This is a genomic window from Pseudomarimonas arenosa (genome assembly GCF_014841215.1).
Lineage (GTDB): Bacteria > Pseudomonadota > Gammaproteobacteria > Xanthomonadales > Xanthomonadaceae > Pseudomarimonas > Pseudomarimonas arenosa.
Genome location: NZ_JACYTR010000008.1, coordinates 57,672 through 173,014, shown reverse-complemented (window position 1 = coordinate 173,014; position 115,343 = coordinate 57,672). Strand labels below are relative to the sequence as shown.

The window sequence follows — 115,343 nt, the reverse complement described above, 5'->3', positions numbered from 1 at the left end:
GTTCGCCCCAGGAGGTGCCGCCGCCTCCTGGCAGTTTGCCGATGGATCCATCGCACCTGCCGGGACCGATTCGCGAGGAGCTTGAGGCCCCAGACCCGGTCGCGCTGGACACCTCCGCGGAAGAACTCAAGGATGGTGCTAACCACTGCCCGAAGTGCGGCGCGACTGACATACGCCATAAACCCGGCAGTGACTTGTTGATCTGCGTGTTCTGTCGCAACGAATGGCATGGCAACCGAGTCGAAGAGGAGTTTGGCCTGGGCGAGGGCCATGATGATCTGACTGGCACGATCATCGCCTCCGGTGCGCGGGACATCGCGGCCGATGCTGCGGTACTGATGAGTTTCAAGTGTAGCGGTTGCGGCGCTGAAGTCACCATCAATACCGAAAGCGCCATGACCGCGCGTTGTCACTGGTGCCGCCATGTCTTTGGCATCAATGAGCAGGTTGCCAATGGCGCCGTGCCCGATGCCGTACTGCCGTTTCGGATCAAGAAGGACGACGCCGTCGAACGCATTCGTCAGTTCGTCCACAAGCGACAGATGTTCGCATTGAAGGCATTCAAGGAACAGTTCACTCCCGAGAACGTGGTCGGCGTGTACCTGCCGTACATGATCGTCGACGGCAAGGTGAGCGCCAGCGTGGTGGGGAAGGGCGAGATCGAAACCCGCCGTTACACACGCGGCAGCGGCAACAACAAGAAAACCTACTACGACGCCGATGTCTATCATGTCGATCGGCAAATCGACTTCACCGTCGATGACTTGACGCTGGAATCCTCGGGCGAGCGGGGCAACCTCGATACGCGCAAGAACACCAACAACATCATCAATACGATCCTGCCGTTCGACACCAAGAACGCAGTCACTTGGAACGCCTCTTATCTTTCCGGTTATAGCTCGGAGAAACGTGACCGCGACGTGGAGCATCTGCGACCACGACTCGAAGATCAGCTGCTGTCGATCGCGCGCGCACAGGTGCTTGACTCGGTGAGACGGTTCGATCGCGGTGTTCGCTGGGAAGAAGAAGGCCTGCACGTGCATGGCACGCGCTGGGTGTCGATGTACTTGCCGGTGTGGCTGTATTCCTACCACCAACCCGGCAAGAACGGCGGCATGCTGCACTACATTGCAGTGAATGGTCGCACCGGTGAAACCATGGGTAGCGTGCCAGTGCAGCAGTGGAAGCTGATCACCGCTGCGCTCACCGTGGGCACCGTCATCGAAGGCATAGCACTCTGGTTGATAGGGCTTTAGACATGAGCGATGACAGTGGTCTTTGGTTACTTGCTCTTGGCCCTGCCGGCGCGGCTGGTCTCTACTGGGCGCTGTACCGGCACTACCGCAACACCGACAAATCACACAGCTTCGAACACGAGACCGAAGTCAAGGCACAGCCAGTAACCGGCTCGGAGCACAAAGTGGGCGAGGTGAAAGGCACCCGTGACCAAAGCATCTCCGGCGACAACGTGAGCGCGTTCCGCAAGCGGGTGAGAAGGGCCGCGGGCAGGGCGGATACCCGCTAGCCCGGATATTTCATGAGGTCGCGCCGAAAGATCCGGCGATTCCAGGCGGGGCGAGAGTTTCGACCGATGGTGTTGAGATAACAGAGTGTTCGCGATCTTTCGGCGCTGGCACGGCCCTCATTCGGCCGCTGCGCGGCTACGCAGGGCATTCGCCCTGAGGTCCTTTGCGCCCCTCATGAAATAGCCGGGCTAAGGTGTCGACTCGCCAAGGTGGCGTTGTGCTTCCTTATCTCCTGGCGGGTGATGGCTCACTCGCTTCTGCTGGCGCGCCGGCTGGATGCGGTTCTATCGACAGATTCACTCGCTGCTGCAAGAGGCCGAGCAGACGGCGCTGGAGATGTTGAGCCTGGCCAACCTAACGCTGTGTTATGCAGCCGCTGACCGACAGCGCTTGAGAAAACATCGAATACTCTCGCAGCAGTCAGAACGAACGCATAGCTGGAACGCCGCACGACATGCTACGGGCAAGATCCGCTGGTAGAAAGACAGACGACCAGTGGGGAAGACGCGCGACTATCAGCTGAAACGGCAACAAGCCGAACTCTCCAGTTGTAGTGGCCATCTGCACTCGGGGTTGCCCAGTACCAACCCAATTTGACGGTAACGTCCGGGCCTTCTTGCAGGGATGCGACCGGATGAGCAGGAAAAAGATCCGGGTCGACCACGCCGGAAACCGCCTGCACAAGAAACCCGATCGCCTCAGGGTTTGTGCCCTCAGGCCAAACGATACGAAGTCGAAGCTCCAGAGAGCCAGCCCCATCACAACTGGTACCGCCTCCAACGAACGGAATGAAGCTCTTCTCCATCAGCTCCAGAACAACCGGAAGTTCCTGCCCGGACCCAACAGAACTAGAGACTTTGAACGGAGGGGACTCGACGAGAATGCATGCCGCAGCGAGCGGAGACCCGATCAATAGCCAGAAGAATGCGAAAAGCCTTTCCACGCGCGCTCTAACACCGCGTTCGCATTGATTCCCGCGCACGCTCCTGAGCGGCGGGGCTGGCGGCGTGCTTGGCGACGGCATGCCCCCAGGCCTTGTCGATGTAGGCGAGGGCATCGGGGGTTTTACAGGCGGTATCGCCGTGATCGACCTGCACCGTGCCAATGCGTTGGGCGGCGGCGCTGGCGGATTGGCGTAGCTCTGGGTTGCGGCAGCCGATTTCGATCAGGCTGAGGTTCATCGCTTCGCGAATCGCATTGGGCGCGGTGTGGATGTCGCGCTCTATCGTTTGCAGGTGGGCGAGAAACCAGCTGTCATCCAGGGCCTCGTTGAGCATCGCCAGGCGGCCCACCAGCTTCCAGCCGATCACCTGCTGCTGTTCACTGGCCGACGCCAGCCAGGGTTCGACGCAGGCCGGCGAGTGCGGGCTTTCGGCGGCCACCTGAGCGACATAGCTGCTGCACATTCGTGCGCTGGGATCTTGTGACCAGCGATCGAGTTCGGCTCGCGACAGCTGTGCGGGGTCGACCACCTTAACAGCAAGGTTGCGGGCATCGAAGTTGCCGCTATCCCACAGTGCCAGCGCCAGCGGGTGGTCGACCTTGATGCGCTTGTAAAGCGATTTCAGAGTGGCGAAGCTGACGCCAAACATCGGAATGGTGACGCCGTGACGCGCATAGGTCTTGCGCGTCTGCTCGGAACCGGCCGCCTCCAGCGCCGCCATCACCTCATCCAGCCCGAGCTGAGGACGCTTTGCAGCGGGCGATCGCGGTCGGGGGGCGGCCATATTCTCAGCTCCTGCACGGGCTCATTCGACCGCAAGTATGAGGGATTCTCGATTCGGATGAGAAGGCCAGCGTGAGAAAGACTGGGCGCTTCCAGCATGTACTGCGCGCAGGATAGCGCAGCCGAAGGAACAACCTGACCAGCGCTGATCGAATCGGCCGGCTCGACAGCGCAGCGCCAGTGAATATTGAATCGGGCAACTGATCCTTGAATTGGCTGGTTCAATAAAGCAGTTCATGGATGAACTGCTAGACCGCAGGCGCGCGTTCCTGGGCTAGTTGCAGGTTCACCTAGGGAAGGTCTGAATAAGTCCATCCTGGACTTACTCAGACGCGCCGAGTCCGGCACAGGTCCGGACTCGGCTCACGCTGATCAACAACTCATGTTGTTGATCGCGACGGTGCACGGGGCATTGAAGTTGAACAGGACGTTCAAACCCGAAGTTGCCAAGTAATCATTGACGCGGCGAAATGGGGTTTACAATCGTAGCGACCAGAAGGATCACGTTCCTCGCCTCATGAAGCTCACCTGGAAGGACGCATCCAAAGACGCTGATCATGCTTGGCGAGCAGAGCAGCTCGCGACCCTGTTCGAAGCACTACCGATTGCAATCGCCGGCAATCTGATCCTGGCCGCGTTTGTCATCGCGGTGCATTTCGGTGCCGTGCCGCATCCCTGGCTTGCCGCGTGGGGAGCGGCGGCGCTGGTCGTGGCGCTGGCTCGCTTTGCCCTGTGGCGAGCATTTGGCCTTCGTGCCCACAAGCACGGGGAGGTAAGCTCACAGCTCTGGTACCTGCGCATTTCGACCTTTCTGGCCGGCCTGGTGTTCGGATCGAGTGCCGTTGTGCTGTGGGTGCAAGACGACCTGCCGCGGCAGTGCATTCTGACCTTGGCCTTGAGCTCGATTACGGCGGGCTCGGTGTACGTGCTGGCGGCTGATCGCTGGTCGCAGCTGGCCTTGGCATGGACTGCTCTGCTGCCGCTGATCATTCGCTTCGCAGCCGACTCGGGCGACTTGGCGCTACCCATGTCAGGCACCTTGCTGGTATTCCTGGGGGTCGTGACGCTGAGCGGCGGGCGCAGTCATCGACTACTGATTGACGGCTTCAAACTGCATCGCGAAATCGCAGAGCGCGAGCAGGTGCTGACGCGCTCGGACGATTTGCTGGGGCAAGTGGGCGAGATCGCAAAGATCGGCGGCTGGCGACTCGAAGCCGCCACGCGCGCCTTGCATTGGACTCGACAGACACGGCGCATCCACGAAGTTTCGGAGGACTTCGAGCCGACCCTCGATGCAGCGATCGATTTCTACGCCGACGAAGCACGGGAAAGCATTCGCGAAGCAGTGACGGCCTGCCTCTCCTCCGGAACGCCATTCGATCTTGTGTTGCCCTTGAACACCGCCAGCGGGCGTACCATCTGGGTGCGATCACTCGGCCGTCCCGATCGGACTGACTCAGATCACAAAGTGGCCAGCATCAGCGGAACGATACAGGACATTTCCGCCTTGCACGAAGCCGAGGACGACCTGCGACACCTGTTCGAGTTGAGTTATGACTTGCTTTGCGTGCTGAGGGAAGATGGCCGCTTTCGTCGTGCCAATCATGCGTTCGGCAGAATGCTGGGCTATGCGGAGTCGACCCTTCTGAAGCGACCACTTATCGAGCTGGTTCACCCAGGCGATGTTGCCGCCACCCAGGCGCAACTGGCGACTCTAGCGCAAGGCAGCGCGATCGCAGGCCTGGAACATCGCCTCCGACATGCGGCTGGCCACTACATCTGGGTTGCCTGGCGCTTCGTGCCCCGCGCTGATGGCACCGCCTTTGGCACGGGACGCAACGTCTCTGACAGCAAGACCGCCGAGCTGGCGCTGCTGGACTCACGCCAGCTGATGGAGTCGATTGTGGATCACATGCCCGCCATGGTGTTCATGAAGCGGGCCGAGGATCTGCGATTCGAGTTGTTCAATCGCGCCGGGGAAGAGCTGCTGGGCTACACGCGCGAGCAGTTCCTGGGCAAGAACGACTACGACTTCTTTCCACCTGAACAGGCAGATGCGTTCACAGCGAAGGATCGAGCGGTTCTGGAAACACCTGGAGTTCATGATATCGGTGAGGAGCCGATTCGGACCGCTCACGGCGAAACCCGTTGGCTGCACACCAAGAAGATTGGCCTGAGCAACAACGAGGGAACGGTGAAGTATTTGCTGGGCGTGTCACTGGACATCACCGAGGCCAAACAGGTTGAGCAGCTCAAAAGTCAGTTCGTATCGACTGTCAGTCACGAACTTAGAACGCCGCTCACCTCCATCATCGGCGCACTCGGGCTTGTGCTGGGCGGCGCATGTGGCGAGGTGCCCGCTTCGGCGCTGGGGCTACTGGAGGTTGCCCGAAACAATGCCAAACGGCTGGGCCACCTGATCAACGATCTGCTCGACATGGAGAAACTGGAGGCCGGGCAGATGCGTTTTGAGATGTCCGTTCTCCCCATCGCGGCAGTGATCAACGAGGCCCTGGCCAGCAATGCGCATTTCGCTGAGGCACGAGACGTACGCCTGGTTCTGAACGACTGTCCTGCGTGCTTCATTTCGGCTGACCCGCTGCGCCTGCAACAGGTGTTATCGAACCTCCTCTCCAATGCGGTCAAGTTTTCACCCGCAGGCGGACAGGTGGAAGTCAACGTAGTGCACAAGGAAAGCCGAGTTCGCGTATCGATTCGTGATCATGGCCCCGGCATCCCTGCGCAGTTTCGCAATCGAATCTTCGGACGCTTCGCGCAAGCCGATGGTTCAGATACGAGGCGCATCGGCGGCACTGGACTGGGCCTGGCTATCAGTCGTGTGTTGATCGAAAGAATGGCAGGAGAGATCGGCTTCGACTCAGTTGAAGGAGAGGGTTCGACGTTCTGGTTTGAACTGCCCACGACCGCCACCGGGGAAGCGCCAACAGAACGGTAGGCTCGGCCTCGGCAGTCACAGGCTGCAGCTCTCCCGGGAAAGGTCTCGATAAGTCCGAACTCGGTTTGGCCGCTTCGCGGCTGCGTTGATCTTCGCTCGAATACGCTGATCAACAAGTTACGTTGTTGATCGCGACGGTGCACGGCAGGTGCGGCGCGGCTCGGCCGCGGCCGGCTTGTCGTGAGCCCTTCCAACAGTTGCGCTGCAAAGCTCCCGGATGGAGGTTTTTCAGTAGCCTGTTGAAGAGGAAGCCTACGGATCGGGGCAAGTGAGTTCAGCACCAGGGGCGTGTACCATCCGAGAGCAAATGGCCAGGTCCGGCCCACTGGGGAGCAGCACACATGCTTTGGCACAAATGGACAACTGGCTTGCTCGCTTGCGCGACCTCAACCATTGCATTCGCTCAGTCCACCGGTAGCTTGACCTACGAGCCTGGGGCAGTCGTGCTGCCGCCTCCCACGCAGATACCGATTCCATCGTTGTTGCTATTGCCCTTGGCCTTGGTCATCGCGTTCATCGGCTATCGGCTACTGCGTCGACAACACGCCAGACAGAGGCTTGCCAATCTCGCGCTCTTCACTGGCCTTGCCTTGGCGGCGATGAGCGGCCTTCACATCAAGGATGCCGTTGCCGCATTGTTAGTGCAGCTGAACCAGCCTGCCGGCGATACGGTTGCGATCAGTGCCGCTGAAGCAACTTACACCAATAGTTCCGGTGTGCCGTTGCGCATCGTTTCGGTAATCCCACCCGCAGCGTGCACAAGTCGTTCGCCGGTGGACGAATGTGTCGCTTCGCTGGCGCTCGCAAACGGCAGCAGCTGTCGCACGGACTTTGCTTGCACGCAGACCATCGCGTTTGACTCGGTGCCACCAAGCAACGCCTCGGTTGGCGGCGGCACCTACTCAGTGAGTGCGACCGCCAGCTCCGGACTCGTGGTCAGCTTCAGCAGCGAAACCCCTTCGATCTGTTCGCTTGCGGGTGTGGTGGTGAGCTTCGTTGCCACGGGCACCTGCATCATCAACGCCGACCAGGCAGGTAACGCCAACTACAGCGCCGCACCGCGAGTACAGCAAACGGTGGAAGTGGCAGGCGGCGATCTGGTGCTCACTGCCGGTAGCCATAGCTTTGACACCGATTCCGGCTTGTTGACGCTGCAGGGCCAGCCGCCCGGCGTACCTGCAGCCTGGGACGCGAGTTTGCATCGGCTTGTGGTCAATGGTTTCACCCTCGAGGCGGGAGCGAATTTGGTCGTCACCGGCGACAACGCGTTTCAACTGCGTAGCACAGGTAACGTGGTGCTGGCGGGCAGCTTGCGGTTCGTTGGGGCCGCTGGCGTCGACGGTGTAGCTGGCAGCTCAAGTATCCCCGGCGGCAACGGGGGTGCAGGGGCGGCGGGTGGTCAGGTCGACCTTCTGGCAGTCGGCAGTCTCGTATTTACCGGCCTGATTGATGTGTCAGGAGGACAGGGCGGTGATGGCGGTGCCGGGGGGCAAGGGGCAGCGGGGGGCGACGGCGGCAATGGTGGATCTGCTGGTTCGGTAACTCTGGCGGCCGATGGATCGATGACCAACACCGGCGTGACCCAGACGAATGGTGGTGACGGCGGCGCCGGCGGTGCTGGCGGAGATGGCAGTGACGGAGCGAACGGCAGTGTGCCGGGCACGCAGGGAGGAGACGGCGGCCCAGGCGGTGACGGCGGCCTGGGTGGCGCGGGCGGCGCAGCGTCTGGCGCGGGAACCGCAGGTGCAGGAGGCAACGGTGGCGATGCCGGCAACGGGGGCAACGGCGGTGCGGGCGCCGATGGCGATGCAGGCAATCCGGTCGGTGCAGCCGGCGGTAGCGGCGGTGCTGGTGGCGTCGGCGGACTGGGTGGTTCGGGATCAGTGGCGGGCGCCGACGGCATCGCAGGGAACGGCGGCATCGGTGGCGCCGGCGGCAGCGGCAGCGATGGGGCCGACGGCCTCGTCCCTGGCACCGCGGGGCAGGACGGCGCCAGTGGCGGAGCGGGTGGCAACGGCGGCGTGGGTGGTAGCGCCACGGGTAATGGCGGTGCAGGCGGCACAGGTGGAAACGGAGGGCGCGGTGGCAATGGAGCCAGTGGCGACGCCGGCTCCCCATTCGGTGGCACCGGCGGTAACGGCGGCGCTGGTGGCAGTGCCGGCCTCGGCGGCGCGGCGGGCGGTGCCGGAGCGAGCGCGGGACTCGACGGGCAGGGCGGGAATGGCGGTGCCGGCGGCGTCGGTGGTGATGGCAGCGCCGGTGCAGCTGGCAGTGTGCCTGGTGCTGCAGGTGACGATGGCGGGGCTGGCGGCAACGGTGGCATCGGCGGCGCGGGTGGAGCTGCATTCGGCAGCGGAACTCAGGGTGTAGGCGGCAACGGCGGCAATGCCGGTAACGGGGGCAGTGGCGGAGCGGGCGCTGATGGCGACGCAGGAAATCCCGCTGGTGGACCTGGAGGCAATGGTGGAGACGGTGGCATCGGAGGCATCGGCGGGGCTGGCTCCTTAACCGGCACCTCCGGCGGCGATGGCGATGGCGGCGCTGGCGGCGCCGGCGGAAACTCAAGCCTGACCGGCGACGCCGCCGCAGCACTCGGCGGCCCCGGCGGCGACGGCGGCAACGCCTTTGCAGGCGCTGGAGGCAACGGAGGTGCCGGAGGTGACGCAATCGTTATCGGCAACAACAATGCCACAGCTGGATCAGGCGGCACCGGTGGCGCTTGCAATGGCAACAATGGCGGTGACGGAGGAGCAGGCGGTAACGCGCAAGTGAATGGCAACGGCAACGCATTCGGCGGCGACGGAGGCGATGGCGGGCCCATCGGCGGCTCAGGCGGCCCAGGCGGCACGGCTTTTGTCTCCGGAGCTGGCTCAGCAATACCGGGTAACAACGGCAATGATGGTTGAACTGTCTGTTTCAGCGACGGCCCGCCTCAGCATGACGCGGGCCGTTGCCAAACCCTGCACCTAGCCGACAACGAAAGGCACATTCTTGTCTGATGCCCTTTCACGCGAAGTGAAAGTGAAGTAATTCACTTGACGAAACCTCTGCTTTGTTGACCTCTATCTCATGCGGAATCACGGTGATAAGTGGGACTTGTCGGAGGCGCAAACTAGTCGAGAAGCCGTCAGTGGTGAGCCAGAACACGGCCGTTCGGCGGTGTTGGTTGACCTCGTGTATCACGGCGCCGACTACCTCCGTTCGACCGACCTCGACAGCTCTATCCGTACTTCCGCTTGTGCGCATGAAGGGTGCCAGATACATTGCTCAGCGCTTTCTTGATTCGCTGTGCGATCGAATCGCCGCGATTGTCGGCTGCGGCCAACACCGAGGTGTGGGCGGCGCAGAGGTTCCGCGCGTGTTTCCAATCTTTGGCCAGGGCCTTCGCCCAGGATGAAAACGCTTGCGCAGCGCCGGCCTGCGTTGACAGGGCAGTGCCCAGGGTGGGATGAAAGCTGAGCAGATCGGGCGCGCCGAGCAGGCGGATAGGTAGTGGCAGTCGAGCGTAGATCAGCGTGTCATCGACATGGATGGTCTGTGTCGCCGTGTGCAGGGCGAGTACGGATGAAAAATGCACGTTTTCATTGGCCGAGACGAAGTCCACGCCCTTGGGCACCGAGAATTCCAGGTCGCTGGCGAATTTCTTGTGCAGCCTGGCGTCTTCGGTACGCAGCGTCTGCCACGGCAGTTCCGGCAACTTCTCCACATGCCGTTGGGTGCCGTAAAGCTTGGCTTTGGGGTAGCGCTGATGCATCGCGGTCACGTGTACGGTATGAAAGGGATGAAGATTGAGCACGGCTTCGATCCGATTGCGGCCGCCGGTCAGTGCATCCACGTGTTCGGCTTGTGAGTCGGTGAGCGTATAGGCGTCGAGAAACAGAAACTTGCCGTTCTGCCGTCGAATCAGCGAGCAATGCGTGCCGATATCGACCACTCCACCGAGCCGGAAGCGGCCGCGAACGTTCCAGAAGTTGTCTCCGATCGGGATGATTTCGTGGCTCATGGCGTTGCATGGTCGGATGGCGGTGTACAGGTATAGCACTCGAAGGCGGGGAAGCGTCGAAGCGCACAGGCGTGGATCGAGCTTTCGCCGTATCTTCGGTGTGCAGGTTGGTATACGTCTTTGGGTTCGTTTGAGGTTCTATCGGCATGAAGATCGCGCCCTACACCGAACGCTGGAACGATGGTCGTCCCGCGTTCGGCAGAGCCTTGCGCACATGCTCAGCCAATTTGGCCGCCATCTCCGGCATCAAGCCATCGGGCAGGTCATGCCCCCATCCGGGGATTTCGATGTAGCGCGCGCCATGGATGCGCTTGGCCAGGTCGCGGCCATGAGCGGGCGGTAGCATCGGGTCTGCAGTGCCGTGCAACACCAAGGTCGGCGCGCTTATCTCTTTCAATCGATGGGCGCGGCCATCAGCCAGGATGGCTGCCAGCTGGCGCTCGCTGCTGCGTCCCGTGGGCGCCCGTCGAACGCCATCGAGCGCGCGCATGCGTCGGGTCTCGGGCGAGCTTGGCCAACCAGGGCCTGCCAGCACACTGAACAAACGGTCGATGTAGTCGACTGCCGCCGCTTCATCGCCGCCCACCGGGCGGGTGTTCATCAGCCGAAGTACGGCCAAGCGCGGCAAGGGAAGGCCGATGCGTCCGCTGCTGCTGGCAAGCAAGCTCAGGCTGCCCAGCCGCTGTGGATGCCGCAGCGCCATGTGCTGGGCGATCATGCCGCCCATCGAAATTCCCACCACATGCGCTTGCTCGATAGCAAGATGCGTCAGCAAGCCGGCGGCATCGTCGGCCAGATCGGCGAGCGAGTAGGGCAGTTGCGGGCTGCGCCGGGCCAGCCGTGCGGCAGCCACCCGCAGCATGCTTGGCGCCGGCACACCATGAAAGCGTGTGCTAAGACCGATGTCACGGTTGTCAAAGGTGATTACCCGCAGGCCGTGCTCAACCAGGGCGTGCAGCAGCGATTCCGGCCAGGCCGTGCGCTGCATCGACAGGCCCATGATCAACAGCAGGGGCGGCCCGTCTTCCGGGCCGAAGCAGGCGTAGTCCAGTTCGATCGTGCCGACGGTCGCTCGAGGCATACCCAGAGCCTAGCAGGCCCGAACAGCTTCGGGGCAGGCCTGCGCGATGAGCGCGCCAATGCATTTTCCAGGGCGGGCCCGATTGCAGGGACTGACGATCTCGGGCGCGGAGATTGCTTGGTCAATGGGAAACTCTCCAAGTGCGCGCGGCGAAACGGTACGAAGGTGTCGCTTGCCGAGTGGACTAAACTAGACTAAGTTATGCCAATGCACACCATCAACATTCACGAAGCAAAGACCCACCTCTCGCGCATCGTCGAAGAGGTGGCCGCCGGCGCGGAAGTTTTCATCGCCAAGGCCGGCAAGCCTATGGTCAAGATGATCCCGATCGACGCCGGCAAGGCCGCGATCCGCTTCGGTGTCCTCAAGGGCAAGATCCGCGTGCCGGACGATTTCGACGCGCCGCTGCCCGAGGACGTGCTGTCCAGCTTCGCGGGCAGCCGCTGATGCGCTTACTGCTCGACACGCACGTAGCGCTGTGGGCCATTGCCGACAGTAAGCGGCTGAGCAAGGCGGCGCGCTCGATGATGACCGAGGCGGACGAGGTCTACGTGTCGGCAGCATCCGTGTGGGAAGTCGCGATCAAGCGCACGCTCGGAAAGATCGACCTGGACGCGCAGACGTTCGCAAGCGCAGTTCGCGACAGCGGCTTCATGTCGTTGGCTATTTCCGACAAACACGCTGCCGGCGTCCAGGCGTTGCCGCTTCACCATGCCGATCCGTTCGATCGGCTGCTGGCTGCCCAGGCGATCGCCGAACCGCTGCGGCTGCTGACTGCAGATCCGCAGCTCGAACCGTACAGCGAACTTGTCGTTCGCGTCTGAACGGAAATCGCTGAGAGCCAGACCCCCAGCCTGACAATGGAATCAGCGCTCGCCGCAATAGGGACTGCTGGCGGTTAGTGTCATCCGCTGGGCTAGACATCCACTGCTTGGATCGCGCGTCAGACGACTCCCTTGCAAGGAAGCGAATGCCACTTTAGTATCACTCCATGCGTACCGAACTGGTTACCACATTGAAGCGCCAGGCCACCGATCTCCTTGAGGCCGTCGAGCGCGAGCGCGAGCCGATCCTGATCACGCATCATGGCTTGCCATCCGCATATCTGGTGGACGCAGCGAGCTTCGAAGAGATGCAGCGGCGCATGACATTGCTCGAATCGATTGCTCGCGGTGAGAAGGCGATAGAAGAGGGGCGGGTGCTGTCGCACGCTGATGCTAAGCAACGCATGGCCCGATGGTTGAAATAGTCTGGTCCGAACCGGCGCTCGCCGATCTGGACGCGATTGCGGATTTCATTGCACTGGACAATCCTGCGGCCGCCGCCGAAGTGGTTCGCAGCGTGTTCGCTGATGTGGAGCAGCTGCGGGATCATCCCGACAGCGGCCCTAGACCTCCCGAGTTGAAGGGCTGGCGGTATCGCCAGATCGTCGAGCCGCCCTGCCGAGTGTTCTACCGGTTCGAGCGGAACATCGTGCATATCGTCCATGTGATGCGTGCAGAGCGAAAGCTTCGGCGAACGAAACTGAGGCGCTAGGCCGCCGGGAGAGCGCCGAGCACAAACGGTTGACGGTCTTCGACGACTGACCGCTCTTGGCCGTACTGAGACGGATATCCCTGAGCGATAAGCGCTGCTCATCGGGGGTAAGTCACGCATGACTCAACGTCACGGTTCCACCGATCTTTGTTAGCATCATCGCGGTGCTCGCACCGGCAGGACCAGATTCCTCTTGACCGAGCCCGTGTGAACTGCGCGTTGCGCACCGCCGATGTTGGCTGCTTCGTTGGCCTCCTGCTGCGCACGGACGTATGCCGAATCGTCGGCCAAGAGGACTATCCCGGCCGGCGCATATCCTGCCGTGAGCAAGCCCGCTGCCAGCAGCAATACCCGCCGGCGCCGGGCGATGCGCTTTGCCAACCGTATCGAATGTCTCATGGCCTTTCTCGCTGAAGCCCCGAAGGCGAGTGTGGACAGAGTAGGCGTCGGCAACCGCTGAGTGGTCAGGCAGGGGTCGCCGTTTGGTCGGCAATCGGTGTCGCCGCAATCAGCCCTTCGGCGCGCAGGGCGCTGATCACAGCCGGGCGACTGGCAGTGCGCCGCATGAATCCCTGCAATGCGGAGAATCCGCTAAGGTCGAGATTGACCTTGGTGGCCCAGCTACTGACGACAAACAGGTAGGCATCGGCGATATTGAACACGTCGCTGCCGAGGTGAGCCTGCTTGGCCAGTTGCTCCTCGACCAGCGCATAGCGCTGCAGCAGCAGGTTGCGCCGATCTTGTTGCAGCCAGTCGGGTGTGCCCGGCTTGAACAGCGGGCTGAAGCTCTTGTGAAGTTCGGATCTCACGAAGCTCAGCCAGGACAGCACGCGATAACGATCGCGGTTGCCAATTGCCGGCAGCAGGTTGCGGGCGGGGGCCAGGTCGGCAAGGTACTGCGAGATGGCAGGGCCTTCGGTCAGCAACTCACCGTCGTCCAACAACAGGGCAGGCACATAGCCCTTTGGGTTGATGGCAAGAAAGTCGATGCCGCCTACGCAGCGCTTGCTGGCCAGATTGACCCGCTGCAACTCGATCGGAAGGCGAGCCTCGAGTGCAACGATATGGGGTGCCAGTGAGCACGCGCCGGGGGAATAGAAGAGCTTCATGTTCTAGCGAGTTTCCAGTGATTGAATAGGGTTGATCGGGGTTGGGTGATGGATTCCGGTGGCAGCCTGGCCAATTGCGACTCGATGGCTTGACCAAGCCGCCGATCCAAGTCAGGAGCGTCGGGAAGCAGGCCGTGCAAACGACGCCAAAAAGCACCCTCCGCCGCCAGCAACAACACCAGCCGCTGAAGGTCGGTGTTGTTCCATTCCCAATCCTCGAAGCGACTCGCAGAGAATTGGGTCACCAGTTCCCAGGTCGACGGATACTGACGCGCCTCAGGCAGCAGGTTGGCAGCCAAGACGCCAACTCCGTCCTTGGTATCGAGTGCGCAACGGACCTGCCCGGACAGAGGATCGCCGGGCGCAGCCAGTTCACGGCATCGCTGGGTCACGCGTAGCAAGTCATGCTCGATCAGGCCGTGAATCAGCGCCTTCCTGTCGGGCCAGTGGTGCAGAATTCCGCCTCGGGTGACGCCACTCCTTTGCTCCAACTGACTGAAGGTCAATGAGCGGACGCCGGCTTCCTCGACCAGCTGCCTGGCTGCTTCCAATACACGGCGTTTCGCGTGTGGCGGCCGGCTCATGGGCTGAGCAGGATCGGCTCAGCAGCCGAAGCAGGATTGGTTGCCGGATCAGCCACGCGCTTGACTCGGAACCAGGCTGCGTACAGGGCCGGCACAAAAAAGATGGTGAGTACCGTCGCCACCGCCAAGCCTCCCATGATCGCGATTGCCATCGGCCCCCAGAACACGCTGCGGGTGAGCGGAATCATGGCGAGAACGGCCGCCGCCGCGGCGGTAATCCCCCCATTTTTAGCAGTCGCCAAAAGTGGAGCTAGTTGGCCATCGCGAGCTTCTGAGCAGGTGTGATGCCGCCGATGGCCATGTTTGGGCGTTCATTGTTGTAGATCCAGAGCCATTCGGTCGCTGCCAGTTGGACTTCCTGGATGCTTTCAAACAAGTGTTGTGCTAACCAATCATAACGTACCGTTCGATTGTAGCGCTCCACGTATGCGTTCTGCTGTGGATTGCCTGGCTGAATGAACTCAATCTTGATATCCCGTTTCGCCGCCCACGTCTGCAGTTCGCCGCTGATGTACTCGGGGCCGTTGTCACAGCGGATTACCTTCGGCTTGCCCCGCCACTCGATGATCTGTTCCAGGCTGCGAATGACGCGCGCCGATGGCAGGATAGATCGGCCTCAATACCCAATCCCTCGCGGTTGAAGTCATCCAGTACGTTGAGCAGCCTGAAGCTGCGCCCATCGCTGAGCTGATCGTGCATGAAGTCCATCGACCAGACCTCATTGATCGCCGCTGGCACCGTCAACGGCTCTGGCTTGGCGCGCACCAGCCGCTTCTTGGGCTTGATGCGCAGATGCAATTCCAGCTCGCGGTAAATGCGATAGACGCGCTTGTGGTTCCAGCCAAAGCCCTTGACGTTTCGCAGGTGCAGGAAACACAGGCCAAAGCCCCAGTTTCGATAGGCTGACGTGAGCCGCACCAGCCAGTCGGCAATTTCGGCATTCTCGTCCGACAACTTGGGTTGGTAGCGATAGCAGGTTTCGCTCAATCCAAACGTCGCGCAGGCGTGACGCACGCTTGTTTGCCCGCTCTCAACGGCCTGTTTGGCCATCTCCCGACGGGAAGATGGCCTCACCACTTTTTTGCCAGCGCTTCCTTGAGGAGGTCGGCGCTCAACTGGGCATCGGCATACATCTTCTTCAGCCGCCGGTTCTCCTCCTCCAGCTCCTTCAGGCGTGACATCATCGGCACATCCATCCCGCCGTACTTGGATCGCCACTTGTAGAACGTCGCCGAGCTGATGCCGTGCTCGCGGCAAAGATTCGGCACCGGCGTTCCGGATTGCGCTTGCTTGAGGACCGCCATGATCTGGCTGTCGGTAAATCGAGATTTCTTCACGGGAACCTCCTCGGGTCAGACTACGAGAAAATTCCACTTTTGAGGACCGCTGATTTCAGGGGGGTCGCCAAGCGAGGGGCGACGCAGTTTCCGGCAGCCGACACCGACAGTAGTACCGCCAGGCATACATATCATGCGACATAATATACATTATGCGTCACTCGAGCTTGCCGCGGCTCAAGCCCCGAGAAGCTCTTCCAATTGGTCAAACTTCAGGGCCACCACATGCGCGCGTATCTCGTCCGCCAGTTCAGCATCGTGTTGCGCAATCGCATCGCACAGCGCATTGGCTTCGCGCACGTCGCCGGCATTGAGCGCGCGGCGCATAGAAGCCAACCAATTCATGGGCAGATTGCCTAGACGATCTGGCGTGATTGCGGTGCTTCGGGTGGTTGGTCGCTCAGCCTTGGCCTCGACGTCATCAAACACGAAGGACACGCCAAGATGCTCAGAAATCTTCGCGAAGATGAGCGATTCCGGAAACGGCTTGGGCACGAAATCATCGCAACCGCTGGCAAGGATCACTTCACGTTCGTGTTCCAGCACACTGGCTGATAACGCAATGATGACAACCGGTGCGCGCTGACTGGCGCGTTCTTCTTCGCGAATTCGCCGCGTGGCCTCCAGGCCATCAATTCGCGGCATACGCTGATCCATCCAGATCAGCTGTGGCTCCCAGCTTTTCCACAGTTCGATCGCTTGTTCACCGTCCGCCGCCTGTTTGACCTCGAAGCCGATCGAGACCAGCAGGTCCACCATAATGTCGCGGTTGTCTGCCACATCATCAACGACCAGGATGCGATGCCGGGCTTGGCCTGGGGCGATGCGCCGCGCATGCGGTTGCGGGCCGGCATCACCCGCTGTCGGCACTGCCTCGGCTTGAGGAAGGTGCAGACTGACCCGGAAACGGCTTCCTTGCCCCAACTGGCTCTGTACGGTGATTTCGCCCCCCATCAACCGAGCCAGTTGCTGTGAGAGTGCCAGACCAAGTCCGGTGCCCTCTCTTGATGCTTGACCACTGCTGGTCTGCACAAAGGATCCGAACAACAGCTTGAGTTCCTCTGCACCGATGCCGGGGCCAGTGTCAGACACCTCGATGCTCGCGTTGCCTTCGATCCAACTCGCGCGAACCGTTACTCCGCCTTCCACCGTAAACTTGACGGCATTGCCAAGCAGATTCAGCAGCACGCGATTCACTTTGTCGGCGTCGCCGAGCACAGCGACGGGAAAATTCTCCGTAGTGACCTGCATTCGCAATCCCTTTTCCTCAGCGCGCACGCGGACCAGATCGACGGCGTTGGCCAGCAGTTCGTGGAAATCGAAGGGAGCTTCGATCAGGGTCACGCCTCCGGCTTCGATCTTGGCCAGCGACAGCACGTCGTTGATCAATCGCAGCAGATGTTCACCACTGCGCAGGATGGTGGCGAGATAACGACGGTCCTGGGCGGAGCGATTGGGCGCGCGCTCCATCAGCTGAGCGAAACCCAGCACGCCGTTCAGTGGGGTTCTTAACTCATGGCTCATCGTGGCCAGGAAGGTGCTCTTGGCACGGCTGGCCTCCTCCGCCCTCAGCCGCTGTTGCTCGGCCGCGCGTCGTTGCGCCTCGGCCTCAGCACGCTCGGCCTCAGCCCTCGCCCTCGCCGCTTCAAGTTCCACGTGTTTGGCGCGCAGCTCGCTGGTGCGGGAAGAGATCAGTGCTTCCAGCGCACGTTTCTCCGATTCCATGTGGCGGGTGCGCCAGCGCACCAGCAGCCAGGCCGCAATACAGGCTAACAGTGCATAGGCAAGATAGGCCCAAGCGGTGCGGTACCAGGGCGGCAGAATCCCAAAGGCGAAGCTGACCTCTTCACTCAGCGTTCCGTCGGCTGCCTGCGCTCGCACGCGGAAGCGATAGCTTCCCTCGCTCAGATGGGTGAACTCGCGGTGCGCTTCGGTGGACCAAGGTGTCCAGGTCTGATCGCTGCCTTCGAGCAAGGTTTGGAAACGCGTCGCATGAGGGCCATCGAAGAACGTGGCTGCGTACTCAAAACGCAGGGCATTTTGCGCAAACGGGATCAAGGGCAAAGTCTCTGGACCCGCGCCGCCGAACAGCACGTTTGCACCGCTTGGATCGCTCACTTGTCGGATCAGTGCGTTATGCGGCTGCTCATTGGGTCGAGCGACACTGGGATCATATCGGTAGACCCCCTCATCGGTGGCTAACCAGACCACGCCGTCATCTTCGGCCAGAATGTCTTCAACCAGTTGATCCCCTATAGGTCGGAGTGGCGACGGATCCCAGCGATAGCTGCCGTCGTCCTGCAGCACTGCCACCCCCGACTCGCGCAGACCACTCGCCTCGTCTATGGAATGCATCCAGATCCGTCCCGTGGTCGCCGCGGCTGCCGTCAGCCAGCGCGGACCGTCACTGAACAGGCCATTGAAGCGAGGGTCAGGAGCAAACTGGCCAGTGGCCTCGTCAAACCGATAGTTGCCCTTGCGGGTGCTGAACAATGGTTCACCCTGAAACTCGGCCACTGCCACGTCCAGGCTCGGCAAGCCGTGTTCGACGCCAAACCGTTCGACCTGTGCCCGAGTTGACGAACCTGGTTGCCAATGCGGCGGAGGCGTCAGACGCCAAACGCCCGTGGCGTAGGTTCCTGCCCAAAGCCTTCCATCCGCACTTTCCAGCAGCGATCGAGGCTGGTCCGTCATGCCGCCAATTGCACCGTGTTCAGCCCATCGCCCATTGATGAATTGCAGGGCCTTAACGGACTTCACTCCCCCTTCCATTCCAGCGTAGACACGGGATGGTGACAGGGCGGACGGTTGCAAGGTCCAGTGAAACCCAGGCCCGATCAGGCGCGCTGAGTTGCCAAACACTTCGTAGAGGCCCTCTGAGTTTGCAACGATGAGAGAGTCGCCGACCGACAGCAGATCAAAGGACTGTTGGCCAATACCGGCAATCGGTTCGAATGCAGCCGGTGTACCCGCCTTGAGTCGAAACAGACCTTCACTCGTTCCCACATGCAACTGGCCCAGATGGCGATCGATCACTACCGCCATCCCGGGCAAGTCCGCGCGCTCGTCAAATCGGGTAATCGGAGATTCCACTTCGATGCGCGCGATGCCGCGATCCAGGGCCAGCCACAGCCCGCCCGATCGATCCTGGGCGATGTTCCAGACGGCGTTGTCAGGCAGCCCGCTACGCTTGTCATAGTGGGCCCGTAAACCACCTGCTTCATCGAGCACGTACACACCGTTGTCGTAGGTCACGACGGCCAGTCCACCGTCACGCAAGCGGGTGGCTTTGGACATTCCGTGTTGTACCAACTCAGCGTCAGCCGCGGTGCGAAATGGGCGCAGCCCTTGCGCATCGAGCAGGAACAAACCCAGAGCATCGACAGCGATCAGGCTGGTGGTCGATGAACTGACAGCATCGGTCTCCGTCCAGGGTAGCGCAAACTCGATGAACTCGTTGCCGAAACGCTCACCACCAGCAATCGAACGAAACTCGCCGTCGACCAGCTCTTGAAGGCCCTGATTCGGCACGCGCATCAACAAGCGGCCGTCATGAAAGAACGCCAGCCCAAACCGTGTTTCAGGCGTCCAGGCGTCAACCTCATCGCCTCGCAGCCGGATCAGGCTTGCGGTACTGCGAAAGTAGACGCCCTCCGGCGTGGCAATGGTTTGCCAGACATCGGTGAACTCGCGGCCATGGGACGGAACACGGTCAAGCACCGACACAAACTGCATAGAGCCCTTCGCATCAGGCGCCAGGTAGCCAATGTCGCCTACCGCCCCGACCCAAACCCGACCATCGGCGTCGACCGCCATCGATCGGACCACGGTGCCGCGTTCGGTTTTGATCAGGCGCCAACGCTGACCGTCGAACTCCAGTACGCCATCGGTGTTGCCGACATAGATGATGCCGCGTTGATCTTGTACCACCGTCCAGTTCTGCGCCGACGCGCCGTAGCTGCGGCGATCAAAATAGCGCATGAAGGGAGTGCCAACCTCCAGGTCGCGTGACTTATGTATTGGTGCGGATGCAGATTCATTCGTCGCCAAGGCACTCGCCGAGGTCAGCCAGCCAACAACAGCCAGCAGCGCCATCGCGGCTGAACTGCATGTTCTTCGACAGCCGACTGCCTCAGCAGAACGAGCGTGTCTAGTTGCCACCGGCTGAACTCGCTTCCACCCGATTACGACCGGCGGCTTTGGCTCGATACAGGGCGGCATCCGCCGCCTCTACAAGTTCGATCGATGATCGATTGCGATTCGGTCGCAAAGTCGCAGCGCCGATGCTGATGCTCACGACGGGGCCAGCAGTGGAAGCCTCATGGGGGATGGCTTGTTTCTCGACTGCAGCGCGCAACCGCTCGCCTTGTGTTGCACACTCTGCGGGATCAAGCCCAGCAAGCACGGCGACGAATTCCTCACCGCCGTAGCGGGCGACGAAATCAGCCGATCGCGACAGGGCCCCCTGCAAGGACTGGCCGACGCGACGCAGACAGTCATCACCAGCCACATGGCCATAGTGATCGTTAAAGCACTTGAAATGATCAACGTCGATCATCAGCAGCGATAACGTATCGTTCCGTCGCTCTGCTCTGCCCCACTCTCCCGCAAGCACTTCTTCGAATCGCCTTCGATTGGCCAGGCCCGTCAGGGCATCGGTCAGTGAGGATTCGGCCAGCGCTTGCTGCAAACGTCGCAGTCGAACATGCACCTGCACTCGGGCCCGCACTTCGGCAATGTGGAATGGTTTGGTGACGTAATCTGCACCTCCGGCCTCGAATGCCCGCAGCTTGTCAAACGGCTCATCCAGCGCGCTGAGGAACAACACGGGAATATCAGCCGTTTCGTGCTTGGACTTGAGCTGCCGGCAGACTTCGTAGCCATCCAGGCCCGGCATCAGTATGTCGAGCAGGATCACATCAGGGGTCTTGGAAGCCACGGCCGCCAAGGCGCGTTTGCCTGAGGTAGCGACCCGACATCGGCAATCTGCGCTTTCCAGTGCCTCGGCCAGGATTACCACGTTGTCCGGCTGGTCATCGACGATAAGTACGTCCGCGATTGCGATTGGCTGCGACTCACTCGGCTCATGCGGCATTGATCCATCTCCTGCAGGGCACAATCAGATCGCGCCTGACGTCCGCATTCTGGACAACCGATGACTCCAGCGCGTTAGCAAACAGGGTGCTCAGTGCGATCCTACGTCTCGCGCTCGGCGTCGGCAACAATGCCGTTACGCCCGCTCAAGCAACCGCCTCATCAGAGGATCCAGTATCTCGCGTCCTTTCAAGCGATCGATCCACTCGTTCGGAATGCCGGTCAAGCCAAATCGAATGCCGGCTAGTCCACCGGCTACAGCCGCGGTGGTGTCGGTGTCGTAACCGAGTGATATGGCCGCTCTGACTACCGAGGCATAGTCATCACCTTGGTCCATCGCCCAGCGAGCCGAGTCGAGAGTGTCTACGACATACCCAGAGCCGCGCGGGCTTCCCAACTCCGACTTCAGTCGAAGCCACTCTGCTTGCAGCTCATCGCTGCTGACATCGATGATGGTGTCGGCGCTGGTCACGGCCTCATCCCAGCCCCCCGCTCCCTCCAGCAATCGCCTCGCCCAAAGGCAGTAGACGGCGCAACACAGCTGGCTTCGCAGATGACCGTGGGTCGGTAAGGACTGCCGCATCGCCAATCCAAACAACTCCGTGTCGTTGCCGCGGTGCCAGAGCGTCAAAGGCAGCACGCGCATCAAAGAGCCATTGCCGTTGTCGCGCTCGCTGGCCGGGCCTGTCGTGGTAGCGGATTCGCCCTGGGCCAGCGCCGTCAGCGCGCGCTGAGTTTGAACGCCAACGTCAAAGACGCGAGCGTCCACCGCATAGGCACCTTGCTCGATCCATGCAAGTAATCGACGACCAAACTCATCAACATCCAATCCATCGCAATCGAGCAAGCTGGCGAGTAAGGCGAGCGCCTGCGCGCCGTCGTCCGACCAGGTGCCGGGCGGCGTTCCGATGTGGGCTCGCTCAAAATCAGGCGGCGGCAACATGTCGATCTCCGCCAAGGGCGGCAACATCTCTGGCCGGTGAAACTCATAGGGAACACCCAGGGCGTCGCCTATCAGCAAGCCGAACAATCCGCCGCTGACTCGATCTCGCATTGTCTCGTTCAAAGTCATTGATTGATTCTGCTATTCGAGGCTGCCAGGCCAGCGTGCAAGCCAAGGCCCAAAGCGGGTTGAACGCCCATGCTACCCGTGGGTTCAGATCTTGGCGAATTCTTGTTCAGCCGGTGCTTGTAGCCGCAGATTGCTGCTATCTCCCGCAAACAGGCAACTGGCCATCGGTAGAGGCAATGCCACCCGATCAGGCCCAGATTGAGCTGAACGGGTGTGAATTATTTCCTCCTCCTATCAGCCGCGAAGCGTGTTGCAATTGCAGCATACGGAAAGCCCGCTTTGCGGAGGTCGCACATGATTGGATTGAGCAGGTCGAAAACCGAATTGCTTGTGCTGCGTCTGGAGCAGGTGATGATGCGGGTCGAGTCTGCGTTCGAGCGCGGTGACTACGAAGCTGCCCGCAGCGCGGTGCGCAACCAACTCGAGGTGTTGCATAGCCTGCACGATGAAGGCGAGTGGAGCGAAGAGCAGATCCATCGCTATCTGGCAGAACGCGGCTTGGTGCGCTCGATCAGGGATCATAATTACCAAGAGCGAATTGGAGCGGCGCTGCGGTCGATGCACTGACGGCTTGGCTCGTTGGCAATACTGCAGCGCCAGCGCAGAAAACGCAGACTGACGACCTCGTGACGTTGCAGGCGTTGGGCCATTCGTTAGCCCAACGCTACCGAAGAGCTTCTGCAGCGCGGCGCCGAAGGCGACGTGAAGCGCCCACGAGTAAGGGTTTAGCCTGGGCTCGTCGCGCCTTGCACTCGACGCAAAGTCCTCGGTGATGAAATATCCGGGCTAGCCAGTCACCCTCACCGCCAGCCCCGATGCCTCATAAATCCGCTGTCCATCGGCCCACAGGCTGCCCGTGGCAACCACCAGCACACTGCCCGGTTCGCGTTCGAGCGCGGTGATCTCCAAGGTGGTGTGGACTTGCTTGTGATGCGGTAGCACTTGCCCGCGGTATTTCCATTGGTGCGGTTGGTCGAGGGCGATGCATTGGAAGCGGGGGTTGGGCATGCCAGCGGCAATACCGGTTTCGATGACGTAGACCTGCAGCAGTTGCAGCAGGGCTTCGAGGCCTAGAGAGCCGGGCTGCACCGGGTCTTGGAAGAAGTGGGCTTTGAAGAACCAGTCGTTGGCATCGAACTGTTTCATTGCGCGCAGTTGGCCGAGGCCGGCCGTACCCGCGTCGGGCCAGTAGCCTTGCAGGGTGTCGATCATGCGCAGCATGCGGGCTGGCAGGGCCAGGCCATCACGACCCACGTTTTCCAGGGCCAGTTCGGCAAGGTCGCGCTGGCAATTGGCTGGGCGATTGAACAGTTCGTTGTGCAGCTCAAGCTTCGGCAGTCCGGCCTGTGCCGCCAGGGCCTCGGGTGGGAAGAAGCCGAACACGGTATTGAGTTCGTACACCGACCGCTCGTCCAGTGAGCAACGCACGCGGAAGGTTTCGATGATCATGCCGGCGGTGGCCGACACGGCCAGTAGTTCCACCTCGGTGCGCAGGGTGCCTGCCCCGCCCTCGAGTTCGGCCAGCACCCTGCCCTCACCGTCGAGGTTGCGGAAGCAAAGTTCGGAGTCCACGGTGAGTGCCGAGCCGACATAGCTCGACAGCCAACCACAGGGTTGCAGGGCGGCTTCGAGCAGCACGGCGAACGGCATCCGCCGACAGCCATTGTGCTCAAGGTACCAGACCGATTCCGGCAGGTCGTATTCGGCCACCACGCGAGCGCCGGCCTGCATCACCCCGATCGGCCCCTGCACTTCGGCGATGCGGCTGATGAAGTGGTATGGCGGGCTGGGCAAGCGGGCGACGCGAGTCGGGCCATCGAAGCGCTGGTACATCGGCCCGAAGGCCTGCGATGGACGCCCGGCGGCGCAGGCCAACAAGCTGTTGTGATCGAAACGGAAGCCGCCGACTTCGGCGACTGGCCGGCCACTGTTTCCGAAGTGAGTGTTAGTCATAGAGCCCCTCTCCCCTGGTGGGAGAGGGGTTGGGGAGAGGGGGATTTCAGTCGAGCAGCGCTCACCCCTGTCCCCCAGCCCCTCTCCCGCAAGGGGAGAGGGGGGAAAGCGAACTGCCTCGGGCACGAATGGCCAATCGGGCACCAGCTGCAGTGCTACCCGGCGGGCGTGGAAGGCCTTAAGCCCATCGACCGTGCAAAGCAGATCGGCGTACACGGTCGGCATGGGGCCGGCGATCAGTTCCTCCACAAACACTTCGGTCACCAGCCGCTTGGAACTCGGCAACACCTGGCCGCGGCATTGCAGCTGATACGGCAGCTCAGGCACCGGCTGAAAACGCCAACCATCGCGCTTCAGGGTGTGGCCGCCAGCGGCCAGATAGAAGGCCAGCATCTGCAGGCAGCCCTCGAACATCAGGGTGCCGGGCATGCACGGGTCGTTCTTGAAGTGTCCGTCGAAGAACCAGTGATCCGGCCGAACATCGAGTTCCGCCCGCAGGTAGCCACGGCCCCAAGGGCCGCCCTGGCAGTCGAGATCGGTGATGCGATCCTGCAGCAGCATCGGGCCAGACTGGATGTTGGGGCTGCGGGTATGGGTTTGCGCCAGCTCGAATCCTGGCCCAAAGCAGCCGTAGGCATCGCCTTGAGCGAATGCCTCAAGCTGATTCCGATCAAAGCGCGACCGCGTACAAGCCACCGCCGGCGGATCGAGCTGCGGTGATTCGACGATCTTCTGATCGGCAGGCGACCACAGGCAACCGGCTGATTCGGCCAGCTCCTGATCGCTGAAGAAACCGGCCTGCCCTTTGCGCACCGATAGCTGCAATCGATCACCGTTGTGGCAATCGTAATGGAAGAACATCAGCCGCACGTCGCCCTGTACGGCATGTCCATCGAGTTCGATCTCGAAACGCAGGGTTTCCCCGACGGCCGGCAAATCACCGTGGTAGGTAAGCTCACAGCCCAGTAGTCGATACACCCGTTCGCCACGGTTGAAACGATCGACACCAAGGTAGGAAATCAGCATCAGATCAGCCTGCCCGGCTTCGATCATCACTCCGGCCGGCATGCGGCCGTGATGCAGATACCAGGCATCGGGCCTCACATCGGTCTCAGTCCAGATGCGCCCGGTACGCATGGAATCGGGCTCGGCGTCGATGCCAGTAACCCGATCGGCCAACAGCAGCGGCGGTAACGGCATGCGCACCTGACGGGCGTAGGCATCCTGGTGCTTGAACTTGTCACCGAACAGACTGGAGATGGCACCGCCAGCGTGGATCAACAGCTGATCGCGACTAAAGCGAGGGCCGGTCGGGGAATGTGCGAGTTGCGGCGCTTTAGCGAGTTGTTCCACAGGCTTCGTCGTCGGCCTGGCGTCATTGCTGGCGACATCTGCTCTGCAACTAGGTGAAACGACATGCTGCGTTGGCTGGGTGAGTTGCGCTGCGACAACCGGTGCGGGCCCCTGCTCAACACGGGGCTCGCGAGTCGTGGTGGCACCAAGCATGAGGCCTGCACTCATCCCCCCCTGCCCCGCGGCCTGCAGCAGCTGCTGTGTTGCGCGTTCGCGCAGGGCCAGGAAGTGTTGATGGGCTTCGGCCTGGCGACGCAGGAACTTTGCTTGCAGCTGCGCCAAGGTCTGCTGATGGGCACGCCATTGGATCAGTGCGGTGGAGTCGATAGTTGAGTTTGCGGTGGCGGCCGATTGCTGTGCGGGCGAAACTACGGGACGTGTTTGATCTAGCTTCCGCGCCTCCCCCCCTCTTCCCAACCCCTCTCCCCGGGCGGGAGAGATCGATGCGCACTGATTTTCGCGCACCGGCTGGTGCCCCGGAACTCCCTCCCCGATGTTCGGGGAGGGCCGGGGTGGGGTTAGGGAGCCGATCTTTGCCTGCCCAGGGGCCTCGCATAGCGAGGTTCCTGGGTAGGGGCATCGAAGAGCAGGCGATTCAGCCGTTCGCCCCCGGGAGAGGGGCTCCAAAGCATGATGGTCGCGCGCATCAACCCGAAGCACCGACGGCAACGGCGGCGCCGGCAGCATGCGCTGTCTGCCATCCACTGCCTTCGGGCTATCGATGGCAAGCCGCACTGGCGCCGGATGCGCATCGAAGCGCAGCCAGCGGCCTTCTTTGTGCGCCGGCTGCTGTTCGCTTTGTAGTGCGTCCAGGCAAACATCGACGCCTGCAGCGATCAGGGCCGCTGCGACGTGTAGCACGGCGTCGACGCCCTGCCCCTTGCGATCCAGGCTGAGCACCAGGGCGTCTCGATCGTCCAAGGCGGCGCGAATGGCGCGGGCATAGCTGCTGCCGGGGCCGTGTTCGATGAAGATGCGAATGCCATCGTCCCAGGCGCGCAAGATGGCCGGACGCAGATCGAGAGGATTCAGTGCCTGCTGCAGAATGGCCTGCGCGCAGCGCTCCGAATCGGCTTCGTAGCTCTCACCCCAGGCGCTGGAATACAGTCTTCCGCTGCGCGGTGGCTGCGACTCCCGGCGATGCAGGCTCAGCCATTCCTGTTCCACTACCTGCAGTTCCGGCACGTGCACAGCCAGGGCGTAACTCATGCGCAGGCAATGACTGCGACCGATGCGTTCCACAACGCGCGCGCAGCCGTCAGCATCACCGGCGATGATGCACTCGGCTTCGCTGTGAATGATGGCAACATGCACGTCGGCTTCCAGCTCGACGGCTGCCCTGACCTGCTCAAGCGGCGCCAGCACCGACCAGTTCTGCCACTGCACCGCTCGGCCCCAGGCGCGGCTGACGGCGTCGAACCGGCCGCCGATCTCGCGCTCCATCAGGGCCGAGGCGTGCATATCGCGCATCAGGCCATCGGCGTCGCGCCAGACATCGGCGGCAAACAGGGCATTGGTTTCGCCCGACGAATAGCCCAGCCAGGCGTCGGCTTGCAGGCGCAACAGGTTCTGGCTGAGATCGGCGTGAATCTGGCTCAGTGCCGAAGCGCCCTGCAGTTGCTGCAATGCAGTGGGCGTTTGATCTGGATCACGATAGGCCCAGTCCAGGCCTTTCGCGAGATCCGGGCTTTCCTTAGCCAGTCGATCCATCAATTCCGGCAACTGAGCCAGCAGTTCGGCGCCCATGCCATGATAGGCGGCCCCGGCGCCGGTGAAGGCAAAGGCCAAACCGCCGGTTAGCGGGCGTTCGCGGTAGTAGATGCCGGGCGTGGTGATCTGCCCTGATTGCAGTTGCTCGATGGCTTGTTGGCGCAGCGTGTCGAAGCGATCGGGGGGGCAGACTATGGTTAGGCGGGCTTGCTCACCCGTTTCGCGTAGCTGCGCCCGACCCGAACCCCAAACCCTCTCCCGAGGGGAGAGATCGATGCGCACTGATTTTCGCGCGCCGGCGGGTGCCCCGGAACTCCCTCCCCGATGTTCGGGGAGGGCCGGGGTGGGGTTAGGGAGCCGATCTTTGCCTGCCCAGGGGCCTCGCATAGCGAGGTTCCTGGGTAGGGGCTCTTGCGCGTGGCGGTCTGCACGCAGCGCGTCGATCAATCCTTGCCTATCGTCTGCGGCGAAGACAAATAGTTGTTGGTTGCGGGATGCTGCGGGGTAATGGCTGCGCGACTCTGACATTGCCTCAGCGCTCGATCCAAGCTCAAGCTGGATTTGGCGTGCGGCTTCGGGGAGCCAGGGCTTGCCATCGCCCCGCCGTCGATGATGCAGCATCAGCACCGACGCCATTGCGTTCAACAGGCCTTGGGCAGCATAGGCGTGGCCGAAGCGGTGTGCTAAGTCGGGTACTACATCGCGAACCTGCTCGCGACTGACCGGATCACTCGGCGGGTCGAAGATCGCCAGTATTCGATTGCCGTCGCGTTCGGCATCTTCGAAGCGCTTCAGCACACCGACGACGGCGGCATCGGCGGCCGGCAAGGGCAAGCCTAGCGCCTCACTGGCGGCGATGTGCACCGGCTCGTTGCTGAAGTCGACGGCGCCGACTACGGCGGCGTCGACTTCGCGGCGTCGCAGTGACGAAAGGGCAAGCTGCAGACCGACCAAGCCGGAGTCGAGACCGGCCTGCACAGTAAAGCCTGGCCCCAGGAGATCGAACTGCGAGTTCAGACGGTTGGCGGGGATATTCGGCATGCAGCCGAGCACCGCCGCCGATTGCAAGGCCGGCACGATGGCATCTCGCTGTGCTGAACGGGTGTCGCCGCAGCGCCAGCGCAGACCGTAGCGCGCCACTTCGGGATCGGGCTCCATGCCAATGTACACCGCGGTTTCCGTACCGCTGGTCACTCCGGCCTCATCCAGCGCTGCTCGGGCGAGCTGCAGCACGGCCAGCTGTTGCGGCAGGGTTTGTTGCAGATCCTTGGGCGGCAGCCGCAAGCCATCGACACAGAGTTCAATCGCCGCCTCGCTGTCGTCTTTTCGCGGATGCTCACTGCCGAACAGGGCGTTTGCGAACTGCTTGCGGTCGGTACAGCCGGCGGCACGGCAGGCCAGTGCCACCAGCGCGATGCGGCCGGAAGGCCGTTCCATTTCCCCCGGTTCGATCGAGGGGTGGTCTTCGGAGACCAGCAGATGCGCATTGTTGCCACCAAACCCAAACGCCGAAACGGCGGCCACGCGCGGTGCAGTGGCCGGCCAGGCTTCACGCTTGGTCAACAAGCGAAACGGTGTGTTGGCAAGGGATGGATTGATCTGATCGACATGCAAGGTTGGCGGTCGCTCACCGGCGCGCATGGCTTCCAGCACCTTGATCAGGCCGGCGGCGCCCGCAGTGGTGATCAGATGCCCGAGATTGGATTTCAACGAGCCGATCGGTAATTGCTCGACGCCGGCATATTCGGCGGCGGTGCTACGCAGCTCGGTGGCATCCCCCACCGTGGTGCCGGTGGCATGGCATTCGAGCATGGCGACATCGGAAGGAATCAAGCCCGAGCCCTGAAAAGCACTACGGATCGCCCGGCGCTGGCCCGCCTCATCGGGCACCAGCAAGCCCTTGCCACGTCCATCGTTGGACAGGCCGATGCCTCGAATCACGCCATGAATCGTATCGCCATCGCGGCGCGCATCCTGCAGTCGCTTGAGGGCGAAGAAGGCGGCGCCTTCGGCCGGCAATAGGCCATCGGCATCGCGATGAAACGGCCGCGACCGGCCGCTGCGACTCAGCGCATTGAGGGCAGCGAAACCCTGGTGCAGGAACAGATCATCGGCCCGTTGCACCGCACCGGCCAACATCAGATCGGCACTGCCCTCCTGCAAGCGATCGCAGGCCAGCTTCAGCGCATACAGCGAACTGGCGCAGGCGGCGTCCAGGCAGTGGCTGCCGACACCGAGACGCAGTGCGCGTTGCAGCAGGTCCGCAGCGCCCGAGGCCATGAAGCGATTGCGCGGGTCGATCTGGCCGCGACCGGTCCACACCGATTCGGCATACGCCGCCATCTGCTCACTGGGAAAACCCAGGTTGCCAAACACCGCACCGCTGCGCGTGATGTCGACTGACTTCGCCTCGGCCAGGGCCAGACGCGCGCAGTGCAGTACCCAGTGGAACAGGGTGTCGAGTCCCTCGAGCTCAGTCGCGGGAACGGCAAAGCCGCTTGGGTTCCAGACGGATTCAAAGCCTTGTACGTAGCCACCGCGATCGGACCAGCAGCGGTCGGGCTGCGGGCTGTCGGCTGAACACAGGACTTGATCGCGGCTGACTTTCCAGCGCTGGTCTGGCACTGACTGGACGAGATCGCGGCCGGCTGCCACCGCCTGCCATAGTGCCTCCGGTGACAAGGCGCCAGGCAATACGCAGGCGCGGCCGACGATGGCGACGGGGGCGAAGCGGTGGTTGCGGGCTGAGTTCATTCTGTCGGTTGGCTTGATGCTGTGTTGGAGCGATTCTGGTGCGGGATGAAGCTTCTCTCTCTCACCCCAACCCCTTCCCCCGCCAGGGGGAAGGGGCTTAACAGAGGGCTCAATTGGAGCAAGCTCTGAATCTTGAGCAACATGAGCTCTCTCTCCTGGAGGGAGAGGAGTTGGGGTGAGGGGGACGGGCTAATTCACACCCTTGGCAGCGCATGATTCTGCACACCCAGCAGTTCCACCAATCGCCTGCCCTGGCTGTCGTTGAACACGATGTCGGTGGTGACGGCGGCGTTGCCGACATTCCGACGGTAGGCGGTGGCGGAGATCGGTCCGTTGGCGGGCGCGCTGGCGTAGTTTCTGACTTCTGCAATGGCGGTCGGCAGATTGGGACCGCCCAGCATGCGCTGCCCGTAGAGCACCGCCAGCTGCAAACCACCGTCGAGTGCGGCGACGTCGAGTTGCCAGGCCTCCTTGTCCCACCCGGCTTGCTCAACCCCACGTACGGTCGCCCCACCCCCCTGATCCGACATGCCATGCACGGTTTCAATCAGCTCGAACTTGCCGCGGTGGAACAGCAGGTCCTGATACAGCGGCTGGCCATCCCAGGGTTGCAATTCGATTTCGGGCAGTGGCGCAGCGGGCTGTTCTGCCGGGTCGCCGAGTTCGGCTCGGGCACTGTAATACGGCGTGCCGTAGGCATCCTTGACCAGCAGTTGCAGTTGCGTGCCGGGCGCGTTGACTGAACTGGCTTCGATGATGAAGCGGTCGCCCTCATCTTCAAAACCGCCAAGGCGAATGCCCTTGAGCACCTTGAAATCATGCAAGGCCTTCAGACTCAGCCCGGGGCGGAAGCTGCGTGCGGCGCGAGAAAGCCATTCCGCCACCAGCACGGCCGGCACCACCGGCCGGCCCTTGACGGCGTGGCCCTCAAGATAGGCGTGCGATGTGCGATGGACTTTCAGTTCCAGCGACTGAACCCGTGCAGACGCGCCTTTGGACAACAAGGACTCGGGACGAGGCGCACCACCCAGCACCAGTTCCAGCGCCTGCGGCCGGCCATCGGCAAGTTCGTCGACAAACATCTTGGCACCGACGTCTAGAGGCAGAAGCGGAACGCCTAGTTCAGCAAACTTCAGCTTCAGCGCCGGGTGCACCATGCCGCCCTCCCACGGCCCCCAGCCAAACGATTTCACCCGCAGGCCGGGGCGGCGTTGCGCTTCGGCGGCGGCGACCTTGGCCAGCACTTCATTGGCCATGGCGTAATCCGCCTGGCCACTATTGCCGCAACGTGCGGAGACCGAGGAAAACACGCACAAGAGCTGTAGCGGATCCTCGGCGCAGGCGTCAAGCAGGACTTTCAACCCGCCCACCTTGGTATTGAACACCTGATCGAACTGCTCATCGGTCTTGTCGACGATCAGCTTGTCGGCCAGCACACCGGCGGCGTGAATCAGCGCCTTGGGTGCGCCCCAGTCGGCGCGCAGATCGGCCAGCATCGCCTGCACGGCTGAACCATCATCGACATCGACCGACACATAACGTGCTTCGGCGCCCTGCCCTTCGATGGCCAACAGCGTGGCACGCACTTCGCGTGCACTCAGCACAGCACGAACACGCTGGTTAAGTTCCAGCGGTGAGATATGCTCGGCGCGGGATTGCGCGTCGGCCAGGAGTCGCGCTTTCAAGCCAGCCTCATCCAGCACACCTTCGCAACAGGCGGGTTCATCGACCAAGGCAGTGCGACCAAGCAGAACGTAGCGGGCTTTGCAGCGCTCGGACCAGTGTCGAATGCAGGCGGCGGTGACGCCGCGCGCACCGCCCGAGACCAGGACCACATCGCCGTCCTCGATTGGATACTCATCGCCCTGCACCGTCGCAGCCACACTGAGCAGGGTCTGGCGCGGACCCTCCACCGGCAGAGCAACCTCGATTTCTCCACCGCCGCCCAGCAACTCAGCCGCCAGTGCCGCGGCCAGGGCTTCGGGCTCACGCCCGCCGCGCTCGATGTCGATGGCCTTCAGGGCGGCCTTTGGCCATTCGAGTGCCGCAGTCTTGACCAGGGCCGGCAGACCGGCCGCCCATGCGCGCCGCTGATCGATCGGCCCCAGGCCAAAGCGGCCGCCGGTGTCCTGCACAGTCACAAACAGGCCCGGCAGATTCTGGTGCGCAGCACCGACCTGTCGCGCCAGCTGAAAGGCTTCGCGATTCACCGCGATCGCTGCATCAACGGACTCGAACTCACGCAAGCCGCCGAGGAACACGCAGGCCGAGGCCGATACGGGCGGGGCATCGCTGGCCAGAGCATTCACGCCTTGGCGGCGCAGCGCATTGGCCAGCGCCTGATCGAGCTGACTTCCGCCGCCACAGATCCACACCCGATTGCCGCCCAACAAGCCGGGCATGGCGAGCCCGGTGGGCGGCGCGTCGATCAGACGCAGCTCATAACGTCCAAGTTCGGCGGCGGCTGTCTGCGCGCGCTGAGCGGTCGGTTCGGGAGCCGCGGCCTTGGCGGTAGGCGCCTCCGTGCGTCCGCGCAAGTAATCGACAATTTCCCGCAGGGTATGCAAGCCGGCGAGATGGCCTCGATCCAGTTTCGGCAGGTCGGGCGCGCGCTCATCGACGGCGGAAAGAATCTCGACGCGTTTAATCGAGTCGATGCCAAGATCACTTTCGAGATCCATATCGAGGCTGAGCATTTCCAGCGGATAGCCAGTCTTGTTGGCCACCACATCAAGCATGACAGCTTCAAGTTCCACTGTGTTGGCAGCCGGCCTGGCCGCTTGCGGCGTGACTGCCACAGCGGCTGGCGCCATGCTGGCCCCGAGCTGCCGGCTGAGATAGTCGACGATCTCGCGCAGACTGTGCAGACCCGACAGATGAGCTCGATCCAGTTTGGGCAGATTGGGCGCGCGCTCGTCAACGGCGGAAAGAATCTCGACGCGCTTGATCGAGTCGATACCGAGATCGCTCTCGAGATCCATATCGAGGTTCAGCATCTCCAGCGGATAGCCAGTCTTGTCGGCCACCACGTTCAGCATCACGTCTGCCAGATCCACGCTGGGCAGTTCCTGATTGCGCGGTGCGGCGGCCGTCGCCGACTGCGTCGTCTGCCGTCCGAGGTAATCGACAATCTCGCGCAGCGTGTGCAAGCCTGCCAGATGTGCCCGATCAAGCTTGGGCAGCTGCGGCGCGCGCTCATCGATGGCCGACAGAATCTCGACCCGTTTGATCGAATCAATGCCAAGATCGCCTTCCAGGTCCATCTCCAGGTTAAGCATCTCGATCGGATAGCCGGTCTTGTCGGCCACCACCGACAGCATCAAGGCTTGAAGATCCACGGCGGGCGCAGCTACCGGTGGGAGAACCGCCGCCGTCAAGGTTGCCGGTGGCACGCTGATGGGCACAGCCGGCGCAGGTGCGGGAGTCGGCAATGCATTCACCCCGCCCATAACCATCGGTTGCGCTTCCACAGCGGCGCTGCTGTAAAGCGAGGGTGCCGGGATGGATTGCACGCCTGCCACGGCCGGCGCGCCCAACAGCGCACCCAGCTGATTCAGTGAAGTCTCGGCCATCCGCAGGTAGGCGTTGTGGCTGTCGAACATGGCCTGCTGGAAGGCCGCATGCGCCTCTGCCGTTTGCCGCTGACTGTCCTGAAAGGCCTGAATCCAGCTATCGGAGACCGGCATGGCGGAGGGCATCGAAGGGGCTGAGACAGCCGAGTTCGCCGCGTGGCTGAACGCGGTGGGTTCCGCGGTGGAAGGACTGTTCGTCGGTGGCGGGGGCGTCGGTCGTGCGGGATTGGGGGCAGGCAAGGTCGTTGGATCCAATGGCGGATAGGGTTTTCCGACATTGCTGCCGGAAATTGAAATGGCATGCTTGCTGCGTGCAGCGGCGACTTGCGGCTCGCGCTCGTCGGCGAACAGAGCAGGCAGGTTCATCGGCACGCCCAGCGCTGCCAGGCGCACAATGCCTTGCAAGAAGGCTTCGACGCCATCGCGGCCTTTGCGATCCAATGCGATGGTCTGGTGCGGGCGTTCGCCAAGAATCGCGGCGATCAGTCCGCTCAACACAGCGCTTGGCCCGACCTCGACAAAGCAGCGTGCGCCGGCCTGATACATCGCTTCAATCATCTCGACGAAGCGAACCGGGCTAGCGATCTGCTCAGCCAGGCGTTGCCGCGCAGCCGTGCCATCGCTAACACTGGCGGCACAGACATTGCTGTACGTCGGGCAGGAGGGATTGGCAAAATCGAGCGCAGCCAGCGTCTCGGCAAAGGGCGCGCAGGCCGCGGCCACAATGGGCGAATGAAAGGCACTGGCTACCGGCAAGCGCTTGCCTTCCACCCCTTGACGCACCAGCAAGGCTTCGAATGCCGTGATTGACTCCACGCTGCCAGAGACAATCACCTGCTGCGGAGCGTTGTGATTGGCCACCACCAGATCGGAGGCTGCTTCTTCGATCAAGGCCTGCACTCGTTCGATCGGCAGACCAAGGGCGAGCATGGCGCCGGGTTTGGCGGCGGCATCGCGCATCAGCTCGCCACGTCGGCGTGCCAGGCCGAGCAAGCTCGACTCGTCATAAACGCCGGCTGCGTGCAGGGCGGTCAGTTCGCCAAAGCTGTGCCCGGCCATGTGAGCGGCCGCAACCCCAAGTTGCCGCAGCAGCGCCAACATTGACAGCGAGGTCGCGCCAATGGCCGGCTGCGCCCACTCGGTGGCGGTGAGGCGCTGGCGATCCGCCTCACGCTCGGCGCCCGTGAAGGATGGGCGCGGAAACACCAGGTGATGCAGTTTCGAGGTCGGATCGAAGTCGATCGCCGCTGCCCGATCCCACACGGCCCGTGCCGCCGGAAACCTCATCGCCAGATCAGCCCCCATGCCGGGGTACTGACTGCCCTGCCCGGGAAATACGAAGGCCAGATCACCGACCATCGAGCCAACGCCATAACTCATGCCGTCCGCTCGCGTCCAACTCTGGGCCGGATCCGCCTCGATGCGTTCAAGCGCATCGGCAAGGCGGACATGCAACGGCTGCGCGTCCGTGGCCAACCAGACCAGCCGGTACTCAGCGCTGGCGGAAAACTGCTGCAGCGATCGATGCGCCAGCACCGAGACTGAGAACTGGCTGACCCGCAGATCGCGCAATTGCTTTAACAGGTCTCTTGCGCTGTCTGCAGAGAGGGCAAACAGCAACGGCGCGGCCGGGGCGAAGCGCTTGGCCGGTTTGCCCGCACCGCAATACTCCTCGACCGTGACGTGAAAGTTGGAGCCACCAAAACCAAAGGCGCTGACCGATGCCCGTCGCGGATGCGCTGCATCACGGATCCATGGGCGCGACTGCGTGTTGAGATAGAAGGCACTGTTCTCAAGGCCCAGCTTGGGGTTGGGGGCGTCTATCTTGATGCTCGGCGGCAACACCTTGTGATGCAGCGCCATCACCGCCTTGAACAACCCTGCCGCGCCGGCAGCCGCCTTGGTATGGCCGATCTGACTCTTTACCGAGCCCAGGGCGCACCATTGCTTGCGCTCAGGCGCTGCCTGATCGAACACCATGCGCAGTCCATCGAACTCGGCCACATCGCCGGCCTTGGTGCCGGTGCCGTGCGCTTCCATCAGTTCCACCGTCTCCGGCCCATAGCCCGCTTGCTGGTAGGCCCGCGAGAGAGCCTGGGCCTGGCCCGCCGAAACCGGGGCATAGACCGATTTTGCCCGCCCATCTGAAGAACTGCCGACGCCGCGTATCACTGCATAGATTCGATCGCCATCGCGCTCGGCATCCTTGAGTCGCTTCAAGGCCAGCATGCCCAGACCTTCGCCCAGCATGGTGCCGTCCGCCGCCGCACTGAACGGGCGGCAGTCGCCACTGGCGGATAAGGCCGGCGTCTTGGAGAAGCACATGAACATGAAGATGTCGTTCAAGGTGTCGACACCGCCGGTGATCACCACGTCGCTCTGACCAAGCTGAAGCTCGTTGATGGCCATCGACAGGGCACTGAAACTCGATGCGCAGGCGGCATCGGTAACGCAATTGGTGCCGCCGAGATTGAGCCGGTTGGCGATACGGCCAGCCACCACATTGCCGAGCAACCCAGGGAAGCTCGATTCCTGCCAGGGCACGTACTGCGCGGCGATACGATCGCAGGCGGCCTGCACTTCATCTTCCGGAAGACCGGTTTCGCGCAGGGCTTTGACCCACACCGGACGCTGCAGACGCGACACCATGGAAAACAGCAGTTCCTGCGCACTGGTCACGCCGAGGATGACCGACATGCGCGAACGATCCATCGTTTCGAACTGATCTCCGGCGGCGTCCTGCAGCACCGCCTGCGCCACAATCAATGCCAGCAGTTGCGAAGTATCCGTGGCAGGAATGTTTGACGGCGGCAGGCCGAAGCCGAAGGCATCGAAGTCGATCGGATCGAGGAAAGCGCCACGACGGGCATAGGTCTTATCGGGAGCGCTGGGATCGGCGTCGAAGTAGTCGTCCACCAACCAGTGGCTGGGTGGCACATCGCCGATCAGATCGCGCCCGGCCAGGATGTCGCGCCAGAAACCCTCGGCATCGCTGGAGCCGGGAAACAGCGCGCTGGCGCCGATGATGGCGATCGGCGCGAACGGCGGCGGCTGAAAATCGGACATGGCTTACCTCAGGTTGCCGGAGCAACGGTGGAACAGTATGTATTGAGTTGACGGGCGCAGAATTTGCTGCACCCAAGGCGCATCCCATGCGCTTGCCAGGGAATCTCTGAACAAGTTCAGAGATTCCTGTGGTGCACGATGCACCGCCGCGATCAACAACGTACGTTGCTGATCAGCGTGAGCCGAGTCCGGACCTGTGCCGGACTCGGCGCGTCTGAGTAAGTCCAGGATGGGCTTATTCAGACTTTCCCTAGAGATAGGGTGTGTCTTGGACGCAGCGTCGCGGGGGTTCAACACAGCGGCCGCGGACGAAAGTCGAAGCCGGTCTCGGGCATGGCAACGCCGAAACTACGCAGCTGCTGGGCGCGGGTGACCACGGCGGCACCCTCCATCAGGTTGAGCATCACCTGCCCCACGGTTCGCTGTTCTGGAGCTTCAAGGAAACTGCCGGTCACCCAGCGATTGAAGGCGCCCATCGCCGGGCCGCACCAGATCTGATAGTCGGAACTGCGCGCATCGATGCCATCGATCGCCCAGCGGCTCGACAAGCCGAGATAGGCGCGAAACACCAGGGCCATTTGATGCTTCGGGTCGCGCTCCGCACGTTCAACCTGGGCCGGGTCACGCTGCTGCCAGAATTCGCGGGTGGAGGCCCAGGCCTCATCGAAGCTGGCGCGCAACTGGGTGCGCTCGACTTTCTCGCGCTCCTCGGCCGGAATGGCTGCCAACGATGGGAAGCTGCGATACAACTCATACAGCTTGCGCGCCCGGGTGGCGAACAGACTGCCGCGCTTCAGCACCTGTACGTCGACGCCCATCTCGAACATATCGGCCGCGGGCGCCATGGTGACGTCGGCCATTCCTGCCTGGGCCAGCATGGCGCGTCCGCTGGCATGCAGGCCGCTTTCGACGCAGGCCTGATTGACCGAACCGGTCTGCACATAGGCCGCGCCCATGGCGAAGGCGGCAGCGACCGCCGAAGGCGTACCGAGGCCTCCTGCGGCGCCGATACGAATCGGCATGCTGTAGCCCTGCTGGCGACGAATCTCCTCGCGCAGCACGGCGACGCTGGGCAACAGCGCCGCCAACGGACGATTGTCGGTGTGGCCGCCCGAATCGGACTCCACCGTGATGTCTTCGGCAATCGAAATCTGCGCGGCCAGCTTGATTTCAAGCTCGCTCAACCTGCCCTGCTCGCGCAGGCTGTCCAGCATGGCCAGCGGTGGTGGCAACAGAAAGCGCCGCGCCACCTCTTCTCGCGATACTTTGGCAATGACCCGATTCAAACGCAGGATCCGGCCACTGGGATCGGTGTGCAAGCCCTTGGCGGCGTAATAGACAATCGCTGGCGTCAGGGCCATATAGGCCGATGCTTCTACGTTTCGTACGCCGTGGCGCAAGAACATCTCGGCCAGCGCCAGCTCCAACGCCGGCTCGCTGGGGCTGTGAATCAGGTTGACGCCCCAACTCTTGCCGCTGCGCTGCAATCGCGCGTTAAGTTCGACGATCGATGCCTCGACGCGAGCAGCGGACAGCCCCGCGGCGCCGAAGAACGCCAACCCACCCTGCTCGGCAATCGCTTCTACCATCGCGACGCTGGCGATGCCGTTGGCCATGGCGCCAGCGACGTAAGGAAATCGCAGTCGATGCGCCTCGCAGAACCCGCGGTCACCCAGCCATTCTGGATACAGCGGCGGCAACTGACCGATCAGGTCGAAGCCCGCCTTGCTCGGTACTGCGGAGGAGAGGTGGCCATCGATGCCGATGCCCACGGCGCCATCGTCGCTGCGCCGAATTACTGCCATGGACGCGCGCACCTGTTGCGCCGAAGACAGCAAGGCGGCGCCGGAAAACGCCGGCAGCTGCGGACCAGGGCGCCAGCTCAGGGCAGGCGCGACCGGGGCGGAAGAGGTCGAAGACATGAAATCTGGCACTGAGTGTCACTTTTTAAGCGCGCAGTTATATCCTTGCGGCGATGAAAACGCCACTGCCCAGCGCCAGAGAGCAAAAGAAGCAAGCCACGCGCAATGCGCTGATCGCCGCCGCACAGCGCCGATTTCGCGACATTGGCTACGCATCAACGACGATCGACGATATTTGCGCCGACGCCAAGATCGGCCGCAGGAGCTTCTTCCGCTACTTCGCTGACAAGGAGTCGCTGGTCTTTCCACAGCGCTCCGAGCGCCTGCAGCAATTCCTGGACCTGCTACGGCATGGGCCAGAGCGCGACGACCCGGTGGGCAACCTCCGCCATATAGCGCAGATCTTTGCCAAACAGTACGGCGAGCACCGCGAAAGCCTGCTGGCGCAACAGCGACTAATTGAATCCTCGGCCGAACTCCTGGCCCGCGAGCGCGAAATCGATCGCGATTGGGAGAACGCCATGACCCAGGCAGTGAGGAACCGACTCGACGGCCAACCCGATGCCGAGGTGCAGGCCCGCCTCTTCGCCGGCGCCGCCATCGGCGTGATCCGCGCCACCATGCGCTACTGGTTTGAGAACGACGGCCGTCCGGACTTGGCTGAGCTCGGGCACAAGGCACTGGATCGACTGGAACAGGGATTCTGGGCGGACTGAGCTGCCCCGGGTTTCTCGGCGCAGACCCGGGGCGATGCAAATTTCGGTGCAACTTTAGCTACTGGCTTCGCCCTGGCACCCTTCGACCGGCTCTGGGTGGGTCAACCGCGGCTGGGCGATGATCCTTACCGCACATCACTGGTTGCTGCGATTCACCCATTGATCACGCTTCCCCTGGTCACCCATGCCAATCGACACATGACCACCCAGCGCCTGCCCTGCAGTATCCGCAGCTGGTTAGCAGAAACGGCCACGGCACTCCGTAGGTCGCAACATAGCTGGGTGGGCCGATGCCCGCCCCACAAGCGGGAGAGAGGGAATGGATCGTCGTTCATTCGTCAAGGTAACCGGCCTTGGCATGGGTGCCTTGATGCTGCCGATTTCGGGTCGGCTGATTGCCGCCGAGGCGCTGACTGAGAAGCTCGACATCGCGTTGAAGCGATCGCTGGCCGATGCTGCCTTGGCAGCGGCCAAGACAGCAGGCGCCAGCTACTGCGATGTACGCATTGGCCGCTATCTGAACCAGTTCGTGGTGACCCGCGAAGACAAGGTGCAGAACGTGGTCAACACCGAGTCGACCGGCGTTGGCATTCGCGTCATCGCCAATGGCACCTGGGGTTTCGCCGCCTCCAATGATCTCACCGCCACCAGCATCGCGCGCGCCGCTCAACAAGCCGTTGCGATCGCCAAGGCAAACTCCCGGCTGACCCGCACGCCAGTCGAGCTGGCGCCGGTGAAGGGCGTCGGCGAAGTGAGCTGGGCGACGCCGATCAAGAAGAATGCTATGGAAGTGCCGATCAAGGAAAAGGTCGATCTTCTGCTCAGCGTGAACGCGGCAGCGATGAACGCCGGCGCCAGCTTCGTCAATTCGATTCTGTTTCTGGTCAATGAGCAAAAGTATTTCGCCTCGACCGACGGCTCGTACATCGACCAGGATGTGCATCGCATCTGGGCGCCGCTCAATATCACCGCGGTCGACAAGGAAAGCGGCAAGTTCCGCAATCGCTCTGGCCTCAGTGCGCCGATGGGCATGGGCTACGAGTACCTCGACCCGAAGCCGGAAGGTCGTATCGCCATGCCCGGCGGTCTGGTCGGCTATTCCACCTCTTACGACATGATCGAGGACGCCAAGCTTGGTGCCGAGCAGGCCAAAGAGAAACTGAAAGCCAAGTCGGTCAAGCCCGGCAAGTATGATCTGGTGCTCGACCCGCACCACCTGTGGCTGACCATCCACGAGAACGTCGGCCATCCGACCGAGCTCGATCGCGTGCTCGGCTACGAGGCCAATTACGCCGGCACCAGCTTTGCCACCCTCGACAAATGGAAATCGAAGGATTTCAAGTACGGCGCCGAGATCGTCAACCTGTTCGCCGACAAGACTCAGCCGCACTCACTGGGCGCCGTCGGCTACGACGACGAGGGCGTCAAGACCAAGCGTTGGGACATCGTCAAGGACGGCATCCTGGTCAACTATCAAGCAATTCGCGATCAGGCGCACATCCTTGGCGAGAAGGAGTCGCATGGCTGTTGCTATGCCGATTCCTGGAACAGCGTGCAGTTCCAGCGCATGGCCAATATTTCACTGGCACCGGGCAAGGAAAAGCTCACGCCGGATGAAATGATCAGTCAGGTCGAAGATGGCATCTACATCGTCGGCGCCGGCTCGTTCTCGATCGATCAGCAACGCTACAACGCGCAGTTTGGCGGCCAGCTGTTCTACGAAATCAAGAACGGCAAGATCACCGAGATGCTGGAGGATGTGGCCTACCAGATCCGCACCCCCGAGTTCTGGGCCTCCTGCGCGGCGATTTGCGACGAACGCGACTATCGCCTGGGCGGTTCATTCTTCGACGGCAAGGGCCAGCCCTCGCAAATCTCAGCGGTGTCGCATGGCTCGTCTACGGCGCGCTTCAACGGCATCAATGTCATCAACACCGCTCGCAACCTGGGCTAAGGAGAAAGCAGCATGACCATGATGAGTGAAACCCAGGCCAAGGCAATTCTCGACAAGGTGATGAAGCTGTCCAAGGCCGAGGAGTGCAGTGCCACTCTGCAGGGCGGCGTCACCGGCAATATCCGCTTCGCCCGCAACGAAGTGTCAACGTCGGGCCAAGTGGAACAAGCGACCCTGGTGGTTCAGGTGTCGTTTGGAAAAAAGGTTGGCATTGCCACCATCGAATCCTTTGACGATGCCTCGCTTGAACGGGTTGTTCGGCGGGCTGAAGAACTGGCCAATCTGGCACCGGACAATCCGGAGTTCATGCCGATCATCGACAAGCAGACCTACAAGCTCAGCAACACCTGGAACGACGAGACCGCCTCCTTGACTCCAGAGTTTCGCACTCAGGTGGCTGCGGACTGCATCGAACCCTGCCGCAATGACAAGCTGGTTGCCGCAGGCTTCTTTACCGACAACGCTGGCTTTGTCGCGACAGCGAACAGCAAGGGCAACTTCGGCTACCAGCGCATCACGTCGGCGGACCTCACCTGTACGGTGCGAACCGATGACGAGCAAGGCTCCGGATGGGTGGCCAGCAATGTTGCCGAGATCAAGCAATTTGACGCCAAACAGGCGATCAAGACCGGCATGAGCAAGGCCAAGGGCTCTCGCGATGCAAAGGCCCTGGAACCCGGCAAGTACACGGTGATTCTTGAGCCCGCCGCCGCTGCCGGCCTGATCAACTTCATGCTGTTTGGATTTGATGCGCGCCAGTCCGACGAAGGTCGCAGCTTCCTGTCCAAGAAAGGCGGCGGCAACAAGATCGGCGAAAAGGTGTTCGACAGCCGTGTCAACGTCTATTCCGACCCCTGGGAGCCTGGCCTTGAAGTGCTGCCCTGGGACGGTGAAGGCCTGGCGCGTGAGCGCACCCAGGTGGTGAAAGACGGTGTGGTGGAGTTCCTGCAGTACTCGCGCTTCTGGGCCAAGGAAAAGGGCAAGAGCACGGTCGGCCAGCCTGGCAACCTGATAGTCACCGGCGGCACGGCCAGCACCGATGAGATGGTCAAGTCGACCAAGAAGGGCATCCTGGTGACTCGCACCTGGTACATCCGTCTGGTCGATCCGCAGACCATGCTACTCACTGGACTGACTCGCGATGGCACCTTCTACATCGAAGACGGTGAGATCAAGTATCCGATCAAGAACTTCCGCTTCAACGAATCGCCGGTGATCATGCTTAACAACATCGAAGAGCTGGGCAAGTCGGTGCGCCTGAATCCGGACGAATCGCCCTTCATCATGAAGGTGCCACCGATGAAGATTCGCGACTTCACCTTTACCTCGCTAAGCGACGCGGTGTGATGGCATCGGGGGCGAGCCATGGATAAACCTCGCGCCCCGCGAATTGCTGACAAAGGGTGCGTCTTGGACGCACCGGTCGAATCGGCAAATCCAGCCGCAACGCAATCGATGCAACTCGCTGTGTGCTCCCCTCCCCCTCTCCCCAACCCCTCCCCCGCCAGGGGGGAGGGGCTAGAGCGGCGGTTCTCGCTTGACGAGTTGATGGGTTCGGCGGAGGACCTTCGCTTCGCTCTGCGAGGCGATGTGATGCTGACAGGGGCGAGCCATGGATAAACCTCGCGCCCCGCGTATTGCTGACAAACGGTGCGTCTTGGACGCACCGGTCGAATCGGCAAATCCAGCCGCAACGCAATCGATGCAACTCGCTGTGTGCTCCCCTCCCCCCTCGCGGGGGAGGGGCTGGGGGAGAGGGGGAAGGCTTGCAGTCACATCTCCCCTCCCCAACCCCTGCCCGGCCAAGGGACTCACGCGTCGCCAGATACTTAATACCCTGATCGGAGCAACAGTCGCGGCCGCCCTGCCCTTGAGGCTCGCCTTTGGCAACGGCCGCTACGACTTCTGGTTCACTCGGCTGATGTACGAATCGGGTGACTGGGATGTGGATCAGCGCATGCCGAGCAACTTGCTCGATGCCCTGGTGCAGTACACCTCATTGCGGGTCGACCCTAATGAACATGTGCTTCCCCTGGCCGATCCACGCATGCTGAGTGCACCGTTTTGCTATCTATCCGGGCACAAGCTGGTCGAGTTCAATGCGGATGAACGCCGTCATCTCGAGACCTATCTGCGCAACGGCGGTTTTCTGTTCGTCGACGATTGCAACCACGATATCGACGGCCTGTTTGCGCGATCGTTTGAAGACGAAATGTCGCGAATTTTCGGTGCCGGCGCCTTAAGCAAGCTGCCAAACAGTCACGCCCTGTACAGCAGCTTCTTTCGATTCGAGGAACCCCCGGCGACCAGCTTTGAATTGAATGGCTGGGGCGACGACCTGGTGCATGAATATTTGAAAGGCATCGAGTTCGACGGTCGCCTGGGCCTGCTGTACAGCAACAAGGATTATGGCTGCGAATGGGACTACGACTGGCGCAACAAACGCTGGCTGGCCGAAGACAACACCAAGTTCGCGGTGAATATCGTGATGTATGCGTTGAACTCATAGCAGGCTGCCGGACGTCAGACCCCCACCTGTTTGATTTCCGTGCGCGCCACTCGCGGCGACGAAATCAGATGCAACACCCGAAGGAAGACGGATGAGCGCACTACTGGAAACCCAGCTGGCCAAGGAACAGGAACAGATCGCCGCCCTGCGCGCAGCCATCGGCCGGGCCGTGGTTGGTCAGGCCGAAGTCGTCGAACAGCTACTGGTCGGTCTGTTCGCCGGCGGCCATTGCCTGCTAGAAGGGGTGCCGGGCCTGGGCAAGACCTTGTTGGTGCGAGCACTGGGCCAGGCCCTGCACCTATCGTTCCGTCGAGTACAGTTCACCCCTGACCTGATGCCCAGCGACCTCATCGGCACCGAGATTCTGGAAGAAGATCACGGCACGGGAAAGCGCTATTTTCAGTTTCAGCAAGGCCCGGTGTTCACACACTTGTTGCTGGCCGACGAACTGAACCGTACGCCGCCAAAAACCCAATCGGCCCTGCTCGAAGCCATGCAAGAGGGTACGGTCAGCTACGCCGGCACCACCCACGAACTGCCGCGGCCCTTCTTTGTGCTGGCGACGCAGAACCCGATCGAGCAGGCCGGCACGTATCCACTGCCGGAGGCGCAGCTGGACCGCTTCCTCCTGAACATCATGGTTGACTACCCGAGCGCCGAGGAGGAGTTGCAGATCATCACGGCGACCACCGGGACACAGCGACAGCAGGTACCACAGGTGCTCGATGCCGAGGCGGTGCTCGCCCTGCAGGCTCGCGTGCGTGAGCTGCACATCAGCGAACATCTGTTGCGCTGGATCGCTCGCCTGCTGCGCGCCACCCGGCCGGGGCCCGATGCGCCGCAGGCAGTACGCGACTATGTCCAGTGGGGCGTCGGTCCGCGCGCCGGTCAGGCCCTGGTACTGTGTGCCAAGGCGCGCGCGTTGCTGCATGGGCGATTGGCCGCCACCCGGACCGATATCGAAGCCATTGCATTGCCGGTGATGCGTCATCGCTTGCTGCTGAACTACCGAGCCGAAGCGGAAGGCAAGCGCGTGACCGATCTGATCGCCGCCTTGCTGCAGGCCGTGCCCTGCGACGCGGAGTAGGGTTTGGAAGGGCTACTGACGAGCGAACTGCGTGCGCAATTGCGTGGCCTGGTGCTGCGCGCGCGACGACCTCCCAGCGCCGGGCCACTCGGCTTGAATGCCTCACGACGACGCGGCCCGGGGCTGGAGTTCTCCCAGCATCGAGGCTATGAACCAGGTGATGAGCCACGTCGCATCGACTGGAAGCTGTTTGCCCGCAGCGATCGCTACTTTGTTCGTGAATCCGAGAGTGAAGCGGCTCTGACAATCTGGGTACTGCTCGATTGCAGTGCTTCGATGGCGGAGCAGGATACTAAGGGCAACGACAAGCTAAGTTGTGCCAAACAGCTGGCCGCAGCCATGCTGGAGATTGCCAGACGACAGAATGACCGTTTCGGCCTGGTGCTGATTGGCGATAGCAGCCTGCAACCCGTGTCGCTGGGCGGCGGCCCGCGCCATCGCGATCGCTGTTTCGCTCACCTGCTTGCCGCGCAAGCAAAGGGCGCCTGGCCCGATCGACTGGCTCTGGAGCGGCTGTTTGGCCTGATTGCCCACGAAGCGGTGGTGCTGATGATCGGTGATGGATTTGAGCCGACCGGCGATTGGCTGGCCTGTTCCCTGGCTGCGACGGGGCGCGATGTACGGCATATCGCCCTGAGCACGGATGTCGAAGCGGAGTTTTCCCTGCACGGCAGCTGGCGTTTGATTGACCCCGAAAGCGGCGCCGAACTGGCCTTGGATGCCGATGCTTCGCGCGCCGACTTCATTGCCCGATTTCAGGCGGCACGACGCGAGCAGATGGCCAATCTGAGCAGCGTTGGCGTTCTGTTCGATGAGCATCGAATCGATCAGGCCGGGATCGGCGCCTTGCGCAAGGTTCTGCAGGCAGGTAACCGATGAGTCTTGGCCTGCTGTGGCCGATCGCGCTGACCGGTTTGGTAGGCCTGCTGCTGCCCGTACTTATCCACCGACTCCCGCGGCGCAAGAGCAGCCCGCGCTCGTTTGCGGCACTGCGCTTTGTCGGGCACCACCAGCCACCAAGACAACAACGCAAGATCAGCGAATGGCCGCTACTGATTCTGCGCCTGCTGCTGTTGAGCCTGCTGCTGCTCTGGCTTGCGGCACCGCAATGGCTCAACTGGCAGGGCCGCGGTCTGCAATGGCGCGCCGTCTGGCCAGGAGTCGCTGCTTCGGCTGCCATGGCGCTGCCCGCTGCGGATCGAAACCTGTGGTTGGCGCCGGGCTACCCGGAACTAAGCACTGAGGCAATACCGTCTGCACCGGACCAGACGGCCAGCCTGCTGCGGCAGCTGGCCGCCGACCTGCCGGCTGCCGACCGCTTGACCGTGCTGGTGCCAGAACAACTGTCAGGTCTCGATGCGACTTCACTGGGGTTGGCGCGTGCAGTGCAGTGGCAAGTGGTGCAGTCGGTGGCGACCGACGGCCCGACGCTGAAGGTGCGCAAGCTGAGTCTGCGCGTTGAGCAGGCAGCCTCACCCAGCCAATGGCTGGAGGCCGCGCTGCAGGCCTGGGCCGATGACCCGGCCCTTGCCACAACGATCGACCGAGGCGACGCGGAAGCCTCGGTGCCGGCCGATGCTGATGCTGTGCTTTGGCTCGGCGATCATCCAGCGCCGCGATTTGCACAGCAGCGAGTTCCGCTGTTGCAGGTTCCCGCCGGCGCGACACCGAGCACAGCGCGTGAACGCCCATGGACCGCGCTGCCACAGGGCGACGCTCGACTTCACGGACCGCTGAGGCCCGACAGCATGCCGGAGGTGCTCGAAGCCGATTTTCCGCAGCAGCTGCATCAGTGGCTGTTCCGCCGCCATCCGCAACCGCAGCAGGCGCCCGCGGCCAGCGTCGTGCCGACGGTCGAGCCCAAGCTTGAGGCAGCACTGCGTGTGCCGCCGCTCGACTTGCGCCCCTGGGTGGCCTTGCTGGCCGCCCTGCTGTTGCTGGCTGAGCGCTGGCTAGCCAATGGTCGTCGGCTGCACGGGCGAGCGCAGTGAGCCACGCTCTGCCAGCCTTGCTGCGACGGGTGCGCATACGGGCAGCGCTGAACGCGGTATGGCCGCTGTTGCCCTGGCTGCTGGCGCTGATGCTGCTGGCGGCCGTCCAAGGTGGGCTGCGCTGGAACGCTCTGCTATGGGGCGGCCTCACCGTGCTGCTCGTGTGGCGCGGCTGGGGTCTGGCCAGGTCGCTGCAGCGCCTGGACCGCGCCTGGATGGCCCGGGCGCTGGATGCAGCGCGGATCGACCTGGAAGACAGCAGCGATCTGCTCGACGCCGATCCACAGCGCTTGTCGGCAGTGCAGACACTGCAGCGCCAGCGTGTATTGCAGCGCCTGGCGGCGCACCCCCTTCCGGAGCTTCGCCGCCCCCTGCCCTGGCGTGGCACGGCGCTTTCATGTGTGTTGGCGACCATGGCTGCGGCGTGGCCCTTGCTGCCTCGACCTGAAGCTGGCACCGCAACGCCCGCTGTTGAGCAGGGCACGCCGCCAGCGGCCGTTGAACAATCCTTGCAAGTGCAGCTGCACGTGGTTCCACCGCCGTACACCGGACGTGCCGAACGACAGCTGGAGCAACTCAATGCACAGGTTGAACAGAACAGCAGGCTGCGTTGGTCGCTGCAGTTTGCCCTGCCGCCAAGCTCGGCCCAGCTGCACTTCGTCGATGGCAGCGTGCTTGAGCTTGAGCCGCGGGACGGTCGATTCGAAGCGGAACGGACGTTTGCCGAATCCACGTTGTACCGATTGCAGATCCAGGGGGCTCCGGCAGCTGACGACGGAGGGTTGTATCGCATCGATGCAGAGACCGATCGCCCACCGCAAATCAGCGTCATCAAGCCCGAGCGCACGCTTACGATCATTGATGCGGCGGAGCGTCAGTGGTCGATGGAGTTTCTGGTTGAGGACGACTATGGGCTGGGCCGGGCTGAACTGACCCTGACCTTGGCCCAGGGCAGCGGCGAGCAGGTGACCGTGGTCGAGCGCCGACTGCCGCTGACCGGCGAAGGCGAGGCAACAAAGCAGCGCTTTCGCCGCCCGCTGGACTTGAATGCGCTGGGCTTTGCCCAGGGAGATGACCTGATTGTCCGGCTGGAAATTCTCGACAACCGCGCACCACAAGCGCAATTGGCGCGCAGCCCGGCCCTGATCCTGCGCTGGCCTGACCGGCCTTCCGCCGAGGGCAGCGGTGTCGAGGGCCTGGTGCAACGCACCCTGCCGGCCTACTTCCGCAGCCAGCGCCAGATCATCATCGACACCGAGGCCCTGATCGCCGAACGTGCTGCGATCGGATCGGATGCACTGTTAAGTCGTTCCGACGCCCTGGGCGTGGACCAGCGCATCCTGCGCCTGCGCTACGGCCAGTTTCTGGGCGAAGAATCGGAGGCTGGAAATCTACCTGGCAGCGGACCCGCAGACGCTGACGAGTCGGACGCTCATCATGAGGACGATGGCCATGACCATGATCACGAAGGCAATTCAGCCGATAGCAGCACAGGGTTTGGTGAAACCGGCAGTCTGATCGCCGAAGTCGGCCATCTGCACGACATGGCCGAAGCAGCCACCCTGCTCGACCCTCGCACGCGCAGCTTGCTGCGCGCCGCGCTCGGCGAGATGTGGCAGGCCGAGGGACAGCTGCGTCTGGGTAAGCCTGAAGTCGCCCTGCCCTTCGAGTACCGCGCACTCGATCTGATCAAGCAGGTCCAGCAGGCCAATCGCATCTATCTGGCCCGGGTTGGGTTGGAGCTGCCAGCGGTCGACTTCAGTCGCCGACTGAGCGGCGAAGATCGCCCGCGCTCCCTGGCTCAGGACCGCATGCTCGCGGCACGGAATACCCCCGCTCCGCTGGCCGATTGGTGGCAGGCGCTGCAGTCGAGCGATCACTTGCCGCTCGACGCCCTCGCCGACTGGCTGTCCAACGCGCCAGGTTCGCTGCCGGACCCGCTTGGCGCGATGGCAGAACTGGATGCGCTACGGCGTGACCCCGCCTGTCTCGCCTGTCGGCAGCGCTTGCAACAGCAGCTATGGCCGGCCTTGCCGATGCCAGCCGCAGCCCCGAAACGACGAAGCGATGGCGGAGCGGCGGGTTCGGCCTATCTCTCTCAGCTGGAGCAGGGCCAATGAGCGGAGTGCCAGATCCGACACTGGCTGTTCTCCTGACCTTGGCGGCCGCCGCCTTGGTCGCCATGGCGCGATTGGGCAAGCAGCGGCGCTGGGCTCTGCTCTGTGCTCAACCGATCCTGCTTGCCGGGCTAGCCGGCGTGGTGCTGTGGCAACCCAGCAACACCCCGCTGCCGTTCGGACTCATCACCAAGGGCGCCACTGCTGAACATGTTGTTGCACTGCAGTCAAGGTTCCCGGAGCTGGAGTGGCTGGCCTTGCCCGACGCTCTGCCCTGGCCGAACGCGCAACCGGTGCCTGATCTTGGCGCCGCGCTGCGCAAGCAGCCTGCGGCGCTCGTGCTGGCTGGCGATGGTCTGTCCAGCGACCAACTGGCACTGCTCGCAGGGTTGCCGCTGCAATTCGAACCGGTCAACCCCACTGCCCCCGGCATCGTCAAGCTAAGTGCGCCGCGCACAGTCAGTGTCGGGCAACGCTGGACGGTACGCGGTCGGGTGCAGCCGACAAGATCGGGATTGAACCTGCACCTCGTCGATCCGGCCGGAAACGATCTCGATCAGACGGCGGTTGACGAGGCCGGCGAATTTCAACTCGTCGGCAGCACCCCCTTGGCTTCGCCCCTGCGTTACACAGTGGAACTACGGGACGAGGAGCGCATGGTGCAATCGCTGCCATTGCCGCTGCAGGCCCATATCCCGAGCCAGATGCGTATGCTGTTGATCGCCGCCACGCCGTCGCCAGAGCTGAAGTTCCTGCGCCGCTGGGCCACCGACGCCGGCATCCAGCTTGATGCGCAGATCGGCGTGGCCCCGTCCTTGGCACTGCGCCGAGGCCAACCGGCCCTATCGCCCGCCTCGCTGGCAGAGCTGGACCTGGTGCTGATCGATGACCGCAGCTGGCAGCAGGTGGGCCAACAGCGCGAACTGATTGTCGAGGCGGTGCGCAATGGACTCGGCCTGCTGCTGCGCGTCACCGAGCCGGCCAGCCCTGCACGATTGCAAACCTGGCAACAGCTCGGCCTCAGTATCGAATCGACCGGCGAGGCACCGATTGAAGTCCAGCCGCTTTTCTTAGTTCCCCGTCTGGCCTCAGGGACGGCGCTGCATGCCTGGCCATTGCGAGCCGTTGACGCGCACCCTCTCCGGGACGACGCAGCCCTCGGACACTCGACCTGGAATGCGCTCGGACGTGGACGGGTGGGACTCACCTGGCTTAACGACACCTTCCAGTACGTGCAGCAGGCACATCCTGAGGTTCATGCCAGTCATTGGGCGGCGCTGCTACATGAACTGGCGCGCAGCGCTTCATCTGAACCGCGCTGGCGAGCACTCACCACGCCCTTGGTCAAACAACGGGCCACCCTGTGCGGTGGCGATCGCCCTCCGACCCTGATCGGCCCCGACGGCGAACGGATCGAAACGCTACGGGATGCAAACACAGGCTGCGTTGGCTTCTGGCCATCGCGCCCGGGGCTGTGGCAGATCGAATCCAGCGCTGGGCAGCCCGAACCTCAGTGGATCGATGTGTTCGAATCGGAACAACTGGCGCCCTTGCTCGCTGCTCAGCGGCGCGAGGCCACGGAGGCTTACGCCAAGGCGGCGCCGTGGAACGGCGACTACACGCCCGGGATCAGCACTGACCTGCAACACACCCTGCTGCTGGCGGCGTGGGCGGCGCTGGCCATGTTGGTGTGGCTGTGGGAGCGGCGATTGATAGGAAGCGCACACCAAACGGAGGCACGGCAGGTCCGTTAGGGAAGGTCTGAACAAGTCCATCCTGGACTTTTCAGACGTGCCGAGTTCGGCACAGGTCCGAACTCGTTTCGGCCGCTCCGCGGCTAGGTCGAGCTTCGCTCGAAAACGCTGATCAACAACGTACGTTGTTGATCGCGACGGTGCATCCTTACACCGCGGGAAACTCTGAACTTGTTCAGAGATTCCTTAGCGAATCGCGAGGCGTTCTCTACGTCTCGACCCGAGGCCTCTCCACCCTCTTTGCGAATTGTCCTCCGCTGCAAGCCACCGCGAGAAAGGCAAGATCAACAGACAAGCTCAACTCAAAGCGACGCCCCAAGAAAAGGCGGCAGGCAACGACCCAACCCTACGCCGACTCCGTGTCGGACGGCCAAAACAGATCAGCGACAGCCTTCACCCAACCAGGCCCAGGCATCGTCGGCAAACTCATCCGGCGCCTTCTCCCAATCGCTGAGCAATACCAAGGTGAGCATGTGCTCAAACTCCTGATTAAAGGCGCGAGCTACGCGGTCGGGGTCATGCAGACGAGCACGGTCGGCAATCAGACCGAAGTACACCTTGCCGGCATAACTCAACAGGCTGATACCCAGGCCAATGCTGCCAGTCTGCGGCACCCAGAACATCATCCGCGACACCTCGACACCGGCCAGATACAGCGGCTGCTTCGGTCCCGGCACATTGGTCGCCACCAGGGTGGCCTTGCGACTCAGCAGGTCCAGAGCATGTCGTTGCACCGAGGTCGGCGCCATGCCGAGCACACCCAACAAACCATATGAAACCGCAGCCTGACGCGAGTTCTTCAGTTCGCGCATCGCCGCGCCTACCGCCCGCACCCGCGCTGGCGGGCAAGCCTCACCGACGGGCAGATCAAGAAACACCAGCCCAAAGTGATTGCCGAGACGCCGCGCATGGGCGCGTGGGCGCAGGTTCACCGGCACGGTGGCGCGCAGGGTGAGTCCGTCCACCGGCTCACCGTTATCCAGCAACACCTGACGAATAGCGCCGGCAGCGCAGGCCAGGAGCAGATCATTCACGGTGCAGCCAAAGCCTCGGCTGACTGCCTTCACCTCATCGAGTTCCAGCGGCACGGCCCAGGCGCAGCGCTTCTCCTCACTCAATGCCCCTTTCAGAGAGGTCACATCGTCGTCACTGAGACCAATCGCATGCACCAACTCCTGGGCAAAGGCCACCGCCTCATGCGTGAGGTGCGCGGTGGCGCCCGGTTCCTTCCAGGCTTCCAGCCACTTGCCTAAGGTACGGGTACCGAATTTGATCGCCTTGTCCAGCCTCTGCAGCACCGGGGGCAAGGACTGCGCCGAGGGCTCTGCGCGTGCCTCCTCCTCCAGCCAGTGCTGCTCTCTCTTGGCGTCGGGGGAACTGTCGGTAAGGCTGAGCATCACCTGCACCAGGGCCATGCCATCGGCGTAGCAGTGATGAATACGGCAGACCACCACACTACCGCCTTCAAAGCGCTCAATGAGATCAAACTGCCACAACGGATGATCGCCACTCAGCGGCGTTGAGGCCAGCTCGCTGACCGCATCCTGCAGGGCCGCCTCATCGGCTCGGCCTGGCAATTTCAGTCGCGTGACGTGGCGAGTGATGTCGAACTCGGCGTCGTTTTCCCAGTGCGCACCTTCGGGGCCATCCACCGCACGTTGGCGAAACCTCGGATAGGCGAGGAAGCGCTGTTCAAGCAGGTCAACCAGGCGCTTGTAACGCAGCGGCGTGGCAAGACGCAGCACACCGGTGATCATCATCAGGTTGCCTGGCTTCTCCATTCGCAGCCAGGCAGTGTCGACATTCGACATCGCCTCGCCCTGCGTGGTCGCCCACCCCATCAAGTTCATCAGCCGCCCCCGGCTCGGTCAGGCCACCATGGTCGAGCCTGAGCGGCGGCAGGTCAACGCGTTTCGCGACGTGCGTGTTGGTAGCGCTGAAGTGCGGCCTCGCGGCTTGCCTTCAGATCGACGATCGGCTTGTCGGGGTAGCCATTCAAGTGGGTGTTGCACTCCCATGGCGCATGGATGGCCTTCTTATCCAGCGACTTCAGCTCCGGCAGCCAGCGGCGAATATAGGCGCCATCAGGATCAAACCGCTGGCCTTGTGAGACAGGATTGAACACGCGGAAGTACGGCGCCGCGTCGGCGCCGGTACCGGCTGTCCATTGCCAGCCCTGGGTGTTGTTGGCCAGATCAGCGTCGATCAGCGTATCCCAGAACCAGTCGGCACCATGTCGCCAGTAGTAGCCGAGATTCTTGGTCAGCAGACTGGCGACAATCATGCGGCAACGGTTATGCATGATGCCGGTCTGCCACAGCTCGCGCATCGCGGCATCGATGATGGGAATGCCAGTGCGCCCGTTCTGCCAGGCCGCCAACACATCGGGTTTCGCCGGCAGCCAGATCATGGCACGCAGCTGCTCGGTCAGATCCTGCTCGCAGCTGTGCGGGAAGTGGTACATCAGGTGATAGGAGAACTCGCGCCAGCCAAGCTCACGATAGAAGGCCGCGCAGCTTGGATAGCTGAGCCCAAGCTCGTGGGCGACGGCGATGATCTGCCGCGGCGAGATTTCGCCGAAGGCCAAGTGCACGCTGAGTCGCGAAGTGTTGTCCTCAGCCGGCAGATCGCGCCCCTCCTTGTACTTGCCGACCCGGGTCAGAAATTCTCGGCAGCGCTGCAACGCAGCCTGCTCGCCTGGCGCCGACGCCTGAAAGAAACCTGCATCCCAGCCTGGCCGCGGCGCGGGCACGACGTCGTCCAATGGCAGCGAGGCAAACGCGGGCGCGGCGGGCAAACGTGAGGGCGCGGGTTCGGCCTGCGGCAGGCTGTCCCAGCGCGCCTCGAGTTGCCGCCAGTAGGGAGTGAACACGCGGTACGGGCCGTCCTGTTTGGTCTGCACCGTCCACGGCTCGAACAGCAGGCTGCCGTTGAAGCTTCTGGCGTCGATGCCCTGCTCGAGCAAGGTCTGTTTGATCTCGCTGTCACGCTTGCGCACCGCAGGCTCGTAGCGACGATTCCACAGCACCTTTGCGGCACCCGACTCGGCACATAGCTTGCGCAGCTCGGTCAGACTGTCGCCAGCGCGCAGGAGCAGCGCCGAGCCACGCTTTCGCAAATCGCCATCAAGCGCCTGCAAGGACCGTCGCAGCCAGGCACGGGAGGCCGCTCCCAGCGGCCAGTCACCCTCGCCTGCCGGATCGTCGATGTACACGAACAGCGGCGACAGTCTTGCATCGAGGGCCGCTTGCAGGGCCGGATGATCACCCAGGCGCAGATCTCGGCGCAGCCAGACGATGGCATGTTGAGTCATGGTGTTCTGCTGGCAATGAGGATTGGCGATGGCGGTCGGCGCCCACCCTAGCCGATTGCGCGCAATAAAATGTCGAGAGCCACATTTCGCCCGAATTGCGCCATGTGATTGTCGAGCGGCAACCCTATACTGATGGCCGCTGCCGAGCCTTGGTCGCGGGGCTATTCGCAGGGTGACCGGAAGATCGGCCAACCACCCTGTGCGCCCAGGCCACCCGCTTGCGCGACATAGCCATGGGGAGAGCGACAGATGCACGCAAGGATTCTGGGACGAGCCGGTCTGAAATCAACCGTCCGAAGGTGCTGCACCTGCCTTCTGATCAGCGCGCTGTGCGCTCTGTTGCTCGCCTGTCAGCCGCCAGCCCCATCGCCCAGCACGGTGACCGAGCCTGACCCCCTGGCGATCGAGGCGCCCAAGCAGCCCTTGGCCGAGCATCTCACCCTGTTGGCCGCCGGCAGCCGCAGCCAGGAAGGGCATCCGGAGTTGGTGCTTAAGTTCGATCGACCGCTGGCCGGCAACCAACCGTTCGATCAACGCATCGATGTCAAGGACGCCAGCGGCAAACGGCCCCAGGGCGCCTGGATCTATGACAGCAACGAGAATCTGCTGCGCTTTCCGTTCGTCGCAGCCAACCGCAGCTACACCTTGAGTTTGAGCGGCGAACTGGCGGCCGCCGACGGTACCACCCTCGGCGCCAAGCTGCTGAAAGAGGTGCACTCGGGCAACCTGCCACCGCTGCTGGTCTTTGCCAGCAAGGGCAGCGTGCTTCGGGCTGGCGACCAGGCCGGGCTACCGGTGGTATCGGTGAATGCCAGCGAAGCGGATCTGGAGTTCTTTCGCGTACCGCCACAGCGCTACTCGCAGTTCTTTGAACGCTGGCGCAGCAACGGCCAGCGCAGCCAATGGGAACTGCGTGAGATCGCCAAGCTGGCTGAGTCGGTCTACGCCAATCGTTTCGCCCTGGAAGCGCCAGAAAACGAGCGCACGGTCAATCAGATCCCCGTACAAAGTCTGGCCGAACTGCGCGAACCCGGCCTGTATTTTGCCGTGATGCGGCAGCCCGGCAGCTTCGACGGCCGCTACGAGGCCACTCACTTCACGGTGACCGATCTCGGTTTGCACGTGCGTACCTACCCACGCTCACAGTGGGTGCACGTGGCCTCACTCGGCAGCGGTCGCGCCCGCGCCGGCGTGGCCTTGGAACTGCTCGATGCCAAGGGCGCCCTGCTGGGCAGCGCGGAAACCGATGGCGCCGGCAATGCCACATTCGATCTGCCGGCCACGCCCGACCAGGTGCTGATAGCACGCGCGGGCGACGAGATCAGCCTGCTGTCGATGCGTCAGCCGGCCTTGGATCTGTCTGATTTTTCTGTCGGCGGGCGGCCGCAAACGGCGCTGGATGCGTTCATCTGGTCGGGACGCGACCTGTATCGACCGGGCGAAACCCTGGATGTTTCCATCCTGCTGCGCGACTTCGATGGGCGATTGCCAGAGCCGGCGCCGCCGGTGTTCGCGCAACTGCGGCAGCCCGATGGCCGCAGCCTGTCAGCGCGGGTGCTGGAACCTGCAGCGCTCGGCGCCTACCGACTGCAGGCGCCGGTGGCCGAGGATGCCGCCACCGGGCGCTGGCAACTGGTGATTCAAGCGGATGCCAAGGGCAAGCAAGTACTGGGACGCTGGGACTTCCGAGTTGAGGAATTCCTGCCCGAGCGGATGAAGCTCGCTCTCAACGCCCCCGATGCGCCGCTCAAGCCGGGCACCGACCTTAACGTCGAGTTCGATGGCGCATTCCTGTACGGCGCCCCAGCCGCAGGACAGCGTATCACCGCCGATCTGATCTACCGTCCGGCCGTGCATCCGATCAGCTCGCGCAAGGATTTCTTCTATGCCTCGCCGGAGGCACCTCTGCCCAAGGAGCCACAGGCGGCGCTGGATGCACACCTGGACGAGCAGGGAAAGTACCAGGCCACACTCGGTCTGATCGATGACAGCAAGGCCACCGCTCACGCGGTTGAAGTGCGGGTGGCGGCCAGCCTGTTTGAGTCGGGTGGTCGCGCGATTCGCCGCTCACTGGTTCGCAACCTGCTGCCGCACGACGTGTTGATCGGTGTTCGCCCGATGTTCGACTACCAGGAAGGTGCCGACGTCAATAGCGATGCTGGATTCGAATTCCTGCTCAGCGACGCTGCCGGTCAACTGCAGGCCGGCTCGCTGTCGGTAACCCTGGTACGCAAACACCGCGACTACCACTGGCGCTGGAACCCCAGTGGCGGCTGGCGGGCCGATTGGAGTCTGCGCGAGGAGGAGGTCGAGCAGCGCGAACTGCAACTCAGCGCCGATCGCCCATTGCACACGCAGTTCCGACTGGCCTGGGGCGAGTACGAGGTGCGGGTGTCCAATCCCACCACCCAGCAGACCCTGACCCTGCCGGTGCAGGTCGGCTGGCGCTGGAATGGCAGTGACAATGAGCAGGAGCCGCGCCCGGACAAGGTGCGCCTGCAGCTCGATCGCAGCGCCTATCGTGCAGGTGAAACGCTCACCGTCACGTTGAACCCACCCTACGATGGCCCCGGCGTGCTGCTGGTGGAAACCGACAGCCTGCTCTCTGCCGAGCCATTCCAGGCCCGTGAAGGTCTGGAGATTCAGCTGCCGGTATCGAACGAGTGGGAGCGTCATGACGTCTATCTCACGGCGCTGATGTTCCGGCCGGTCGGTACTGCGGACATGCAGAGCCCGCCGCGTGCGATCGGCGTGGTCCATGTGCCGATGGAACGACGTGATCGAGACGTGGCCTTGTCGATCAGCGAGATCGACGTGGTGCGTCCTGGCGCGCCTATCAATGTTGAGGTGTCGGCTCCGGCGCTGGCCGGCAAGCAAGCGCAGGTACAGCTAAAAGCGGTGGATCTGGGTGTACTGGCATTGACCGGCTATGAAGTGCCCGATGCGGCCAGCTATTTCTTCGCGCCGCGCGCCCTGGGTGTGGACGGACGTGATCTTTACGGCAAGCTGATCGAGCGTCTCGGTGGTTCGCGCGCACGGCTGCGCTACGGCGGTGACGCTGCCTTCTCCGGCCTGCCGCAAGCGCGGCGACCAACCTCGCGAACCAAGACTGCCGAAGTAATTCTCGATGCCGTGGCCTTCGATGCCGAAGGCAAGGCCAGACTCGAGTTTGCTGCGCCTGAATTCAACGGCGCCCTGCGCATCAGCGCCTTGGCCTACTCCACCGACCACTACGGCAAGGCCAGCAACGAAACCAAGGTGCGGGCACCGCTGGTCGTGGAGGTCAGCTCTCCACGGGTGATGGCGCCGGGCGACACCGCCCAGCTCACCATCGATCTACACAACACACTCGAGCAGACACAATCCTTCGCGCTGTCGATTGAGCTCGATGATGCGCTGAGTCTGCTCGGTGGCAGTGCCAGGCAGTCGTTCACCTTGAACGGCGGCGAACGGAAGACGCTCAAGATGCGCCTGCAGGCCGGCAGGGCTAGCGACGGCGAAAATCTGCTTGGCTTCCGGGTCAGCGCCAAGGGCGATCAGATCGACTGGTCGCAACGCGCCGAGTTTCGCCTGCGCTCGGCCTGGCCGGGTGAGCGGCTATCGCAGGCACGCCAGCTCAGCGGCCCGACGCAGATCAGCCTTGGTCAGGGCTGGCCCGGCGTGGGCCGCGACGACATTGCCGCACTCAATCTGACCCTCAGCAGCCAACCGCCGCTGCCCTTGACCGCGGCGGCGAAGGGGCTGATCGGCTATCCGCATGGCTGCATCGAACAAACCAGCAGCCGGCTCTGGCCATTGGTATTGGCCAGCGCCGAAACCCGCGCACGCTTCGGACTGGACGATCTGACCGAAGATGAGCGCCGTCTGCGCGTCAGGGCCGGTCTCGATCGAATCGCCGCCATGCAGCTGGCCGACGGCAACTTCGGCTATTGGCCCGGAGATGCCTATGCCAATCCACAGATGACCGCCTACGTGGCCGAGCTGTTGCTGGCCGCCAGGGAACAAGGATTCGAAGTATCGCAGGCCATGCTCGACAAGAGTCTGCAGCGCCTCACCGACGATCTGCTCAGCGGTGGTGACGGCTTCTGGGCCTATGAGAATTCTGGCCATCTGCGCTTTGCCTCGCTGGCACACGCCGGCTACGTACTGGCAACCCAGAACCGCGCTCCACTGGGCACATTGCGCAGTCTCTGGGATCACGAACGGCAGGCTTCACTCACTGCCCTGCCCTTGCTGCAGCTGGGCCTCGCCCTGCAGCTACAGGGCGACAGCCAGCGCGCGGAACAAGCCTTTGCCGAAGCCTTGGCCAAGGAGGATCAACGTCCGAACTACCTGGGCGACTACGGTTCGACCCTGCGCGATCATGCCCTGATGCTGGCCCTGGCTACTCAGCACGAGGTTCCACTGGGCGAACTCGCCGAGCGAATGAAGTTCGTGTCCGAAGAATTGCAGGCCATGAGCTCGCGCGGTGGCTGGCTCAGCACTCAGGATCAACTGGCCGTGTTCCGCCTGGGCATTGCCCTGCTGAAGCAGGACCTGCCCGCAGTCGAGGCCAGCCTGAAGGAAGGCAGCGCCAGCCAGCCCATCCACAGCAGCCTGTTTGCCCGACACCTGAAGGCCAACGATCTGCGCAATCCAGTGCAGCTCGACTTCAGTGGCCCGAGCGGCAGCTGGCTGATGCAGGACGCCCTGGTATTCCGTCGACTTGCTCCTGAACCAAAAGACAGCGGCTTGCGCATACGACGCAGTTGGTTCCGCATGGACGGCAGTCGCTACCAGGGCGAGCCGCTGCGCGAGGGCGACACCTTGCTGGTTCAACTCAGTGTTGAGTCGAATGAAAACGTGCCCGACGCCATCATTACCGATCGCGTACCCGGCGGGCTCGAGATCGAGAATCTCGGTCTGGGCGATCGCGGAACCTTGAACGAGCTCACTATCGACGGCACCTCAATGAGCGAGCGCTACTGGGCGGCGGAAAAGCTTTACGAGGAGTACCGCGACGACCGCTTCAGCGCTGCGGTGAAGCTCTACCAGGGCCAGCAAGCCAAGCTGTTCTACCTGGCCCGTGCGGTATCGCCAGGCGACTATGTCGTACCGCCACCGATCGCCGAAGACATGTACCGCCCCGACATCCGCAGTATCGGGCCGCGGGAGTTTGAGCGGCTGGTGGTCAAGGAAGCCGGCAAGTAGGTGTTCGGTGGATGGTATGTGTAGAAGACATCACACCTTGATATAGGGGCGTGACGCCCACCGTTGCGGGCTTCAATGTTCCAGCAGCTTCAGATCGTGTGCTGGTGGGTGACAGACCCACCCCACGACCGAACCTACTTTCGATACTCCACCTGCCGTTCCGTCACCGTTGCAAGGACTTCATCGATGCCAAAATCCTCACCACGAGCCAGCTTCTCGATGACCTTGCGCTGTCCTGGGCTCAATCGATTGATCAGGCCGCTGCCTTCAATCTGCATCAGACCACTCGAGGCCGAGGTCGGGTAGGCACCGTCGTAATCCCCGCCGACTTCCAACGGCGCATCCGGATTATTGGGTGCGAAGCACACCCCATCGGCCTTGTCGTAATAGAAGCGAATGCGAACGATGCCGCGTTGGCGTGCTTCGCGTTGCCAGCGGCACCTGGCCACATCACTGAGCAATCGCAGCCGCTCGGCGAGCTGCACCCGGCCGAGTCGTTTGGCAAAGTCGATGGCATCGCCGTGAACACGATGGCGAGCGGTGAGGTCGGCGCCCAGCTCTGCCAACCTCGGTGCGATGGCGATTGCATCAGACTCGGATTCAGCCAGTGCCAACAGATGCAGGACCGGCAGTCCATCGCGTCCGCTGGCATTCACCGCCGCCCCCTGCTTCACCAACGCATCAAGCAGTTCAGAATCAGCCCGCAACACAGCGGGCGCCACGCTCTGCGGTTGCACGCCCTGATTTAGCAGTCGTTTCACCAGAACAAGATTGCCACCCCAGGCCGCGGCCTGAAGCAGCTGCTGGCGTGAGACACCATACACGTCGATCAGTTTCGCTTCGGCTTGTGCCGACAGATCGCTGACATGACAGGCTCGATGCAACTCCACCGGCACATTGCGCGCGCAGCTATGCCGATTGCTGTGCGCCACCCAATAGCGTGCTGTGTCGATCCCTGTCGTAAGCGCCAGCGAGGTCAGATCGCGTCGATCGGGCAGCCAGGCATCGGGCGACGCCCCACGCTCGAGCAAGAAGTCAATGGCGCGCTGGGCTCTGGCAGCAATGGCACGGGCCAGAATGGGCCAGCCCTCACCATCCACTTCATGGATCTTGGCGCGCTGTGAATCCAGCAGCCTGCCAATCGCACCGACATCGTCTGCCTCGACTGCGCCGACCAGGTCATCCTCGCCATGCATGCGGGCGCGGATCACCTCGACGATGCCCTTGAGTCCACGCGCATCCGCCGCTTCCAGGGCCGGCACACGACCATCAGGCTGCACCAGCCGCGCACCGCGTTCATACAGGGCCAGGGCGATATCCGCCCGATCGTGACCGCCTTCGATCAAGGCCATCACCGCATTGCGGTCATCCGGCCACAGCTGCTGCGTGCGCGCTAGCACCAGCTCGACGCAGTCAAAGTGCCCACCACGCAAGGCTAGGCTCAGCACGGTGTCGCCGCTGTTGTCCTTGCCGGTGTGGCTCAGCACATAACGCATCAGTTCAGCCAAGACGGCGCATCGCCCCTGTGCCGCTGCCTCGTGCAGGGCGGTACGCCCGGTTTCACGATCGGCCTGCGCCGCGTTATGCACGTTCTGATAGGCAAGCTCGGCCACCCTAGCCACGTCATCACGCGTAATCGCATCAAACATCTCGCTGCGGGACATGCGCGCCTCCTGGTCGAGATGCCACTAGCATAGCGCTCTGGCTTACCCAGGTGCTTCTCTCTTCGAAGCCGAAGCGAGCGAGCCCCTCTTCCGTGGGGTGAGGCGGGCTTTCGAGCACCATGGCTGCGAGCCGCCATTCCACCGCTCTACCATCTCGGTTCGCCGCTGTCGCCCTGACATCTCAGACAGATCGGTTTACAGTGCCAAAGTCGCCTGGACCAGGAGCGTGCGCCATGCCGGTGAGATTCACCCTTAACGGTCAGTCATCCGAATTCTCTGGCGATGCCAGCATGCCCTTGCTCTGGTATCTGCGTGATCATGCTCGGCTCACCGGCAGCAAGTTTGGCTGCGGCATCGCACAATGCGGCGCCTGTACCGTGCATGTCGATGGCAAGGCCGCGCGCAGCTGCGTACTGCCTCTCAGTGCAGTGGAAGGCAAATCGATCACTACGATTGAAGGGCTGGCCACACAACGCTTGCATGCGGTACAGCGGGCGTGGATCGAAGAAGATGTGGCGCAATGCGGCTATTGTCAGGCCGGTCAGATCATGGCAGCAGTGGACCTGCTCAAGCGTGTACCCACGCCCAGCGATGAAGACATTGCCAGCCTGACCAATCTTTGCCGCTGCGGCACCTACCCGCGCATTCGCAAGGCCATTCATCGAGCCGCGATCCTGCTCGCCGAGGAGGCGCGGTCATGACTGCCTGGCATCGTGATGAGTGGGGTCTGGCCGAGCATGCGCCCTCCGAACACAGTCTCTCGACTGACGAACAATGGCGAGTATCGCGTCGCGGCTTTCTTAACGTGTCGCTCAGCGCAAGCGGTGCACTGCTGCTCTCCGCTGCAGTTCCACTGACTGCTCTACGAGCGGTGGCGGCGGTTCCTCCTCCTACCATCATCGGCCTGTTCATTCGCATCGAGCGCGACGGCCGAACCACCATCGGTGCCCGTTGCCCGGAGATCGGGCAAGGCGTCAAGACCTCCTTACCGATGATCATTGCCGAGGAACTGGATGCCGATTGGTCCAAAGTCGAGGTCAGACAACTGCATCTTGGACTCGACAAGACGGACGCCTCGCCAGGATTGAAGTGGCGTTTTGGCCCCCAGGGTGCGGGCGGCAGCACCAGCATCCCGAACGCCTGGGCAGATCTGCGTCAAGTCGGTGCCAAGGCACGTCATCTGCTCTTGCAGGCGGCAGCCAAACAGTGGAATGTCGAACTCAAACAGTTGCGTACCGAGCCGGGCTACGTGCTGCATCCAGATGGCAGCAGATTGAGCTATGGCGAGCTGACGAGCGTCGCCGCCACGCTTCCTGCCCCCGAAGGCGAGGTAGAACTCAAAGATCCGGCTACCTGGCATATCTTGGGCAAGCCAAAGCGCGTGGTCGATGCCGAGGAGATCGTCACCGGTCGCGCCCAGTATGGCATCGACGTTTACCCATCCGGCGCCCTTACCGCCGTCATCGCTCGCTGCCCGCATTTCGACGGCGAACTGCAGTCGTTCGACGCCACGGAGACCTTGAAGATTCCTGGGGTGCAGCAAGTATTTGCCATCGAAGGGCCGAAGGCGGGCGAGCCGATCACGGCCAATCTTGCGCCAGGGGTGGCGGTTCTGGCCGTGGATACCTGGTCGGCGCTGAAAGGACGGCAGGCGCTGAAAATCGAATGGACGCGCGGGCCCTGGACGAAGGAATCCTCCGCCGAACTGGATGCACAATGCGCGCGGCTCTTGCAGGGCAAGGGCATCATGGCGCGTGATGACGGCGACTTCGATGCCGCGGCGAAAGCCGCCAAGACAATGATCACCGCCACCTACCGTCAGCCTTACGTTTCGCACTGTCCACTGGAGCCGCAGAACGCCTTCGCCCGCGTACAAGCCGACAAAGTATGGATCATCGCCCCCATGCAACAGCCAGCGGGCGCCCAACGCATCGCTCACCAGCTCACCGGCATCGATCGCCAGTCAATCCAAGTGGACATGACCCGGGTCGGCGGCGGCTTTGGTCGTCGCTTATCAAATGATTTCGTTGCCGAAGCGGTGTTGCTATCCAAGCAATCGGGTAAGCCGGTCAAACTATTGTGGACGCGCGAAGACGATATGCGTCACGATTTCTTTCGGCCCTTCGGTCATCACCAGATGATTGCCAGTGTTGATGAGCAAGGCGAGGTGACTGGTTGGGCACATCGTTTGGCCAGTGCGTCCAAGTACTACCGACGCCCAGACGTAAAGCCCGAAGACATGTGGCAGCCCGAGCTGTATCCAGACGATTTCCCGGCTCAGCTATTGCCGAACGTACGCATGGAGTGGTTCGGCGTCGAGTCCGGCATGACTCGCGGCTCCTGGCGCGCCCCGGCCCATACCGCCAATGCCTTTGTGGTGCAGAGCTTCATCGATGAAGTCGCTCATGCCACCGGTGCAGATCCACTGGCCTTGCGATTGAAGCTATTGGGCGATCCGAAGCAGCTGAGCTACTCCAATCACGGCGGCCCGATTTTCGACACCGGCCGTCTCGCCGCTGTGTTGAAGCTGGCCGCTGACACCATCGGCTGGGGACGCCGGCTGCCCAAGGGCCGAGGCCTGGGCATCGCCTGCCATTTCACCTTCGGCGGCTATGCCGCGCATGCGCTGGACGTCAGTGTTAGCGATGACGGCAACTATCGCATCGAACGCTGCGTATGTGCGGTTGATGTCGGTCGGGTGATCAACCCACTGGGCTTGGAAGCCCAGATGATGGGCGGCACGATCGATGGCCTCAGCACTGCACAGCACCTCGAGATCAGCATCAAGGACGGTCAGGTGGTGGAAGGCAATTTCGATACTTATCCTTTGCTGCGCATGAAAGAGGCGCCCGACGTCGAAGTGAAGATCGTCGACAGCCAGGCCGACCCCGCCGGCGCTGGCGAAATGGGTATTCCCACACTGGCACCGGCGCTTTGCAACGCCATCTTCGCTGCCAGCGGCGTGCGCATTCGCAACCTGCCGATCCGGCAGCAGTTGCGTGAGGCAATGAGAAAGCTGGCGTAGCGTGGGCCTGCGGCCCACCGCTTCGGATGTGGATGGTGGGCCACAGGCCCACCCTACGACCGCGGATGAAAGAGGCGCCCGGCGTCGCCAGCGGCATGCGCATTCGTAACCTGCCGATTCGGCAACAGTTGCGTGAGGCAATGAGAAAGCTGGCGTAGGGTGGGCCTGCGGCCCACCGCTTCGGATGTCGATGGTGGGCCACAGGCCCACCCACCGACTGCGGATGAAAGAGGCGCCCGGCGTCGCCAGCGGCATGCGCATTCGTAACCTGCCGATTCGACAACAATTGCAGCAGGCGATGAGAGGGTCGGCGTAGGGTGGGCCTGCGGCCCACCGTTTCGGGTGTCGATGGTGGGCCACAGGCCCACCCACCGACTGCGGATGAAAGAGGCGCCCGGCGTCGCCAGCGGCATGCGCATTCGTAACCTGCCGATTTGACAACAGTTGCAGCAGGCGATGAGAGGGTCGGCGTAGGGTGGGCCTGCGGCCCACCGTTTCGGTTGTCGATGGTGGGCCACAGTCCCACCCACCGACTGCGGATGAAAGAGGCGCCCGGCGTCGCCAGCGGCATGCGCATTCGTAACCTGCCGATTCGGCAACCGTTGCAGCAGGCGATGAGAGGGTCAGCGTAGGGTGGGCCTGCGGCCACCGTTTCGGTTGTCGATGGTGGGCCACAGGCCCACCCACCGACTGCGGATGAAAGAGGCGCCCGGCGTCGCCAGCGGCATGCGCATTCGTAACCTGCCGATTCGACAACAGTTGCAGCAGGCGATGAGAGGGTCGGCGTAGGGTGGGCCTGCGGCCCACCGCTTCGGATGTGGATGGTGGGCCACAGGCCCACCCTACGACCAAGCGCAATAAGCGCTACCATAGCGGCCGTTGGAAATCCTGCTTCGTCCATGCCCTGCATCCGGACGGCAACGTCTGGCGCAGCTGCTGTGGCGAGCATCGCCAGCCAGCCCTTTGCCTACGAAGGAGCAAGCCATGGAGTTCGAACTGACTATCAACGGCGAGTCGGTCAAGGTCGACGCGCCACCCGATATGCCCTTGCTCTGGGTGCTGAGAGATCTCGCCGGCCTTACCGGCAGCAAGTACGGCTGCGGCATGGCGCAATGCGGCGCCTGCACCGTGCATCTGGCCGGGCAGCCGGTGCGCAGCTGTGTATTGCCAGTGAGCGGTGTAGTCGGTCAACCGATTACCACCATCGAGGGCGCGGCGGCCACCGGCAAGGTAGCCAATGCCGTCCAGCAGGCCTGGGTCGATCTGGCGGTGGCGCAATGCGGCTACTGTCAGAGCGGCCAGATCATGTCGGCGATTGCTCTGCTGCAAAGCAAGCCCAAGCCCAGCGATGCCGATATCGACGCCGCGATGTCGGGCGTATTGTGTCGCTGCGCCACCTATCATCGAATTCGCGCGGCTATTCATACTGCCGCTGAATCGCTTAGTTAAGGAGTGTACGCCATGTTCCACGGTCGCGTCGTTCCTACGTTTGTTACTCGCCAGCTGCCCAAACCTTCGCGGCGGCAATTCATGTTTGGCGTCAGCTATGTCGGCGCCGCCCTGCTGATTGGTTGCAGCAGCAGCGAAGCACCTGCGCCGGCCAAGGATGCCGATATCGCCCAAGCCGGTGCCGAGCATCCGGCCGCAACGCCACCGCCGCCAGGCAAGCCATCGCCGTTCGAGGCCTATCTCGCTGTCGGCGCTGACGGCGAGGTCACCGTGTATTCCAGCCAGTTCGAGATGGGCCAGTATTCCTATCAAGGGCTGGCCACCTTGGTGGCCGAAGAACTCGAGGTGCCGATTGAACGGGTGAAGGTGGAAGGCCGCGCCGGCAATCCGGCCTGGTACGGCAATCTCACCATGGGCGGCGCCCTGCAGCTCACCGGTGGATCGAGCAGCATTCCCACCTCCTGGCAACGCTATCGCGAGGCCGGCGCTGTGGCCCGCGAAATGCTGCGCCAGGCGGCCGCACAACAATGGAACGTACCGCTAAGTGAAGTCGAAGCCAGGGACGCTGCCATTGTGCACAACGGCAGCGGCCAGCGTGCGGAGTATGCCTCCTTGCTGCAGGCGGCAGCCAAGCTCACGCCGCCCACCGAGGTGGCACTGAAATCGCCCGAGCACTGGACCCAGATCGGCAAGGACAGCACCCAGCGTGTCGATGCCCGGGACAAGGTAAGCGGGCAGCAGACCTACACCATCGATGTGCGGCTGCCGGGAATGCTGTACGCCACCGTGCTGCACAGCCCGCGCTTTGGCGGCAAGCTCAGCAGCTTCGATGCCACTGTTGCCAAGGCCGTGCCTGGCGTAGTCGATGTGGTGCAGATCAGCCGCGGGGTGGCGGTGGTGGCCAACACCACCTGGGCGGCGATACAGGGCCGCCGAGCCTTGAAGGCCGAATGGGACAATGCTGCGGCCGAAACACGTTCCAGCAGCGAGCTGTTCGCTGAGTTCGAGCAACTTGCCGCGCAGCCCGGCAGCCTCGCCCTGCAGCGCGGTGACAATGCCGCGGCCCTGGCCGCTTCCAACAAGCAGATCGAGGCTGTGTATCGTTTCCCGTTCCTGGCCCACGCTGCCATGGAGCCACTTAACGCTGTCGTCCATCGCGAAGGCGAGCGATTGCATATCTACGGCGGGCTGCAAATGCCGGACGTGGTACAGGGCACCTGTGCGCAGATCGCCGGCATCGAGCCGGCCAAGGTCGATCTGCATGTCATGAAGACCGGCGGCGGCTTTGGTCGCCGCGCGACGCCAGACTCCGACATCTTTGTCGAGGCCACCGAGATCGCCAAAGCTCTCAATTTCCGCGCGCCGATCCTGCTGCAATGGACTCGCGAAGCCGATATGGGGGCCGGACGCTATCGACCGATGCATCTGCACAAGGTGAAAGTGGGCCTGGATGCCGATGGCAAGATCAGCGCCTGGGATCACAGCATCGTCGGGCATTCGATATTCGCCGGCGGCCCTTTCGCCTCGATGATGAAGGACGGCGTCGACCCCTCATCCATCGAAGGGGTGGTCGATTCGCCCTACGCAGTGCCCAGCATGGAGGTGCAGGTACAGCACCCAGCCTCCCCGGTGCCGGTACTGTGGTGGCGATCGGTGGGTCACACCCACACCGCCTACGTGATGGAGACCCTGATCGACGAAATCGCCGAGGCCAGCGGGCAGGATCCGGTCGCCCTGCGCCTCGCCCTGCTCAAGCCCGATGCACGCGAACGCGGCGTACTGCAGCTGGCCGCCGGACGGGCTGGCTGGAATGAGCCGGCCAAACCCGGCATCCACCGCGGCATCGCCGTGCATTCCTCCTTTGGCAGCTTTGTTGCCACCGTGGCCGAGGTGTCGAAGAGCGATAGCGGCGGGATCAGGGTGGAACGCTGTGTGGTGGCTTCGGACTGCGGTGTGGTGGTGAACCCCGACGTGGTGCGCGCCCAGCTCGAGGGCGGCACCGGCTTCGGGCTCAGCGCCTTTCTCGGCGAGCGAGTCGATCTGGAAGGCGGCGCCGCCAAGCAAAGCAATTACGACGGCTATACCGTGCTACGCATGGCGGCCATGCCCAAGATCGAGGTACACCTGCTGAAATCCGCGGCCTCACCCACCGGCATCGGCGAATGCGCCGTACCGCCGATTGGGCCTGCTGTTGCCAATGCGATCTACAAGGCCACCGGCAAACGGGTGCGCGATCTGCCGTTCAAGGCGGCGTCGTAGGGCGTCGATGGCTAGGGATGGTGCCTTCCCCCTCTCCCCAACCCCTCTCCCGCGAGGGGAGAGGGGCTCAAGAGCGTGCACAGCGCCAGCCACAGCCGCCTGCAAACTCGATCCGCAGCCCCGCGCCCAGTCAACAAGTTTGGAAAGCCCATCCGACTCAGCGACCACCAAAAGCCCCGCTCCCCTCGCGGGAGAGGGGAGAGGGGGCAATCTGGCCGCAGGAAATGACAATCCCGCCGCAACAAAGCGCGAAACGTCAACAACAACCACCCCTCCCTTTCGCTCTCCCATCCACAACCCGCTACAACTGCTCTGCCAACGCCACTGCGAAGGCCTGCGCAGCTGCCTAGTCACCATCGTTGGCATCGAAGGTACCTCGCCACGGCGCCTCGGCGCACAGCTCGTGGTTACCGAAGCCGGTGAAGTGGCAGGTTCAATCTCCGGTGGCTGCCTGGATACCTCGGTCATCGAGCGGGCGATCGCCTGTCTGCAACTCGGCCAAAGCCAGCGCATCCGCTATGGCGCCGGCTCGCCCTATATCGACCTCACCCTGCCCTGCGGCAGCGGGCTCGATCTGCAGTTCGACGGCGACATTCCGCACCCAACCCTGTCCCGAATCACTGAACATATCGATCAGAGAAGACTGATCAACATGTTCTGGCGCAGCGCCAACCAACCTCCTGAACTTATGATCGATCAGGATTCGGAGCCGAGCCCGACCGATGAGGCCGTGCAGATCCGTATCGCACCGCGCCTGCGCGTCTTCGTCGCTGGCAATGGCGACAATTTGCTGGCCTTTTGCCGCTTGGCCCGCGCCAGCCAACTCGAGGTAGTGGCGCTGCACCCCGATCCGGCCCTAGCCCCCCTGCTGATCGAACTCGGTGTTGAGAGCCGGCTGCTGCAGAGTCCGCAGCTGCTGCCGACCCTGCCCTGGGATGCCTTCAGTGCCGGCTTCACCCTGTTCCACGACCATCACTGGGAACTGCCCTTTCTGCTGCAAGCTCTGGACAGCCATGCCCTGATGATCGGCGCCATGGGCAGCCAACGCGCCCAAGCGAATCGCCTAGAGCAACTGCGCGTGCATGGCGCCAGCGAGGCCGCCCTGCAGCGACTCCGCGGTCCAATCGGCCTGCTGCCGCGCGCCCGTGACCCAGAAGAACTCGCGGTTTCAGTGCTCGGCGAATTGATGCAGAGCTATCGGCAGCAGTGTCGGCGGCACGGTATGGCGGCGTGAAGCGACAGGCGCTGCCCAATCATAGGGCGCGTCTCGGACGCACCGCCCACGCACCAACCACCCGACGACGGTGCGTCCAAGACGCACCCTATGAGCGCGGCGTCACAGACGCACGGCGGCATTGAGGCGAATGGCTCAACACCCACACCTACGCATCGCCATCCTCGCCGCCGGCGAATCAAAACGCCTGGGTCAACCCAAGCAACTCGTGCCCATCAATGGCATTCCGCTCCTGCAACACGCCATCAATCAGGCCGCTCCACTGGTCGAAAAGGTGTGGGTGGTGCTCGGCAAACACGGCGACCTTTGTTGGCAGGCCCTGTCCGGCCAGCAGCCGCTGCGGCGCATCAATGTCAGCGATCCCGAACCCAGGCTTTCGGCCTCCTTGCGCACAGCCGCCAGCCACGCAAAGGATGACCCGCACGCCCAGCACCTGTTGCTGATGCTGGTCGACCAGTACCGTGTCGACACCGCCTGGCTTAACGCGCTGATCCAGCTGTCTCATCACCGCCCGGATGCCGTCATCGCCTCACACTACCACGGCATTCGCGGTGTACCCGCTCTATTCCCTCGCCGCAGTTTCACCGCTCTGCAAACCCTGCACGGCGACCAAGGTGCCCGTTATCTGCTGCGTCAGGCGTCGGAACAGGTAGTGGAGTATCGCAGTCCGCAGGGGCCCGGCGATGTCGATTCCGAAAGCGATCTCGCACAGCTCTAGCCCGGATATTTCATGAGGTCATATCCGGGCTAACCCCCGTCTACCGATCAGTCGACGTAAGGATTGCGCGCGATGCGTTCGAGATCCTTCTCCGGCCAGCGCACGATCCACAGAGTCATGGCAAAGCGAAATATCACCGCAAAGCTGCCGATGATGGGGCTGGCTGGGATGGTTGGATCGAAATCGCGTAGGTAGTCGATCAGCGGACGACAAATGAAGACCGCCACGCCACACATGAGGAATAGCTGAAAGAAGCTGATGGCCCCCTGCACCAGGGCGCCACTGACCCAGGTCAGTCGCGGATCGGAAGAGCGCAGGGCGAGCACCATCAACACCCCAAGGTGCGCGCTCAAGTACAGCAGGGGCCAGAACAGCGCGCCATCAAACAAGGGCCGCAGGGAATCGTCGAGTGGAGGTTCACCGTCGGCCGCGTTGAAGGTGAGCACCGTCATCATCAACAGAAAGGCCGCCAGCACGGAGACAATCAATATTCCCTTGCTGTGCTTCAGCAAGCCGCGTGCGGGCCAGAGAATGGCGCTGGCGATATTCACCAGCACCAGCTCGACGGCAATCGTGGCGGACATCACTACGTAGTGCAGGCCGCCCCACCAGAACGCCAGCAGCAAGATGCCGTGGCCAATGCCTTCGCCAGCCAACAGGCCGATCGTGATCGGGCGCAGATTGAGTATTCGGCCCATCGAGGCGTTTGACTTGCAGTCTCGTGGCGGACGCGAAATCTTGAGGCCAAGACCGCGCTACTGGCAATCCCTGCGCCAGCCCGCCTTGCGTTGCCACGCGAACGTAGATCCGTCGCAGGTTCCGATCAGCATCCGCAGCCGTAGGCAAATTGATCATGCCCCAGTATCTTCCAGCGCCCAGCAATGTTGACCAATACCAGTCGGTACCAGGGATCATCCGTGCTCAGCACCTCACCCAGGTGACCGGGCCCCTGTCCTACGCCTTCCCAGATCAGCAGGTCCGGCACACCATCATGGTCCAGGTCGAACTCGTGCTGTGTGGCGCGGGCGAAACCGGTCGCCGAGCGGTCAAGTACGTGATCGCTGCTGCGCGTGCTGGCGCGGTTTTCGGGCAGCGGCTTGGCAAGGTAGAACTCATACAGACTGCCACGGGCCTTGCGGCTGCGGGCGTGCTCCCGCTGGGCTGTCTCCGGATCACCGAAGTAGGCCCAGATGCCTTGGTCCGCATCACCATGGGAAAATCCTGGCAGCCACCCTTCGCACATCGGAGAGTCAGCCTCGAACCACAACACTTCCTTGCTGTCGGCACGACTCGACTCGATGTGCAGCCGTCCGTCGTCGAAGAGTCGCACGTGCTGAATGGGGTCCTTCAGGAACTGGCGCTTGCTTAACATATCGTACAACCCAGGCGAATACCCGAATCCGGCTTCATCGGTAAAGCCGGGCCGCGGCTCGAACTGCATGACGACGGGAATATCGAAGCGTCCACTCAGCATTTCGGCAGAGGATGGAGGCGCCACTTCAGATTCGGTCTTGAACCAGGATGTGCTCACCGTGGGAGGCCTGATCGAACTTAGCGTGCCGACCAACCTGAACGCACCGTCATCGGTATAGGCCTCATGCAACGGACCGTAAATACCCAGGGCCTGCTGTACTTGATCTGCCCTTTGTCGGCTGTCCTGACTCACCGCCGCGTCAGTTGGCTGATCCGAACGTAACGATTCATGCGATTCGTCTTGCGAACGCGTCGCCTCCGCGAGAGCATCCCAATCAACGAGCAGCGCGGGCGAAGGGCCGATAACGCCATCGCCCAGTGTGCGCTTCATTCGCTGCAGGGTCTGGTCTTCCGGCCAGCCCTTCGGGCCGGGTGCCGCACCGCTGGTCAGCGTCTGCACATAGTCGATCAGGTTCTGCCAGCTCGGAGTCTGCCAGAACAGCTCCGATGAACTCAGTGCCAGCGCGCTCTCCGCAGCAGGAGACGTCGTCTCGCCAGACGCAGGATGCGGCAAGTTCTCCGCATGGATGGCAGCCCCATAAATCAGCAATGCAGAGCCAAAGCCTGACGCAAGCAGGGAGAACACGGGTCGTCTATGCGCAGGCGGATCTTCGGAAAGGTACATATCGCGACGTTTGTTGTTGGCCGTTGTCGGCATAGTGGCCGTGATCCGTGCTTGGGTTTGCTTCAACTGGATCGGGAGCCGAAACGCCGTGCCAGGTCGTCAAGTGCCCGATACACCTGCGGGAGCAGCGCTTCACGATGTTCGCCATAGCCCGGCAGCCCCAGAAAGGCGTCGAAATGCGGGCGCCGGGGCAGCAACCAGCTTTCGACGTTCGCGCCCATGCTGCGCGCGCGACGGACATAGGGTTGACTGGAAAACGGCGCCGGAATCAGGCCGTCGTCGACGCCGTGCAGAATGTAGATCGGCTTGTCGAGCGGAGCCGGCGGGCAGTGCGTCGCCGCCATGCCGCGCAAAAGCTCAGAGCGCAGGCCGCCGCTTAACAGGCTATTGACGCGACGCAGCCGCTCGGCAGCAGACAGACTGTGCTTGATCATCACGTCGGCGCCCGGAACAATGCCGGCGCCATCGCTCCAGCGCAGCGCACGAATCAGCCCAGCCGGCGAGCTTGACTCGGTTTGACCGCAGTAATGCGCCCCCAGCGGGTGTGCGCTCGTCCCAAGCCGCGCCAGTGCCGGCGTGTAGGCCTGCATCGCTGCAAACCAGAAGTCAAACGCCGTGCTAAGTCGGGCGGCGCCCAGCCCGGCCTGAGTCCAGCCGGAGCGGCGCAAGCGACGCAGTGCCGACCGGCAAGCCTGATTGAACGATTCGCCGTCCAACAGTCCAGCTTCGCGCAGGGCCTGGTAGTGCTGTTCGGCCATCTGCTTGACCTGATCGAAGGGCAAGGGCGTCGGCACGTCGCGAAGCCGTCGGTCGGCCTGGGCCAGAGGCATCCACAGTGCAGCTTCCTGGGCATAGTGAAAGAAGCTGCGACCGCCACCGCGTACATAGACATTGGGCGCTGCTGCCACCACACCGTCGATGGCAGGATCTGCCGCAGCGCGCAGTACCGCCGCACCGCCATTCGACAGGCCCGCGGCCAGGGTCAGCCTGTTCCGGCCAATGCCCTCATGTTGTTCCGACAGCCAGGCCCAGGCCTGACGCACCGCCTGCGACACGCAGGCCCCCCAGCGCGATTCCGGGTGTTCAGAGGAATGGGCGTGCTTGATCCACACCTCGCCCGCCTTTCCCTGGCCGGTCGGGTTGAATGCGCGCAGTCGCGGATCGTCGGTGGGCACGCCATCCAGGCCAGGTGCGGTCAGCGCGTCGCAGTCGAACCAATCAGTACCGCAGGCCTTGTCGGTGTTGACGACCGCATAGCCTCGGCTGAGGCCCCAGGCCGCCAGCGCTTGCGAGCCGAAGATGCCGCGCGAGCCGGAGCTGGCCAGCGCCAGCAACCTGGGGAACCGCGGGTCGAAGCTCGTCGGTACCTGCAACATCACCCGATGCGGCTGCTCTGCGCCGGGCGGGCGCAGCAGCGCGTGCCACTCGCGGCCGGGCACCGGACGAGCGAAAACTTCGCGCCACAACAAGGGGTCGCGCGAAAGGCAGGCAATGCCGTTCCAGTTGTGCCAGATGGCCCGTCGGCGCAGCTCGTCGGCTGCTGGTATCTCCTCGGGCGCCGGCAGCCGACGCTGCAGCCCCTCCAAGCCCAACCCGGCACTCAACAGATCGTTTGTATCGTCGTACAGACGCTGTTGAAATGCGATCAGAGCGGTGTCGGTACGGTCGGCCATTGTCATGATCATGCCGGGTTGTGGAGCGGGAGGAAAGGCGGTGTGGTCGGACCTCAGCCACCGGGCGGTTGCACTTTCGGACAGCAGCGCAGCCCATTCGAATTGGTTAGGCTTGTGCCCGTACAGCGCCGGCAACGGGCCTTGGCCCGTGCTTTCGACTTGGCTGTCACACTACTGGGCTAAGGGAGTTTATTGATGAGTGATCAGTTTCTAGCGGGCCGCTCGGCTCTGGTGACCGGGTCGACCTCGGGCATCGGGTTGGCCGTTGCCGAGGCGCTGGCCGCGGCGGGAGCTTCGGTGGTGATCAATGGTCTGGGCAGCGCCGAACAGATCGAACAGGCCAAGGCCCAGGTCAGCCAAGCGGGCGCGCCAACGGTGGCCTTCTGCGCCGCCGATCTGCGTGACGTTTCAGCCATCGAATCGATGATGACTGAGCATGCCGGCATCGACATCCTGATCAACAGCGCTGGCGTGCAATTTACCGCGGCGTTTGCCGACATGCCCGCCGAGCGCTGGGATTCGATCATCGCGATCAATCTGAGCGCGGCCTTCCACACCATGCGGCTTGCCTTGCCGAACATGGCCGAGCGCGGCTTTGGGCGGGTAGTGAATATCGCCTCGGTGCACGGCTTGGTCGCCTCCGTGCAGAAGGCCCCGTACGTGGCGAGCAAGTTCGGCTTGGTCGGCATGTCGAAAGTGGCGGCACTGGAATATGCCGCGGCTGGCAGCCGCGAGAGCGGCGGTGTGACGGTCAACTGCGTCTGCCCGGGCTGGGTGGAGACGCCGTTGATCGAGCCGCAGATCCAGGCGCGCGCGGCACAACACGGAGGTTCGCGTGAGGAAGGCGTGCGCGATCTGGTACGCGAGAAGCAGCCCAGTCAGCGCATGTCATCCACTGCCGATATTGCGGCGCTATGCCTGTTTCTGTGCCGTCGTGAAGCACACAACATGACGGGCGCCGCCCTACCGGTGGACGGTGGCTGGACCTCGCAATAGCCAAGCTCGAGCACCTCAATGGGGGCGACGCGCCTTGCTCGCCCTGGCCGTTTCCCTGCTTCTGCTGGCCCTGCTCGATGGGCTGTTTCCGCCGTCGATTCCGGCACCCGATGCGGGGCAAGCCGCTGTGGTGCTTGATCGCCATGGTGAACCCCTGCGCGCCTTTCCCGATCATGACGGAGTGTGGCGCTATCCGGTAGACCTACAGCAGGTCGCGCCGGTCTATCTCGACACCTTGATCCACTACGAGGATCAACGCTTCCATCAACACCTGGGGATCGACCCGCTGGCTCTGCTGCGTGCGGTCGGGTTGTGGATTCGCCATGGCAGGCCGGTGTCAGGAGGCTCGACTCTTAGCATGCAGGTCGCCCGCATACTCGAACCGCATGACCGCACGATTCTCGGCAAGGTGCGCCAGATGCTGAGAGCGCTGCAGCTGGAGCGTCGGCTCAGCAAGCAGCAGATTCTCAAGCTTTACCTCGATCGAGCCCCATTCGGCGGCACGATCGAAGGCGTGCAGGCGGCCAGCTTCGCCTATCTTGGCAAGCCCGCCAGCCGGCTGAGTGACGCGGAGGCAGCCCTGCTCACAGTATTGCCGCAGGCCCCCAGTCGACTGCGGCCCGATCGCTGGCCTGAGCGCGCCCGCCAAGCGCGCGACAAGGTGATCGAGCGCATGCAGACCTTGGGCGTCTGGACGGCTGAACGTGCCGCTGCCGCGCGCCAGGAGCCGGTGGTCGCGCGGCAACTTGATCCACCCTCCTTGGCCCCGCTGCTGGCGCAGCGGCTACGTGGCCAAGCGCCGCTTGAGCCGGTGATTCAGTCGACCATCGACGGCGAGCTACAGCGCCGCCTGGAGGCGCAAGTCGCTGCCTGGAGCCGTCGCCTGCCGCCGGCTTCATCAGCCGCGGCCTTGCTGGTGTCGCTGGAACGGCAGGAGGTGTTGGCCTACGTCGGAACCGCGGCCTTTGCCGATCGCGAGCGAGCTGGCTTCATCGACATGGTGCAAGCCAAACGTTCACCGGGTTCTACGTTGAAGCCCTTCCTCTACGGCATGGCGCTGGACCAAGGCGTGATTCATTCGCGCTCTCTACTGATCGATGCGCCACAGGATTTCGACGGCTACCGGCCGCTCAATTTCGATCAGCGCTTTCGCGGGCCGGTCGACGCCAGCGCTGCCCTGCAGCAATCCTTGAATGTGCCGGCGGTCGCCTTGCTGCAGGCACTGGGGCCGGCCCGATTCGCCGCTCAATTGCAGGGCGCGGGTTTGCGGCTGCGAATGCCGCGCGGCAGCGCGCCTCACCTGGCAATGATTCTTGGTGCGACCGAGGTGTCGCTGGCCGACCTGGTGATGGCCTATGGCAGCCTGGGTAGCGACGGTCACACGCGTGCATTGCGCTATCGGCTCGATTCACCTGCCAGCCTGCCCAACCCCTTGATCAGCGATGGCGCCAGTTGGATCGTCGCGGACGCCTTGGCCTCAACGCCTGATATGGAAGAGGCACGCAGCTATTTCAATCGCGCCCACCTGCCCGACTTCGCGGTCAAGACCGGCACCAGCTACGGCTTTCGCGATGCCTGGGCGGTAGGCAGCAGCTCAGGTGTGGCCCTGGGGGTGTGGGTAGGCCGTCCCGATGGCACGCCTATGCCAGGTCACTACGGCGCCATTTCTGCCCTTCCCCTGCTGCGACAGATCTTTGAAGGCCTGCCCGCCGAGCTGCGACGGCCAGCTCGGCCGCGACCGGCAACGGTTGCCGCGGCGGAGTTCTGCTGGCCCCTGGGGCGCTTGCGGCAGGACACCGAAGCCGAGCATTGCCGGATGCGCCTGCAGGGCTGGTCATTGAATCGGCAAGTGCCGCCCACCCTGGCCCCGGCCGGCGAAAGCCAACCACCCCAGGTCGTGCGCATTCAGATAGACGCTCACAGTCGACGGCGAATCAACGCTTCCTGCACGGCCGTGCACGATGTCGAAACCATCAGTTATGCGAGCTGGCCATTGCTGGCCCTGCCTTGGCTGTCAAGGGCCGATCGAGAGGCCAACATTGCACCCGCCTTGGCGGACGACTGTGCGCAACCTGACGCCGGTGGCAACCTGCAAATCATCGGACTGCGTGAGGGCGACCTGGTGGAAGCGGCGCGTGGCACAGCGACACTGGAGCTGGCCGTACACGCCCTGGGTGCCAGCGGCCGCGTGCGCTGGCTACTGAACGGTCAGTGGGCGGGAGAGTCCGATCCCGGACAGGCCTTGCAGATCGGACTGACGGACAGCGGTCCTGCGCTCCTGGTCGCGATCGACAGCGAGAACCGCCATGCGCAGGTCGACTTTGAGGTCAGTCTGAACACGAACTAGTGTCATGTCGCAGAAATACGTTTCGCAAGGCGCGCGATCTTTTAGCAAGATTGAGTCGGCGGTGGCGATCCACTGGAAAGGGGTTGCGTCAGCGTTGTATCGGGTTACGAAGAGCTCAATCTCACCATCCGCGCGCAATCGGCCCATCAGCGTTTCCCGCAACCAAGCCCGGAAAAGCATACGTCATTTATGAATGTTATTTATTCGACATGTCACTAGCAGGCTGCTGAAATGCGTGTTTCAGCAGCCTGCTAGGCGCGCCGCCCACGCTCGAATACCAGGCGTTTGGCGGCCAGAAAGTTGACCGATAATCCGGCAATGGAACCTGCGGCCACCGCCACCACCGGCCAAGTCTTGGTCCAGGGCAGCAACCACAGCACGATGGAATAGGTGGTGTAGTTGACAATCAGGCCACCGGTCTGGGTGCCAACATAGCGCAGGAACTCGGTGATCAGGCCCTGCCCTTCGGGGCGAATGCCAGCAAACGTGATGCTTCGATTGAATAGCCAAGTGAACACCATGGCACAGGCAACCGAGACCAGTCGGGCCGAATACGGATCGACTGCCAACAGCGACACCAGGCCCTGCACGATGCCGGCATCAAGCAGAAAGGCCAATGCCCCGGAAACGGCAAACCAGAGGAACTGCCTGCGCATGACGGGTGGTATCCGGGCTAGGCCTCGCCGAAGGCCTTGCGCATCTTGTCGGCATTCGGCTGTTCGATCACGCCCTTTTCAGTGACGATCGCATCGATAAGACTCGCCGGTGTGACATCGAATACCGGATTCCAGGCGCGGATGCCCTCGGCCACCGTGCGTCTGCCTCCATAGCCCAGCAGCTCACCGGGGTCGCGCTGTTCGATTTCGATCTCGCTGCCGCTGGCGGTCGCCATGTCGACGGTCGATGAGGGCGCGACCACCATGAACTTAACACCATGATGGCGCGCGGCGATAGCCAACTGATAGGTGCCGATCTTGTTGGCCACATCACCGTTGGCGGTGATACGGTCGGCGCCGACGATCACCCATTGCACCTGACCTCCTGCCATCAGGTGCGAGGCGGCAGCATCGGCGATCAAGGTGGCATCGATACCGTCCTGCTGCAGTTCCCATACGGTCAACCGCGCACCCTGCAACCAGGGCCGCGTTTCACCGGCGAACACGCGATTGACTCGCTGCTCGGCAACGCCGGCCCTGATCACACCCAGCGCGGTGCCAAAGCCGGCGGTGGCCAATGAACCGGTATTGCAGTGGGTCAGCACACCGCTGCCCGGGGCGATCAGCTGCGCGCCCAGCTGACCCATATGGCGATTGGCAGCCAGATCGTCGGCTTCGATGTCCTTGGCGCAATCCTGCAAACGTTGCAGCCAATCCTCGCCGGCCAGGGCCAGGGCGGCCTGCATGCGGGCCAGCGCCCAGGCCAGATTGACCGCCGTCGGACGCGCGGCATTGAGCTTGACCGCCGCCAACTGCAACAGGGGCACCGCTTCCTGCTTGCTTTTCTCGCCGATGACTTTGCCGGCCAGAACCAGCCCCCAGGCCGCCGCAATCCCGATCGCCGGCGCGCCACGCACGACCAGCTGAAAGATGGCCTCCGCCACCTCTTCAGCGGATTCGCAGGTGATGTACTCGACGTCAAACGGCAACTTGCGCTGATCGAGCAGCTTGAGCGCCTTGCCGGTCCATTCCACGGCGCGAACGCGATCATAACGTGCGTAATCCATCTTTAGACTCCGGGGCGCGCCTGCAGGGCGGCTGTGCGGGATGCTGAGGTCGACCAGAGACGGTCCAAGGGGGCGCATTCTAGCCGCTTCGAAGTCGACCTGCCCGACGCGCTGTGGCAACGAATTCGTCGATGCGCTGTTAGCAGCATCACGCCAGGCCAAGGATTGGGGCTTGATTGGCCATCGCCGCAAGGTATGCTGGCCGACATGGCAACCCGCAAGACAACCAGCAAGGCCAATCGCGGGACAGCGGCGGAGCCAGCCGATCAGGCGCCGGCGCAACGCGCCGGGCGCAAGTCGAGCGCCAAGTCGCCGGCCAAGTCCGCATCCAAGAAGCGCCCAGCCAAGAGCGGCAGCACAAGGACCGCCGACAAATCCCCGGCCAGCAAGGCCGCCAGGAAGAAGTCGCAAGAGGCGGAACAGCGAATACTCACTGTCGATCAGCGCGAACGCAAGTTCAACAGTCTGGTCCAGACCGCCTGCCTGAAGGCCGGCACGGCCGCGGCGATCAGCACCATCACGCACCGAGTGCCTTTCCTCGGACGACTGGCGCCGGTGATCCTGGGATCGGCGGCCGAGTCGATGGCGCTGAACAAGATACAGACCGAGCTGGTGCGCGACATCATTGCCCTTTATGAGGTCGACCTGACCGAGCCCGAAGAGCGCGGCGTGGTTCTGCTGGCGACCGCCGCCCGCGTCGGCGCAGCGCACCTATCCAAGCTCACAGTGAATCAACTCGTTCAGCAGCTGGGCGGTGTGCTGTATCGCCCGGTACTGGCGCGGGTACTGCCGCTGGCCGCCGTGGCGACCGATATATCAGCCGCGGTAGCCAGCACCTATGCCGTCGGTAAGCGTGCCCAGGCCTTGTGCACCCTGCCCGGCACCGGCGCACGCGATCTCAGTGACCTGTTACGCGGACTTTCCGGCATCGATCAAACGCGGCTCTACAAGTGGAGCGCCGAGGCACTCGGCTTGGCGCTGAAGCCCTTCAGGGGCGCACTGACAGCGATTATTCCTGGCCTGAAGTGATGGCTGGAGGATGGCGTGTCCTTCGCTGTCAGCCAGGACGTTGCTAACACCCGGGCTGCGATTTCATAAGCAAAGCGAGCGAATGCCCGACGACTGCAGCAGGTCGAACGCCCGGTCGTGAGCCCGGACTTCGAGTGAGGCCCTCTCGATCACGCCCCTCTGGATGGAAAGGCGATCGATTCAGCGATCTTCGATCGCCCAATCAGCCTCCCCACCAATCGATCCATCCCCAAGGCCACGCCCGAGCACGCCGGCATCCCCGCCCGCAGCGATTCCACCAGGTGCTTATCGAAGGGCGGCACCACACTGCCCGCTTCTGCGCGCGCCTGCTGTTCGGCCTTGAAGCGGCGTTCCTGTTCGTCGGCATCCAGCAGCTCGTGGTAGCCGTTGGCAAGCTCGATCGGGCCGAGGTAGGCCTCGAAGCGTTCAGCCACCTGCACGCCGTCCACCACATGAAGTTTCGCCAGGGCAGCCTGACTGGCCGGGTAGTCGTAAAGGAGCAGCAGTTCGTCAGGCTGGAACTGCGGCTGCAGGCGGTGGGTGATCAGCAGGTCGAGCCAGTCGTCGCGGGTCAGGCCCTGGGGGCCGATCTGCAGGTCGCCGGCGGCGCTGATCAGCTGGTCGATGGAGGCGCGGTGAGGGTCGAGGTCGAGGCCTTGCTGGAACAGGTCAGCATAGGTGATACGGCGAACGCTGCAGGTCTGGCCCACCATGGCCAGCGCGGCCTGGATGAGGTCGGCGACTTCGCTCATCAGGGCGGAGAGGTCGATGCCGACGCGGTACCACTCCAGCAGGGTGAACTCGGGGTTATGGCGGGCGCCGGCTTCGCCGTTGCGGAATACTCGGCCGAGTTCGTAGCAATCGCCGTAGCCAGCGGCGAGCAGGCGCTTCATGGCGAATTCGGGCGAGGTGCGCAGCCAGCGCTGCCTGGGGCCGGCATAGGCGGGACCGTGGAACTGGGTGCTAAAGCTCTCGATATGGCGGTCGACGGTGGCGTGGGCGGAGAGGATCGGGGTTTCCACCTCCAACACGCCGCGTTCCTCGAAGAAATCGCGGATCAGTTTGTTCAGGCGGGCGCGCAGACGCAGGGATTCCAGCGATGCGCTGGGCCGCCACAGCGGCGTCTCTGCGCTCACGGGGCGAGGCCGTGTTCGCCTAGCAGGGCGATCAACTGCGCCTCGTCCCAGACCTCAACCCCCAGGCTGCGGGCCTTCTCCAGCTTGGAGCCGGCAGCTTCACCGGCAACCACAAAGCTGGTCTTCTTGCTGACGCTACCGGCCATCTTGGCACCGAGTCGCTCGAGCCGTTCACTGGCTTGATCGCGGGTCAGCGCGCCAAGGGCACCGGTCAGAACCACTATCTTGCCCGCCAGCGGGCCGTCGCTGGTCTGGCGAGGAGCGCCCTCGGGCCAACTCAGACCGGCATCTCGCAAGGCCTGGATAACTTCGCGGTTGTGCGGCTGCTCGAAGAAATGGCGAATGCGCGCCGCCACCACCGGACCGACGTCGGGCACCTCCAGAAGTTCCGCTTCACTGGCCGCCATCAGGCCTGCCAGCGAACCGAAATGCCGCGCCAGAATCTTGCCCGTGGTCTCACCGACATCGCGAATGCCCAGCGCGAACAGCAGCCGCTCCAACTGGGTGTTGCGGCTGCGATCGATGCCGGCCAGCAGATTTTCGGCCCAGCGAGTGGCGCGCTTGCCACCGTCGTCATCCTCGCCGTACTTCAGGCTGAGCAGCTGATCAAGATCGAGTCGGTACAGGTCCGCTACCGTGCTGACCAGGTTGGCATCGACCAGGGCATCGACCATCTTTTCGCCCAGACCCTCAATATCCATTGCCCGGCGCGAAGCAAAATGGATCAGGGCCTGTTTGCGTTGAGCGGCACAGAACAGGCCACCGCTGCAGCGCAACACGGTTTCGTCGCCCTCGCGATGCAAGTCGGAACCGCACACCGGGCAGACGCTGGGCATCTTGAACTCAACGTAGACCTGGTTCGGATCGCGCTGTTCGATCACGGCGCGGACGATCTCCGGAATCACATCGCCGGCGCGCCGCACCACCACCAGATCGCCCACTCGTACGTCGAGCCGAGCGATCTGGTCGGCGTTATGCAAGGTGGCATTGGTAACGGTGACGCCGCCGACCGATACCGGCTGAAGACGCGCTACGGGCGTGACCGCGCCGGTGCGTCCGACCTGCAGATCGATCGCTTCCAAACGGGTGGTTTGCTCCTGCGCTGGAAACTTATGCGCCAACGCCCAACGCGGTGCGCGCGAGACGAATCCCATCGCACGCTGCTGCGCAAAATCGTCGAGCTTGTACACCACGCCGTCGATATCGTAGGGCAGTTGGCCTCGGCGAGCGCCGATGGCCTGGTAATAGGCCAGCAAACCGGCCAGCCCCACCGCCGTGCCTGCTTCGGGGCTGATCGGGAAGCCAAACTCGCGCAATAGCTGCAGCGTGGCCGAGTGGCTACCCGGGCCGGTCAGGCCCTTGCTATCGCCAAGACCATACGCAAAGAACGCCAGCGGTCGCCTGGCCGTGACGGCCGGATCCTGCTGCCGCAGTGAACCCGCAGCACCGTTGCGCGGGTTGGCCAGGGTGCGCTCGCCGGCGGCCAATGCGCGCGCATTGAACTCAGCAAAACCGGCCAAGGGCATATAGACCTCGCCGCGCACCTCGAGCAGCTCCGGCGCCTCGCCACGCAGGCGCAATGGGATGGCGCTGATCGTGCGCAGGTTGCCGGTGACGTCTTCACCGGTCGCACCATCGCCGCGCGTGGTGCCCTGCACAAAGCGGCCGCGCTCATAGCGCAGATTGATGGCCAGACCGTCGATCTTTGGCTCGACCGAGAAGCGCAGATCCTGCTGGTTCAGTTCGCTCTGAATGCGCTGAACAAATTCTTCCACTTCCTCGTCACTGAACGCATTGTTCAGCGACAGCATCGGCACGGCGTGCGCGACCTCGGGAAAGCGGCCGGAAACCGGCGCGCCGACGCGACGACTGGGTGAATCAGCCGATTGCAGCTCAGGATGCGCAGTCTCCAGCGCCTCGAGCTGGCGCAGCAGCCGATCGTAGTCGGCATCGGTGATGCTGGGGTCATCGAGCACGTAATAGCGGTAGTTGGCTTCTTCGAGCTGGGCCCGAAGCTGCTCGACCTGCGCGGCCACACTGGTGTTGTCCATCGGTTACCAGCCTTTCAGACCTTGGGCTTCGTGACGGCGATCGTAGGCACGAAGCTCATCGCGCAGGTGCGCAATGCGTTGACGCCCAAGGGTGTTGCGCTTGTCATCGAGCACCTGTGCACCCAGCAGTTCGGCCATGCGCTGTGCCGCCGGCTGCATCGCCTCCCAGGCATCGAGGCCAGGCAGCGGACCGGGCAAGGTCATGAAAAAGCTGAGACCGGGCGTCTCCAGCTGCTCGAGTTTGGCAAGATCGAAGCTGCCCGGCTTGACCATATTGGCGACACTGAAGATCGGCCCCTGCTCGGGACGGCCATCAACCAGGCGATGAAAGATGTTCATGGCGCCGAACACCAAGCCGGCCTTCTCCGCTGCAACCACGAGGTCAGGGCCTCGAATGGCTTGTCCATCAGGCGCTTGCACAAACAAGCTGACAATCTTCTCGAAGTCTGGCTGCGGCCGACTGCCGACATCGCTATCGCCCGAGCGCGCTGTCTCAGGGCCGCGACCAGACAGCGTTTGATCCAACTCGTCGATCGCGCGGTCGATCTCGCTGTCCGATTCACCATCCAGGCTGGGCTCGCGCCGCGGCGCTTCGCGGGTACGTTTGCCGCTGTTCTGCTTGCGCGGCTGGCTTAGCAGGTAGACCAGCCCGATCGCGGTCAACCCAATGGCGGCAACAATCAAGGCAACGGTGGGATCCCAATTCATCTCGATTCCGTTCGGTTCTTCGTGCTCGTTTCTCAGCGCGCTGGCAGCGCTGCAAGGTTCCTGCCCTTCGCCACGCTACACGCGCCCAGCAAGGTGGATCAAGCCGCCCCGGCCAAACGCGCCGCTTCGGCCAGATCGACCGACACCAGACGGCTGACGCCCGGCTCGCGCATGGTAACGCCGGCCAGCTGCTGCGCGGCTTCCATGGTGGCCTTGTTGTGGGTGACGAACAGGAACTGCACCTTTTCGCTCATCTCGCCCACCATTTGACAGAAGCGACCCACATTGGCTTCGTCCAAGGGCGCATCGACCTCATCAAGCAGACAGAATGGCGCTGGATTCAGGCGGAAGATCGCGAACACCAGGGACACCGCGGTCAACGCTTTCTCACCGCCGGACAACAGGGAAATATTGCTGACCCGCTTGCCCGGCGGTCGCGCCATGATCGACACGCCGGTGTCGAGCAGGTCCTCGCCGGTCAGTTCAAGATAGGCATGACCGCCGCCAAACAGGCGCGGATACAGTTCCTGCACACCGGCATTGACCCGGTCGAAGGTTTCCTTGAAACGGCCGCGGGTTTCCTTGTCGATCTTGCGGATAGCGTCTTCCAGCGCCTCCAGCGCAGCGCTCAGATCGGCGAATTGCGAGTCGAGATACTCCTTGCGCTGCGATTGCTCGCCGTATTCCTGGATCGCCGCCAGATTGACCGGCTCCAGGCGACGGATGCGAGCTTCAAGGTCGGCCAGACTGGAACGCCAGCGCTCGATGCTGGCACCTTCCGGCAACGAAGTCAGCACCGCTTCAAGTTCCATTTCCAACTCAACGATGTGCTGCTGGATGCCTTCGGCCTTTAGAGCAGAGGCTTGCTCGGCAAGACGCGCCTTCTCCAGCCGCTCACGCAGCTGGCCGACGGCCTGATCGGCGCGCTGACGGGCTTGCTCTTCGTTGCGCAATTCATTCTCGACGCCATCGAGCGACGAGCGCGCGGCGCTGAGGGCCTTGTCCGCTTCAACACGCTGCTCCAGCGTGGCCTGACGTGCCGCCTCGAGCTGCTTGATCGGGGCGTCGCCCTCGGCCAGCTGTGCATCGAGCTGACTCAGCCGCCCTTCGATCTGGCCGCGCTGCACAGCAAGGCGTTCCACCGACTGGCGCAATCCGGTGAGGCGGGCGCGTTGCGACTCCACCGACAGTGCCAGCTTGTGCACCGAATCGCGCGCCGTGCTAACCCCCATCTTGGCCTTTTCGCGCTGCTCGTGCAGCTGCGAGCGCTCGGCCTCCAGCAGGGCGCGCTGCTCACCGAGCTCGGTCATCCTGCCCAGATGGGTTTCCTGGCCACCGCGGGTTTCGCGCAACGAGCCTTCAGCCTGGCTGAAGGTCTCGCTCAGGCTTTTCAACTCGGCATCAATTCGCTCGCTGCGCGCCCGCGCCGACTCCAGCTTGCCGCGCAGTCCTTCGATCTGTCCCGACAACTCCGAAGTGGAGCGGTGGGCCAGGTACAGGGCGCGCTGGGCGTCCTCGCGCTGGTGCTCAGCTTCCAGCAGCCGGCTCTTGATGTTGAGCAGCTCTTCGTTAAGACCCTCTTCGCGCTCATGCAGGCCATCAATTTCGGCACGCAAGGCGTTGATGTCGCGCTCACGGGCCAAAGCGCCATGGCGCGGATCGGCGCTGCGACTGAGCTGGAGCCAGCCACTGCCTACCCAGCAACCATCCTGGCTGATGCCGGCACGCGTTGTTTCGACAGCGCACCGTTGGGCCAGATCGGCACCGTCCAGCGCATCGATCTCGTCCAGTAGACGCCTGATCGCATCCGGCCCTTTAACCATGGCTGCCAGACTCTCGGCTCGCGCCGCAAAGCCCGAATTGGCCGAAGCCACCAGCGACACGCGGCCGTCCTTCAACTCACCGAGCGCAGCCACATGTTCTGCCGGCGCTTCCAGCACGGGCGCTTCGAGCAGGGCTCCGAGCACGGTTTCCACAGCGGTTTCCCAGCCCGGCTCGACTTCCAGGCATTCGCCCAGACGGGCCAGGGACTTCAGCCCCTGCGATTCGATCCACTCCAGGCCGCTGCCCGACTCCTGACCCAGCGCGGCGTGTTGCAGGGCTTCCAGTGAAGCCAGCCGACCGCGTGCGGTCTGCGACTCCTTGCGCAGCTCAGCCAGATCGTTCTGCCGCTGGCGCTGCAGTTCCTGCACCTGGGTCAAGCCCTGCTTGCGCTGATCCAGTGCTTCGGCCAACCGATCGAGCTCTTCCTGCTGCTGCTCATAGCTGGTCTGCAGCGTTTCCAGCTCCAGATGCAGCGTGTCGACATCCAGGGTGCCGCGCTCGGCTTGCAGGGCCTCCTGGCGACGCGCTGCGTCGGCGATCTGCTTTTCCAGCATCTCGATCCGATGTCGACCTACATCCGCTGAACGCGAACTTTCACTGAGCGCAGAACCCACCTGTTCCCAGCGCTGCTGCCAGTCGGCCAGGGCGGCCTCTGCATCGCGGAGCGACTCGATGGCGCTCTGTTCGGTGTCGGCGAAGCCGCTCAGAGCCGGCTCAGCGGCAGCAATTTCCTCTTCCAGACTGAAGATCTGCGTCTGGTCTTCTTCGAAATGAGCCTGCAGGTCGGCCAGCGATTGAGCGGCTTCTTCGCGCGCCCGCTTGAGGCGCTCCAACAGCTCGCGCTGATGTTGGATCTGCTGTTCCAGGCGGGCGATCTCCGCGCCGATGCGATAACTCTCGGCCTGCGCCTGACTGAGCGCCGACTGTGCTTCGCCCTGTTGTTGACGGCACAGCTCAATCTGATGTTCAGCGCGACGAAGCTCAGCCAGCTTCTTCTCCAGCTCGAGCTCGTCGGCCTTCAGCGAATCCTGCAAACTGCGATGCTGGGCGTCGATCTGACGCCATTCAAGGGCATAGGCCTGCGCCTGCTTCTCGCGCTGATCGGCCTTCAGCTGCTGGTACTGCTCGGCTTGCCGGGCCTGACGCTTCAAGTGCTCGAGTTGCTTGTCGACTTCCTCGCGCACATCGTTCAGGCGATCGAGATTCTCGCGGGTATGACGAATGCGCTGCTCGGTTTCCTTGCGCCGTTCCTTGTACTTGGAAATGCCGGCTGCCTCTTCCAGATACACACGCAGATCTTCAGGGCGGGCCTCGATGATCTGGCTGATCATGCCCTGCTCGATGATTGAGTAACTGCGCGGCCCCAGGCCCGTGCCGAGGAACAGGTCAGTAATATCGCGGCGGCGACAGCGCGTGCCGTTCAGCGCATACAGCGAGGCACCATCGCGGCTTACCGTGCGCTTGACCGAGATTTCGTTGAACCGCGCAAACTCACCGCTGACCTGACCATCACTGTTGTCGAAGATCAGCTCGACCGTAGCCTGCCCCACCGGCTTGCGCGATGAGGAGCCGGAAAAAATCACATCGGTCAGGCTGTCGCCACGCAGACGCGAGGCCGAACTCTCGCCCATCACCCAGCGCACCGCGTCGATGATGTTCGACTTGCCGCAGCCATTGGGGCCTACCACGCCGGTCATGTTGGTCGGCAGGTGCAGCGTGGTCGGATCGACAAACGATTTGAATCCGGCCAATTTGATTGTGGTCAGTCGCATGGAGGCTCAGCTTGAGAAGGCACGTAGGTGAATCCGCCGGCTAGTTAGCACTTAGCCGCCAGCATGGGTGGAGATCTGCGCCTTGGTGCGCAGGGACTCGACGTATTCTTTCAGCGCCTTTTCGACCAACTGCTGCTTGGCGCCTGTCTTCACCGACTCCAGCGGCGGCGGCACGAAGGGACGCGATTCGACCAAACGGACAACGTGGAAGCCAAAACTGGTTTGCACCGGAACCGGGGCCACTTGGCCCGGGCTCAGCTGTTTCAGCGTTTCCACCATTTCGGCCGGCAGCTGCGCTGCATTCGACCAATCGAGCTGTTTTGCGTGGCGAGCGTCATGCGCCGAGCTCATCAGCGCCTCGAAATTGGCGCCCTCGGCCAAGGCCTCCTGCAGCATGCGTTGGGCCGAAGCCTGATCGGCATAGAGAATATGCTGAGCGCGCCATTCGATGCTGCCGGAGCGCTCGCGCTCCTGATCGTAGAGCTGCCAGATCTGTTCATCGCTGACATCGATTGCACTGCGTTGTTCTGACACGGCCCGACCGGCAAGTTGCTGCAGGCGCACCAGGGCCAGCTCTGACTGCACATCACTGCGTTCGGTCAGTCCTTTTTGTACCGCATCCTGCGCCAGCAGTAGATTCTCCACCAAGGAATCCAGCGCCTGTTTGCGGTGTTCGGGAATGCCCGGATCCAGGCCGCGTCCGCGCGCGAAAGTCACCAGCAAGGGTTCGGTCAAAGCAGTGCCATTGACCACGGCGATCACCGCGCCGTCTGGCACATCCAAAATGGCCTGGGCTGAACTGGCGGTCTGTCGCTCGGCCGAACAGCCGATCAGAAGGGCAAGAATCAGGGGACTGGCGAGTCGTACTTTCATTGCGTGCATTCGTGGGGAGTTCAGTGGGGGCTGATGGCGTCGGCTTCAGCCGGCGTGAGTGCGCGGATCTGCAAGGCATGAATATCCGTTTGCATCAGGTCTTCAAGCGCCGCATAGACGGCACGATGACGCGCAATCGGCAGTAGGCCCTGAAACTGCTCGCTGACTACGGTGACGGCGAAATGACCGCGACCATCGCGTGCGCCGGCATGGCCGACGTGCTGGTGGCTATCGTCGCGCACCTCAAGTCGCTGCGGCGCCAGGGCTGCCTGCAGTCGCTGTTCGATCATGGCCAGTCGACGCGGCCCGGAATCGACGGCGCTCACGGCAGCACCTTGCGAAACGGGAACACCTCGACACGCTGATAGACGCCGCCGAGGCGATACGGGTCTTGCTCAGCCCACTGGCGGGCCTCGTCCACCGAGGCGAACTCGGCCACAATCGCGCTGCCCTGGAAACCCGCCGGCCCCGGATCTTCGGCATCAATTGCCGGCAGCGGGCCGGCCAGCAGCAATCGCCCCTGCTCCTGCAACGCTGTCAAGCGCTGCAAGTGCGCCGGTCGCTGCGCCTGTCGCGCAGCCAACGAATCGGGTCGGTCATGACCGATAATCAGGTACCACATCAAAACTGGGCATTCCGGAAACGAGCTGGACCCGGCATGATAGACGCCAGACACCTTTCCGTCACCGCATCTGACCCATGAGCCCCTACTCAGCTGGCCTCGCTTGGCCGTGCAATGGCTGACCGCCTTCGCGTGCACCCCGATCACCCCGCGCCGCGCACGCTGGGCATGGCGGCCGAACGTCTGCGCTCCGGGCAACTGGGCATCCTTCCTAGCGACGCTGGCTACCTGATCGCCTGGGCGCTGGACGCACGACAGGCCGAAGATCGAGCCACTCGTCTTCGAATGCTGGACAGCCGGCACCCTTTCACCTTACTCTGCCGCTCAATCAGTGAGATCGGTAAGCTCGCGCGGTTGGAAGACGCCGCTTTTCGAGCCGTCAAGGCATATACGCCAGGGCCGCAGACGTTCATCCTGGCAGTCGGGTCGGGGTTACCCAAGCGATTCAAGCAGGCCAAGCGCAAGACGATTGGTTGTCGCATAGTCGACCACAACGTGGTGCGCGATCTGCTGGATTTTTTACAGGCTCCGCTACTCGCAACCAGCTTGCGCTTACCGGACGAACAGATCAGCACGTTTGATGCAGAGGAAGTGGCAGAACGCGCCCTCAAGCACGTTGATTTCATGCTGGACGCAGGCGACTGCGCACCGGGTCCGACCACGATCATCGACGCCAGTGGCGAAGGTGTCGAAGTGACGCGTCAGGGCTGGACGGCGATCTCGCTTGATTAGGCGGAAAGGATTTATCAGGCACGGCACCTGAGCCACGGCATGGTGGTGGCTCACCCGCACTGAGCAAGAGCGATCTGGGCCGCACCGCGGCTTCAGCCATTCGATCCAGGATGTCGGCCCGGCCGGCCCGGATCGGTTTTGAGAGCAAGCATGAGCGAAAGCACGGCTGAACAGACAGCCGAGACCAATCCAGCCTCAGCGCATCCGCTTCAGGAGCAGATGCCGCTCGCCTTGGTTCGAGGCGAGCCGATGCTCGATGTGCCGCAGGATCTATACATCCCGCCGGATGCACTGGAAGTCATTCTGGAGGCCTTCGAGGGCCCACTCGACCTGCTGCTCTACCTGATCCGACGGCAGAATCTCGACATTCTCGACATACCGGTGGCGGAGATCACCCGACAGTACATCGCCTACATCGACGTGATGCACGAGCTTCGCTTCGAGTTGGCGGCCGACTATCTGGTCATGGCCGCCATTCTGGCGGAAATCAAATCGCGCATGTTGCTGCCCAGGCCACCGCGCGAAGACGGCGAAGAGCATGACCCGCGCGCCGATCTGGTGCGTCGACTGCTTGAGTACGAGCAGTTCAAGAAGGCCGCTGAGGATCTCGACACAATCCCACGCATGGAGCGCGATACCTGGCCGGCCAGCGCCGATGCGGGTGACCGCAAGGTGGTGAAAGAGCCGCCCAGCGTTGATCTTCGCGAAATGCTGATGGCCTTACGCGATGTGTTCAAGCGGGCCGAGCTGTTTACCCACCACGCTATCCGGCGTGAGGCGCTGTCGGTGCGACAGCGCATGACCGAAGTACTGGATCGGCTGGGCCCCGATGCGTTCACCGATTTCGCTTCGTTGTTCACCGTAGAAGAAGGACGCCTCGGCGTCGTCGTGACCTTTCTGTCGATTCTGGAATTGGCCAAGGAAAGGTTGATCGAGATCGTGCAAGAACAACCAATGGCACGCATTTATGTACGCACGCTGGTGAGTCAAGAATCAGCAAGTGAAGAACCTGAGGTCTGAGTGGAACTGCAACAGATCAAACAAGTGATTGAAGCGGCCTTGTTGGCCGCACCGCAGGCGCTTTCCAGCAAGCAACTGGCGGAACTGTTCGTTGAGAGCGACGAGGTCGACGGCGACCTCCTGCAAGCGGCCATCGACGCGCTGATCGAGGAGAGCCAGCAACGTGGCGTTGAGTTGAAGGAAGTGGCCAGCGGGTTTCGCTATCAGGTGCGCAATGAGGTTCAGCCCTGGGTCTCGCGGCTGTGGACCGAAAAACCGCCGAAATATTCCCGAGCCCTGCTCGAGACTCTATCCCTGATTGCCTATCGACAGCCGATCACACGCGGCGAGATCGAACAGATCCGCGGCGTGGCAGTCAGCAGCCACATCATCAAGACCTTGGAAGAGCGCGAGTGGATACGTGTCGTCGGACACCGCGATGTGCCCGGTCGTCCCGCCCTGTTCGGCACTACTCGCAGCTTCCTCGACTACTTTTCACTCCGCAGCCTCGATGAGCTGCCACCGCTGACCGAGTTGCAGGAACTGCCCGATTTCGAGCCTGAGCTGCCGTTGCAGCCGGTGGCACAGAGCGATGCGGCCGATGCCGATCAGGCAACCGAGTCGAGCGAGCCGGGCTTGTTCGAGTCGCCGGACGTCGAGGCCGAAAGCGAACAGGCCGAGGCGGACCACACGGACACTGAATTCGAACCGGCGCCCTCGCAGGAGGAACACGCCGATCCCGACATCGTCGCAGAGGCTACGCCAGCCGACGACGACGACTCGGCCCCGCCCTCCCCCTCTCTTTCAATGGACGATCCATCGCCCATTGAGTCTGCCGATGCCGTTCTGGACTCGGCCCCTTCGTCGACGGACAACGATCCGTCGTTCCCCGCCACTGAAGAGACGTCGGCTCAGCCCCACGTCGAAGTGAAGACTGTATGAGTGATTCTCCGCGTCAAAAACTCTCCCTCAAACGTGATCTCGGCCCCAAGGTAGAAGAGCGCCTGCACAAGGTGCTGGCCCAGGCCGGGCTCGGTTCGCGCCGTTCACTTGAAGAACGCATTTCGCAGGGCCAGGTCAAGGTCAACGGCGAAGTGGCCACCCTTGGCAGTTCGGTCAAGAATGGCGATCGCATCGAGCTCGATGGTCGCGCCTTCATCGCCAGCGCACAGGCCGAACCGAGCCGCGTGATCATCTATCACAAGCCCGAAGGCGAACTCACCACGCGCGAGGATCCAGAAGGCCGCCCCACGGTGTTCGACAATCTGCCGACCATCAAAGGTGCCCGTTGGGTAGCCGTCGGCCGTCTGGACATCAACACCACCGGCTTGTTGATCCTGACCTCCGATGGCGAGTTGGCCAATGCCTTGATGCATCCGTCCTCCGAGATCCAGCGCACCTATGTGTGCCGTATCCATGGAGAAGTGGCGGACGACACCGTGCGCACCCTGCAACGCGGCGTTGAGCTGGAAGATGGCCCTGCCCGTTTCGATGACATCGAGCGCATTGGCTCCAGCGACAGCCACGCCTGGTTTCGTGTGGGCCTGCATGAAGGTCGCAATCGCGAAGTTCGGCGGATGTGGGAGGCGGTCGGGTTTCAAGTCAGCCGCTTGAAGCGCGTGTCATACGGCTCTGTCGAGCTGCCAAGAGCGCTTCGCCGAGGACACTACGAAGAGCTCTCGCCTGAGCGCGCCGCGTCATTGCGTCAGGAAGTTGGATTGGGTCCAGTGACGCCAACCTTGTCTCTGCAGCAGGTAATCGGCCAGCGCCGGGCCAAGGCCAACGAGTACCGTCCGGCACCGCGCGAGCAGCGCGCCTGGACGCAAGGCGGCTACGCCGACGAAGGACGCGAGTTCCGTGCCTTCGATTCGCTGATGGATCGCCGACGCGATGAATCCGGCAAGGGCCCCAAGCGCGGCAAGCGTCCGGCCCGCGCCGCCGGCCCCGGAGGCAAGGGACCCGGTCGGCCGCGCCAGGATGGCTTGACCGCCCCAGCCGGCAAGCCGGCGGGACGCGGCGGCCCGCGCGGTGGCGCCGGTGGTCGCCGTGGCGCCGCTCCAGGGTTTGAAAACCCGCAGGAATTCCGCTCCTGGTATGTGCCCGAGGGCGTAGAAACCACCAGTCCGTCGTCACGCCCAAGCAAGCCGGGCGGCAACCGCGGCAACCGACCGCCGCGTCCCGGCGCAGGCGTCGCGGGTCAACAGCGTGATCGCGGTCCGCGCAGCGCCGGTGGTGGCAACCGTGGCGGTGGCAGCGGTAACCGAAGCGGCGGTGGCCCGTCGCATGGCGGCCCCGGTGGTCGTGGTCGTGGGGGTTCGCGCGGACGTTAACGCCCGGCCCACAGTGAAAAACGGCGCCCAAGGGCGCCGTTTTTCTGTTGCCGTAGTGCAATGCCTCAGTCGAGCTTCAGCGCTCCGCGGCTGCTATCGCGGCGCTTGGCTTCCTTGGCGTCATAGTCATTCATGCAGCTGTTCTGCTTGACCATGGCGCATTCCAGGTAATCGGTGATTTCCACCAGAGCGGCACGGATCGCCTTGCCAGCCGGGGTCTTTTTCTCCTGCGACAGCGAGCCGCCGAAGCCACCGCGAGACAGCCCGATGCTCATGCCGCCGCCCTTGCTGCGCCCTTCAATCGTGCGCACAAAGTCGATTTCACCGGTGGTGGCGTTGATTACTCGGATGTCGACCGCCAGATAGGCCTCCGACGATTTGCCGCCGAGCGACACGCCACCAAAGCTGATACCGCCACCGGTGCCCTTGGTGTTTTCTTCGTAAGCAGTCACCGTGCCGGCCACCAGGTACTGGGCACCGGTCAGCTTGCCGATCTGGGCTCCGGTGCCCCCGGATACCCGCCCGGAAGCAGCCAGATTCTGCTCAGAGAGCACCGCTTCCAGCTTGGAGCGCTCGACCACGCGGAACGCATTGGTCGCGGCCAGTTCATTCGACAGCATGCTGGCCAATTCCCAGCCCACGCCGCCGCGCCACCAGCCGGCGCCACTCTCATTCTTGAATTCGATTACGCCGAGAACCGGCCCGTCGGCCGCAGCCGCCAAGGCGGGTACCAGTCCAAACACCAACGACAGGCCGAGTACAAACTTTCTCATCTTCATCCCCTCTTTCATGATTGAGAACAGCAGCGGGTCCGACTGACTCCAGTGCACATTGTGCTCCGACTTGTGGTGACGTGCACGTCCGATTCACGTTTTCGGGCTGAGCTCAAAGTCGTCGGCGTCCTGGTGCGCCGGAAAGCGCTGTCTGAAGCTACGCAAGGACTCAAGGTCGAGATGCACATCGGCTACCTGCTCCTGATTGCCGACGTCCAACAGCGCTTCGCCAAGGAAATCAATCGCCGCGGAATCACCGCGATAGGCGACCTGATTGCCGTCAATGCCGCATCGATTGACACCGATGCTGTAGCAAAGATTCTCAATTGCACGCGCCCGCAGCAGGGTGCGCCAGGCCGTGCTGCGTGGCGCCGGCCAGTTAGCGACGAACAGCAACAGATCGTAGTCCAGGTCGCCCGGTCGCTGGCGATCGAATCGGTTGCGGATGAACGCCGGAAAGCGCAGGTCATAACAAACCAGGGGACGCACCCGCCAGCCCTTCAACTCGAATATCGGACTCACCTTGCCCGCGCCGTAACGCTCGTGCTCATTGGCCATGCGAAAAAGGTGCACTTTGTCGTAGTGCTTCAGCTCACCATTTGGCTGGGCCCACAGCATTCGGTTGAAGACGTCATCGCCAACCCGGCATTGAATACTGCCGCAGATCACCGCCCCCGAGTCGGCTGCCAACCGGCACATCCACTGCGCGGTTTCTCCCTGCATCGACTCGGCATTGTCCAATGCCTCATTGCTGAAACCGGAGGTGAAGGTCTCCGGCAGCACCACCAGATCGCAGCCGCGGGCGTCGCCGATCAAACCGGCGTAGTACTCGCGGTTGCCGCTAGGGTCGTGCCAACGAGTGTCACCTTGCACCAGACGCACGCGCAACTTCTCGGTCGAACTCATAGGCGCTTCAATCGCTCGATGGCGGTATCCAGGGTGTCGGAATTCTTGGCAAAGCACAGTCGAGCCAGACGCTGCCCTTGCGGCGCCTGGGCATAGAATGGCGACAGCGGAATTGCGGCAACCTTATGTTCAGTGGTCAACCAGCGGCAGAACGCGGTGTCGTCAAGATCGCTGACCGCAGAGTAGTCGACCAGCTGGAAATATCCCCCGGGCACCGGCAAAGGCTTGAGGCGCGTGCCCAGCAGCTGCTCACGAAAACGATCACGCTTGGCCTGATAAAACGCCGGCAGTTCGCGATGATGCTCGGGGTGACGGCGAATCATCTCAGCCACCGCATACTGCGCCGGGGTGAAGCTGCAGAAGGTGTTGTATTGATGCACCTTGCGAAACTCGGCCGTCAGCTCGGCCGGTGCCACGCAGTAACCAAGTTTCCAGCCGGTGCAATGGTAGGTCTTGCCAAAGGATGAGACCGCAAAGCTACGCGCTGCCAGGACTGGATCGCGCAGCACACTCTCATGCTGCCGGGCGTCGAACACCATGTGTTCGTAGACCTCGTCACTCAGGATCAGTAGCCGCGGATGCGCCGCGAGCAGATCACGCAGACGCTGCATATCCTCCGACTCAAGAATGGCGCCGGAGGGATTGTGTGGCGTATTGATGAACAGCAAGCGGGTGCGCGACGTGATAGCGGACTCAACGGCTGCCCAGTCGACCGCGAAGCTTGCCGGATCCAGGCTGACATGCACCGGTACGCCACCGGCCAACAGCACAGCCGGCTCGTAGCAGTCGTAACAGGGATCGAGCATGACCACTTCGTCGCCCGCGGTGACCACCGCATGCACGACATCAAAGATCGCCTCGCTGCCGCCCGAGGTCACGGTGATCTGCCGATCCGGATCGACCTCGCAGCCGTAACAATCGGCGATCTTGCCTGCGATCGCCTGGCGCAGCTCGGGAATGCCAGCCATAGGAGCGTACTGATTGCGCCCTTCCAGCATGGCGCGCTGCAGCGCATCGACCAGAGGGCCTGGTACCGAAAAATCGGGAAAGCCCTGACCGAGATTGATCGCCCCGTGTTCGGCCGCCAGCTGCGACATCACGGTGAAGATGGTGACCCCGACCTTGGGAAGTTTGCTGGCTGATTCCATTCTCGACCTCATTGAAAATCCAGTCTGAACATTGTGTTGCTTGGTTACGGGCAACCAGTGTCGCCAGTGAGTTTCTGCACCGGCGTGTTAAGAGACCAGCTGCCGCGCAGCGGAGCCGGCAAGGTGACATCGATCTGCATCTGCCCGTTGCGAATATCGGTGTAGCTGCGGCTCAGCGTGCCGATGCCAGGGATCACGACCGGCGGCGAATAGGCACAGGATGGGCACGGCCCAATACGCAGATCCAGCGCCATCGACGGCGTACCAAACGGTGACACTGAGCCCAGGGCCCAGATTGGTCCGCCGTTAGCATCGAAGAAATAGGCGCCGTTGGTTTCCAGATTGGGGAAGGCATTCACGCTGTACCCATAGCCGGGGCTGCTCGGGTTGAACCAGAAGCCATTGATGTCAAACGGCTGGTTGGCCTGTCTCGCGCAACCACCACCATCGATGAACTCGTAACGCTCGCTTCCGCTCTCGCCGTCGAGGTTCCAACCGAACTGAAAGGCAGTGTCGCTGATCTTGGTCATGATGATTTCGCCGACCATTGTCAGCGGCGCACTGCTGCCGTTCCAGCGCGCCCGGTACAGCGGCGCCACCCATTGACTCTGCTCGGCCGTGGCCGCTGCCGCTGCCGCTGACGCGGTATACCAGACCGGCGTTCCATCCTGGTGATAGGTGTACCAGAGCAGACCCCATTGATCGCCGGCACCGAACAGGAAGGCGCCAGCTCCACTACGCGCGGGATTGAAGTAGGCGCCGAACTTGGGGTTGGGCAGGCTGCCGCTGCTATCCAAGCTGATCGTCAGATCAAACTCACGGGTCTCAGCGTCCAGGCTGACCGGGGTGATGAACCAGCGTCCTGCTGACAGTCCTTGTTCAGCGCCAATGTCGATCTCAATCCGATCAACGAAGCCAACCGATGTCGCCAATGCTTGCTCACGTGGAGGCGCAACGCCCAGCCCTGGCTGCGCGGCGCTACCGCCGCGACTCAGGTACAGCCGCTGCGATCCGAGCACGTGGCTCAGATCTGGGGGGGAAGCGGTGATCCGCAGTCGCTGGATATTGCTCGGCAAATCGATGGCAAGAGACTCGCTGGCGGCCCCGGACGCCAGTCGAATGCGTTCTACGCTGCTGCCATGCAGTAACTTTGCCGCATTGGCTCCGGCAGCGCGACTCACGGTCAAAGGTATCCGCGCAAACGGCTCCCGACCCGTCACCCCCAGGTTGAGGAACGCCAGACGGCGCTCTCCCTGTGCCAAGGTCAGATCGTCGACAATCAGTCGCACATCGAACGGCGTGTTGCGTTCGAAGTCGGACGCCGCTGTCGCGATCAGCCGCGGCCCGTTGACCGGCAGCGTATCGCGGACAAATACTTCAAGATCCACCGTGTCGACGGCCCCCGGTGCTGACGACTGAAAGTTCTGTGCCATCACCCAAACGAGCTTGCCGTTCGATGCCGACAAGACCGTGATCTCACAGGCCTCCTGTGATTGCGCCGAGGTCGACTCGCACAACAGCTCACTTTCGTCGGGTTGATTGTTGCCATTGCTGTCGACCCCGACAAACAAATCAACATCGCGCGCAGCGCTAGCCAAGCTGGCGTTCACCACAAAGTCGCGCAGCGTGGCGGTCTCAGGAATAGCGAAGTTTACAAACGCCGCCCCTGCTGAAAAGCTGTCAAAGGGCAGCGTATTGGTCGGATCCTGGCTCAGCGAGAACCGGCGCAAAGTGGGCGCTGCAGGGTCAGTGGCAGTCACCTCAAGATCGGCCAACTCGAGCAGTCCGCTGAAGCTCAAGTCGACAAACCCCCGATCAGGCACGCTAATCTGCAATTCCGACGGAACTTGGCCCGGGCTGGAATAGATCGCCAGCGGCAGTTCAGTGGCGGGCACGGTCTCGTTTGGTGCGCCGTTAGCATCCACGGCAATCAGTTTGATCCGCCCTTCAACATAGCGACCGAACAGGCGAATGTCGTTCACGTTGACCGAGAACTGCAGGGTTTGCTGCGCGCCGGCAGCGAGTTCGAATTCGGCCGGCTGCACCTGCACTTCCATCCCCGCTTCACCGACGAACTCCGCACGCCAGCGGCCGCCGCCGCGCAGATCCTTCACCCGGCGAGTAAAACTGCAGGATTCGAAACAGCGGTCGCTGACCAGGGACGGCAGATTCAGCTGTGCCGGGCTGCCACCGCTGGCCGGCCGCGACGCCAGAAACTCGGCAGCAGAAGCAGGAAATCCGAGACCCGCACGGGTTGCCTGCTCGAGTTGTACGCGCCCACTGCCCTGCTGCAGCGGATCCGCCAACATCTCAGCACCCAGTTTCACTGTAGGACTGGCGGTGCTGCGCAAGGCGCTGACCACATCGCTGACGTCCCAATCGGGATGTTGGGCCATCAACAAGGCAGCCGCCCCAGCCACGTGCGGTGATGCCATCGAAGTGCCACTGAGCGGCACCAGGCCGCTGCCCGTACCGGCTGCCGCCTGGATCGAGGAACCGGGCGCGGCAAGATCTGGCTTCAGGTAAGGGCCATGCACCACCGGACCGCGACTGCTGGAGCCGACGAGCAGATCGCTGCGACTGGGCTCAACACGAATCTGCGCGCCCTCCAGACGGCCACGGTGGCCGCTACCCTGAGACAGCCAAGAAAGCAGCGCAGCGCCGTCGGCAGCACCAACATGTGTGCTAGGAATGCTGTGCTCATCGGCAATGGTGGCTTCGCCATCGGCGGCTTGATTGACCAACACCATGCCACCGCCCCCGGCCAGTCGCACGTTGTTGCTCTTGGCCACACGAGCCTGCACGCCACGCAGACAGACCACGATCTCGCCGCTGAAACGCCCGGCTGACCAAGGATTACTTTCGCCGCTGGGGGGGAAATCCGACGATGAGCCTTGACTGCAGAGCGGAAAATCGCTGGGTGTCACCAGCGACACCGGCCCATAACCCAGGGTTTGACCTTCACCCAGCAGCACCCCGTCTCCCGGCGGCGGGGTGGCGCCGCCGCTGAGATCGAGCAATCGATTCACCGTCACCCGATCGTGGGTGACATTGGCCACGGCCAGATTCCATGGCGCATCGGCTGGCGATCCCATGGTGCTCTCAGCCGGACCATCGTTGCCGGCCGCGACCACCACCACTACGCCGGCCTCGCGGGCATTCAACATCGCCTGGGCAGTGCTGCTGGTCCAAGGGTCAACCGGCGTACTGGTGCCCAGCGAGTAGTTGATTACGTCAACGCCATCGGCCACCGCCTGATTGATCGCGGCCAGGGTCCAGCGTCCACGGCAGGTTTCTTCCTCTTCGCAGGCCTTGTAGGCAATCAGATTGGCATGCGGCGCCACGCCCGACACGGTTCGTGTTGTCGCCCCGCCGGGCAATGGAAAGCTCGCTTGCAGCGTGTTGCCTACGGCAGTCGAAGCGACATGGCTACCGTGACCATCAACGTCGGTACCATTGTTGGGCTCTCGATCATCGCATCCGGTATCGGAAGCGATACAGGTGGTGAAGTCATGCACGCCGATCAGCTTGCCATTGCAGCGGCCAGGCTCAGCGGCACAAACGCCGAGAAACCCACCCAATGGGTTGCTGTGGGTGAATCCGCTGACCGGACCGGTGGCAGCGAAGGAAGGGTGCGACTGATTGATGCCGGAGTCGATCACGCCAACCACCACCCCTTCACCGCGGGTGGCAACGCCTGCGCCGCCCTCCCAGATCGCGTCGGCGCCGATAAAGGCCGGGCCGGCGTCGGTCAGCGGTCGGTGCAGTTGTTCGCGTTCAACCAGGGCGATGCCCGGAACCTGCTCGAGCAGGCGCGCTTCCGTAGCGCTGAGATCAAGCGCCACCGCGTGCAGGGCCACGTCGTACTCGAACTCGATCGCGAGCGGACGGCCCAGGCGACTACTCGCCTCTGCCAGTGACGCGGAGCGCTGCTGGCGCAGGAATTCGCGGTACTCAATGGCGGACTTGCTGGTCAGGTTCAACTTGCGCGCGCCAGTGACTGCCGGGCTGGTCGCCTTCAGGTCCTGCAAGTCTGGATCGGTGCCGGGGCCACGAAAGCTGGCCAAGGGCGCAGCCTTGAATTGAACGATATAGGTGCTTCGCGCATCACCGAGCTTCGCCGCCGAACCGTTGGGCGCATGGTCCGCCGCGAACACATCTGCAGGAAACAAGGCAGCCAATGTGGCAAGCACGAGCAATTGCGGACGCATTGAGACTCTCGGTGGGTTGCAGGCGAGACCTCCGAGTGTAAGCCTTGCCCTGGCGCTCCGCGAGTGTTGACTCATGCAAGGCATTGCTGGCAGAACCCGCCCAGTCTGCTAGCATCGCGCCCCGATGCCAGACTCCGCCCCTCTCCTGCTGCGCGCCCATGCGCTTGAGTTCGCCCGCAACGAAGAGCGCTTGTTCGGCCCGCTGGAACTCCATGTTGCGGGGGGCGAAGCGCTGTTGATCGAGGGCCACAATGGCTGCGGCAAGACCACCTTGCTGCGGGTGCTGGCCGGGCTGTTGGGCGGCGCCCACGGCGAAATCTGCATGGCGCCCCAGGCCGAGGTCGGCCCGGTCTTATTTCTCGGCCATTTGCTGGGCTTGAAGGGCGAACTCAGCGTAGAGGAAAACCTGCAGTACGCCATGCACCTACAGGGCTGTCGGGCCGGCACCGATGTGGAAGCCTGTCTTGCCGAAGTGGGCCTGCAGGGTTTGGAGGATCAGCCTGCGCGCACGCTGTCGGCAGGTCAGCGCAAGCGCTTGGGTCTGGCGCGAATGCGGCTGCTGCCTTCGCGTCTATGGCTGCTAGACGAGCCGTTCGCCAATCTCGATCTGGAAGGCATTGCCCTGGTCAATCGGCTGGTCGAACGGCATCTTGCTGAGGGCGGTGGCGCGCTGATCACCAGCCATGGCGCCTATGCCACGGGCGCTTATCAGACGCGGGTTCTGCGCCTGGGGCGGCTGCAATGAACGCGCCCAATGCTCTGCAGGCCGCGACGGCGATTGCTGGTCGCGATTTGATTCTGGTCTGGCGCCGCCGTGGCGACAGCCTGCAGCCGGTACTGTTCGCCCTGATGATCTGCCTGCTGTTCCCCTTGGCGCTCGGCACCCGGGTGGAGAGCCTGCAATTGATTGCTCCCGGCGTCATCTGGGTGGCGATTCTGCTGTCCAATGTAGTGGCCCTGGACAGCCTGTTTCGCGGCGATCTGGAAGACGGCAGTCTCGAGCAGTTGATGCTGTCGGGCCAACCGTTGCCGATGTTGCTGTTTGCCAAGACCGCGGTGCACTGGTTGACCAGCACCCTGCCCCTGCTGATCGCCGTGCCTTTGTTGGCCGAGCTACTGTATCTGCCGACCGAACTGCTGCCGGTGTTGCTGGGCTCCCTGGCCCTGGGCTCGCCGCTGCTCAGTCTGGTCGGCTCGGTGATCATGGCGCTGACAGTAGGCATGCGCCGCTCTGGTATGCTTCTCGCCCTACTGGCGTTGCCCATGTATGTGCCGATCTTGATCTTCGGCGCCGGCAGCGTGGTGGCGGCCGCTCAAGGACTCCCGTACCTCGGCGCTTGGTGGCTGTTGGCCGCCGGCCTGGCGCTAGGCCTGGTGCTGGCGCCAATAGCGGCCGCAATGGCCCTCAGGATTGCGCTTGCATGAACCCTGTTTTGCGTTGGTTTCATCAATTGGGCTCACCGCCCTACTTCGATCGCTTCGCCAGCCGATGGTCGCCCTGGTTCATTCTCAGCGCCATTCCCTTGTTGGCCGCCGGCCTGTACATGGGGCTGTGGGTGGTGCCGCCCGACTATCAGCAGGGTGACAGCTATCGCATCCTGTTCGTGCATGTGCCTTCGGCCTGGATGAGTCTGATGGTGTACAGCGTGATGGCGATCAATGCCTTCATTGCCCTGGTCTGGCGGATAAAGCTCTCCGAGCTGCTGGCCATGGCCTGCGCACCGATTGGCGCCGGCTTCACCCTGGTCACCTTGCTGACCGGCTCGCTGTGGGGCAAGCCGATGTGGGGCACCTGGTGGACCTGGGATGCCCGCCTGACTTCGGAACTGGTGTTGCTGTTCCTGTATCTCGGCGTGATGGGCCTGTATGCCGCCATCGAAGAACGCCGCGCAGCCGCGCGAGCCGCCAGCTTTCTAGCCCTGATTGGCCTGGTCAACTTGCCGATCGTGCATTTCTCCGTGGTGTGGTGGAACACCCTGCACCAGGGCAGCACAATTCGCCTGCTCGGCCCATCGAGCATGGACAGCTCGATGATTGCGCCACTGCTGATGGTCACCGTGGCCACCAAGCTTTGGTTCGTCGGGTCACTGTTGCGCCGCACCCGGGCGTCGTTGCTCGACGCCGAAGCCAGCAAGGATTGGGTACAGTCGCGACTCAGGGAGCCTGACCATGGCTGATCTGTTTTCAATGGGCGGGTATGAGGTCTACGTGTGGTCCAGCTATGCGATCTTTGTCGCCCTGCTGATCTGGGACTACCTCGCCCCGAACTTCAAGGTCAAGCAGGCCATGCGGCGCGCACGCATGATTCAGCGCCGGCAGGCAAGGAAAGTGCAATGAATTCGGTAAAGAAACAACGCATGCTGGTGGCCATCCTGGTGGTGATTGCCGCGTCCGTTGCGGTGACCTTCGTCACCTTCGCCCTGCAATCGAATATGACCTACCTGTACTCGCCGAGCGAAGTGCATGAGGGACAGGTGCCCAGCGGCAGCGCGTTTCGCATTGGCGGTGTGGTGAAGGAAGCCAGTGTTAAGCGTCAGGCCGGCTCCCTGGACGTCGAGTTTCAGGTCACCGACCGTATCCGCGACTACCCGGTGCGTTACAGCGGGATCCTGCCTGACCTGTTCCGCGAAGGGCAGACGGTGATTGCCCGCGGCGAAATCGACAACGGCGTATTCGTAGCCAAGGAAGTGCTGGCCAAGCACGATGAAACCTATATGCCGCCGGAAGTCGCTGAAAAGATTGCCGAAGCCCACGCCAAGGCCGCGCAGGTCAAGCAAGCGACGCCGACCACGGCTGAGCAAACAGCGGTCGAACCTGCCGCGCAAACCGAGGGAGAAGGCCCTTGATCCCCGAACTTGGCCAGGCTTGCCTGATCCTGGCGATGCTGATCGCCATTGCGCAATCGGTATTGCCCCTGCTCGGCGCCCAGCGCCAGCACGCCGGTCTGATGGCCACCGCTCGCAGTACCGCCTATGGCACCTTGCTGTTCGTCGTGCTGTCGTATCTGGCTTTGACCTGGTCCTTCGTCACTCAGGATTTCTCGGTGGCCTATGTGGCGCAGAACAGCAATTCGCTGCTGCCGCTGGGCTACCGCATCTCAGCGGTCTGGGGCGCGCATGAAGGCTCGCTGCTGCTTTGGGTCTTGATTCTGTGCTGCTGGACCGCGGCGGTGGCCGCCTTCAGTCGCCGCCTGCCGGCCGATGTGATCGCCCGCGTGCTGGCGGTGATGGGCATGATCGCGGTTGGTTTCTTAGCCTTTACCTTGTTCACCTCAAGTCCGTTTCTTCGCCATATTCCGGCCTTGGCCGAAGGGCGCGATCTCAACCCGCTGTTGCAGGATCCCGGGCTGATGATTCACCCGCCCATGCTGTACACGGGATACGTCGGCTTCGCCGTGGCGTTCGCCTTCGCCGTGGCCTCTCTGCTCGATGGCCGGATGGACGAGCGCTGGATTCGCTGGGCCCGACCCTGGACCAATGTCGCCTGGGCCTTTCTTACCCTCGGCATCGCACTCGGCAGCTGGTGGGCGTATTACGAACTGGGCTGGGGCGGCTGGTGGTTCTGGGATCCGGTAGAAAATGCCAGTTTCATGCCCTGGCTCGTCGGCACGGCCTTGATTCACTCGCAGGCGGTCACTGAGAAACGCGGCAGCTTCCGCAACTGGACCTTGCTGCTGTCGATCGCTGCCTTCTCGCTCTCGCTGCTGGGCACGTTCCTGGTCCGCTCAGGCGTATTGACCTCGGTGCATGCCTTCGCCTCCGATCCCGAGCGCGGCATGTTCATCCTGGCCTTCCTCGCCATCGTGGTGGGTGCCTCGCTGACTCTGTACGCCTGGCGTGCCAGCACGGTCGCCGGCGGCAAGCCGTTTGCCGCCTTGTCACGCGAATCATTGATCCTCACCAATAACTTGCTGTTCAGTGTCGCCTGCGCCATGGTGCTGATTGGCACGCTCTATCCATTGCTGCATGACGCCCTGGGCTGGGGCAAGATTTCGGTGGGCCCGCCCTACTTCGGCACCCTGTTCATCGCGCTGATGCTGCCGGTGGTGCTGCTGATTCCGTTTGGGCCATTTGCGCGCTGGCAGTCGGAGAATTGGTCGCGCTTCAAGCCCTTGGTGGTGATCGCACTGCCAGCCAGTTTGCTGGCCACCTTGATTGCCTGGTTCGTGATCGACGATGCCAATTTCAAGGAGCTGGCCGCCGTGGTCGGCTTAACATGGGTATTGGTTGGCACACTGCTGTTCGTGCGACATCGTTGGCGTGCGGCGCCGGCCGGACGCCGCTTTCCCGCCGAACTGGTCGGCATGCTGTTGGCGCATGCCGGTCTGGCCGTGTTCGTATTGGGCGTGATGGGCACCGAAGGCAGCAGCGTTGAACGCGATGTGGCACTGGCCCAAGGCGAAACGGTGGAGATTCGCGGCTACAGCTTCCGCTTCGATGGCGTGCAGGGCGTGCAGGGCCCCAACTACCGTGCTGATCAGGCGCGGGTATCGGTATACAAAGACGACACGCTGATCGCCGAGTTGACGCCGGAAAAGCGTGCCTATGCCAGCGGCGGACAAATCATGACCGAGGCAGCGATCGACCCCGCCTTGCATCGCGACCTCTACGTGGCACTGGGCGAGCCGCTTGGGCAGCGCGAAGACGGCGCTGCCAGCTGGGCCGTGCGGGTCTATGTAAAGCCCTGGATTCGCTGCATCTGGCTCGGTGCGTTGATGATGATGCTGGGTGGCTTCGTGGTCGCCTTTGACCGCCGCTTTGCCCATATGCGCGCAGAAGCGACCGCCAACGAGCCCGGCGCGGATCTGCTGAACTCGGCGGCCAAGGCATGATCCAACGCTGGCTTCCGCTGTTGGCCTTTCTGGCCCTTGCCGTGCTGCTCTACGCCGGGGTAAGGCTCAGTGGCGAGGGCGACCAAAGCGTGATCCCCTCACCCTTGATCGGCAAGCCCGCGCCTAGCTTCGATCTGCCTGACTATCGCGATGTCAGCCGCACCATCAGCAATGCCGATCTGGCCGGGCAACCTTATCTCCTTAACGTGTGGGCCAGCTGGTGCCCCGCCTGCCGACTTGAGCATCCGATCATCACCGAGATCGCGCGACGCGGTCTGGTGCGCGTCGTCGGCTACAACTACAAGGACGAGCCGGCCGAAGCACAACGCTGGTTGCAGCAGTTCGGCGACCCCTACGATCTGATCATCGTCGACGCCGACGGTCGCAGCGCGATTGATTGGGGCATCTACGGTGCGCCTGAAACCTTCCTGGTCGACGCCAATGGCCAGGTGATATTCAAGCACGTCGGGCCGGTCACCTGGGATGTGGTGACCCAGGAGTTGATGCCGCGCCTCAGCAAGGAGACTCCCTGATGCGCCGCTGGATCCTTCTGTTAGCGCTGCTTTGCACGGGCCTGGCCAACGCCCTGGAGCCGATGCCATTCAAGGATGCCGAAGAGGAAGCCAGGTTTCGCGCCCTGGTCGCCGAACTGCGTTGTGTGATGTGTCAGAACCAAAGCCTGGCCGACTCCAACGCCATGATCGCAGCCGACTTGCGCAAGGAAGTGCTGAGCCTGATGCAGTCCGGCAAGACTGATCAGCAGATCAAGGATTTTCTGGTCGAACGCTACACCGAGTTTGTACTGTACCGACCGCCGGTCAACGAACGCACCGCTGCGCTGTGGATCGCTCCGATCGCCATTCTGGTGATCGGAGCGATCGTTGTCGTGGTGGTGGTTCGACGCCGGGCAGCCCGCCTGACCGCACCCAAAGAATCGAGACGACCGAATGACGATGACCGCGACGAGGATTGGTAACTGATGTTTTGGCTGATGCTGTCCCTGCTCGTAGCCATCGCCCTGGGCTTTGTGCTGCTGCCTGCACTGTCCGATCCTGAAGCCCGTCGACAGCGCCAGGCTGCCTCCAGCTTGCGCGCAGCCCATCAGGCCGGCGCGCTGAGCGACGACGAACTTAATGCCAAGCTCGAACAGCTTGGTCGCTCCTCAGCTAGCGCTGGCCGACGGCCTTTGGTGCTGCTCGCCGTCGTCGCCCTGGCCTTGCCGTTCTCGGCATTCGCCCTCTACCTCAAGTACGGCGAACCGAAGGCCCTGGACGCCAGCGTGCTGGCACCGCCTCCCGGCTCGCCAACCAGCCCGTCTGCCGAGGGCGAAGCGCCGCAAAGCATGGAGCAAGCGGTCGCCGGCCTGGCCGAAAAGCTGCGCACCGACCCCAACAACGTTGACGGCTGGCTGCTGCTGGGTCGCGCCTACAAGACGATGGAACGCTTTGATGCGGCGCGCGATGCGCTGGCCAATGCGGTGCGCCTGGCGCCAAACGACCCCGATGCCCTGGTCGAACTGGCCGAAGCCGCGGCGCTGGCTTCACCAACACGACGCATCGACGGCGAGAATCTGGCCATGCTGGAACGCGCCGTCGCAGCGCAGCCTGATCATCAACGTGGACTTTGGTTGCTGGGTGTCGCAGCCATGCAGGCCAGCCGACCCGCGGATGCTGTGAATCATTGGCAGGCGCTACGCGCACTGATTTCGTCTGATCCACAAGCGGTGGCGGCGCTCGACGAACAGCTGAATGCCGCGAGGCAAGCCGCAGGGTCGCCCGAGGTGGTGATCGAAACCGTCAGCGCTGCCAACGCGGCAGGCGACACGCCGGCAGCGGACACCGGCAATGCGGCTAAAGTCACTGTTCGGGTGAACCTTGATCCGGCGTTGCAGGCACGGGTGGGTGCCAGCGACACCTTGTTTGTGTTTGCCCGCGCCGCCGAAGGTCCGAAGATGCCGTTGGCCATTGAACGTCTGGTCGCCGCGCAACTGCCGCTGACTGTGGTGCTCGACGATACCGATTCCATGATGCCGGCACTGAAACTTTCCTCCATGCCGGAGGTGGTAGTAGGCGCGCGGATCAGCAAGTCCGGCCTGGCCACCCCGCAAAGCGGTGATCTGCAGGTACTTAGCAGCACGATCAAGCCGGGCGATCAGCCGACCCTGGAGCTCACCATCAGCGAAATCCTGCCGTGACCGAGTTCATCCCCGTCGCCTCGCAGTTCTGCGCTCTGCCCGACCCGTTTCCTATGAAGCGCGGCGGCGAACTGCGCGGAGCGCGGGTGGCATTCGAGACCTGGGGTGCACTCAACGCTGAACACAGCAATGCGGTGTTGATTCTGACCGGGCTGTCGCCCAATGCCCACGCCGCCAGCCACGCCGGCAATCCCGAGCCCGGCTGGTGGGAAGCCATGCTCGGCCCCGGCAAACCGATTGATACCGATCGCTGGTTCGTCATCTGCGTCAATTCTCTCGGCAGCTGCAAGGGCTCAACCGGCCCGGCCTCGCAGCATCCGGATGATCAGCAACCGTATCGCCTGCGTTTCCCCGATCTCTCGGTGGAAGACGGCGCCAAGGCAGCGCATGCCGTGGTGCGTACGCTGGGCATCGATCAACTCGCCGTCGTGATTGGCTGCTCGATGGGCGGCATGACCGCCCTGGCCTACTGTGCCCTGCACCCCAATGGCGCGCGTCAGCAAATCAATATCTCCGGTGCCGCGCGGGCTTTGCCGTTCTCGATTGCGGTGCGCTCTCTGCAGCGCGAATCGATCCGCCTCGACCCAGCCTGGAACATGGGCGAATACGACGATCAACACTACCCCGAAGCCGGCATGCGCATCGCGCGCAAACTCGGTGTTGTGACCTATCGCTCATCATTGGAATGGGACGGCCGCTTCGGCCGCGTGCGGCTGGATAGCGAACACCGCGACGACGACCCGTTCGGTTTCGAATTCCAGGTCGAATCCTACCTGGAAGGCCACGCCAAGCGCTTTATCCGCCAGTTCGACCCCAACTGCTATCTGTATCTATCGCGCTCGATGGACTGGTTCGATCTCGGCGAATGCATGGGCACCACCACCGCCCGCGCCCTGGCCTCACTCAAGCTGCAGCGTTCGCTCAGCATCGGCGTGTCGACCGACATCCTGTTCCCCCTGCAACAACAAGAAGAAATCGCCCTCGGCATCGCCGAATCCGGCTGCGACTCCCGCTTCGTGCCACTGAACTCCCCCCAAGGCCACGACGCCTTTCTGGTCGATATCGAGAACTTCGGCGCCGCCATTGGCGGCTTCCTGGCCGACGCCTGATTTCATTTGAGCCCCGCTCCCTTCGAAGGAGAGTGGATGCGAACAGCGAGACCTCACTTCGACTATTGCCCCCCGCTCCCTTGGTGGGAGAGGGATTGGGGAGAGACCGATGCGCACTGGTCTTCGCGCGCCCGCCCGTTCGACGTCCGGCTCATGAAGCCCAAAAGACCTTGAACTCAGACGTGACGCTCGCACGCCACTGCTTGCACTATTAGCTAATCGGCTAATACTATGCAGCCATGAATCTGGACAAGACATTCCAGGCGCTGGCATCGCGCCCGCGCCGAGAGATCCTGGCCTACCTGTCTGAGCTGGAGCTGACTACCAGTGAGCTGGCCGAGCGTTTTGGATTGAGCGCGCCGACCATTTCGCGACATCTTTCTCTGCTCGAAAGCGCAGGCTTGGTGTCCAGCGAACGCCAGGGGCAGCGCGTTCTGTATCGCCTGAATCGCGACAACCTGGTCAATTCGCTCACCGGGTTTGCGTTTGAACTATGCCCGGTCGGCGGCCCCTTGAAGCGCGAGTCAAGCAGACTCGCCACCGTGCGTGACAAGGGCAAATGAGCACAGTGGAGGAAGGGCACCGGTCTCATCGCGTCAAGCAGCTCGCCAGCACCTCGCTATCTGAGGGACAGGTCGTCTACTCACCGGTGAAATCTCTGTGGTTTCTAGGCATGACAGGCGCCGCCGTGGTCGGCGGCGTGCTGACGATCAGCCTCCCCGCTGTGCTCCTGTTCGCCTGTTCAACTGCCGGCGTGCTGCTGCTCGGACACTCATTGGGCAGTCACCGCAAGCTGATCCACAACAGCTTTCAGTGCCCACGCTGGCTTGAATACACATTGGTCTACTGCGGCGTTCAGGTCGGGCTTGCCGGCCCCCTGGGGCTGCTTCGCCAGCACGATCTGCGCGACTACGCGCAACGCCTACCCGAGTGCCACGATTTCCTGCGTCATGGTCAAACGATCCGGCGCGACTGCTGGTGGCAACTGAACTGTGAGTTACGACTCCGCAAACCTCCGGCCATCGAAATTGAGCCTCGAATCGCAAACGATGCCTTCTATCGCTTTCTGGAACGCACCTGGATGCTGCAGCAGTTGCCGTGGGCCGTGCTGCTGTTCGTCTGGGGCGACTGGGCCTTTGTCGTCTGGGGCGTGTGCGCCCGCGTTGCGGCCTGTGTGTTCGGCCATTGGCTAATTGGCTATTTCGCGCACAATCACGGCGAAATGAACTTCGAAGTTCAGGGCGCTGCTGTTCAGGGGCGAAATATTCGACTCATGTCATTGATCACCATGGGCGAGTGCTGGCACAACAACCACCATGCCTTTCCGGGCTCCGCTCGCCTCGGGCTCGCCGACGATGAGTGGGATCCAGGATGGTGGGTGCTGTGTGGGCTCAATCGTCTAGGGCTGGTAAACGAGCTGCGCCAGCCAGCCGACCTGCCGGAACGAGCTGAACTACGCCCTTGTCTGTCAGCGAGCAAGGCGCGGGCGGTTCCCCAGTCGAGACGATCTTCACCGCTGCAGGCAATCTCTTGAACCAGCCCGCTGAACGCAACGCTCCCCCAAGTCTCTACGCATTGCCCTATCGAACATTGTGGCCGGTGCTATGCGGCGTCGCGGGCGGAATCTTCTTGCGCCTGATTTTCTCCGGCAAATCAGACGAACCCTTCGCAACGATGAGCGCGGCCTTCATCTACCTTGCGCCGCTCTGTGTCGGCGCAATCACTGTGTACGTCGCCGAGCGACAGCGTCGTCGCACCTGGGCGTACTACCTGATCGCACCGATGATGGCGAACGCGCTATTCATCACCGGGACCCTGATGATTCTGATCGAAGGACTGATCTGCGCCATCTTGATCCTGCCGTTGTTTTCGCTATACGGCGTACTCGGAGGATTGCTGATGGGGGCAATATGCCGATGGACCCAGTGGCCCAAGCAAACACTCTACGGCTTCACGGTGCTGCCGCTGTTGCTGGGCCTGGTCGAACCGAGTTCGGTCGGCCCCGACCGCTACCGCAAGATCGAGCGCAGTGTCTATGTAGAAGCGCCACCCGCGGTCATCTGGCGCTTCTTGCACAATACCGGCCAGATTCAGCCTGATGAGGTGGAACATGGCTGGATCTATCGCATCGGCGTGCCCCTACCCGAAATCGGCCAAAGCGAACAGAGCGGTGCAGACACCATCCGCCGCATCCGCATGGGCAAAGGCATACACTTTGACCAGATTGTGCAGCAACAGGAACCGGAACGCTTTGTTCAGTGGACCTATCGGTTCTCTCCAGACTCCGTTCCCGCGCAAGCCTTGGACGACCACGTCAAGATTGGCGGGCACTACTTCGACATGCTCACCACATCGTACGCAATAAGCCCAAGGGGTAGCGGTGCTGAGCTGAGAATTCAGATGGAGTATCGGGTGAGCACCCAGTTCAACTGGTATGCGGTACCGCTCGCCGATGCCCTGTTCGGCAATTTCGAGGAGACCATCCTCGATTTCTACCGTCGTCGCAGCGAAGCAGCCGCCACGCTCAAACAGACCTGACTGCCACCAGAGCGACCGCGTTCACACAATCCAGTCGACGTCCGCAAAAATTCATCTATAATGCGCGGCTCAGCCAGCCGAAGTGGCGGAATTGGTAGACGCAGGGGACTCAAAATCCCCCGCCCTTAAAAGCGTGTGGGTTCGAGTCCCACCTTCGGCACCAGAGCGGTTTCCAGCGAGATCCCAGCACGTCCAGGAAACCGAACAAAAACAGCCGCTTAGTGCGGCTTTTTTGTTGTCTACGCCCCAGGAAATCCAGCCACTGCCTGGGGTGTTTGTGTTCTCAGGTCTTTCTCTACGCCGTCGCCACCGGGCGCTGCGATAGCGATCCGGTCGCCTCCCTGCCCGGCGCCCTGCCCTCGGCCAAGGTCACCCATCGACCCGCCGTCACCGCGCTGCTTCGCAGCCTGCATGGCTATGTCGGCCAGCCGGCGGCCTGCGCCGCGCTCAAACTGCTGCCCCTGCTGTTTCTCCGCTCGGGCGAGCTGCGTATGGCGAAGTGGTCGGAGATCGACCTGGAAGCCGCCGAATGGCGCATCCCGGCGCAAACCGGCCGCACCAAGTTCAAGACCGGCGAACATTGGGTTCCACTCGCCCCGCACGCGGTCGCCATCCTGACCGACCTGCAGGCCGTCACCGCCCGCTGCCGCCACGTCTTCCCCGGCATCCGCCACGGCAGCAAGAGCATGTCGGCCAACACCGTCAACGCCGCCCTGCGCACGCTCGGCTACGACAGCGCCACCATGTGCGGCCACGGCTTCCGCGCCCTCGCCAGCACCCGCCTGAATGAGATGGGCTTCAATCCTGACGTGATCGAACGCCAGCTCGGCCACAAGGAACAAGACCAAGTCCGCGCCGCCTACGACCGCGCCCAGCACCGCGACAGCCGCCGCCAGATGATGCTGGCCTGGGCGGATTACCTGGATAAGTTGCGGGAAGGAAGCACGGTGCAGAACAGCATGGCTGGAGGGCGGCGAGCAAACGGCTGAGACCTCTCGGCACCGGCTGAACCGGACGGATCAATGCGGCCGGATCACAGCGATCAATCCCTCTGATCACTCCCTGAACTGAGAAAGGAGCGCCCCAGGGTTGCCGTTAGGTACATGCTTGTCGACGCTGGGTCGTTGGGGCCGACACAACTCCCGATTCCCATACGGTTCCCTTGTTAAGAACCGTTCGGCCCCAGGCCGGCATGCTTTTCCCTGTTCACGAATTACTGTTAGGAGCGAGCCAATTTGGCTTCAATTCCAAGCCGACGCTCTTGAGCAGTTTGCCATGTTGTGTCTTGATGAGGTCGCCAAGAAGTCGCCTAGCTCGAACTCCGTGACGATGTTCTTCAGGTGAAAGGCGGCGAGTTCTTCCATGAACCAGCTTCGAGCGAAGTGCGTAAAGCTGACCCATTTCTTTTCTGATCTCATCTCGTTGCTCCACAGTGTCGCCAAGCAAGAATGCACATCGATCTGCAATCATCATTGACGGCGGAGCATCAAGGTCGCCTGACTCACCCGAAGGCTTTCTTCGACCAGCCTTTTCACTCAATAAGGCCTCTAGTCCAAGGCAGTAGTTAAGAAACTTTGCACTATCGTCTGATGTGCAGTCTCCATCGATCAACCACTGGCAGGCGGACATTATCGGTTGCGACGTTGCAGCATGGGCTTTGTCATGAAGCGTCAAGATGTGCGGAATTTGGTAGGGTTGTGATGGGGAGATCAGCCCTACTGGCCTTGCTTCCACGATCAAGGATCTGCAGTGAACCGCCATTTCGTCATGACCTTGAACAGGAATTGCGTTCCCTTCTGCCCCGTCCACCGCGGAGTGAATGAATGTCGGCGCCTTCACGTCAATCGGAGAAATTGATGCTGAGTATCGGCGCCTAAATCCCCCTCGGAGACTCTCAATAGCGATCCAGACTTTGGCCTTGTCGAGCGCATCTTGCACAGTGACCCGACCCGACCTAGGAAGCGCAATTCCGGGCACTTCGACGCAAATGTATTGTGAGAGCTTGTCAATTGAATCACCCAACTTTACAAGGCTGTAGCCCTGACCCAGCTCTTTCAATCCTGGACCGGCCAATGGCAACTCACTCACTCGGATCGCAAGCCGCGTTGTCTGAGGCAAGGAAGATAGGAACTGCGAAAACGAATCGGCAATTTCCCGCAACTTCGTGTTGTCGATATCGGGGACAGGGCCTACTTCAAGTGCGATGCCTTTCAGGCATTCGGGCTCGTAGACAATCGCCCACTCAGCGAATGTCAGCATGAAGTCGTCAGACGAAAGCAGCGAGCGGACTTCAGGCGATAACGTCTCATAGGCATCTACTGCCTCCTTGCACTTTCCGTCATCCCCCAGTTTTGGAATTCCCCCGTTCTTGGTAACTGAAGATACATAGGCTTGGATACGCCCGCGGATTCGATCTCTATTTGATATTGACTTCATGATTCTCCCCATGCGGAAAAGCAGAGTGAACTGAATTCGAACTGCGCGCGTTCACTGTGATCTTCTCCCTTCTTGTGGTTCGGCATGTCTTAAACCTCGCGAATCCGCAGACCTGCACATCAATGTCTAGAAAGTCGGCAATCTACCCCTGAATGCCAAGGAACCATGGAAGAAGAGTTTCTGTTCACCCCCTGAGCTAAGAAGGAGCAGGTTTTGCCCCCGCATCGTGGCGAAATACCCAACTACATAAACACTAGCTCGTGAGGCCTAGCTTGGCGCGTTTCATCTCGCGGATTGAACCCTGAGTCCGGATCGAGCTGGAACAGTTGTCCACAGAGTTTCGCAAAACGTCGGCAGTTCTCGGGCGTGGCCACCTCGAAGTGGGCGCTGTGAAGAACCTTGTTCCGCTTATCGAATAGTGAACTAAGTTCGGGCTTGAGGTCCTTCTTGTACATGTCTCGCACGGACGCCGAAAGGAGTTCTGGGTACAAATGCGTGACGTACTGGTTAATGTTCGCATTGTCGATAACAGCCAACGCTGCGCCTGACAAGCTGACCGGCAATGAACTTAACACACTCATACGCAAGAACACTTCGCAGGCGACCGCAAGGTCAACGAACGCAATACGGTGCTCATTGTTTGCGATGTGATCCATCGCATCTCCGTATAGCACCGCATATATTGGTGGAACGGCTCCCCGCTTCAACACTTCAGCAAGTTTTTCCCAGTGGCTCATTCGTATCGGCGGGTAGCCCCGGATATTAATCACTTGCCTAAAAGTCCAAGCATCGCGGCCCGACTGCATGTCAACAAGCCGGGTCGGCCAGCCTGTGCTGGTGTCAATTCGCTCGTCGCGGCAAATCCAGTGATATCCAGTTACCCACCGAAGAACTGCTATCCAATGCGCAAAAGCCCCAAGCGCCAGCTGCGCGTATTTGCCCCCGACCTCATCCAGCAGCTTCCTTTGATCGATTGAAAGCAAGCTGTACGGGTCTGCGGCAGGCTCGACAATAGATTCTGGCAGTTCCAACGATTCGTTCAATTCGATGGAGATTTCGATGAACCGAATGGAATAGTAGAGAGGTGAGTTTCCCCGCCGTGCACTGCAAACGGCTGCAGCGTTCTCGTCATGTCTGTCGCCGACTTGATCAAGCTGCGGAAGTGCGACGGAGACTTGCCTGCCTTCGTACGCAAATGTCGACTTGGCGCCAATAAGCGCAGCCTCAATACCGAATGTACGAGCACGGAACCGATCAACTGACCTCAGTTTCATTCGACGCTCCTTCCTCTCGGAGGATCTGCGGCCGCCACAGGCGCCGATTGTAGTTTAGGCGAGAGAACGTAGCCGGTAGAAGGTATTCATCTCGCTCAATAGGTGAGCAAATGACGAAAGCAGCCTAGGGTGTCGGACCCGCTGCCAACACTCGATTGCAGTCGGCAATCTTCATTCGGCTCGTCCGAGATGCTCTCCGCGAGTCGCCGCATTGAGTCGATCTAGCCCACGCCCACTTGTCAAAAGAATTTTGCGGCGAATGTCCCGCGGGCTCATTTGATTAAGAAACTTCGAAGATGCCCCCCGTGGGCGGCTCTCATTCCCCAAAAACTTCAGATCCTCGTCACCGACTGGCTAAGAGCGAGCAGCGCTCGGGAAGCCGGTACGGGCTACAAGCCCAATCTGCGCCACCGCCGATTGGTCGACCGGCTTGGGAAACGATAGTCATCCGCTTCCAGTGAAACGTAATGTTTCCGATACTCACAAAAAAAGGGATCACCAACAGAATGATTCAAGCACCTCCACCTTCGTCCAACCTTTCTGGTCAATCGCGCCCAGCATTGCCCACCAGCGCGACCCCGCGCCTCCTGCGCCTGCCCGAAGTGATCAAACGCACAGGCCTATCGCGTTCGGCTATCTACGCCGCAGAGGCTACTGGACGTTTTCCTACGCGGGTCTGCCTGACGGCGCGAGCGGTGGCCTGGGTCGAGACGGAGCTGGACCAGTGGGTGATGGAGCGCATAGCATCGCGTTCGATCGAAGCGAAGGCGGCATAGCATGGAAGCTCTCTACTCGTAGCCACTTGTGAGTAGGATTGTGAGTAACAGACGAAACACCGTCCAACAATCGCCCATACATTCAATGCTTTAACGTCGCTTTGCGGTGCCCACCTTCGCACCAGAGCGGATTCCAGGACCCTGGTCGAGCAGAAAGCATTCTCCGTGTACCTTCGCACTCCCCAAGGAATCTAAGCCAGATCGGGACGCCTTTGCGAGCCCCGTCCTCGGTCGCTGTGCTCAACACATGGGAGCGCTGGCTTCAGACTTCCCATACTACCGGTGGGTCCAGTCTGTTTGCTCAACACGCTGTTTAGCCTGACTGCCGCCGCCAATGAACTTGAGGTCACCACTGCTATCGAGGCCTTGTTCATCACCCTTCAACAGGCTTAGCACGCGCGGGATGTTGACTTCCCGCGCTGGGCGGTAGGCACCCCAACCGTTGCGCCCCTCGTGCTTGACGCGGTAAAGGGCACGATCGGCGAGTTCGATCAGCTGCTCCCAGCCCAGACTTTGCTGGCCGTCGAAGAACAGGGGATATTCCACCAGCCCGATCGAGCAGGTGACGCTCAGCGGCTTGTCCTGGCCGATGTCGAACGGGAAGGCAGCGACCGCAGCGCGTACGCGGTCGCCGAGTAAAGGCAGGTACTCAGACTGGCTGGGACGGAATACCAGAACGAATTCTTCGCCACCCCAGCGCGCAACGTAGTCTCCCGTGCGCACCTGACCGAGCAGCACGGTGGCGAACTGCTGCAGCACGCGATCGCCCGCTGCATGACCGTGGGTGTCATTGATCCGCTTGAAGTGATCAATATCCACCACGGCAAAGATCAGCACGCGGCCAAGATCGATGCCGCGACGCAGTTCGCGTCCGTAGAAGGCCAGGTCCTTGGGCAACTGCGCCGCGAGATAGCGGCGGTTGCGCAGCCCCGTGAGCGGATCGGTCTGACTGGCTTCGTG

At 62.6% G+C, this 115,343-nt stretch carries 82 protein-coding genes, 1 tRNA gene and 1 pseudogene (2 of these 84 cut by a window edge); 49 read left to right on the top strand and 35 right to left on the bottom strand.

Annotated elements, in window-relative coordinates:
• The 3 genes from IFO71_RS06530 to IFO71_RS06520 form a co-directional block, all read left to right on the top strand.
• On the top strand, positions 1 to 1,256 hold the 3' portion of the coding sequence (locus IFO71_RS06530; protein ID WP_192028733.1) for a TFIIB-type zinc ribbon-containing protein. 43 nt of this gene lie to the left of the window's left edge; the window shows 1,256 of its 1,299 coding nt (coding positions 44-1,299); the start codon falls outside the window, past its left edge; it ends in the stop codon at positions 1,254 to 1,256.
• Between the two features lie 2 nt (positions 1,257 to 1,258).
• A complete protein-coding gene (locus tag IFO71_RS06525) occupies positions 1,259 to 1,525 on the top strand; it encodes a hypothetical protein (protein WP_192028732.1) in 267 nt (88 codons plus the stop codon).
• A 277-nt stretch (positions 1,526 to 1,802) separates the two neighbouring features.
• On the top strand, positions 1,803 to 2,006 hold the full coding sequence (locus IFO71_RS06520) for a hypothetical protein (protein ID WP_192028731.1): 204 nt from the start codon (positions 1,803 to 1,805) through the stop codon (positions 2,004 to 2,006).
• Between the two features lie 470 nt (positions 2,007 to 2,476).
• On the opposite strand, the gene IFO71_RS06515 is transcribed toward IFO71_RS06520, so the two are convergent.
• Positions 2,477 to 3,253, bottom strand: coding sequence for a DNA alkylation repair protein (locus IFO71_RS06515; protein WP_192028730.1), 777 nt, complete (start codon positions 3,251 to 3,253; stop codon positions 2,477 to 2,479).
• A gap of 516 nt (positions 3,254 to 3,769) precedes the next feature.
• Here IFO71_RS06515 and IFO71_RS06510 point away from each other — a divergent pair.
• A complete protein-coding gene (locus IFO71_RS06510; RefSeq protein WP_192028729.1) occupies positions 3,770 to 6,208 on the top strand; it encodes a PAS domain-containing sensor histidine kinase in 2,439 nt (812 codons plus the stop codon).
• 341 nt (positions 6,209 to 6,549) lie between these two features.
• Entirely contained in the window at positions 6,550 to 9,114 is a 2,565-nt protein-coding gene (locus tag IFO71_RS22285) for a midcut-by-XrtH protein (RefSeq protein WP_192028728.1), read from the top strand.
• A 314-nt stretch (positions 9,115 to 9,428) separates the two neighbouring features.
• Here IFO71_RS22285 and IFO71_RS06500 read toward each other — a convergent pair whose 3' ends face one another.
• Positions 9,429 to 10,211 carry a hypothetical protein gene (locus IFO71_RS06500; RefSeq protein WP_192028727.1) on the bottom strand — a complete coding sequence of 261 codons (783 nt, stop codon included), beginning with the start codon at positions 10,209 to 10,211 and terminating at the stop codon, positions 9,429 to 9,431.
• A 160-nt stretch (positions 10,212 to 10,371) separates the two neighbouring features.
• Positions 10,372 to 11,292 (bottom strand): alpha/beta fold hydrolase, encoded by a 921-nt coding sequence (locus tag IFO71_RS06495; RefSeq protein ID WP_192028726.1) that lies wholly within the window; start codon positions 11,290 to 11,292, stop codon positions 10,372 to 10,374.
• Between the two features lie 207 nt (positions 11,293 to 11,499).
• Here IFO71_RS06495 and IFO71_RS06490 point away from each other — a divergent pair, with 207 nt between their 5' ends.
• The 4 genes from IFO71_RS06490 to IFO71_RS06475 all read left to right on the top strand — a co-directional run bounded on the left by IFO71_RS06490 (position 11,500) and on the right by IFO71_RS06475 (position 12,828).
• Entirely contained in the window at positions 11,500 to 11,739 is a 240-nt protein-coding gene (locus tag IFO71_RS06490) for a type II toxin-antitoxin system Phd/YefM family antitoxin (protein WP_192028725.1), read from the top strand.
• Entirely contained in the window at positions 11,739 to 12,116 is a 378-nt protein-coding gene (locus tag IFO71_RS06485; RefSeq protein ID WP_192028724.1) for a type II toxin-antitoxin system VapC family toxin, read from the top strand. The genes IFO71_RS06490 and IFO71_RS06485 overlap by 1 nt, the downstream gene beginning before the upstream one ends.
• 167 nt (positions 12,117 to 12,283) lie before the next feature.
• Complete coding sequence (locus tag IFO71_RS06480; protein ID WP_192028723.1) at positions 12,284 to 12,541, top strand: type II toxin-antitoxin system Phd/YefM family antitoxin; 258 nt, start codon at positions 12,284 to 12,286, stop codon at positions 12,539 to 12,541.
• Positions 12,529 to 12,828, top strand: coding sequence for a type II toxin-antitoxin system RelE/ParE family toxin (locus IFO71_RS06475; protein ID WP_192028722.1), 300 nt, complete (start codon positions 12,529 to 12,531; stop codon positions 12,826 to 12,828). The genes IFO71_RS06480 and IFO71_RS06475 overlap by 13 nt, the downstream gene beginning before the upstream one ends.
• Positions 12,829 to 13,292: 464 nt before the next feature.
• Here IFO71_RS06475 and gstA read toward each other — a convergent pair whose 3' ends face one another.
• The 7 genes and pseudogenes from gstA to IFO71_RS06440 all read right to left on the bottom strand — a co-directional run bounded on the left by gstA (position 13,293) and on the right by IFO71_RS06440 (position 22,006).
• Positions 13,293 to 13,937: a glutathione transferase GstA gene (gstA, locus tag IFO71_RS06470; protein WP_192028721.1), complete on the bottom strand. Its 645-nt coding sequence runs from the start codon at positions 13,935 to 13,937 to the stop codon at positions 13,293 to 13,295.
• Positions 13,934 to 14,521 carry a TetR/AcrR family transcriptional regulator gene (locus IFO71_RS06465; RefSeq protein ID WP_192028720.1) on the bottom strand — a complete coding sequence of 196 codons (588 nt, stop codon included), beginning with the start codon at positions 14,519 to 14,521 and terminating at the stop codon, positions 13,934 to 13,936. Before IFO71_RS06465 ends, gstA begins: the two co-directional genes overlap by 4 nt.
• The gene (locus IFO71_RS06460) at positions 14,518 to 14,763 is read right to left on the bottom strand and encodes a hypothetical protein (protein WP_269749966.1); all 246 of its coding nucleotides are present in this window, start codon (positions 14,761 to 14,763) and stop codon (positions 14,518 to 14,520) included. Before IFO71_RS06460 ends, IFO71_RS06465 begins: the two co-directional genes overlap by 4 nt.
• Positions 14,764 to 14,771: 8 nt before the next feature.
• Positions 14,772 to 15,858 (bottom strand): annotated as a pseudogene (locus IFO71_RS06455) (IS3 family transposase).
• Between the two features lie 177 nt (positions 15,859 to 16,035).
• The gene (locus IFO71_RS06450; protein WP_192028719.1) at positions 16,036 to 19,839 is read right to left on the bottom strand and encodes a hybrid sensor histidine kinase/response regulator; all 3,804 of its coding nucleotides are present in this window, start codon (positions 19,837 to 19,839) and stop codon (positions 16,036 to 16,038) included.
• Between the two features lie 169 nt (positions 19,840 to 20,008).
• Entirely contained in the window at positions 20,009 to 20,953 is a 945-nt protein-coding gene (locus IFO71_RS06445) for a diguanylate cyclase (RefSeq protein WP_192028718.1), read from the bottom strand.
• Positions 20,954 to 21,088: 135 nt separating this feature from the next.
• Positions 21,089 to 22,006, bottom strand: a complete 918-nt coding sequence (locus tag IFO71_RS06440) for an ADP-ribosylglycohydrolase family protein (protein ID WP_225444439.1) — start codon at positions 22,004 to 22,006, stop codon at positions 21,089 to 21,091.
• Between the two features lie 312 nt (positions 22,007 to 22,318).
• Here IFO71_RS06440 and IFO71_RS06435 point away from each other — a divergent pair, with 312 nt between their 5' ends.
• Positions 22,319 to 22,591 carry a hypothetical protein gene (locus IFO71_RS06435; protein ID WP_192028716.1) on the top strand — a complete coding sequence of 91 codons (273 nt, stop codon included), beginning with the start codon at positions 22,319 to 22,321 and terminating at the stop codon, positions 22,589 to 22,591.
• A 219-nt stretch (positions 22,592 to 22,810) separates the two neighbouring features.
• Here the strand turns inward: IFO71_RS06435 and IFO71_RS06430 are convergent, their stop codons facing one another.
• The 3 genes from IFO71_RS06430 to IFO71_RS06420 all read right to left on the bottom strand — a co-directional run bounded on the left by IFO71_RS06430 (position 22,811) and on the right by IFO71_RS06420 (position 38,354).
• Positions 22,811 to 29,794 (bottom strand): type I polyketide synthase, encoded by a 6,984-nt coding sequence (locus tag IFO71_RS06430; RefSeq protein ID WP_192028715.1) that lies wholly within the window; start codon positions 29,792 to 29,794, stop codon positions 22,811 to 22,813.
• 194 nt (positions 29,795 to 29,988) lie between these two features.
• A complete protein-coding gene (locus IFO71_RS06425; RefSeq protein ID WP_192028714.1) occupies positions 29,989 to 36,432 on the bottom strand; it encodes a type I polyketide synthase in 6,444 nt (2,147 codons plus the stop codon).
• Between the two features lie 290 nt (positions 36,433 to 36,722).
• Positions 36,723 to 38,354 (bottom strand): PfaD family polyunsaturated fatty acid/polyketide biosynthesis protein, encoded by a 1,632-nt coding sequence (locus IFO71_RS06420; protein WP_192028713.1) that lies wholly within the window; start codon positions 38,352 to 38,354, stop codon positions 36,723 to 36,725.
• Between the two features lie 53 nt (positions 38,355 to 38,407).
• Between IFO71_RS06420 and IFO71_RS06415 the strand changes: the two genes are divergently transcribed.
• The 9 genes from IFO71_RS06415 to IFO71_RS06375 all read left to right on the top strand — a co-directional run bounded on the left by IFO71_RS06415 (position 38,408) and on the right by IFO71_RS06375 (position 50,422).
• A complete protein-coding gene (locus IFO71_RS06415) occupies positions 38,408 to 39,010 on the top strand; it encodes a TetR/AcrR family transcriptional regulator (RefSeq protein ID WP_192028712.1) in 603 nt (200 codons plus the stop codon).
• A gap of 319 nt (positions 39,011 to 39,329) precedes the next feature.
• The gene (locus tag IFO71_RS06410) at positions 39,330 to 40,964 is read left to right on the top strand and encodes a TldD/PmbA family protein (protein WP_192028711.1); all 1,635 of its coding nucleotides are present in this window, start codon (positions 39,330 to 39,332) and stop codon (positions 40,962 to 40,964) included.
• Between the two features lie 12 nt (positions 40,965 to 40,976).
• Positions 40,977 to 42,311 (top strand): TldD/PmbA family protein, encoded by a 1,335-nt coding sequence (locus IFO71_RS06405; RefSeq protein WP_192028710.1) that lies wholly within the window; start codon positions 40,977 to 40,979, stop codon positions 42,309 to 42,311.
• Positions 42,312 to 42,666: 355 nt separating this feature from the next.
• Complete coding sequence (locus tag IFO71_RS06400) at positions 42,667 to 43,473, top strand: DUF4159 domain-containing protein (protein WP_192028747.1); 807 nt, start codon at positions 42,667 to 42,669, stop codon at positions 43,471 to 43,473.
• 91 nt (positions 43,474 to 43,564) lie between these two features.
• Entirely contained in the window at positions 43,565 to 44,560 is a 996-nt protein-coding gene (locus IFO71_RS06395) for an AAA family ATPase (protein ID WP_192028709.1), read from the top strand.
• Positions 44,561 to 44,563: 3 nt separating this feature from the next.
• The gene (locus IFO71_RS06390; protein ID WP_192028708.1) at positions 44,564 to 45,439 is read left to right on the top strand and encodes a DUF58 domain-containing protein; all 876 of its coding nucleotides are present in this window, start codon (positions 44,564 to 44,566) and stop codon (positions 45,437 to 45,439) included.
• The gene (locus tag IFO71_RS06385; RefSeq protein WP_192028707.1) at positions 45,436 to 46,551 is read left to right on the top strand and encodes a BatA domain-containing protein; all 1,116 of its coding nucleotides are present in this window, start codon (positions 45,436 to 45,438) and stop codon (positions 46,549 to 46,551) included. Before IFO71_RS06390 ends, IFO71_RS06385 begins: the two co-directional genes overlap by 4 nt.
• On the top strand, positions 46,548 to 48,671 hold the full coding sequence (locus IFO71_RS06380) for a hypothetical protein (RefSeq protein ID WP_192028706.1): 2,124 nt from the start codon (positions 46,548 to 46,550) through the stop codon (positions 48,669 to 48,671). The genes IFO71_RS06385 and IFO71_RS06380 overlap by 4 nt, the downstream gene beginning before the upstream one ends.
• Positions 48,668 to 50,422: a hypothetical protein gene (locus IFO71_RS06375; protein ID WP_192028705.1), complete on the top strand. Its 1,755-nt coding sequence runs from the start codon at positions 48,668 to 48,670 to the stop codon at positions 50,420 to 50,422. The genes IFO71_RS06380 and IFO71_RS06375 overlap by 4 nt, the downstream gene beginning before the upstream one ends.
• A gap of 380 nt (positions 50,423 to 50,802) precedes the next feature.
• Here IFO71_RS06375 and IFO71_RS06370 read toward each other — a convergent pair whose 3' ends face one another.
• Both IFO71_RS06370 and IFO71_RS06365 read right to left on the bottom strand, forming a co-directional pair.
• Entirely contained in the window at positions 50,803 to 52,272 is a 1,470-nt protein-coding gene (locus IFO71_RS06370; RefSeq protein WP_192028704.1) for a WS/DGAT/MGAT family O-acyltransferase, read from the bottom strand.
• Positions 52,273 to 52,325: 53 nt separating this feature from the next.
• Entirely contained in the window at positions 52,326 to 53,735 is a 1,410-nt protein-coding gene (locus IFO71_RS06365) for a cryptochrome/photolyase family protein (protein ID WP_192028703.1), read from the bottom strand.
• Between the two features lie 339 nt (positions 53,736 to 54,074).
• Between IFO71_RS06365 and IFO71_RS06360 the strand changes: the two genes are divergently transcribed.
• Positions 54,075 to 58,925 carry an alpha-2-macroglobulin family protein gene (locus tag IFO71_RS06360; RefSeq protein ID WP_225444438.1) on the top strand — a complete coding sequence of 1,617 codons (4,851 nt, stop codon included), beginning with the start codon at positions 54,075 to 54,077 and terminating at the stop codon, positions 58,923 to 58,925.
• A gap of 134 nt (positions 58,926 to 59,059) precedes the next feature.
• On the opposite strand, the gene IFO71_RS06355 is transcribed toward IFO71_RS06360, so the two are convergent.
• Positions 59,060 to 60,589: an ankyrin repeat domain-containing protein gene (locus IFO71_RS06355; RefSeq protein WP_192028701.1), complete on the bottom strand. Its 1,530-nt coding sequence runs from the start codon at positions 60,587 to 60,589 to the stop codon at positions 59,060 to 59,062.
• Between the two features lie 233 nt (positions 60,590 to 60,822).
• Here IFO71_RS06355 and IFO71_RS06350 point away from each other — a divergent pair, with 233 nt between their 5' ends.
• The 6 genes from IFO71_RS06350 to IFO71_RS06325 all read left to right on the top strand — a co-directional run bounded on the left by IFO71_RS06350 (position 60,823) and on the right by IFO71_RS06325 (position 69,274).
• Positions 60,823 to 61,290 (top strand): (2Fe-2S)-binding protein, encoded by a 468-nt coding sequence (locus IFO71_RS06350; protein WP_192028700.1) that lies wholly within the window; start codon positions 60,823 to 60,825, stop codon positions 61,288 to 61,290.
• A complete protein-coding gene (locus IFO71_RS06345) occupies positions 61,287 to 63,614 on the top strand; it encodes a xanthine dehydrogenase family protein molybdopterin-binding subunit (protein WP_192028699.1) in 2,328 nt (775 codons plus the stop codon). Before IFO71_RS06350 ends, IFO71_RS06345 begins: the two co-directional genes overlap by 4 nt.
• A 984-nt stretch (positions 63,615 to 64,598) precedes the next feature.
• Positions 64,599 to 65,063: a (2Fe-2S)-binding protein gene (locus tag IFO71_RS06340; RefSeq protein ID WP_192028698.1), complete on the top strand. Its 465-nt coding sequence runs from the start codon at positions 64,599 to 64,601 to the stop codon at positions 65,061 to 65,063.
• Between the two features lie 81 nt (positions 65,064 to 65,144).
• A complete protein-coding gene (locus IFO71_RS06335) occupies positions 65,145 to 67,322 on the top strand; it encodes a xanthine dehydrogenase family protein molybdopterin-binding subunit (RefSeq protein WP_225444437.1) in 2,178 nt (725 codons plus the stop codon).
• The gene (locus tag IFO71_RS06330; RefSeq protein WP_332309332.1) at positions 67,261 to 68,556 is read left to right on the top strand and encodes an XdhC family protein; all 1,296 of its coding nucleotides are present in this window, start codon (positions 67,261 to 67,263) and stop codon (positions 68,554 to 68,556) included. Before IFO71_RS06335 ends, IFO71_RS06330 begins: the two co-directional genes overlap by 62 nt.
• 130 nt (positions 68,557 to 68,686) lie before the next feature.
• Positions 68,687 to 69,274, top strand: coding sequence for a nucleotidyltransferase family protein (locus IFO71_RS06325; RefSeq protein WP_192028695.1), 588 nt, complete (start codon positions 68,687 to 68,689; stop codon positions 69,272 to 69,274).
• 47 nt (positions 69,275 to 69,321) lie between these two features.
• Here the strand turns inward: IFO71_RS06325 and IFO71_RS06320 are convergent, their stop codons facing one another.
• From IFO71_RS06320 to IFO71_RS06310, 3 genes are all read right to left on the bottom strand, one after another.
• Positions 69,322 to 69,972 (bottom strand): hypothetical protein, encoded by a 651-nt coding sequence (locus tag IFO71_RS06320; RefSeq protein WP_192028694.1) that lies wholly within the window; start codon positions 69,970 to 69,972, stop codon positions 69,322 to 69,324.
• Between the two features lie 125 nt (positions 69,973 to 70,097).
• Positions 70,098 to 71,405, bottom strand: coding sequence for a hypothetical protein (locus IFO71_RS06315; RefSeq protein ID WP_192028693.1), 1,308 nt, complete (start codon positions 71,403 to 71,405; stop codon positions 70,098 to 70,100).
• A gap of 29 nt (positions 71,406 to 71,434) precedes the next feature.
• Positions 71,435 to 73,045: a 3-hydroxybutyrate oligomer hydrolase family protein gene (locus tag IFO71_RS06310; RefSeq protein WP_192028692.1), complete on the bottom strand. Its 1,611-nt coding sequence runs from the start codon at positions 73,043 to 73,045 to the stop codon at positions 71,435 to 71,437.
• A gap of 195 nt (positions 73,046 to 73,240) precedes the next feature.
• Between IFO71_RS06310 and IFO71_RS06305 the strand changes: the two genes are divergently transcribed.
• Positions 73,241 to 74,041, top strand: coding sequence for a 3-hydroxybutyrate dehydrogenase (locus IFO71_RS06305; RefSeq protein ID WP_192028691.1), 801 nt, complete (start codon positions 73,241 to 73,243; stop codon positions 74,039 to 74,041).
• 34 nt (positions 74,042 to 74,075) lie between these two features.
• Entirely contained in the window at positions 74,076 to 76,388 is a 2,313-nt protein-coding gene (pbpC, locus tag IFO71_RS06300; RefSeq protein WP_192028690.1) for a penicillin-binding protein 1C, read from the top strand.
• A 251-nt stretch (positions 76,389 to 76,639) separates the two neighbouring features.
• Here the strand turns inward: pbpC and IFO71_RS06295 are convergent, their stop codons facing one another.
• Both IFO71_RS06295 and mtnA read right to left on the bottom strand, forming a co-directional pair.
• On the bottom strand, positions 76,640 to 77,044 hold the full coding sequence (locus IFO71_RS06295) for a GtrA family protein (protein WP_192028689.1): 405 nt from the start codon (positions 77,042 to 77,044) through the stop codon (positions 76,640 to 76,642).
• Between the two features lie 17 nt (positions 77,045 to 77,061).
• Positions 77,062 to 78,111: an S-methyl-5-thioribose-1-phosphate isomerase gene (gene mtnA / locus IFO71_RS06290; RefSeq protein WP_192028688.1), complete on the bottom strand. Its 1,050-nt coding sequence runs from the start codon at positions 78,109 to 78,111 to the stop codon at positions 77,062 to 77,064.
• Positions 78,112 to 78,318: 207 nt separating this feature from the next.
• Between mtnA and IFO71_RS06285 the strand changes: the two genes are divergently transcribed.
• Positions 78,319 to 79,140, top strand: a complete 822-nt coding sequence (locus IFO71_RS06285; RefSeq protein ID WP_192028687.1) for a hypothetical protein — start codon at positions 78,319 to 78,321, stop codon at positions 79,138 to 79,140.
• A 149-nt stretch (positions 79,141 to 79,289) separates the two neighbouring features.
• Here the strand turns inward: IFO71_RS06285 and epmA are convergent, their stop codons facing one another.
• The 7 genes from epmA to IFO71_RS06250 all read right to left on the bottom strand — a co-directional run bounded on the left by epmA (position 79,290) and on the right by IFO71_RS06250 (position 88,126).
• A complete protein-coding gene (gene epmA / locus IFO71_RS06280) occupies positions 79,290 to 80,276 on the bottom strand; it encodes an EF-P lysine aminoacylase EpmA (protein WP_192028686.1) in 987 nt (328 codons plus the stop codon).
• On the bottom strand, positions 80,273 to 82,327 hold the full coding sequence (ligA, locus tag IFO71_RS06275) for an NAD-dependent DNA ligase LigA (protein WP_192028685.1): 2,055 nt from the start codon (positions 82,325 to 82,327) through the stop codon (positions 80,273 to 80,275). Before ligA ends, epmA begins: the two co-directional genes overlap by 4 nt.
• 3 nt (positions 82,328 to 82,330) lie before the next feature.
• A complete protein-coding gene (gene zipA / locus IFO71_RS06270; RefSeq protein ID WP_192028684.1) occupies positions 82,331 to 83,035 on the bottom strand; it encodes a cell division protein ZipA in 705 nt (234 codons plus the stop codon).
• A 98-nt stretch (positions 83,036 to 83,133) separates the two neighbouring features.
• The gene (gene smc, locus IFO71_RS06265; protein WP_192028683.1) at positions 83,134 to 86,631 is read right to left on the bottom strand and encodes a chromosome segregation protein SMC; all 3,498 of its coding nucleotides are present in this window, start codon (positions 86,629 to 86,631) and stop codon (positions 83,134 to 83,136) included.
• Positions 86,632 to 86,682: 51 nt separating this feature from the next.
• On the bottom strand, positions 86,683 to 87,504 hold the full coding sequence (locus tag IFO71_RS06260) for a peptidyl-prolyl cis-trans isomerase (protein WP_192028682.1): 822 nt from the start codon (positions 87,502 to 87,504) through the stop codon (positions 86,683 to 86,685).
• 20 nt (positions 87,505 to 87,524) lie between these two features.
• Entirely contained in the window at positions 87,525 to 87,794 is a 270-nt protein-coding gene (locus IFO71_RS06255) for a BolA family protein (RefSeq protein WP_192028746.1), read from the bottom strand.
• Between the two features lie 32 nt (positions 87,795 to 87,826).
• Positions 87,827 to 88,126 (bottom strand): YciI family protein, encoded by a 300-nt coding sequence (locus IFO71_RS06250; RefSeq protein ID WP_192028681.1) that lies wholly within the window; start codon positions 88,124 to 88,126, stop codon positions 87,827 to 87,829.
• Between the two features lie 114 nt (positions 88,127 to 88,240).
• Here IFO71_RS06250 and IFO71_RS06245 point away from each other — a divergent pair, with 114 nt between their 5' ends.
• The 4 genes from IFO71_RS06245 (at position 88,241) to rluB (ending at position 92,187) form a co-directional block, all read left to right on the top strand.
• Positions 88,241 to 88,858 (top strand): L-threonylcarbamoyladenylate synthase, encoded by a 618-nt coding sequence (locus IFO71_RS06245; RefSeq protein ID WP_192028680.1) that lies wholly within the window; start codon positions 88,241 to 88,243, stop codon positions 88,856 to 88,858.
• A 150-nt stretch (positions 88,859 to 89,008) separates the two neighbouring features.
• Positions 89,009 to 89,878 (top strand): segregation and condensation protein A, encoded by an 870-nt coding sequence (locus IFO71_RS06240; protein ID WP_332309331.1) that lies wholly within the window; start codon positions 89,009 to 89,011, stop codon positions 89,876 to 89,878.
• On the top strand, positions 89,879 to 90,799 hold the full coding sequence (gene scpB / locus IFO71_RS06235) for an SMC-Scp complex subunit ScpB (RefSeq protein WP_192028679.1): 921 nt from the start codon (positions 89,879 to 89,881) through the stop codon (positions 90,797 to 90,799).
• The gene (rluB, locus tag IFO71_RS06230; RefSeq protein ID WP_192028678.1) at positions 90,796 to 92,187 is read left to right on the top strand and encodes a 23S rRNA pseudouridine(2605) synthase RluB; all 1,392 of its coding nucleotides are present in this window, start codon (positions 90,796 to 90,798) and stop codon (positions 92,185 to 92,187) included. Before scpB ends, rluB begins: the two co-directional genes overlap by 4 nt.
• Before the next feature lie 65 nt (positions 92,188 to 92,252).
• Here the strand turns inward: rluB and IFO71_RS06225 are convergent, their stop codons facing one another.
• The 4 genes from IFO71_RS06225 to IFO71_RS22280 form a co-directional block, all read right to left on the bottom strand.
• Complete coding sequence (locus IFO71_RS06225) at positions 92,253 to 92,960, bottom strand: CsgG/HfaB family protein (RefSeq protein ID WP_192028677.1); 708 nt, start codon at positions 92,958 to 92,960, stop codon at positions 92,253 to 92,255.
• A gap of 93 nt (positions 92,961 to 93,053) precedes the next feature.
• Complete coding sequence (locus IFO71_RS06220) at positions 93,054 to 93,866, bottom strand: amidohydrolase (protein ID WP_192028676.1); 813 nt, start codon at positions 93,864 to 93,866, stop codon at positions 93,054 to 93,056.
• Positions 93,863 to 95,014: a pyridoxal phosphate-dependent aminotransferase gene (locus IFO71_RS06215; RefSeq protein WP_192028675.1), complete on the bottom strand. Its 1,152-nt coding sequence runs from the start codon at positions 95,012 to 95,014 to the stop codon at positions 93,863 to 93,865. The genes IFO71_RS06220 and IFO71_RS06215 overlap by 4 nt, the downstream gene beginning before the upstream one ends.
• Positions 95,015 to 95,058: 44 nt before the next feature.
• Entirely contained in the window at positions 95,059 to 99,225 is a 4,167-nt protein-coding gene (locus tag IFO71_RS22280; RefSeq protein WP_192028674.1) for a S8 family serine peptidase, read from the bottom strand.
• Positions 99,226 to 99,349: 124 nt separating this feature from the next.
• On the opposite strand from IFO71_RS22280, the gene ccmA reads away from it, so the two are divergent.
• The 15 genes from ccmA (at position 99,350) to IFO71_RS06135 (ending at position 110,886) form a co-directional block, all read left to right on the top strand.
• A complete protein-coding gene (ccmA, locus tag IFO71_RS06205) occupies positions 99,350 to 99,970 on the top strand; it encodes a heme ABC exporter ATP-binding protein CcmA (protein ID WP_192028673.1) in 621 nt (206 codons plus the stop codon).
• A complete protein-coding gene (gene ccmB, locus IFO71_RS06200) occupies positions 99,967 to 100,650 on the top strand; it encodes a heme exporter protein CcmB (protein ID WP_192028672.1) in 684 nt (227 codons plus the stop codon). The genes ccmA and ccmB overlap by 4 nt, the downstream gene beginning before the upstream one ends.
• On the top strand, positions 100,647 to 101,402 hold the full coding sequence (locus IFO71_RS06195; protein ID WP_192028671.1) for a heme ABC transporter permease: 756 nt from the start codon (positions 100,647 to 100,649) through the stop codon (positions 101,400 to 101,402). Before ccmB ends, IFO71_RS06195 begins: the two co-directional genes overlap by 4 nt.
• Entirely contained in the window at positions 101,395 to 101,562 is a 168-nt protein-coding gene (gene ccmD, locus IFO71_RS06190; protein WP_192028670.1) for a heme exporter protein CcmD, read from the top strand. Before IFO71_RS06195 ends, ccmD begins: the two co-directional genes overlap by 8 nt.
• Complete coding sequence (gene ccmE / locus IFO71_RS06185) at positions 101,559 to 102,071, top strand: cytochrome c maturation protein CcmE (RefSeq protein ID WP_192028669.1); 513 nt, start codon at positions 101,559 to 101,561, stop codon at positions 102,069 to 102,071. Before ccmD ends, ccmE begins: the two co-directional genes overlap by 4 nt.
• Positions 102,068 to 104,056, top strand: coding sequence for a heme lyase CcmF/NrfE family subunit (locus IFO71_RS06180; RefSeq protein WP_192028668.1), 1,989 nt, complete (start codon positions 102,068 to 102,070; stop codon positions 104,054 to 104,056). Before ccmE ends, IFO71_RS06180 begins: the two co-directional genes overlap by 4 nt.
• Positions 104,053 to 104,589: a DsbE family thiol:disulfide interchange protein gene (locus tag IFO71_RS06175; RefSeq protein ID WP_192028667.1), complete on the top strand. Its 537-nt coding sequence runs from the start codon at positions 104,053 to 104,055 to the stop codon at positions 104,587 to 104,589. Before IFO71_RS06180 ends, IFO71_RS06175 begins: the two co-directional genes overlap by 4 nt.
• A complete protein-coding gene (locus IFO71_RS06170) occupies positions 104,586 to 105,032 on the top strand; it encodes a cytochrome c-type biogenesis protein (protein WP_425502872.1) in 447 nt (148 codons plus the stop codon). The genes IFO71_RS06175 and IFO71_RS06170 overlap by 4 nt, the downstream gene beginning before the upstream one ends.
• Before the next feature lie 3 nt (positions 105,033 to 105,035).
• Positions 105,036 to 106,250 carry a c-type cytochrome biogenesis protein CcmI/CycH gene (locus IFO71_RS06165; protein ID WP_192028665.1) on the top strand — a complete coding sequence of 405 codons (1,215 nt, stop codon included), beginning with the start codon at positions 105,036 to 105,038 and terminating at the stop codon, positions 106,248 to 106,250.
• Positions 106,247 to 107,359: a homoserine O-acetyltransferase MetX gene (gene metX / locus IFO71_RS06160; RefSeq protein WP_192028664.1), complete on the top strand. Its 1,113-nt coding sequence runs from the start codon at positions 106,247 to 106,249 to the stop codon at positions 107,357 to 107,359. Before IFO71_RS06165 ends, metX begins: the two co-directional genes overlap by 4 nt.
• A 239-nt stretch (positions 107,360 to 107,598) precedes the next feature.
• Entirely contained in the window at positions 107,599 to 107,922 is a 324-nt protein-coding gene (locus IFO71_RS06155) for an ArsR/SmtB family transcription factor (RefSeq protein ID WP_192028663.1), read from the top strand.
• 110 nt (positions 107,923 to 108,032) lie between these two features.
• A complete protein-coding gene (locus tag IFO71_RS06150; RefSeq protein ID WP_225444435.1) occupies positions 108,033 to 108,893 on the top strand; it encodes an acyl-CoA desaturase in 861 nt (286 codons plus the stop codon).
• A 140-nt stretch (positions 108,894 to 109,033) separates the two neighbouring features.
• Positions 109,034 to 109,897, top strand: a complete 864-nt coding sequence (locus tag IFO71_RS06145) for an SRPBCC domain-containing protein (RefSeq protein WP_192028661.1) — start codon at positions 109,034 to 109,036, stop codon at positions 109,895 to 109,897.
• Between the two features lie 76 nt (positions 109,898 to 109,973).
• Positions 109,974 to 110,060, top strand: a tRNA-Leu gene (locus IFO71_RS06140).
• Positions 110,061 to 110,118: 58 nt separating this feature from the next.
• A complete protein-coding gene (locus IFO71_RS06135) occupies positions 110,119 to 110,886 on the top strand; it encodes a tyrosine-type recombinase/integrase (protein ID WP_192028660.1) in 768 nt (255 codons plus the stop codon).
• Positions 110,887 to 111,103: 217 nt separating this feature from the next.
• Here the strand turns inward: IFO71_RS06135 and IFO71_RS06130 are convergent, their stop codons facing one another.
• Entirely contained in the window at positions 111,104 to 112,333 is a 1,230-nt protein-coding gene (locus IFO71_RS06130; protein WP_192028659.1) for a HEPN domain-containing protein, read from the bottom strand.
• Positions 112,334 to 112,575: 242 nt separating this feature from the next.
• Complete coding sequence (locus IFO71_RS06125) at positions 112,576 to 113,607, bottom strand: hypothetical protein (protein WP_192028658.1); 1,032 nt, start codon at positions 113,605 to 113,607, stop codon at positions 112,576 to 112,578.
• A gap of 467 nt (positions 113,608 to 114,074) precedes the next feature.
• Between IFO71_RS06125 and IFO71_RS06120 the strand changes: the two genes are divergently transcribed.
• A complete protein-coding gene (locus tag IFO71_RS06120; RefSeq protein ID WP_332309329.1) occupies positions 114,075 to 114,383 on the top strand; it encodes a helix-turn-helix transcriptional regulator in 309 nt (102 codons plus the stop codon).
• Positions 114,384 to 114,659: 276 nt separating this feature from the next.
• Here IFO71_RS06120 and IFO71_RS06115 read toward each other — a convergent pair whose 3' ends face one another.
• On the bottom strand, positions 114,660 to 115,343 hold the end of the coding sequence (locus IFO71_RS06115; protein WP_192028657.1) for a ligand-binding sensor domain-containing diguanylate cyclase. The gene runs 2,409 nt beyond the window's last position; the window shows 684 of its 3,093 coding nt (coding positions 2,410-3,093); its start codon lies off the right edge, out of view; the stop codon is at positions 114,660 to 114,662.

Bases quoted from the DNA above. Each gene is read 5' to 3' on its own strand.
- IFO71_RS06500 (WP_192028727.1), bottom strand. From the start codon at position 10,211: ATGAGCCACGAAATCATCCCGATCGGAGACAACTTCTGGAACGTTCGC.
- IFO71_RS06220 (WP_192028676.1), bottom strand. From the start codon at position 93,866: ATGAGTTCGACCGAGAAGTTGCGCGTGCGTCTGGTGCAAGGTGACACT.
- IFO71_RS06465 (WP_192028720.1), bottom strand. From the start codon at position 14,521: ATGAGCCGGCCGCCACACGCGAAACGCCGTGTATTGGAAGCAGCCAGG.
- IFO71_RS06295 (WP_192028689.1), bottom strand. From the start codon at position 77,044: ATGCGCAGGCAGTTCCTCTGGTTTGCCGTTTCCGGGGCATTGGCCTTT.
- IFO71_RS06370 (WP_192028704.1), bottom strand. From the start codon at position 52,272: ATGAACTTGATGGGGTGGGCGACCACGCAGGGCGAGGCGATGTCGAAT.
- IFO71_RS06430 (WP_192028715.1), bottom strand. From the start codon at position 29,794: ATGAACTCAGCCCGCAACCACCGCTTCGCCCCCGTCGCCATCGTCGGC.
- IFO71_RS06330 (WP_332309332.1), top strand. From the start codon at position 67,261: ATGCGATCTACAAGGCCACCGGCAAACGGGTGCGCGATCTGCCGTTCA.
- IFO71_RS22280 (WP_192028674.1), bottom strand. From the start codon at position 99,225: ATGCGTCCGCAATTGCTCGTGCTTGCCACATTGGCTGCCTTGTTTCCT.
- IFO71_RS06335 (WP_225444437.1), top strand. From the start codon at position 65,145: ATGTTTGGCGTCAGCTATGTCGGCGCCGCCCTGCTGATTGGTTGCAGC.
- IFO71_RS06260 (WP_192028682.1), bottom strand. From the start codon at position 87,504: ATGAAAGTACGACTCGCCAGTCCCCTGATTCTTGCCCTTCTGATCGGC.
- IFO71_RS06490 (WP_192028725.1), top strand. From the start codon at position 11,500: ATGCACACCATCAACATTCACGAAGCAAAGACCCACCTCTCGCGCATC.
- IFO71_RS06125 (WP_192028658.1), bottom strand. From the start codon at position 113,607: ATGAAACTGAGGTCAGTTGATCGGTTCCGTGCTCGTACATTCGGTATT.
- IFO71_RS06150 (WP_225444435.1), top strand. From the start codon at position 108,033: ATGACAGGCGCCGCCGTGGTCGGCGGCGTGCTGACGATCAGCCTCCCC.
- gstA (WP_192028721.1), bottom strand. From the start codon at position 13,937: ATGAAGCTCTTCTATTCCCCCGGCGCGTGCTCACTGGCACCCCATATC.
- IFO71_RS06175 (WP_192028667.1), top strand. From the start codon at position 104,053: ATGATCCAACGCTGGCTTCCGCTGTTGGCCTTTCTGGCCCTTGCCGTG.
- IFO71_RS06510 (WP_192028729.1), top strand. From the start codon at position 3,770: ATGAAGCTCACCTGGAAGGACGCATCCAAAGACGCTGATCATGCTTGG.
- IFO71_RS06225 (WP_192028677.1), bottom strand. From the start codon at position 92,960: ATGAGAAAGTTTGTACTCGGCCTGTCGTTGGTGTTTGGACTGGTACCC.
- IFO71_RS06410 (WP_192028711.1), top strand. From the start codon at position 39,330: ATGGATCGTCGTTCATTCGTCAAGGTAACCGGCCTTGGCATGGGTGCC.
- IFO71_RS06435 (WP_192028716.1), top strand. From the start codon at position 22,319: ATGATTGGATTGAGCAGGTCGAAAACCGAATTGCTTGTGCTGCGTCTG.
- IFO71_RS06325 (WP_192028695.1), top strand. From the start codon at position 68,687: ATGGCTCAACACCCACACCTACGCATCGCCATCCTCGCCGCCGGCGAA.
- IFO71_RS06130 (WP_192028659.1), bottom strand. From the start codon at position 112,333: ATGAAGTCAATATCAAATAGAGATCGAATCCGCGGGCGTATCCAAGCC.
- IFO71_RS06305 (WP_192028691.1), top strand. From the start codon at position 73,241: ATGAGTGATCAGTTTCTAGCGGGCCGCTCGGCTCTGGTGACCGGGTCG.
- mtnA (WP_192028688.1), bottom strand. From the start codon at position 78,111: ATGGATTACGCACGTTATGATCGCGTTCGCGCCGTGGAATGGACCGGC.
- IFO71_RS06450 (WP_192028719.1), bottom strand. From the start codon at position 19,839: ATGCGCTATTTTGATCGCCGCAGCTACGGCGCGTCGGCGCAGAACTGG.
- IFO71_RS06480 (WP_192028723.1), top strand. From the start codon at position 12,284: ATGCGTACCGAACTGGTTACCACATTGAAGCGCCAGGCCACCGATCTC.
- IFO71_RS06415 (WP_192028712.1), top strand. From the start codon at position 38,408: ATGAAAACGCCACTGCCCAGCGCCAGAGAGCAAAAGAAGCAAGCCACG.
- ccmD (WP_192028670.1), top strand. From the start codon at position 101,395: ATGGCTGATCTGTTTTCAATGGGCGGGTATGAGGTCTACGTGTGGTCC.
- IFO71_RS06425 (WP_192028714.1), bottom strand. From the start codon at position 36,432: ATGTCCGATTTTCAGCCGCCGCCGTTCGCGCCGATCGCCATCATCGGC.
- ccmB (WP_192028672.1), top strand. From the start codon at position 99,967: ATGAACGCGCCCAATGCTCTGCAGGCCGCGACGGCGATTGCTGGTCGC.
- IFO71_RS06245 (WP_192028680.1), top strand. From the start codon at position 88,241: ATGGCTGACCGCCTTCGCGTGCACCCCGATCACCCCGCGCCGCGCACG.
- IFO71_RS06385 (WP_192028707.1), top strand. From the start codon at position 45,436: ATGAGTCTTGGCCTGCTGTGGCCGATCGCGCTGACCGGTTTGGTAGGC.
- zipA (WP_192028684.1), bottom strand. From the start codon at position 83,035: ATGAATTGGGATCCCACCGTTGCCTTGATTGTTGCCGCCATTGGGTTG.
- IFO71_RS06155 (WP_192028663.1), top strand. From the start codon at position 107,599: ATGAATCTGGACAAGACATTCCAGGCGCTGGCATCGCGCCCGCGCCGA.
- IFO71_RS22285 (WP_192028728.1), top strand. From the start codon at position 6,550: ATGCTTTGGCACAAATGGACAACTGGCTTGCTCGCTTGCGCGACCTCA.
- IFO71_RS06375 (WP_192028705.1), top strand. From the start codon at position 48,668: ATGAGCGGAGTGCCAGATCCGACACTGGCTGTTCTCCTGACCTTGGCG.
- IFO71_RS06320 (WP_192028694.1), bottom strand. From the start codon at position 69,972: ATGGGCCGAATACTCAATCTGCGCCCGATCACGATCGGCCTGTTGGCT.
- IFO71_RS06165 (WP_192028665.1), top strand. From the start codon at position 105,036: ATGTTTTGGCTGATGCTGTCCCTGCTCGTAGCCATCGCCCTGGGCTTT.
- IFO71_RS06445 (WP_192028718.1), bottom strand. From the start codon at position 20,953: ATGCCGCATGAGCCGAGTGAGTCGCAGCCAATCGCAATCGCGGACGTA.
- IFO71_RS06525 (WP_192028732.1), top strand. From the start codon at position 1,259: ATGAGCGATGACAGTGGTCTTTGGTTACTTGCTCTTGGCCCTGCCGGC.
- IFO71_RS06405 (WP_192028710.1), top strand. From the start codon at position 40,977: ATGACCATGATGAGTGAAACCCAGGCCAAGGCAATTCTCGACAAGGTG.
- IFO71_RS06250 (WP_192028681.1), bottom strand. From the start codon at position 88,126: ATGTGGTACCTGATTATCGGTCATGACCGACCCGATTCGTTGGCTGCG.
- IFO71_RS06485 (WP_192028724.1), top strand. From the start codon at position 11,739: ATGCGCTTACTGCTCGACACGCACGTAGCGCTGTGGGCCATTGCCGAC.
- IFO71_RS06310 (WP_192028692.1), bottom strand. From the start codon at position 73,045: ATGGCCGACCGTACCGACACCGCTCTGATCGCATTTCAACAGCGTCTG.
- IFO71_RS06240 (WP_332309331.1), top strand. From the start codon at position 89,009: ATGAGCGAAAGCACGGCTGAACAGACAGCCGAGACCAATCCAGCCTCA.
- IFO71_RS06400 (WP_192028747.1), top strand. From the start codon at position 42,667: ATGCAACTCGCTGTGTGCTCCCCTCCCCCCTCGCGGGGGAGGGGCTGG.
- IFO71_RS06365 (WP_192028703.1), bottom strand. From the start codon at position 53,735: ATGACTCAACATGCCATCGTCTGGCTGCGCCGAGATCTGCGCCTGGGT.
- IFO71_RS06355 (WP_192028701.1), bottom strand. From the start codon at position 60,589: ATGTCCCGCAGCGAGATGTTTGATGCGATTACGCGTGATGACGTGGCT.
- IFO71_RS06120 (WP_332309329.1), top strand. From the start codon at position 114,075: ATGTTTCCGATACTCACAAAAAAAGGGATCACCAACAGAATGATTCAA.
- rluB (WP_192028678.1), top strand. From the start codon at position 90,796: ATGAGTGATTCTCCGCGTCAAAAACTCTCCCTCAAACGTGATCTCGGC.
- IFO71_RS06340 (WP_192028698.1), top strand. From the start codon at position 64,599: ATGGAGTTCGAACTGACTATCAACGGCGAGTCGGTCAAGGTCGACGCG.
- IFO71_RS06440 (WP_225444439.1), bottom strand. From the start codon at position 22,006: ATGCGAGATCGAGTCAGCGGCGGATTGTTCGGCTTGCTGATAGGCGAC.
- IFO71_RS06145 (WP_192028661.1), top strand. From the start codon at position 109,034: ATGAGCGCGGCCTTCATCTACCTTGCGCCGCTCTGTGTCGGCGCAATC.
- IFO71_RS06345 (WP_192028699.1), top strand. From the start codon at position 61,287: ATGACTGCCTGGCATCGTGATGAGTGGGGTCTGGCCGAGCATGCGCCC.
- IFO71_RS06395 (WP_192028709.1), top strand. From the start codon at position 43,565: ATGAGCGCACTACTGGAAACCCAGCTGGCCAAGGAACAGGAACAGATC.
- ligA (WP_192028685.1), bottom strand. From the start codon at position 82,327: ATGGACAACACCAGTGTGGCCGCGCAGGTCGAGCAGCTTCGGGCCCAG.
- IFO71_RS06350 (WP_192028700.1), top strand. From the start codon at position 60,823: ATGCCGGTGAGATTCACCCTTAACGGTCAGTCATCCGAATTCTCTGGC.
- IFO71_RS06255 (WP_192028746.1), bottom strand. From the start codon at position 87,794: ATGATCGAACAGCGACTGCAGGCAGCCCTGGCGCCGCAGCGACTTGAG.
- IFO71_RS06215 (WP_192028675.1), bottom strand. From the start codon at position 95,014: ATGGAATCAGCCAGCAAACTTCCCAAGGTCGGGGTCACCATCTTCACC.
- IFO71_RS06315 (WP_192028693.1), bottom strand. From the start codon at position 71,405: ATGCCGACAACGGCCAACAACAAACGTCGCGATATGTACCTTTCCGAA.
- IFO71_RS06285 (WP_192028687.1), top strand. From the start codon at position 78,319: ATGGCAACCCGCAAGACAACCAGCAAGGCCAATCGCGGGACAGCGGCG.
- IFO71_RS06520 (WP_192028731.1), top strand. From the start codon at position 1,803: ATGCGGTTCTATCGACAGATTCACTCGCTGCTGCAAGAGGCCGAGCAG.
- ccmA (WP_192028673.1), top strand. From the start codon at position 99,350: ATGCCAGACTCCGCCCCTCTCCTGCTGCGCGCCCATGCGCTTGAGTTC.
- IFO71_RS06515 (WP_192028730.1), bottom strand. From the start codon at position 3,253: ATGGCCGCCCCCCGACCGCGATCGCCCGCTGCAAAGCGTCCTCAGCTC.
- IFO71_RS06420 (WP_192028713.1), bottom strand. From the start codon at position 38,354: ATGTCTTCGACCTCTTCCGCCCCGGTCGCGCCTGCCCTGAGCTGGCGC.
- IFO71_RS06495 (WP_192028726.1), bottom strand. From the start codon at position 11,292: ATGCCTCGAGCGACCGTCGGCACGATCGAACTGGACTACGCCTGCTTC.
- smc (WP_192028683.1), bottom strand. From the start codon at position 86,631: ATGCGACTGACCACAATCAAATTGGCCGGATTCAAATCGTTTGTCGAT.
- IFO71_RS06195 (WP_192028671.1), top strand. From the start codon at position 100,647: ATGAACCCTGTTTTGCGTTGGTTTCATCAATTGGGCTCACCGCCCTAC.
- IFO71_RS06475 (WP_192028722.1), top strand. From the start codon at position 12,529: ATGGTTGAAATAGTCTGGTCCGAACCGGCGCTCGCCGATCTGGACGCG.
- ccmE (WP_192028669.1), top strand. From the start codon at position 101,559: ATGAATTCGGTAAAGAAACAACGCATGCTGGTGGCCATCCTGGTGGTG.